General features: G+C 68.6%; 103 protein-coding genes and 4 tRNA genes (1 of these 107 running past the window's edge). 49 read left to right on the top strand and 58 right to left on the bottom strand.

Annotation, left to right across the window (positions count from 1 at the left end; all coding sequences use genetic code 11):
* Positions 1–9 precede the first annotated feature (9 nt).
* The 3 genes from ELQ90_RS08125 to ELQ90_RS08135 all read right to left on the bottom strand — a co-directional run bounded on the left by ELQ90_RS08125 (position 10) and on the right by ELQ90_RS08135 (position 4,085).
* Entirely contained in the window at positions 10–1,989 is a 1,980-nt protein-coding gene (locus ELQ90_RS08125; RefSeq protein ID WP_208020602.1) for a primary-amine oxidase, read from the bottom strand.
* A gap of 65 nt (positions 1,990–2,054) precedes the next feature.
* On the bottom strand, positions 2,055–2,588 hold the full coding sequence (locus tag ELQ90_RS08130) for a hypothetical protein (protein ID WP_128494798.1): 534 nt from the start codon (positions 2,586–2,588) through the stop codon (positions 2,055–2,057).
* A gap of 15 nt (positions 2,589–2,603) precedes the next feature.
* Positions 2,604–4,085 carry an APC family permease gene (locus tag ELQ90_RS08135; RefSeq protein WP_166408927.1) on the bottom strand — a complete coding sequence of 494 codons (1,482 nt, stop codon included), beginning with the start codon at positions 4,083–4,085 and terminating at the stop codon, positions 2,604–2,606.
* Positions 4,086–4,273: 188 nt separating this feature from the next.
* On the opposite strand from ELQ90_RS08135, the gene ELQ90_RS08140 reads away from it, so the two are divergent.
* Together ELQ90_RS08140 and ELQ90_RS08145 are read left to right on the top strand one after the other, a co-directional pair.
* Positions 4,274–5,800, top strand: coding sequence for an APC family permease (locus tag ELQ90_RS08140; protein WP_128494800.1), 1,527 nt, complete (start codon positions 4,274–4,276; stop codon positions 5,798–5,800).
* 28 nt (positions 5,801–5,828) lie between these two features.
* Entirely contained in the window at positions 5,829–6,509 is a 681-nt protein-coding gene (locus tag ELQ90_RS08145) for a helix-turn-helix domain-containing protein (protein ID WP_208020603.1), read from the top strand.
* A gap of 56 nt (positions 6,510–6,565) precedes the next feature.
* On the opposite strand, the gene ELQ90_RS08150 is transcribed toward ELQ90_RS08145, so the two are convergent.
* The 5 genes from ELQ90_RS08150 to ELQ90_RS08170 all read right to left on the bottom strand — a co-directional run bounded on the left by ELQ90_RS08150 (position 6,566) and on the right by ELQ90_RS08170 (position 10,142).
* Positions 6,566–7,351 (bottom strand): (S)-acetoin forming diacetyl reductase, encoded by a 786-nt coding sequence (locus tag ELQ90_RS08150; protein WP_128494802.1) that lies wholly within the window; start codon positions 7,349–7,351, stop codon positions 6,566–6,568.
* 18 nt (positions 7,352–7,369) lie between these two features.
* Complete coding sequence (locus tag ELQ90_RS08155; RefSeq protein WP_128494803.1) at positions 7,370–8,473, bottom strand: NAD(P)-dependent alcohol dehydrogenase; 1,104 nt, start codon at positions 8,471–8,473, stop codon at positions 7,370–7,372.
* Positions 8,474–8,659: 186 nt separating this feature from the next.
* On the bottom strand, positions 8,660–9,268 hold the full coding sequence (locus ELQ90_RS08160; protein WP_128494804.1) for a cysteine hydrolase family protein: 609 nt from the start codon (positions 9,266–9,268) through the stop codon (positions 8,660–8,662).
* Between the two features lie 69 nt (positions 9,269–9,337).
* Positions 9,338–9,622: a putative antibiotic biosynthesis monooxygenase gene (locus ELQ90_RS08165; RefSeq protein ID WP_128494805.1), complete on the bottom strand. Its 285-nt coding sequence runs from the start codon at positions 9,620–9,622 to the stop codon at positions 9,338–9,340.
* 70 nt (positions 9,623–9,692) lie between these two features.
* Positions 9,693–10,142 (bottom strand): MarR family winged helix-turn-helix transcriptional regulator, encoded by a 450-nt coding sequence (locus ELQ90_RS08170; RefSeq protein ID WP_208004358.1) that lies wholly within the window; start codon positions 10,140–10,142, stop codon positions 9,693–9,695.
* Between the two features lie 89 nt (positions 10,143–10,231).
* On the opposite strand from ELQ90_RS08170, the gene ELQ90_RS08175 reads away from it, so the two are divergent.
* The 7 genes from ELQ90_RS08175 (at position 10,232) to ELQ90_RS08205 (ending at position 16,011) form a co-directional block, all read left to right on the top strand.
* On the top strand, positions 10,232–10,678 hold the full coding sequence (locus ELQ90_RS08175) for a MarR family winged helix-turn-helix transcriptional regulator (RefSeq protein WP_128494806.1): 447 nt from the start codon (positions 10,232–10,234) through the stop codon (positions 10,676–10,678).
* The gene (locus tag ELQ90_RS08180; RefSeq protein WP_128494807.1) at positions 10,675–11,658 is read left to right on the top strand and encodes a zinc-binding dehydrogenase; all 984 of its coding nucleotides are present in this window, start codon (positions 10,675–10,677) and stop codon (positions 11,656–11,658) included. The genes ELQ90_RS08175 and ELQ90_RS08180 overlap by 4 nt, the downstream gene beginning before the upstream one ends.
* Entirely contained in the window at positions 11,655–12,467 is an 813-nt protein-coding gene (locus tag ELQ90_RS08185) for an ABC transporter ATP-binding protein (protein WP_128494808.1), read from the top strand. Before ELQ90_RS08180 ends, ELQ90_RS08185 begins: the two co-directional genes overlap by 4 nt.
* Positions 12,464–13,108, top strand: a complete 645-nt coding sequence (locus ELQ90_RS08190; protein ID WP_128494809.1) for an ABC transporter permease — start codon at positions 12,464–12,466, stop codon at positions 13,106–13,108. The genes ELQ90_RS08185 and ELQ90_RS08190 overlap by 4 nt, the downstream gene beginning before the upstream one ends.
* Complete coding sequence (locus ELQ90_RS08195; RefSeq protein WP_128494810.1) at positions 13,108–13,809, top strand: ABC transporter permease; 702 nt, start codon at positions 13,108–13,110, stop codon at positions 13,807–13,809. Before ELQ90_RS08190 ends, ELQ90_RS08195 begins: the two co-directional genes overlap by 1 nt.
* A complete protein-coding gene (locus ELQ90_RS08200) occupies positions 13,806–14,714 on the top strand; it encodes an ABC transporter substrate-binding protein (protein WP_128494811.1) in 909 nt (302 codons plus the stop codon). Before ELQ90_RS08195 ends, ELQ90_RS08200 begins: the two co-directional genes overlap by 4 nt.
* Before the next feature lie 136 nt (positions 14,715–14,850).
* The gene (locus ELQ90_RS08205) at positions 14,851–16,011 is read left to right on the top strand and encodes a serine hydrolase domain-containing protein (protein ID WP_128494812.1); all 1,161 of its coding nucleotides are present in this window, start codon (positions 14,851–14,853) and stop codon (positions 16,009–16,011) included.
* A 43-nt stretch (positions 16,012–16,054) separates the two neighbouring features.
* On the opposite strand, the gene ELQ90_RS08210 is transcribed toward ELQ90_RS08205, so the two are convergent.
* The 6 genes from ELQ90_RS08210 to ELQ90_RS08235 form a co-directional block, all read right to left on the bottom strand.
* Positions 16,055–16,807 carry an alpha/beta hydrolase gene (locus tag ELQ90_RS08210; protein WP_243696074.1) on the bottom strand — a complete coding sequence of 251 codons (753 nt, stop codon included), beginning with the start codon at positions 16,805–16,807 and terminating at the stop codon, positions 16,055–16,057.
* A gap of 182 nt (positions 16,808–16,989) precedes the next feature.
* Positions 16,990–19,434 carry a beta-glucosidase family protein gene (locus tag ELQ90_RS08215; RefSeq protein WP_128494813.1) on the bottom strand — a complete coding sequence of 815 codons (2,445 nt, stop codon included), beginning with the start codon at positions 19,432–19,434 and terminating at the stop codon, positions 16,990–16,992.
* Positions 19,431–20,294, bottom strand: coding sequence for an ATP-binding cassette domain-containing protein (locus ELQ90_RS08220; RefSeq protein WP_128494814.1), 864 nt, complete (start codon positions 20,292–20,294; stop codon positions 19,431–19,433). The genes ELQ90_RS08215 and ELQ90_RS08220 overlap by 4 nt, the downstream gene beginning before the upstream one ends.
* Complete coding sequence (locus ELQ90_RS08225; protein WP_128494815.1) at positions 20,291–22,093, bottom strand: dipeptide/oligopeptide/nickel ABC transporter permease/ATP-binding protein; 1,803 nt, start codon at positions 22,091–22,093, stop codon at positions 20,291–20,293. Before ELQ90_RS08225 ends, ELQ90_RS08220 begins: the two co-directional genes overlap by 4 nt.
* Complete coding sequence (locus tag ELQ90_RS08230) at positions 22,090–23,031, bottom strand: ABC transporter permease (protein ID WP_128494816.1); 942 nt, start codon at positions 23,029–23,031, stop codon at positions 22,090–22,092. Before ELQ90_RS08230 ends, ELQ90_RS08225 begins: the two co-directional genes overlap by 4 nt.
* Positions 23,032–23,106: 75 nt before the next feature.
* On the bottom strand, positions 23,107–24,627 hold the full coding sequence (locus tag ELQ90_RS08235; protein ID WP_243696075.1) for an ABC transporter substrate-binding protein: 1,521 nt from the start codon (positions 24,625–24,627) through the stop codon (positions 23,107–23,109).
* Positions 24,628–24,818: 191 nt separating this feature from the next.
* Here ELQ90_RS08235 and ELQ90_RS08240 point away from each other — a divergent pair, with 191 nt between their 5' ends.
* A complete protein-coding gene (locus ELQ90_RS08240; protein WP_243696076.1) occupies positions 24,819–25,457 on the top strand; it encodes a TetR/AcrR family transcriptional regulator in 639 nt (212 codons plus the stop codon).
* Between the two features lie 46 nt (positions 25,458–25,503).
* On the opposite strand, the gene ELQ90_RS08245 is transcribed toward ELQ90_RS08240, so the two are convergent.
* The 6 genes from ELQ90_RS08245 to ELQ90_RS08270 form a co-directional block, all read right to left on the bottom strand.
* Positions 25,504–26,610, bottom strand: coding sequence for an NAD(P)-dependent alcohol dehydrogenase (locus ELQ90_RS08245; RefSeq protein WP_128494817.1), 1,107 nt, complete (start codon positions 26,608–26,610; stop codon positions 25,504–25,506).
* A gap of 18 nt (positions 26,611–26,628) precedes the next feature.
* A complete protein-coding gene (locus ELQ90_RS08250) occupies positions 26,629–28,080 on the bottom strand; it encodes an aldehyde dehydrogenase (RefSeq protein ID WP_128494818.1) in 1,452 nt (483 codons plus the stop codon).
* A gap of 87 nt (positions 28,081–28,167) precedes the next feature.
* On the bottom strand, positions 28,168–29,010 hold the full coding sequence (locus ELQ90_RS08255) for a PaaX family transcriptional regulator (RefSeq protein WP_243696077.1): 843 nt from the start codon (positions 29,008–29,010) through the stop codon (positions 28,168–28,170).
* 60 nt (positions 29,011–29,070) lie between these two features.
* Positions 29,071–30,726 carry a (2,3-dihydroxybenzoyl)adenylate synthase gene (locus ELQ90_RS08260; RefSeq protein WP_128494819.1) on the bottom strand — a complete coding sequence of 552 codons (1,656 nt, stop codon included), beginning with the start codon at positions 30,724–30,726 and terminating at the stop codon, positions 29,071–29,073.
* Complete coding sequence (locus ELQ90_RS08265) at positions 30,723–32,777, bottom strand: acetate--CoA ligase family protein (RefSeq protein WP_128494820.1); 2,055 nt, start codon at positions 32,775–32,777, stop codon at positions 30,723–30,725. The genes ELQ90_RS08260 and ELQ90_RS08265 overlap by 4 nt, the downstream gene beginning before the upstream one ends.
* The gene (locus ELQ90_RS08270; RefSeq protein WP_128494821.1) at positions 32,764–34,311 is read right to left on the bottom strand and encodes an FAD-dependent monooxygenase; all 1,548 of its coding nucleotides are present in this window, start codon (positions 34,309–34,311) and stop codon (positions 32,764–32,766) included. The genes ELQ90_RS08265 and ELQ90_RS08270 overlap by 14 nt, the downstream gene beginning before the upstream one ends.
* A 113-nt stretch (positions 34,312–34,424) precedes the next feature.
* Between ELQ90_RS08270 and ELQ90_RS08275 the strand changes: the two genes are divergently transcribed.
* The 7 genes from ELQ90_RS08275 to ELQ90_RS08305 all read left to right on the top strand — a co-directional run bounded on the left by ELQ90_RS08275 (position 34,425) and on the right by ELQ90_RS08305 (position 42,511).
* Positions 34,425–35,501 (top strand): cupin domain-containing protein, encoded by a 1,077-nt coding sequence (locus ELQ90_RS08275; protein ID WP_128495184.1) that lies wholly within the window; start codon positions 34,425–34,427, stop codon positions 35,499–35,501.
* A 24-nt stretch (positions 35,502–35,525) separates the two neighbouring features.
* Entirely contained in the window at positions 35,526–36,362 is an 837-nt protein-coding gene (locus ELQ90_RS08280; RefSeq protein WP_128494822.1) for a fumarylacetoacetate hydrolase family protein, read from the top strand.
* 2 nt (positions 36,363–36,364) lie between these two features.
* Positions 36,365–37,102 (top strand): maleylpyruvate isomerase family mycothiol-dependent enzyme, encoded by a 738-nt coding sequence (locus ELQ90_RS08285; protein ID WP_128494823.1) that lies wholly within the window; start codon positions 36,365–36,367, stop codon positions 37,100–37,102.
* Between the two features lie 90 nt (positions 37,103–37,192).
* A complete protein-coding gene (locus ELQ90_RS08290; RefSeq protein ID WP_128494824.1) occupies positions 37,193–38,068 on the top strand; it encodes a PRD domain-containing protein in 876 nt (291 codons plus the stop codon).
* Between the two features lie 209 nt (positions 38,069–38,277).
* Positions 38,278–40,128 carry a beta-glucoside-specific PTS transporter subunit IIABC gene (locus ELQ90_RS08295; RefSeq protein WP_128494825.1) on the top strand — a complete coding sequence of 617 codons (1,851 nt, stop codon included), beginning with the start codon at positions 38,278–38,280 and terminating at the stop codon, positions 40,126–40,128.
* Between the two features lie 87 nt (positions 40,129–40,215).
* Positions 40,216–41,637 (top strand): glycoside hydrolase family 1 protein, encoded by a 1,422-nt coding sequence (locus ELQ90_RS08300; protein WP_128494826.1) that lies wholly within the window; start codon positions 40,216–40,218, stop codon positions 41,635–41,637.
* Between the two features lie 43 nt (positions 41,638–41,680).
* On the top strand, positions 41,681–42,511 hold the full coding sequence (locus ELQ90_RS08305) for a Cof-type HAD-IIB family hydrolase (protein WP_128494827.1): 831 nt from the start codon (positions 41,681–41,683) through the stop codon (positions 42,509–42,511).
* A 143-nt stretch (positions 42,512–42,654) separates the two neighbouring features.
* On the opposite strand, the gene ELQ90_RS08310 is transcribed toward ELQ90_RS08305, so the two are convergent.
* Positions 42,655–42,745: transfer RNA gene (locus ELQ90_RS08310), tRNA-Ser, on the bottom strand.
* A 133-nt stretch (positions 42,746–42,878) separates the two neighbouring features.
* On the opposite strand from ELQ90_RS08310, the gene radA reads away from it, so the two are divergent.
* Both radA and ELQ90_RS08320 read left to right on the top strand, forming a co-directional pair.
* Positions 42,879–44,225 carry a DNA repair protein RadA gene (gene radA / locus ELQ90_RS08315; protein WP_128494828.1) on the top strand — a complete coding sequence of 449 codons (1,347 nt, stop codon included), beginning with the start codon at positions 42,879–42,881 and terminating at the stop codon, positions 44,223–44,225.
* Positions 44,226–44,529: 304 nt separating this feature from the next.
* Positions 44,530–45,222: a GTP pyrophosphokinase gene (locus tag ELQ90_RS08320; RefSeq protein ID WP_128495185.1), complete on the top strand. Its 693-nt coding sequence runs from the start codon at positions 44,530–44,532 to the stop codon at positions 45,220–45,222.
* A gap of 30 nt (positions 45,223–45,252) precedes the next feature.
* On the opposite strand, the gene ELQ90_RS08325 is transcribed toward ELQ90_RS08320, so the two are convergent.
* The gene (locus ELQ90_RS08325) at positions 45,253–45,675 is read right to left on the bottom strand and encodes an SseB family protein (RefSeq protein ID WP_128494829.1); all 423 of its coding nucleotides are present in this window, start codon (positions 45,673–45,675) and stop codon (positions 45,253–45,255) included.
* 107 nt (positions 45,676–45,782) lie between these two features.
* On the opposite strand from ELQ90_RS08325, the gene ELQ90_RS08330 reads away from it, so the two are divergent.
* Both ELQ90_RS08330 and ELQ90_RS08335 read left to right on the top strand, forming a co-directional pair.
* Positions 45,783–46,118 (top strand): hypothetical protein, encoded by a 336-nt coding sequence (locus tag ELQ90_RS08330; protein WP_128494830.1) that lies wholly within the window; start codon positions 45,783–45,785, stop codon positions 46,116–46,118.
* Between the two features lie 83 nt (positions 46,119–46,201).
* The gene (locus tag ELQ90_RS08335; RefSeq protein ID WP_128494831.1) at positions 46,202–46,468 is read left to right on the top strand and encodes a hypothetical protein; all 267 of its coding nucleotides are present in this window, start codon (positions 46,202–46,204) and stop codon (positions 46,466–46,468) included.
* A gap of 46 nt (positions 46,469–46,514) precedes the next feature.
* Here ELQ90_RS08335 and ELQ90_RS08340 read toward each other — a convergent pair whose 3' ends face one another.
* On the bottom strand, positions 46,515–47,174 hold the full coding sequence (locus tag ELQ90_RS08340; protein WP_128494832.1) for a hypothetical protein: 660 nt from the start codon (positions 47,172–47,174) through the stop codon (positions 46,515–46,517).
* 196 nt (positions 47,175–47,370) lie between these two features.
* Here ELQ90_RS08340 and msrB point away from each other — a divergent pair, with 196 nt between their 5' ends.
* Positions 47,371–47,856 (top strand): peptide-methionine (R)-S-oxide reductase MsrB, encoded by a 486-nt coding sequence (gene msrB / locus ELQ90_RS08345; RefSeq protein WP_128494833.1) that lies wholly within the window; start codon positions 47,371–47,373, stop codon positions 47,854–47,856.
* A complete protein-coding gene (gene msrA, locus ELQ90_RS08350; protein ID WP_128494834.1) occupies positions 47,853–48,371 on the top strand; it encodes a peptide-methionine (S)-S-oxide reductase MsrA in 519 nt (172 codons plus the stop codon). Before msrB ends, msrA begins: the two co-directional genes overlap by 4 nt.
* A 95-nt stretch (positions 48,372–48,466) precedes the next feature.
* Here msrA and ELQ90_RS08355 read toward each other — a convergent pair whose 3' ends face one another.
* From ELQ90_RS08355 to ELQ90_RS08385, 7 genes are all read right to left on the bottom strand, one after another.
* On the bottom strand, positions 48,467–49,003 hold the full coding sequence (locus tag ELQ90_RS08355) for an amino-acid N-acetyltransferase (protein WP_128494835.1): 537 nt from the start codon (positions 49,001–49,003) through the stop codon (positions 48,467–48,469).
* A gap of 193 nt (positions 49,004–49,196) precedes the next feature.
* A complete protein-coding gene (locus tag ELQ90_RS08360) occupies positions 49,197–51,716 on the bottom strand; it encodes an ATP-dependent Clp protease ATP-binding subunit (protein WP_128494836.1) in 2,520 nt (839 codons plus the stop codon).
* Positions 51,717–51,905: 189 nt separating this feature from the next.
* Positions 51,906–52,286: a ZIP family metal transporter gene (locus ELQ90_RS08365; protein ID WP_128494837.1), complete on the bottom strand. Its 381-nt coding sequence runs from the start codon at positions 52,284–52,286 to the stop codon at positions 51,906–51,908.
* Positions 52,287–52,420: 134 nt separating this feature from the next.
* Positions 52,421–53,881 carry a cardiolipin synthase gene (gene cls, locus ELQ90_RS08370; RefSeq protein WP_128494838.1) on the bottom strand — a complete coding sequence of 487 codons (1,461 nt, stop codon included), beginning with the start codon at positions 53,879–53,881 and terminating at the stop codon, positions 52,421–52,423.
* A gap of 97 nt (positions 53,882–53,978) precedes the next feature.
* Positions 53,979–54,167, bottom strand: coding sequence for a hypothetical protein (locus ELQ90_RS08375; protein WP_128494839.1), 189 nt, complete (start codon positions 54,165–54,167; stop codon positions 53,979–53,981).
* A gap of 52 nt (positions 54,168–54,219) precedes the next feature.
* On the bottom strand, positions 54,220–55,752 hold the full coding sequence (gene lysS / locus ELQ90_RS08380) for a lysine--tRNA ligase (protein ID WP_128494840.1): 1,533 nt from the start codon (positions 55,750–55,752) through the stop codon (positions 54,220–54,222).
* A 56-nt stretch (positions 55,753–55,808) separates the two neighbouring features.
* On the bottom strand, positions 55,809–56,090 hold the full coding sequence (locus ELQ90_RS08385) for a hypothetical protein (protein ID WP_128494841.1): 282 nt from the start codon (positions 56,088–56,090) through the stop codon (positions 55,809–55,811).
* Positions 56,091–56,171: 81 nt separating this feature from the next.
* Between ELQ90_RS08385 and ELQ90_RS08390 the strand changes: the two genes are divergently transcribed.
* Positions 56,172–56,846 carry a 4'-phosphopantetheinyl transferase family protein gene (locus ELQ90_RS08390; RefSeq protein ID WP_128494842.1) on the top strand — a complete coding sequence of 225 codons (675 nt, stop codon included), beginning with the start codon at positions 56,172–56,174 and terminating at the stop codon, positions 56,844–56,846.
* Here ELQ90_RS08390 and ELQ90_RS08395 read toward each other — a convergent pair.
* The 16 genes from ELQ90_RS08395 to tilS form a co-directional block, all read right to left on the bottom strand.
* On the bottom strand, positions 56,843–58,180 hold the full coding sequence (locus tag ELQ90_RS08395; protein ID WP_128494843.1) for a M1 family metallopeptidase: 1,338 nt from the start codon (positions 58,178–58,180) through the stop codon (positions 56,843–56,845). The two genes, ELQ90_RS08390 and ELQ90_RS08395, sit on opposite strands and share 4 nt — an antisense overlap.
* Entirely contained in the window at positions 58,177–62,157 is a 3,981-nt protein-coding gene (locus ELQ90_RS08400) for a Pls/PosA family non-ribosomal peptide synthetase (RefSeq protein WP_243696123.1), read from the bottom strand. The genes ELQ90_RS08395 and ELQ90_RS08400 overlap by 4 nt, the downstream gene beginning before the upstream one ends.
* 37 nt (positions 62,158–62,194) lie before the next feature.
* Entirely contained in the window at positions 62,195–63,043 is an 849-nt protein-coding gene (locus tag ELQ90_RS16945) for a hypothetical protein (protein WP_128494844.1), read from the bottom strand.
* A gap of 102 nt (positions 63,044–63,145) precedes the next feature.
* Entirely contained in the window at positions 63,146–63,868 is a 723-nt protein-coding gene (locus ELQ90_RS08410; RefSeq protein WP_128494845.1) for a Rossmann-like and DUF2520 domain-containing protein, read from the bottom strand.
* Entirely contained in the window at positions 63,865–65,502 is a 1,638-nt protein-coding gene (locus ELQ90_RS08415) for a PH domain-containing protein (protein ID WP_128494846.1), read from the bottom strand. The genes ELQ90_RS08410 and ELQ90_RS08415 overlap by 4 nt, the downstream gene beginning before the upstream one ends.
* Complete coding sequence (locus tag ELQ90_RS16950; RefSeq protein ID WP_243696078.1) at positions 65,499–66,224, bottom strand: PH domain-containing protein; 726 nt, start codon at positions 66,222–66,224, stop codon at positions 65,499–65,501. The genes ELQ90_RS08415 and ELQ90_RS16950 overlap by 4 nt, the downstream gene beginning before the upstream one ends.
* Positions 66,190–66,663, bottom strand: a complete 474-nt coding sequence (locus tag ELQ90_RS08425; RefSeq protein WP_128494847.1) for a DUF3180 domain-containing protein — start codon at positions 66,661–66,663, stop codon at positions 66,190–66,192. Before ELQ90_RS08425 ends, ELQ90_RS16950 begins: the two co-directional genes overlap by 35 nt.
* A complete protein-coding gene (folK, locus tag ELQ90_RS08430; RefSeq protein ID WP_243696079.1) occupies positions 66,660–67,193 on the bottom strand; it encodes a 2-amino-4-hydroxy-6-hydroxymethyldihydropteridine diphosphokinase in 534 nt (177 codons plus the stop codon). The genes ELQ90_RS08425 and folK overlap by 4 nt, the downstream gene beginning before the upstream one ends.
* Entirely contained in the window at positions 67,190–67,570 is a 381-nt protein-coding gene (gene folB, locus ELQ90_RS08435) for a dihydroneopterin aldolase (protein WP_243696080.1), read from the bottom strand. Before folB ends, folK begins: the two co-directional genes overlap by 4 nt.
* A gap of 56 nt (positions 67,571–67,626) precedes the next feature.
* The gene (locus ELQ90_RS08440; RefSeq protein WP_128494848.1) at positions 67,627–68,250 is read right to left on the bottom strand and encodes a biotin transporter BioY; all 624 of its coding nucleotides are present in this window, start codon (positions 68,248–68,250) and stop codon (positions 67,627–67,629) included.
* Positions 68,251–68,360: 110 nt separating this feature from the next.
* Positions 68,361–69,179, bottom strand: a complete 819-nt coding sequence (gene folP / locus ELQ90_RS08445; protein ID WP_208020605.1) for a dihydropteroate synthase — start codon at positions 69,177–69,179, stop codon at positions 68,361–68,363.
* Positions 69,172–69,762 (bottom strand): GTP cyclohydrolase I FolE, encoded by a 591-nt coding sequence (gene folE / locus ELQ90_RS08450; protein WP_128494849.1) that lies wholly within the window; start codon positions 69,760–69,762, stop codon positions 69,172–69,174. Before folE ends, folP begins: the two co-directional genes overlap by 8 nt.
* Positions 69,763–69,766: 4 nt before the next feature.
* Complete coding sequence (ftsH, locus tag ELQ90_RS08455; RefSeq protein WP_128494850.1) at positions 69,767–71,773, bottom strand: ATP-dependent zinc metalloprotease FtsH; 2,007 nt, start codon at positions 71,771–71,773, stop codon at positions 69,767–69,769.
* Between the two features lie 145 nt (positions 71,774–71,918).
* Positions 71,919–72,470: a hypoxanthine phosphoribosyltransferase gene (gene hpt / locus ELQ90_RS08460; protein ID WP_128494851.1), complete on the bottom strand. Its 552-nt coding sequence runs from the start codon at positions 72,468–72,470 to the stop codon at positions 71,919–71,921.
* A 108-nt stretch (positions 72,471–72,578) separates the two neighbouring features.
* Positions 72,579–73,376, bottom strand: a complete 798-nt coding sequence (locus tag ELQ90_RS08465) for an isocitrate lyase/PEP mutase family protein (RefSeq protein WP_128494852.1) — start codon at positions 73,374–73,376, stop codon at positions 72,579–72,581.
* Between the two features lie 4 nt (positions 73,377–73,380).
* Positions 73,381–74,427, bottom strand: coding sequence for a tRNA lysidine(34) synthetase TilS (tilS, locus tag ELQ90_RS08470; protein WP_424980806.1), 1,047 nt, complete (start codon positions 74,425–74,427; stop codon positions 73,381–73,383).
* 163 nt (positions 74,428–74,590) lie between these two features.
* Here tilS and ppa point away from each other — a divergent pair, with 163 nt between their 5' ends.
* Complete coding sequence (gene ppa, locus ELQ90_RS08475) at positions 74,591–75,085, top strand: inorganic diphosphatase (RefSeq protein WP_128494854.1); 495 nt, start codon at positions 74,591–74,593, stop codon at positions 75,083–75,085.
* 140 nt (positions 75,086–75,225) lie between these two features.
* Here the strand turns inward: ppa and ELQ90_RS08480 are convergent, their stop codons facing one another.
* On the bottom strand, positions 75,226–76,590 hold the full coding sequence (locus ELQ90_RS08480) for a M23 family metallopeptidase (protein ID WP_128494855.1): 1,365 nt from the start codon (positions 76,588–76,590) through the stop codon (positions 75,226–75,228).
* Positions 76,591–76,858: 268 nt separating this feature from the next.
* Between ELQ90_RS08480 and ELQ90_RS08485 the strand changes: the two genes are divergently transcribed.
* The 3 genes from ELQ90_RS08485 (at position 76,859) to ELQ90_RS08495 (ending at position 77,224) form a co-directional block, all read left to right on the top strand.
* Positions 76,859–76,931: transfer RNA gene (locus ELQ90_RS08485), tRNA-Glu, on the top strand.
* A 66-nt stretch (positions 76,932–76,997) separates the two neighbouring features.
* Positions 76,998–77,074 (top strand) — tRNA-Asp (locus tag ELQ90_RS08490).
* A gap of 77 nt (positions 77,075–77,151) precedes the next feature.
* A tRNA-Phe gene (locus ELQ90_RS08495) sits at positions 77,152–77,224 on the top strand.
* Between the two features lie 375 nt (positions 77,225–77,599).
* On the opposite strand, the gene ELQ90_RS08500 is transcribed toward ELQ90_RS08495, so the two are convergent.
* Positions 77,600–77,914: a hypothetical protein gene (locus ELQ90_RS08500; protein WP_128494856.1), complete on the bottom strand. Its 315-nt coding sequence runs from the start codon at positions 77,912–77,914 to the stop codon at positions 77,600–77,602.
* Positions 77,915–78,186: 272 nt separating this feature from the next.
* Here ELQ90_RS08500 and ELQ90_RS08505 point away from each other — a divergent pair, with 272 nt between their 5' ends.
* Positions 78,187–78,381 (top strand): hypothetical protein, encoded by a 195-nt coding sequence (locus ELQ90_RS08505; protein ID WP_128494857.1) that lies wholly within the window; start codon positions 78,187–78,189, stop codon positions 78,379–78,381.
* A gap of 27 nt (positions 78,382–78,408) precedes the next feature.
* Entirely contained in the window at positions 78,409–78,984 is a 576-nt protein-coding gene (locus tag ELQ90_RS08510; protein ID WP_128494858.1) for an HhH-GPD-type base excision DNA repair protein, read from the top strand.
* Positions 78,985–79,064: 80 nt separating this feature from the next.
* On the opposite strand, the gene ELQ90_RS08515 is transcribed toward ELQ90_RS08510, so the two are convergent.
* Entirely contained in the window at positions 79,065–79,262 is a 198-nt protein-coding gene (locus ELQ90_RS08515; RefSeq protein WP_128494859.1) for a hypothetical protein, read from the bottom strand.
* Positions 79,263–79,431: 169 nt separating this feature from the next.
* Here ELQ90_RS08515 and ELQ90_RS16570 point away from each other — a divergent pair, with 169 nt between their 5' ends.
* The 6 genes from ELQ90_RS16570 (at position 79,432) to ELQ90_RS08540 (ending at position 86,613) form a co-directional block, all read left to right on the top strand.
* Complete coding sequence (locus tag ELQ90_RS16570) at positions 79,432–79,602, top strand: hypothetical protein (RefSeq protein WP_166408929.1); 171 nt, start codon at positions 79,432–79,434, stop codon at positions 79,600–79,602.
* A gap of 175 nt (positions 79,603–79,777) precedes the next feature.
* Positions 79,778–80,878, top strand: coding sequence for a fatty acid desaturase family protein (locus ELQ90_RS08520; protein WP_128494860.1), 1,101 nt, complete (start codon positions 79,778–79,780; stop codon positions 80,876–80,878).
* Between the two features lie 453 nt (positions 80,879–81,331).
* Positions 81,332–81,535: a cold-shock protein gene (locus ELQ90_RS08525; RefSeq protein WP_128494861.1), complete on the top strand. Its 204-nt coding sequence runs from the start codon at positions 81,332–81,334 to the stop codon at positions 81,533–81,535.
* Positions 81,536–81,699: 164 nt separating this feature from the next.
* The gene (locus ELQ90_RS08530; protein ID WP_128494862.1) at positions 81,700–82,302 is read left to right on the top strand and encodes a DUF4126 domain-containing protein; all 603 of its coding nucleotides are present in this window, start codon (positions 81,700–81,702) and stop codon (positions 82,300–82,302) included.
* 64 nt (positions 82,303–82,366) lie between these two features.
* Positions 82,367–83,518 carry an exonuclease SbcCD subunit D gene (locus ELQ90_RS08535; protein WP_128494863.1) on the top strand — a complete coding sequence of 384 codons (1,152 nt, stop codon included), beginning with the start codon at positions 82,367–82,369 and terminating at the stop codon, positions 83,516–83,518.
* A complete protein-coding gene (locus ELQ90_RS08540; protein ID WP_128494864.1) occupies positions 83,515–86,613 on the top strand; it encodes an AAA family ATPase in 3,099 nt (1,032 codons plus the stop codon). The genes ELQ90_RS08535 and ELQ90_RS08540 overlap by 4 nt, the downstream gene beginning before the upstream one ends.
* A gap of 241 nt (positions 86,614–86,854) precedes the next feature.
* On the opposite strand, the gene ELQ90_RS08545 is transcribed toward ELQ90_RS08540, so the two are convergent.
* Entirely contained in the window at positions 86,855–88,441 is a 1,587-nt protein-coding gene (locus ELQ90_RS08545; protein ID WP_128494865.1) for a solute symporter family protein, read from the bottom strand.
* Complete coding sequence (locus ELQ90_RS08550; RefSeq protein WP_208020606.1) at positions 88,438–88,797, bottom strand: DUF485 domain-containing protein; 360 nt, start codon at positions 88,795–88,797, stop codon at positions 88,438–88,440. The genes ELQ90_RS08545 and ELQ90_RS08550 overlap by 4 nt, the downstream gene beginning before the upstream one ends.
* A gap of 136 nt (positions 88,798–88,933) precedes the next feature.
* On the opposite strand from ELQ90_RS08550, the gene ELQ90_RS08555 reads away from it, so the two are divergent.
* The 3 genes from ELQ90_RS08555 to ELQ90_RS08565 all read left to right on the top strand — a co-directional run bounded on the left by ELQ90_RS08555 (position 88,934) and on the right by ELQ90_RS08565 (position 92,027).
* The gene (locus tag ELQ90_RS08555) at positions 88,934–89,791 is read left to right on the top strand and encodes a LuxR C-terminal-related transcriptional regulator (protein ID WP_243696081.1); all 858 of its coding nucleotides are present in this window, start codon (positions 88,934–88,936) and stop codon (positions 89,789–89,791) included.
* 146 nt (positions 89,792–89,937) lie between these two features.
* Positions 89,938–90,846: a methylisocitrate lyase gene (prpB, locus tag ELQ90_RS08560; protein WP_128494868.1), complete on the top strand. Its 909-nt coding sequence runs from the start codon at positions 89,938–89,940 to the stop codon at positions 90,844–90,846.
* Positions 90,847–90,890: 44 nt separating this feature from the next.
* A complete protein-coding gene (locus ELQ90_RS08565) occupies positions 90,891–92,027 on the top strand; it encodes a bifunctional 2-methylcitrate synthase/citrate synthase (protein ID WP_128494869.1) in 1,137 nt (378 codons plus the stop codon).
* A gap of 38 nt (positions 92,028–92,065) precedes the next feature.
* Here ELQ90_RS08565 and ELQ90_RS08570 read toward each other — a convergent pair whose 3' ends face one another.
* From ELQ90_RS08570 to ypfJ, 4 genes are all read right to left on the bottom strand, one after another.
* Complete coding sequence (locus tag ELQ90_RS08570; RefSeq protein ID WP_128494870.1) at positions 92,066–93,244, bottom strand: acyltransferase family protein; 1,179 nt, start codon at positions 93,242–93,244, stop codon at positions 92,066–92,068.
* 9 nt (positions 93,245–93,253) lie between these two features.
* The gene (locus tag ELQ90_RS08575) at positions 93,254–94,237 is read right to left on the bottom strand and encodes a permease prefix domain 1-containing protein (RefSeq protein WP_128494871.1); all 984 of its coding nucleotides are present in this window, start codon (positions 94,235–94,237) and stop codon (positions 93,254–93,256) included.
* A complete protein-coding gene (locus ELQ90_RS08580) occupies positions 94,234–94,569 on the bottom strand; it encodes a PadR family transcriptional regulator (RefSeq protein WP_128494872.1) in 336 nt (111 codons plus the stop codon). The genes ELQ90_RS08575 and ELQ90_RS08580 overlap by 4 nt, the downstream gene beginning before the upstream one ends.
* Positions 94,570–94,707: 138 nt before the next feature.
* Positions 94,708–95,583, bottom strand: coding sequence for a KPN_02809 family neutral zinc metallopeptidase (gene ypfJ / locus ELQ90_RS08585; protein ID WP_128494873.1), 876 nt, complete (start codon positions 95,581–95,583; stop codon positions 94,708–94,710).
* 344 nt (positions 95,584–95,927) lie between these two features.
* On the opposite strand from ypfJ, the gene ELQ90_RS08590 reads away from it, so the two are divergent.
* The 3 genes from ELQ90_RS08590 to ELQ90_RS08600 are packed head-to-tail and all read left to right on the top strand — an operon-like array spanning position 95,928 to position 99,897.
* Entirely contained in the window at positions 95,928–97,439 is a 1,512-nt protein-coding gene (locus ELQ90_RS08590) for a sugar transferase (RefSeq protein ID WP_128494874.1), read from the top strand.
* Positions 97,439–98,671 (top strand): DUF1972 domain-containing protein, encoded by a 1,233-nt coding sequence (locus ELQ90_RS08595; protein ID WP_128494875.1) that lies wholly within the window; start codon positions 97,439–97,441, stop codon positions 98,669–98,671. The genes ELQ90_RS08590 and ELQ90_RS08595 overlap by 1 nt, the downstream gene beginning before the upstream one ends.
* Positions 98,672–98,682: 11 nt before the next feature.
* Positions 98,683–99,897, top strand: a complete 1,215-nt coding sequence (locus ELQ90_RS08600) for a glycosyltransferase (protein WP_243696082.1) — start codon at positions 98,683–98,685, stop codon at positions 99,895–99,897.
* A gap of 48 nt (positions 99,898–99,945) precedes the next feature.
* Here the strand turns inward: ELQ90_RS08600 and ELQ90_RS08605 are convergent, their stop codons facing one another.
* Complete coding sequence (locus tag ELQ90_RS08605) at positions 99,946–100,710, bottom strand: arsenate reductase/protein-tyrosine-phosphatase family protein (RefSeq protein WP_341810300.1); 765 nt, start codon at positions 100,708–100,710, stop codon at positions 99,946–99,948.
* Between ELQ90_RS08605 and ELQ90_RS08610 the strand changes: the two genes are divergently transcribed.
* The 5 genes from ELQ90_RS08610 to ELQ90_RS08640 all read left to right on the top strand — a co-directional run bounded on the left by ELQ90_RS08610 (position 100,699) and on the right by ELQ90_RS08640 (position 108,634).
* Positions 100,699–102,108, top strand: a complete 1,410-nt coding sequence (locus tag ELQ90_RS08610; RefSeq protein ID WP_128494877.1) for a tyrosine-protein kinase domain-containing protein — start codon at positions 100,699–100,701, stop codon at positions 102,106–102,108. The two genes, ELQ90_RS08605 and ELQ90_RS08610, sit on opposite strands and share 12 nt — an antisense overlap.
* Before the next feature lie 272 nt (positions 102,109–102,380).
* On the top strand, positions 102,381–105,095 hold the full coding sequence (locus ELQ90_RS16575) for a right-handed parallel beta-helix repeat-containing protein (protein WP_166408933.1): 2,715 nt from the start codon (positions 102,381–102,383) through the stop codon (positions 105,093–105,095).
* Between the two features lie 89 nt (positions 105,096–105,184).
* A complete protein-coding gene (locus tag ELQ90_RS08630) occupies positions 105,185–106,504 on the top strand; it encodes a hypothetical protein (protein WP_128494880.1) in 1,320 nt (439 codons plus the stop codon).
* Positions 106,501–107,532 carry an acyltransferase family protein gene (locus ELQ90_RS08635; protein ID WP_128494881.1) on the top strand — a complete coding sequence of 344 codons (1,032 nt, stop codon included), beginning with the start codon at positions 106,501–106,503 and terminating at the stop codon, positions 107,530–107,532. Before ELQ90_RS08630 ends, ELQ90_RS08635 begins: the two co-directional genes overlap by 4 nt.
* Positions 107,533–107,590: 58 nt before the next feature.
* Positions 107,591–108,634, top strand: coding sequence for a glycosyltransferase family protein (locus ELQ90_RS08640; RefSeq protein WP_128494882.1), 1,044 nt, complete (start codon positions 107,591–107,593; stop codon positions 108,632–108,634).
* Here the strand turns inward: ELQ90_RS08640 and ELQ90_RS08645 are convergent.
* Positions 108,611–109,618: a glycosyltransferase family 2 protein gene (locus ELQ90_RS08645; RefSeq protein WP_128494883.1), complete on the bottom strand. Its 1,008-nt coding sequence runs from the start codon at positions 109,616–109,618 to the stop codon at positions 108,611–108,613. The genes ELQ90_RS08640 and ELQ90_RS08645 overlap by 24 nt on opposite strands.
* Positions 109,619–109,789: 171 nt before the next feature.
* On the opposite strand from ELQ90_RS08645, the gene ELQ90_RS08650 reads away from it, so the two are divergent.
* A complete protein-coding gene (locus tag ELQ90_RS08650) occupies positions 109,790–111,343 on the top strand; it encodes a lipopolysaccharide biosynthesis protein (RefSeq protein WP_128494884.1) in 1,554 nt (517 codons plus the stop codon).
* Complete coding sequence (locus ELQ90_RS08655; protein WP_128494885.1) at positions 111,340–112,308, top strand: glycosyltransferase family 2 protein; 969 nt, start codon at positions 111,340–111,342, stop codon at positions 112,306–112,308. The genes ELQ90_RS08650 and ELQ90_RS08655 overlap by 4 nt, the downstream gene beginning before the upstream one ends.
* Before the next feature lie 274 nt (positions 112,309–112,582).
* Here ELQ90_RS08655 and ELQ90_RS17090 read toward each other — a convergent pair whose 3' ends face one another.
* On the bottom strand, positions 112,583–115,343 hold the 3' portion of the coding sequence (locus ELQ90_RS17090) for a PKD domain-containing protein (protein WP_128494886.1). The gene runs 2,630 nt beyond the window's last position; only the last 2,761 of its 5,391 coding nucleotides appear in the window; the start codon falls outside the window, past its right edge; the stop codon is at positions 112,583–112,585.

Here is a 115,343-nt window from a genome sequence, read left to right on the forward strand (position 1 = left end):
CATCGGCGATCAGTGCCCGGCGTGCGTGTGCCCTCCATCTACTGCGTGGTCATGGTGTGCGCACGATGCTGCGACCGACTCCGGAAGGTCGAGGGCGGGATTGCCGTCGAAGAAGCCGCTCGGCTTCAACGAGAAGCCGGTCCGGTGCACGGGCATGACGGGCCAGTCCTCCGTGCGGGTGATGTGGTGCACGCCGAACGTGTACCAGACGACGACGTCCTCCTGCTCGAGGGGACGATCCTGCGCGACGTAGCTGGGGAGCCCCTCGCCGCCCGGGCTCTGATAGGGATAGTCGCCCGCGGCGAACCGCTCCTTCTCGTCGTACTGCGTCACCCACAACTGGTGCTTCAAGAAGCCCGCCCGGGAGAGGACCGGCGCGTCGGGATGGAGGAGGTGCTGGGCGTTCTCGCCGGGCATGACTTTGTAGGAAACGGCGTCTCCGGCGACATTGACTCGCTCGGGGTTCACGATCTTCCACGCACGAGCCGCGGCGAAATCGAGGTCCCGACCCGAATTCGCTTCGCTCACGAGCGGCGTGGACACCGTCTCCCACGCGTTCCCATAGGGGTTCTCTGGGCCCAGCGGAAGCGCCCGACTGTCCACCTCGACGACTGTGTTCCGGGGTCCGTCGACGGCCATATCGAGTCGTGCGTTGAAGAAGTGCTGATGATGCGGAGCATAGAGCCCGGGGGCGATACGGGCGCCGTGCCGCGGCGTTTCCCCCTCGACGAACGCACCCATGGACATGATCCCCGTCAGCTTCACCTCGCACTCGATCGTGCCGTCCTGGTAGAGGTACCAGTAGAAGCCGTAGTCGTAGTTGGCGAGCGTCATGAACTGGGAGATCACGAGCCGCCGGGAACGCCGGACGATGCTTCGTCCGGTGCGCAGGTCGGTGTGTTTCCACATGACCCCCGCGTCCTCCTCGTGGAGGCAGATCGCGTTGGTGACGACTTCGCCGGTGCCGGAGGAGTCCGCCAGAGCGACATCGAAGTAGCGGATCTCGCCCAGGCAATCGCATCCGAGTTCGAGACTGTTTGCATTCTTGCCGAGGCCGTCCTCGCCTCCGTCGAAGACGGCCTTACGGATCTGCGTCGGCGCTGTGTCGGCGTAGGGCACGACCATCTCGGAGATCGAGATGCGGTGGGCGATCGAACGGAGACGTCCCTGGTCCTCGTATGCGACTTGGTGCAGGACGAGACCCTCTCGGGGCGTGAAACCGACCCGGAAGCGCCACTTCTGCCAGGACACCTCGTGACCGTCGACCGAGAAGCTCGGGCCCTCGGGCTGGGTGATCTCGAGCGGCTTCACATCCGTGCGGGCTCCGGGGAACGTCGGGATGTTCTCGGGGTTCGCGATCTCCTCCGGCGTCCAGAACTCGGCGGGACGCTCGGGGATGGGGACGATTCCGTGATCGGTGACCTCCAGGACCTCCCTCGCGTCGAGATCGACGAGGACCGTGAGGTTGTCCACCGGGTGTGCGTACGCGTTCTCGTCCTCGGTATAGCGCACGTAGGTCAGTGGTCGGTTGAGGCGACGTCGGGGCGCGTCCTCTTCGCCGAGGTAGGCGCACGGCCACGGCTCGATCATCACGTGGTCGAAATCCGTGACTCCACGCTCGTGCATTGCCTTCTGCCACCGGGGGTCCGACCGGACGAGCTCCTCGACCGCGACGAAGTCCTCGAAGAGCAGACCGGGTTGAGCGTCGGGGATATGCTCGAGGGAGACCACCGAGGAGGAGGCCAAGGAGACGACCGCTTCGAGTGTTCGGGCGCCCTCGACGTCACGGATGACGAGGAATGCGCGCCTGTCGACGGGCCGCCCGTCCTCGAACGCGAGCAGTTCGGCCTTCGTCGGTTCCTTTCGTTCGACGCTCACGAAGCGGGCGGTCGACGGGAATCCCTCCGACCGTCGTACCACGGCGGACGCCGCCGTGATCTCGTCGGCTGTGAGTGGATCGAGCGGGTGCGACGCGGAGGGCGTGTTCATGGTCATTCCTGCTTTCGTGTTCTCGGTGGGGTCGGTGGTCGAAACGGGGACGAGGACAGGGGCACTCAATGGGGGGCCGCCAACATCGTCACGAGGGAGCACAGCATGCACACGCGCGCTGCGAGAGGGTGGCTCGAACGGTCGAGCGAGCGAGTGGACCGGAGGATTCGGAGCGCGAGAGCGACGACCACCGTGACGAGCGTCGCGGTGAGGAGTCCTCCGTCGGCGGAGGAACCGTGCGCGCCATGGGAGTCGGCGGGGACCCCGGGAGTCCCCGGCGAGATGAACGGGATGAACGCCATCACGATCAGTCCGAGCGGAACTTCGAGGGCGCCGTGCCCGGTCGCCGCGACCGCACCGGGGTTTCGCCGGAGGCGGCCGGCGAACGCGAGCCCGATCGCCATCGCGACGAGGACTACAGCCCAGACGACGGCCCGACGGGCGGTCCCGCCGAACAGCAGACCGTCGACCATCGCCGCCGACATGGCCAGAGTGGCGAGGATCGCGGCGCCGCGGCTGATCCGATCGCGCGGATCGGTGATGACCGTGATGAAGAGATCGGCGATGGCGAACGACAGGGCGAGGCCGTGCAGGATCATGCGTCGCGGGCCGTCTCACTCATGCAGGGTCGAGGCGAGAGCCGCATAGTCCTTCGGGTGGCGTGAGCGCAGGATCGACGCCCGGACGACTCCCGCGACGGCGACGACGACGATCAGACCGACGAGCACGATGCTGACCGGACCGTACGACGGATTGCCCGCCGCGTCGAATTCCCCGGTGAGGAGAGGGAAGTAGACGGCCACGATCACGATCGTCGCCACGAGCGCCGCGAGACTCAGGACCGGAGCGACGATGGTCTTCCACGCGCTCTCGGGCCCCGCATGACGGCGGAAGAAGACGATCACACTGATCGAGACGACAGCCATGAGGGCGAGGATCGACAGCGTCGCGACGCTTGGGAGCCACGCGAACATCTGGACGACGGGGTCGAGACCGAGAAGAGCGGACAGTGCGATGATGGCGATGCTCGCGGCGGTCTGCACAGCGGCGGCGCGACGGGGGGCTCCCGTTGACTCGTGCACATGGTCGAGGAATCGCGGGAGCACACGCGCCCCCGCCATCGAACGCTGGTATCGATTGAGCACGTTGTGGAAGGACAGGACCGCGGCGAAGAGACTCGTGACGAGGAGGACCTCGATGGCGATACGGCCGGCACCGCCGAGATAGCGATCCGCCGTCGCGAGGAGCATCGAGCCGGGATCGGCGGCGGCCACCTCGATGGCTTGGTCTGGTCCCCACGCCGTGACGAGCATCCACGCCGACACCACGTAGAACACCCCGACGACGAGGACAGCGAGATACGTCGCGCGGGGAATGGTCCGCGCGGGATTCCGCGCCTCCTGCCGATAGATGACCGTCGCCTCGAACCCGATGAAGGCGGACGCGGCGAAGACCAGCCCGATGGCGGGCGAACCCGAGAAGATGGCGGAAGGGGCGAACGGCTGCAGCGACGGCCCATCAGCACCCCCGGTCACGACGACCACGGTCGTGAGCACCAGCACGACGAGGAGTTCGGCGATCAACAGGATCGACAGCACCTTCGAACTGGTGTCGATGCGCTGCGAACCGAGGAGACCGGCCACGAGGAGAGCCGCGATCGAATAGACCCACCACGGAACGGCCAGACCGAGATTGCCCTCGAACGTCACGGCGAGGACGTAACCCAGGTAGGAGGCGATACCGATGGTGAGGGCCCAGTAAGCGAGGAGGGCCACGTACGAGGCAGCCACTCCGGCCGTGCGGCCGGCCCCCTGCGCGATGAGGACGAAGAATCCTCCGGAGCGCTCGACACGGGAAGCCATCGCCACGAGGCCCACGGCGAACAGGATGAACACCGCTCCGGCGGTCGCGAACATGACCGGCATTCCGATGCCATTGCCGAAGAGGAAGCCGAGAGGCACGACTCCCGCGAGGATCGACAACGGCGATGCGGCCGCCGCGACCATGAAGACGATGGTCGCCGTTCCGAGAGTGCCGGGGAGCGGCTCGGATGAGGCGCCCGCGGCCGTGCCGACATGCTGTGGTGATGGTGACATGACTCCGCCTGTTCGATCGGGTGAGGGTGGCGTCATCACTGTGGCGCGTCCCTGTTGCGGTCCCGTTTCCGCACCGAGTCGAGTCGGCCGCTCACAACAAGACGTCCACGTGAAGCGTCTCGAACGGCGATGTGCGGCGGAAACCCGTTCGACACGCCGTCGTAACGATGACGCTCTAGCGTCGCGACATGCGAGATCTCGAGACGTCGATCCGGGAATCCGTCGTCCTCGTCCGAGCGCCCGCCTCTCGTCCGCGCCTGCGGATCCTGCGCCGGTCGCCCCTCGCCGACCTCCGCCGCCGGTCAGTCGGGCCCCTCGACCTCTTCAGCCAGTCCATCTCGGCCGTCGCGCCATCGGCGGCGGGGGCGACGATCCCGGTCGCTCTCTTCGCTGTCGCCGGCGATGCGAGCACTCTTTCGCTCGCCCTGGGTTTCGTCCTCATCGCACTCGTGGTGGCGACGGTCACCCAGTACGCCCGACGAATGGTGACGAGCGGGTCGGTCTACAGCTATGCCGCGTGGGCCGGAGGAGTCCGGTCCGCGACCGCAGCCGGTGCCGCGCTCCTGGTCGGAACCCTGGGTATCACCGTCGGCGTGCTCGTCGGTGCTGCATCCGCCGCCGAAGTGCTCCTGAGGTACGCGCTTCCGTCGGTCGACACTGCAGCCTGGACGCCCGTCGTCCTCACGATCGTGGCGCTGCTCGGTATCGCGTCCTTCGCGCTCGGAGTCCGGTCCTCCACTCGAATCACCCTCGTGGTGGAACTCGTCGCCGTGCTCGTCGTCGTCGTGATCATGATCGGCCTCGTCGTGGTGAACTGGGGGGTACTGCCCCCGATCGTCCCGTCGGACACCGATCCGGCCGCCGTGGGTGCGGGAGCGGCCGTCGCTGTCGGGCTCTTCGTGGGCTATGAGACATCGGCGACCCTGGGTGCAGAATCCCGGCGACCGTTCCGGGACGTGCCGCGGTCCTTCGTGCTGTCCGTCGGGGTCGCAGCGGTCATCTTCGTCCTCAGCCTCCTCGGCCAGTACGCCGGCGCGGAGATCATCGGCGAATTCGACTCCCTCGGGGACGCGCACCCCGCCTCACCCGGCACCTCACCGGCGCTCGTGTTGGTGCTCAACGTCGGTTTCCTGCTGTCCTATCTGGCGGCGTTCATCGCGTCGCTCAACGGTGTCATCAGACTCGTCTTCACCCTCGGCCGAGACGGCCTCCTCCCCTCGCTATTCGGTCGCGTAGACAGGCGGAACAGGCTGCCGATGCTCGCAGCCGTCGCGGTCACGGCTCTCGTCTTCATCACAGCCCAGCTCTCGACCGCGATGAGCGGGGACGTCCGATCGGTCGCCAGCGCGGCCCTCTCGACGTCGGCCGTCGGCTGCGGAGTGGCGTATGCGATCGCGTGTCTCCTCCTTCCCCGCTTCCGGCGGCGGATCGGCGAACCCCTCTTCGCAGCGAGCGTCATGGCCTACGCCGTCGGTACGCTGCTCCTCACGGTGGTCGCCTGCTTCGTCGGGTGGAACATCCAGGTCGGCGACTGGTCGATCGCCATCCCCACGGCGGGTTTCGCTGCCGTCTGGCTGTTCTTCGTCATCCGTGCACGCAGCCGCGGGATCGTCGATGTCGGCGTCTACGACCAGACGTCGATTCCAGACCTCGTCCCCGCCGACGTCGAGGCCCGATTCGGGTCGACACCGCACGACAGCTCCGCTCGGCCCTGATATGCCTCGGGAGCGATCCGTCGCCGATGTGAACAACAATCAACCGCGCGCCATCGCCCACGCGCTCGCGGTGCTCGAGGAGATCGCCACGGCGGGCCCCGGTGTCACGGCACGTGACATCAGCGAGCGGCTGCAGCTCTCGCCGGCGACCACCTATCGGATCCTCAACCTGCTCGTGAGGGAGGAGTATGTCGTCCGGCTCGGCGATCTCAGCGGGTTCGCGTTGGGCGGCCGTGTCGGCGCGCTCGCCGAAGCCCATCCGGCGGTCGGAATCACTCGAGCGGTGTCGGCTGCCATGACAGAAATCCGTGGTCGCGTCGGCATCGCCGTACATCTGTTCAGCGTGTACGGGACGCGCTTGCGACTACTCGACGAGGACGCGCGCCACCCCCTGGTCGACCGCGCTCGCAGCATCACCGATCTGAACGCATCGGCGGCGGGCCGCCTCCTCCTCGCGGAGATGGATTCGGACCCCGACGGCGACGCTCAAGACCGCGCGAGCACCCATGAGCGGCCGACGACCGTCTCACTCGATGCGAGCTCACCACGCGGCACCTCGACGATCGCGGTGGGTGTTCGAGGCCCTGCCCTGCTTCTCGTCAACGTCATCATGGCGGCGGGGGGACGTGACTATGTCGCCGCTCGGCGCGAGGACATCACGAAGGAACTCCTCCGGGCGGCGGACCACCTGGCACCACTACTCAGTTGAGCGCGCCCCCGCCCGTCGTGAGACGGTCGAGGGCGCGCTCGGTCCTCAGGCAACGGTCAGTTGAAGACCATGCCTCCGTCGACGATGATCGACTGCCCGGTGATGTAGGACGAGTCCGGACCGGAGAGGAAGGCGACGACGCCTGCGACATCCGAGGGCTCGGAGAGCCGGTCGAGCGTGATCCCGTGCGTGAACTGCTGCCAGCCCCACTCCTCCGGCTGCCCGGCGGACTCGGCGGTCTTCTTCGCCAGATCCTCCATGAGCGGCGTGCGCACGATGCCGGGTGCATAGGTGTTCACCGTGATGCCGTACTGCGCGAGGTCGCGGGCGGCCGTCTGAGTGAACCCACGGACGGCGAACTTCGTCGCCGAGTAGAGCGCGATCCCGGGGTTGCCGACGTGCCCCGCCTGGGACGCGGCGCTGATGATGCGCCCGCCGTGCCCGAGTTCGCGGAATGCCTTGGTCGCCGCCTGGGTCCCCCACACCACACCGTTGAAGTTGATCGAGAAGATCTTCTCGATGCTCTGCGGCGTGATGTCCTCGATCGGCGATTGCGGCGCGATGCCGGCGTTGTTGACGATGACGTCGAAGCCGCCGAGAGCCGAAACGGTCTGGTCGACGGCCGCGAAGACGCTGTCGCGATCCGAGACGTTCACTTCGAGGGCGATCGCACCACCCTCCTTTCCGCCCAGCGCGTCGGCGACCGCCCCTGCGGTGGCCGTGTTGAGGTCGGCGATCGCGACCTTGAAGCCGTCCGCGTGGAGCCGCTCGGCGATCGCCTGGCCGATTCCCTGCCCGCCACCCGTGATGAGGGCGACCTTGCCGTTGTCTGTTCGCGTCATGTCCCCATTCTCCTTTTTCTACTTGAAGACGACGACGGGCTTGACGACGCTCCCGTTGCGGGAGTCCTCGAAGCCGTCGTTGATGTGCTCGAGGTCGTATTCGCCGACGAGCTTCTCGAAGGGGAACTTGCCCTCTCGCCACAGGTCGATGAGGTGCGGGATGAAGACCTGCGGCACCGAGCTGCCCTGGACGACCGTCTTGAACGTCCATCCCTTCACGAGCGAGCTGCCGATCTCGAGCGAGACCTCCGTTCCCGGCTTTGCGGCACCGACGAGAGCGAGCGTCCCGCGCACCCCGAGCGCCTCGGCGGCCGTTCGCAACTGTTCGGACCGCGCCGTCGTGTCGACGGCGAAGTCAACACCGCGCCCGTCGGTGATCGCCGTGATCTGTTCGGCGACGTCCTCGCTACGCGAGTTGATCGTGTGAGTTGCGCCGAGCTCCCGTGCCAGCTCCAAGCGGGAGTCGACGATGTCGACCGCGATGATCGTCGTGCACCCCGCGACACCAGCCGCCATGATCGCGGCAGAACCGACTGCGCCGGTTCCGAAGACGATGATCGAGCTGCCCGCGGGCGGACGCAGCTCGTTGAGCACGGTACCGGCTCCCGTGTTGAGCCCGCAGCCGAGGGGGCCAAGGTGCTCGAGGGGAACGTCGCGGTCGACCTTGATGACGCTCTCCTCGACGACGTTCGCGTAGGTGGCGAAGGCCGACTGGCCGAAGAAGTGCGAGGAGACGACCTCCCCGTCGCGACTGAGCGACGTGCTTCCGTCGCGGCGACGACCCCCGAAGTCCTCGGCGAAGAGGTTCTCGCAGTACGCCATCTCCCCTGAGCGGCACCGGCGGCAGTATCCGCAGTACGCGGCACCGAGGACGACATGGTCTCCGACCGCGACGCTCCGGACGGCACTGCCGACCTCCTCGACGACGCCAGCGCCTTCGTGACCGAGCACGGCGGGGAGCGGAGTCGGGTAGACACCGTCACGGACGATCGCGTCGGTATGACAGACGCCGACCGATACCATCCGGACGCGCACCTCATTCGCGCGGAGGTCGTCGAGCTCGAGCGTCTCGATGGAGAGAGGCTGGCCGTGCTCTCGAGCGACGGCTGCGGTGATCTGCATGGATTCTTTTTCCCTTCGCCTCCACGTCGGCGTCGGGCGTCGGCGTCATCCGCGGAGGAATCTTCCGAGGAAGTATCTTACACCTAAAATAGATGCGAGAGGGAACAGCGAGGCCCGGAGCGCGAAACGCTCCGGGCCTCGTCGTCATCACCGGAGCGGGCGGCTCGCGGCGAAGTTCAGAAATCGCTACTCAGCAGCTCCGAAGGAGGCGATGACGGTAGCCGTGTCGGCGATGGTGGCAACGTTGAGGAGACCGAATCCGAGTGCACCCTCCTGCCATTCCGCGCTGAGGCTCGAGGTGGCGTCGGACACGATGGTGACCTCGAACCCGTGGTCGGCCGCGTCACGCACGGTGTGCTCGACGGCCATGTTCGTCCACGCACCGACGACGACGACCTTCGTGACGCCGAGATTGCGGAGCATCGTGTCGATCGCGGTGCCGTTGAAGACGCTCATGCGGTTGCGATCCAGCACGATGTCCCCGTCCTGCGGCTCGAGTTCGTCGACGATCTGCGCACCCCAACTCCCGACGGCGAAAGACCCGCCGGCGAGCATCTGGAAGACGGGGGCATTCGCTCCACCGACGGCCCCGGGGTACACGACGATGCGGTTGTGGAAGATCTGACTTCCCGCGGAACGCGCGGCGTCTACGACAGCCTTCGCGTTCGCGATCACGTTCTGGGATTCGGCGTGCGCCGCGGCCCCACTGTCGGCAAAAGCGCCCTGGCGGTGGATCGTGTCGTTCTGCATATCGACGACGAGGATGGCCGTCGTGCGGCTCTCGGTGCTGCTCATGGTGGAGCTCCTGTTCTATACGGGTTGTGTCATCGGATCAATTAGATTCCATGGAATATTATTCCCAAGTCACAGCCGTGCGCCTCGCCGTGCGACGAAGCGCACGAGAAGGAGGAGTCGGGGGACGAGCACGTAGACCGACAGAGGCACGACGACGATGGTGAGCATGAGCGCCCGAACCGGAATCGACCACGATGGCACGAGGAGCGACTCCACCCACATGCCGAGCATGGCAAGAGGGAAGATCGACAGCCATGTGACGGCTGCGCGCACGTGGACGGAGATGAGCCCCGGCGCCGGCGGCTGGTGGTGATGGGTCTCGTCGGCCGCGAGGGCCTTGCCTTCGTGTTCCACGCACTCTCCTTCAGACGGTCACGTCCAGAGGAGTCTATTCCACGGAATGCATCTTCCTCGCGCAAGCCACTCAGTCCGCGCGGCCCCCGAAGGCCACTCGAAGCGCGTCGAGATTCTTCGTCGTCTCTGCGAGCTCATCAGGGCTGAGCGTGTCGGTTCGTCGACCCAACTCCGCGCGAGCGGCCCTCATCCCCGCCTTCAAGGCCGCGCGCCCTTCCGCGGTCATCTCCAGCAGCGAAGACCGCCGGTCCGTCGGGTGAGGAAGACGCCGCACGAAGCCGGCCCTTTCGAGCCGATCGACGATCTTGCTTGCAGCCCCCACGGTCATCCCCGAGCCATCGGCGACGTCCTGAACACGCGCCCGATCGTCGTGCACCGCGATCTGCCGGAGGGCGCTCAGAAGACCGAGATTGACCTGCGTGGCAGCCATGACCGCCGCGTCGACGGCCGTCCACAGCGCGATCTCCGTGGCAACGAGCACATCGAAGAACTGAAGTCGGTCATCCGCGCTCGTCGCCACGGCGTAATCATATCCGCGCAAGGCGGACCGACTCCCGAGATGCGGCTCGTTCATTGACATAGAAGTATCTTCCATGTAATCCTTTTGGCATGAAGACGATACTTCGCGATTACTTCTCGGCGCTCGTCACGCACGAGACGGTGCTCTGGAACACCATCGACAGGGAGATCATCGCTCGAAGCGGCCTCAGCCTCGGTCGCCTCGAGTTCCTTCGGGCACTCTCTCGGCGACGTGAGGCCCGCGTGCAGGATCTTGCGAGCGATCTCGGCATCACCGTCGGAGCGGCGAGCAAGCTCGTCGATCGGCTGGTCGCGGACGGCCTGGTTCTCCGCTCACCTCACCCGACCGACCGTCGCAGCTCGCTCATCCGCCTGACAGCAGACGGAGAGACCTCCGTGTCGGCGAGCGAAGCCGCCTTCGACGCCGCCATCGCGGAGATACTCCCGCCCGAGAGCCGAGCGGACATCGAGAACCTGACCGCCTCCCTCGACGCTCTGACACGTGCCGTGACCAGTCGAGAGGCGGTCGGGCGATGACCGCCATGATGCGAGCCGTGCAGCTCACGGAGTTCGGTGGCCCTGAGGTCCTGCGGATCACCGACCTCCCTCGCCCGTCGGCCCGTCCCGGCTGGGTGCTCCTCCGTGTCCACGCGTTCGGCCTCAATCGCTCGGAGCTCCACTTCCGACGCGGAATGGGCAGTTTCGGCTCCCTCCCCCGCATCCCGGGCATCGAGGCGACCGGAGAAGTCGTCGAGGCTCCCGGCGGCGAGTTCGCCGTCGGTACGAAGGCGGCCGCGGTGATGGGTGGAATGGGACGGAACTTCGACGGCGGTTACGCCGAGTTCGTCCTCGTGCCCGCGTCGACCGTCATTCCCTTCACGAGCGACCTCGATTGGGCGACGCTCGGCGCGATCCCCGAGATGCTCCAGACGGCCAACGGCTCCCTCACGGTCGTCGACCCCGCTCCGGGGTCGAGCCTGCTCATCCGCGGCGGAACGTCGTCGATCGGGCTGGCGCTCGCCGTCATCGCCAAGCGACGGGGGCTCACCGTGATCTCCACGACGAGGAACGCCGCGAAGAGCGACCTGCTGCGCGACACGGGCGCTGACCACGTCGTGATCGACACCGGATTGATCGCGGACACCGTCCGCGAGATCGTGCCGGAGGGAGTGGGCGGCGCGGTTGAGCTCGTCGGAGCGACGACCCTGCGCGACACGCTACGCGCCACGGCGAAGCTCGCCACGGTGAGCTTCACGGGGATGGTCGCGGACGACTGGACGGTCGAGAACTTCTACCCCATCGACTTCATCCCGAACGGCGTGCGACTGACCGCATACAGCGGCGAGGCGAGCGACCTGCCCGCGGACGTCCTCCAGGAGTTCGTCGACGCGGTGGCCGAGGGACACGACCGTGTTCCCATCGGCAGGGTCTACGGACTGACCGACATCGTTCAGGCTCACCGCGACATGGAGGACGGCACCGTGTCCGGCAAGCTCGTGGTCGTGACGGACCGGTGATCGAATTCGACAGGGTCACCAAGCGGTACGCGGACGGGTCGCCGGCCGTCGCCGACGTCTCCTTCACGGTGCCGAGTCACAAGACCGTCGTCCTCGTGGGGTCCTCCGGCTCGGGAAAGACGACTCTCCTGCGCATGGTGAATCGGATGGTCGACCCGACGTCGGGACGCGTCCTCATCGACGACGTCGACGTCACGACGATGGACCCGGTGCGGCTGCGACGATCCATCGGCTACGTCCTCCAGTCGGGGGGCCTCCTACCGCATCGCACGGTCGTCGAGAACATCGCGATCGTCCCGCGGCTCAACGGCGCAACCCGCCCGGATGCCCGTGAGCGGGCGCTCACGATGCTCGACACCGTCGGGCTCGACCGCGACCTCGCGTCACGGTTCCCCGCGCAGCTCTCCGGCGGTCAGCAACAGCGGGTCGGCGTCGCCAGAGCCCTCGCCTCCGACCCGAACATCCTCCTCATGGACGAACCGTTCGGCGCGGTCGACCCCATCGTCAGGCGCTCGTTGCAGCATGAGCTGCGGGAGTTGCAACGCACTCTCGGAAAGACGATCCTCTTCGTCACCCACGACATCGACGAGGCACTGGCCCTCGCCGACGAGATCATCATCGTCGCCGCGCACGGAGTGATCGCCCAACGCGGAACGCCGACCGAGATCCTCACGCGTCCGGCCAACGCGTTCGTCGCGGAGTTCGTCGGTGTCGACCGTCCGGAACGTCGGCTGCGGCTCGCCGACGCCGCAGGAGTCGAGGTCGTAACGGACGCCTCCGGTCGTCCCATCGGAACACTCGAACGATGAAGTGGCTCAACCAGAACGTCGGCTCCCTCCTCGAGCTGACGGTGGCACACCTCGCGCTCGCGGTCCCCGCCATCCTCCTGAGCCTCGTGATCGCCGTCCCGATCGGCTGGACTGCGCAACGCCTGAGATGGGCACGCGATCCGGCACTCGCGCTCGTTGGCGTGCTCTACGCGATCCCCTCCCTTCCCCTCTTCGTGCTGGTTCCGGTCGTCCTCGGCATCGGCATCCGCTCGAGCGCCAACGCGATCATCGTCCTCACCGTCTATGCCACGGCGATCATGGTGCGCTCCGCTGCGGACGCCTTTTCGTCCGTCCCTCTCGAGGCGCGCATGTCCGCGACGGCCATCGGCTACTCGACGTGGCACCGCTTCTGGTCGGTCGACCTCCCCCTCGCGATTCCCGTGATGCTCGCGGGGCTCCGGGTCGTGGTCGTGAGCACCGTGAGTCTCGTCACCGTGGGTTCCGTCATCGGCATCCCGAGTCTCGGCACGCTGTTCACCGACGGATTCCAGCGCGGGATCGTCGCAGAGGTGGCTGCCGGGTTGATCGTCACGGTCCTCATCGCCCTCGTCCTCGACGGAATGTGCATCCTCGCGGGGCGAGCGCTCACGCCCTGGGCACGAGCGGCGGAGGCTCGCTGATGGAACTCCTCCTCCAGGCCTTCTCCTGGCTGCTGACGCCCGAGTCGTGGACCCAGCAGGGCGGGGCGCTGCAGCGCCTATTCGAACATCTCGGCGTGACCATCGGGGTGGTCGCCCTGTCCGCCGGGATCGCGCTTCCTCTCGGCGTGATGATCGGGCACACCCGCCGCTGGACCACCGCCGTCGCCCTCCTCGCCGGAGCCGCCCGCGCGATCCCCACGCTCGGCCTCTTGACCCTCCTCGGTCTCGCCCTCGGGATCGGACTCGGAGCGCCGGTACTCGCGCTCCTCGTGCTCGCGGCACCACCGCTGCTCGCCGGCGCCTACGCCGGCGTCCAGGCCGTGGATCGCGCGGCCGTCGACGGCGCTCGCTCCGTCGGGATGTCCGAGGCGCAGATCATCCGCTCCGTCGAACTCCCCCTCGCTCTCCCGGTGATCGTCGGGGGGATCCGGTCGGCGACTCTCCAAGTCGTCGCCACGGCGACGCTGGCCGCCTACACCTCCGACACGGGTCTCGGCCGCTACATCTTCTCCGGCTTGAAGAGCCGGGACTATCCCGAGCTCATCGCCGGGTCGCTCCTCGTGATCGCACTCGCCCTTCTTCTCGACGGCTCGTTCGCGCTCCTGATGAAACGCCACGCCAGCGCTCCTCGGTCCGACCTCAAGACCACCACCACCTCCCCCGGAAGGAACCCATCATGACCCCTCGCACCCGAAGGATCAGCCTCCTGTCCCTCGCGGCCGTCGCCGGTGTGACCCTCAGCGCCTGCGCGAGCGCCGGCGATCTCGACGGCGGCGACTCCGGTGATGACGCGATCGTCGTCGGCTCCCAGGATTACTACTCGAATGAGATCATCGCCGAGATCTACGCGCAAGCGCTCGAGCAGGGCGGATACACGGTCGAGCGCGATCTCCGGATCGGCCAGCGCGAGGTCTACGTCGAGGAGATCGAGGACGGCTCGATCGATCTCTTCCCCGAGTACACCGGTCCGCTCCTGCAGTACTGGGTGCCGGACACGACGGCGCGTCTTGAGGACGACGTCTTCGCGGCCCTCACCGAAGCCGCCCCGGATGGGCTTCGCGTGCTGGAGCAGTCAGCCGCCACCGACCAGGACGCGTACGTCGTGACGCGCGAGTTCGCGGATCGGTACGGCCTCACCACGATCGACGACCTGGCGAAGGTCACCGAGCCGCTCACGCTCGGTGGCAACTCGGAGGGAGAGGACCGGCCCAACGGCCCGAAGGGACTCGCCGCCGCCTACGGCGTCGACGTGTCCTTCACCCCCATCGAGGACGGCGGAGGCCCGCTCACCGTGAAGGCGCTGCAGGATGGGGACATCCAGCTCGCGATCATCTACACGGCCGACCCGTCGATCGAGAAGAACGACCTCGTGGCTCTCGAGGATACGAAGGGGCTTTTCCTCGCCTCGCACGTGGTGCCGATCGCGAGCGACGCGATCGACGAAGGCGCCGAGGAGATCATCGACGCCGTGAGCGCGGCCCTGACTCCGGAAGGTCTCGTCGCCCTCAACACCGAGAGTGTCGACGACGAAGCCCCGGCCGCGTCGATTGCGGAGCGGTGGCTCGAGGACAACCCGCTGCCGTGAACTCGGACAGGGGCGGACCACGCGTCCGCCCCTGCCCGCTCTGGCGTGAAAACCGAGCGATGACTATGTTTTAACACGGACCGACGCTCGCGAGCGTGAGTGCTCCATCACCTGTTCAGCGACGAGGAGGAACACGATGAGCGACATGACGACAGCAACCGAGGCTCGGACGCGAGGGTACGTGGAACCCGGATTCGAGCGCGTCCGCGACGAGTTCGAGCGCATGCTCGGCGTCGATCCCGGGTACGGCGCTCAGGTGACGGCCATCTGGCGGGGTCGTACGGTCGTCGATCTCGTCGGCGGTCGGGGTACGGAGAGCGACTCCATCACGGGGGTCTTCTCGGTCACGAAGGGGATCGCGGCAACGGTGGTCGGTCTCCTCGTCACTCGTGAGCAGCTCCGACTCGACGCGGCCGTCGCCGAGTACTGGCCGGAATTCGGAGCGGCCGGGAAGGCCGCCATCACCGTGAGGGAGGCACTCTCGCACCGGGCTGGAATCGTGGGGGTCCCCGAGCGCTTCACCGTGGACGAACTCGTCGATTCGTCGCTCGCTGCTGCGAAGATCGCCGCTCACCCCCCGCTCTGGCAGCCCGGCTCGGCGCACGGGTACCATGCGATCACCATCGGTGTCCTGATGGAGGAACTCGTGCGTCGCGTTTCAGGACGGAGCCTGCAGAGAATTTACGAGTCGGAGATCCGCGCCCCCCGCGAGATCGACTTCCATCTCGGGCTCCCCTCGTCCGAAGAGTATCGGTACCACCCCGTGCTCCCGCCCGTCGTCCCGTCGGATTCGGTGCCGCCGCCGACCCCCTCGACTGACGGTCTTCAAGCGCTCGCCTTCAACGTCCTCCACTCGTCCCTCCCTCCGACAGCCGGCGACATGGGTCCCAACAATCCGGCCGTCCGCGCCGCCGGCACCGCGTCGGTCGGCGGCGTCGGGTCGGCGAGGGGGCTCGCCGCCGTCTATGCAGCGGTGCTGGGCGACGAGGCGACGGCTCCCCTGCTCTCGACCGAGACGATCGGCGAGATGAGCCGGCAGCACGCGTTCGGGCTCGACCGTGTGCTCGGCTTCACGACGTCCTTCGGAATCGGCTTCATGAAACCCCACCCGGCCATGGATTTCGGAAGCTACCGCGCCTTCGGGCACGACGGTGCTGGCGGTGCGCTCGCCTTCGCCGATCCGCTCCACGACCTCGCTTTCGGGTACATCCCGATCCCCATGCAGCTTCCCGGAGGCGCAGACCCGAAGGCGATCACCCTGTCGCAGGCCATCCGCTCCTGCATCCGGGAGGTTTGAGTGGCCGTCGCTCCTCGGTCGCGCGAGGAGCGACGGCCACCGATCACCTCGAGATGTGGGCCGCGATTCTGTCGATGCTCGCGACGGCCTCCGGAAGCCCGGGGTGATCGAGATACCCGTGCGCGGTCCCGGGCTCGAAGATCGACTCCGCCGAGACGCCGGCATCGGCGAGCAGAGAGCCGAATTCCTCACCGGATGGCCGGAGGTCGTCGGCCTCCGCGTTGACGATGAGCGTTGGGGGGAAGCCGTCGAGGCGCGCGTGTGCAGGGAATGCGACGGGGTCGGCGGTGCTGCCCGATGCCCCGACGTAGTTCTCGGTGACCGCTCGCATGAACTGCGGGCTGAATCTGAGCTCCGGGGGCACCGCGATGGCCGCCTCTCGCGCTGCGGGTCCGGGCGGGGGCACCGTGTCGTGGAGGACGGGGTAGAAGAGCAGGAGCGATGCGGGGAGAGTGCGACCGGCATCGCGCTCGCGTACGGTGACCCCGGTAGCGAGGTTCGCGCCTGCGCTCGCTCCCCCGAGATGGAGGTCGCCGGCGGCGACGCCGAGTAGATCTGCGTCCTCCACAGCCGCCCTCCACCCCGTGAGGACATCGTCGGACAGGGCCGGATGTGACACTCCGGCGAGCGCCTTGCGATAGTCGAGCGCGAGGACCGAGATCCCGCGGGACGCGAGCTCCATACCGACCCAGTGCGACTCGGGCATGTCGAGGCTGCCCGAGATGAAGGCCCCGCCGTGGACCCACACGAGCCCGCGTCCCGGCGTCGTCGGTCCCCGGTAGACGCGACCGCTCACGACTCCGTCAGTCCCGGCGAATTCAACGTCACGAACTCGCACACCGCTGAGGTGCGGAAAGCGACGGACGAGCGATGCGGTGTCGATGTCGCGTCTCGGGTCCTCGACGGGGAGCATCCTGAGAAGCATCTCGAACCGGTCCTTGCCGTCGTCGGCCGGAGTCGGAGGTTCTTCCCTCTCGCTCACGAAATGCTCACCCTCTCGAGCTTGACCGTGATCGGAAGATCGACGGAGCTCGACCCGATGCGCAGGGTCAGCGGCCCGGACCGCGCCACCCACGTCGACAGACCGGCGTCCCATCGGGACAGAGAGCGCGCGCGCACGGGAACACGGACCGGGCCGTAGAAGCCCGACGCCTCCCGAGCGATGGCGGATCCGACGAGCCACCGGACGGGTCCGTCGGGATCCTCTTCGGACCGCTCCGCGTACACCTGCACGACGAGCTTCCCGCTTCGTCTTCCGACGTTCTCGACGTCGACGACCACCGCGAGGTCGTCATCGGCGATCGAGCCCTCGAGTCGGCTCGACCTGAAGGACCACTCGGTGTAGCCGAGCCCCCACCCGAAGGGGAACGCCGGATGACGACCGGCGGCGAGCCAGGCTCGGTAACCGATATGGACCCCCTCGTCGTACGCGAGAGTCCCGTCGACCGGTACGACGTCGAGTACGGGGACGTCGACCTCGTTCGCGGGCCACGTCGTCGGCAGGCGACCCCCCGGTTCAGAGACCCCGAGGAGGATGTCGGCGATCGCGGCTCCCATCTCCTGGCCCCCGAAGTACCCGAGCAGGACCGCGGACACCTCGTCACGCCAGGGCATGAGCACGGGCGAGCCGGCGTTCACGACGACCACCGTGCGCGGGTTCGCGCGCGCCACGGCGTGAACGAGCGCGTCCTGGTGGCCCGGCAGCGACAGAGACGTCCGGTCGAAGCCCTCCGACTCCACCTTCTCGTTCGTGCCCACGACCACGAGAGCGACGTCGGCGGCACGGGCGTTCGCCACGGCCTCCGCGATCAACACGTCAGCGCTCTGAGGGAGCGGTGCCGATCCGAGGGTCACAGACGCCGCGCCGGGCAACGGGTCGTCCGGCAAGACGTCGAATTCTCCCCTGATCACTCGCTCGATGCCTCCCCGGTTCATGATGAGGGTCGTCGCCGACGGCGGAGAGAGGAGCCCGATCCCGACATCGTCGCCGTCCACCTCGACATGCGCCTCGAGTTCGAGTACGCCGTCGACGTAGATCCGCCCGGAACGGGAGGAGGCGAAACCGATCGCCGCCTGCCCATCGGCTTCCGGCATGAGGGTGGTCTCGACGACGATGGTCTTCGCTCGCCCGAGCGGCACATCTCCGTCGAACCAGACGAGGGAGGACGAGAACCGGTCCTCGGAGAAGATCTCCGCGCCCTCATCGTCCAAGAAAGTGACGCGGAGGCCGGCCTCCCCGGTGTAGGGATTCGACAGACGGTCGAGCGGGAACGCCTCGACCCCCTCCGAGACGACCGCGCCCTGCGAGTAGGACACGGCAGCGTGCGGGAGTCCCGCGCGGACGGATTCGAGCGGCGTGGTCGAGTAGGCCGGCACGACCGTCGCGCTCCCACCGCCCTGTGTTCGCGGAGACCGCGCGTGATGACCGATGACGGCGATCGTCGAGATCGCGGAACCGTCCCACGGAAGCTCGTCGTTGTTCGTGAGGAGGACGGCCCCCTCGACCGCCGCCTCGCGAGCGAATGCGCTCACGTCGATCTCGATGGGGAAGACGGGGTCGGAACCCGCGAGCGCACCCACCCGGTGGGCGAGGCGAAGCAGTCGATGCACCTTCCGATCGACGGCGTCGGACGACACGGTACCGTCGATGACGGCGCGCGTGAGTGACTCGCTCCATGCGGGTGACGGACCCGGCATCGCCAGATCCGTGTCGGCGCGCGCAGCCTCGAGGCTGCGCACCGCCGTCCAGTCGCTGACGACCACGCCGTCGAACCCCCATTCCGTCGACAGCGGATCCGAGAGAAGGGCGTTCTCCGTCATCGTGACGCCGCCGATCGAGTTGTAGGCCGCCATCAGGGCCCAGGGGCCCGCTTCGACGGCGAGCTCGAAGGGGAGGAGGTAGAGCTCCCGCAGAGCGCTCTCGCTCAGCCGCACATCCACCGTGAAGCGATCGGTTTCGGAGTCGTTGGCCACGTAGTGCTTCGGCGTGGCGGCGACGCCGTTGTCCTGAAGACCGCGGACGTACGAGGCGGCCAACACGCCCGAGAGCAACGGATCCTCGCTGAACGCCTCGAAGTGGCGACCGCCGAGTGGGGAGCGGTGCAGGTTGATGGTGGGCCCGAGGACGACGTCGACGTCCTTCCGGCGGGCCTCCCCCGCTGCGACGGCACCGTAGCGGTACGCGAGCGCCGGGTCCCATGATGCGGCCAGAGCGGAACCGGAAGGGAGACTGGCCGACGGACGTCGTTCGTCCCAGACGGGGCCCCGGACTCCGGACGGACCGTCCGACAGGATCATCGCGCGCAACCCGATCCGCTCGATGGGCGCCGTCGACCAGAAACTCGCTCCCGAGACGAGCACGACCTTCTCATCGAGCGTGAGCTCGGCGACCAGGGACCGGATCCGCTCCTCGATCGCGCTCACAGCGCGGCCGCCGAGGTCGTCTCCGACGGCGTGCGTTGCGCGTCGATCAGTCGACGCCGCTCGACGCGGCGCACCTCCTGGCGGCGCGGGTGCGGGACGGGCGCGGCCATGAAGAGCCGCTGCGTGTACGGGTGCACCGGTCGCGCCGTGACCTGATCGCCGTTCCCCACCTCGACGATCTCGCCGTGATACATGACGGCGACCCGGTGACTGACGTGGCGGACGACGGACAGGTCGTGGGAGATGAAGAGGTACGCGACGCCCGTCCGCTCCTGGATCTCGATGAAGAGATCCAGGACTCGGGCCTGCGTCGTGAGATCGAGGGCGGAGACGGGCTCATCGCAGACGACCAGTCGCGGCTCGAGGGCCAAGGCCCGTGCGATCGCTATCCGCTGGCGCTGACCGCCGCTGAAATCACGCGCTCGTCGTTGTGCCGCGTCGCTGGGGAGGCCGACGTCGTCGAGAAGCTCGGCGACACGGCCTCGAGCGTCCGACTCGGAGACGCCCCGGGCGCTCAGTGGCTCGCTGAGGATGCTGCCGATCGTCATCGACGGGTTCAGCGAGCTGTACGGATCCTGGAAGACCACTTGGATGTCACTGCTCAGCGCTCTCCGTTCGCGGCGGGAGAGACCGCTGATTTCGCGGCCGTCGAAGCGGATGGAGCCGGACTCGACCGGCGCGAGACCCAGCACGGCTCGTCCGAGTGTCGTCTTGCCGGACCCCGACTCACCCACGAGGCCCATCGTCTCCCCCGGTCGGATGTCGAGTGAGACGCCCTTGAGCGCCCGGAAGGGAGCAGCGCGGAAGCCCTTCTTCGGGTACGAGACGACGAGGTCCTCGATCGTGAGTAATGCGGTCATCGGGTGATCTCCTTGTGGGATTCGAGCGGCTTCCGGGCGTCGCCGTCCTCGAGGATGGCTCCGAGCAGAGAGCAGGTGTACTCGTGTTCGGGGTGGTCGAAGATGGCATCGACCGGTCCGCTCTCGACGATCCGGCCGCTCTGCATGACGGACACACGGTCGCACAGGTCGGCGACGACCCCGAAATTGTGCGTCACGATGAGGACGGCCATCCCCCTCTCCCGTTGCAGATCTCGGAGGAGGTCGAGGACCTCAGCCTGAACCGTGACGTCGAGCGCCGTCGTCGGTTCGTCGGCGATCACGAGTTCGGGGTCGCAGGAGACGGCGCCGGCGATGAGCACCCGCTGCGCCATGCCACCCGAGATCTCGTGAGGATAGGCGGCGAAGGCGTGAGCCGGATCGGGGATGCCGACGCGCTCGAGGAGTGCGAGGGCACGACTCCTCGCCTCCCCTCGCGAGAGACCGAGGACGACTCTCATCGGTTCGACGAGCTGACTGCCGATCGTGAACGACGGATCGAGGTTCGACATCGGCTCCTGCGGTACATAGGCGATCCGGCGGCCACGCACCCGTGCATACGAGCCCTCCCCTCCCTCGTCGAGGCGGTCTCCGGCGAACTCGATGGAGCCGGCTTCGATGTGACCTCCGGAGGAGAGCAGGCCGAGGATCGCGAAGGCCGTCTGCGTCTTGCCGGATCCGGACTCGCCGATGAGCCCGTGGACCTCTCCTCTGCGGACCTCGAGATCCACGCCCTTCACGACCTCGGTCGACCCCTCGCCCTCTCGGTCATACGCGACCACGAGATTTCGGACGCGGAGAAGGACGTCCGTATCGAGCGCCGACGTTCTCCTGTCGTCGGGGTGCAGGATCATGGCAGGGCGGTCGACTCGAGTGTCCGACCCAGCTGCCGGTGGTCGCCGAGCGCGAGCTCGTGGGGCGGATCGCTCGAGCTCGTCACGCGCGGCGTTCGCCACGAGGACGAGAGCCATGCTCGTGAGCCCGATGGCGAGGGACGGCCACAGCATCAGGACCGGGGCCCGATAGATCTGGGCGAAGCCGTCGTTCAGCATGCCTCCCCAGGTCGGGACCGCCTGGTCACCGAGCCCGAGGAATTCAAGGCCGGACTGGACCGCGATCGCGATTCCGAGCAGGACGGCCGACTGGATGATGATGGGCGCTCGGACGACCCCGAGGATGTGACGGCCGATGATGCGCGCATCACTCAACCCTGCCACGCGCGCGGCGTCCACGTAGAGTTCGTCGCGGACCGCCCGGACGGAGACGTGCACCAGGCGGAAGAACGCCGGCGACAGCAGGACGCCGAAGATCGCCATCGATACCCAGATCGACGGCCCGAGAGCCGCTCGCGCGGCGAGGAGGACGACGATCGCCGGCAGCGCCATCACGATCGCCGTGAGCCAGGACGACACGGTATCGAAGAGACCGCCGTAGTATCCGGCGATGAGTCCTCCGACGACGCCAACGAGGAGAGCGACGACGAGGGCGAGCAAAGCTCCCGCGATGCTGATCTGGGTCGCACTGAGAAGCCGCGAGAGTACGTCGCGCCCCGCCGAATCCCCTCCAAGGGGATGCGCGGCGCTCGGGTCGGCGACGACGAGCTGCAGCGAGGAGAGCGTCGGGTCCACCGGTGCGATCCACCTCCCGACGACGGCAACGACGGCGACGACCGCGAGGAAGGCTAGAGCGGCCACCGCGACCGGGTTGCGGAGGAGGCGTCGGAAGAGGGACTGGCGGGCGAGGGTCGGTGCGACGACGGGGGCCGCGGCGTATTCGGTCACGAGAGCCTGACTTTGGGGTTGAGCGCTGCTTGCGCGAGGTCGATCACGAGATTGACGAGGACGACGAGTACGGCCGTCGCCATGACGAGCCCCATGACCATGGGAATGTCGGCCTTCACCGTCGAGCTGACGGCGAGTTGTCCGAGTCCCGGGATCGCGAAGATCTGCTCGACGATGACGGCCCCGCCGAGGAGTCCGACGAACTGGACGGCGAGGACCGCGAGCGCGGGCCCGGCGGCGTTCCGGAGGACGTGTCGCGCGACGACGCGCCGTGAGCTCAGACCGCGACTCCGCAGGGTGCGGACGTAGTCGCGCTCCCGCGCGTCAGCGACGGAACCTCTCACCTGCTGTGCGACGACGACGATGGTGCCGAGCGCGAGGGCGACAACCGGGAGCGTCACCGACGAGAGCCACCCCGCGATGGACGACGTCGGCGGCACGTAGCCCGTGGCCTTGAAGAGCCCGAGCTGCAACGAGAACACGAGGACGAGGCCGAGAGCGACGAGGAAGCCGGGGATCGCGAACCCGAGGATCGAGACGAACTGCACGAGACGGTCCACCCATCCGCCTCGCGTCGCGGCGAGGACGCCGAGGACGACCCCCACGACGGCGGAGAGGATCGTCGCACCGATGACGATCGACAGAGTGACGGAGAGTCGGCTCGTGACGCCCGTCGCGACGAGCTCGCCCGTGAACCACGAGCGGCCGAACTGGCCCTGGACGGCATGCACGAACCAGTCTGAGTACTGCTGCCAGAGCGGGCGGTCCAGGCCGAGTTCAGCGGCCTTCCGCGCCACGAGCTCTGCCGTCGCGTTCTGACCGAGAATGCGGCGCGCGATGTTGTCGCTGTTCGCATACAGCAGCGTGTAGGCGAGCGCCGACACGGCGATCACGAGCACGAGGCCTACGAGCAGCCGACGGAGGATGAAGCGGATCATGACGTGTCCCTGTTGGGGTCGATGGAAGCGGAGGAGGAGGCCGGGGACGGATGCGAATCCGTCCCCGGCCGGCGATCAGCCTGCGGGCTTGATGTCGTAAATCGACGGCACCATGTTGGTCGGATTGAGCGTCACGTCGGTTTCCGCGTCGTGCGCGAAGCCGGCGCTCACCCGGTAGTACGGCGCGAACCAGCCCTGCTCGACGATGTAGCGGTTGAGCTCCTTCGCCTTCTCGACCTGCGTCGCCTCGTCCCCGGTCTGGATCTCGGAGATGAGGGCCGCCGTCGTCTCGTCCTCGTAGTGGAACGGGTTGAACGGAGCGCTCGGCGAGATCATGAACTGGATGAGCTGCCAGTCGGCGTTGGCCTCGAGCTGCATCGGTGCGGCGGGGTATTTCGCAGCGGACATGTCGGCGATGTAGTTCTCGACGGGGGTGTCGGTGAAGGTCACATCGATGCCGACGTCGGCGAGCTGCTGCTCGATGAGGGGGAACTGAGCCGCGCCGAGGACCACCGTGCTCGGCATGGAGAGCTCGAACCCGTCCGGGTATCCGGCCTCGGCGAGCAGGTCCTTCGCCTTCTCCGGGTCGTATTCGTAGTAGCTGTCGAGCTCGGGGTCATAGGCCTCGCTCGTCACTTTGAAGACCTGGGTGGTCACGGTGCCGTTCCCGAGCTGGAGTGCCTCCAGCAGTCCTTCTCGGTCGAGCGCGTAATTGATCGCCTGGCGGACGCGCACGTCGCCCATCGCCGGATTCAGCTCGCCCCCACGGTCGAAGAGGAGAAGACCCTGGAAGTTGAGCTCGCTGGCCTGGATCGTCCAGCCGGCCCCCTCGACCTGGTCGAGGTTGTTGTTGTCGGCCAGCACGAGCGTGTTGATCTCGCCCGCCTTGAGCGCGTTCACCGCTGCCGTCGGGTCGGAGAGGACGTTCATAGTGATGGTGTCGTAGTGCTGAACGTCTGGATTCCAGTAGTCCTCATTCTTCGTGAAGACGTAGGAGGTCCCCGTTACGGTCGCGCCGAGATCGAGTACGTAGGGGCCGGATCCGACAGGGTTCGTATCGGCGTCCTCGGCGTCGAAGGTCGACGGGGCCGCGATGAGCCCGGCCTCCCGGCTCAAGTAGCTCGTGAGGGCGGGGTCGGGCGCGCTCAGGGTGAGTACGACGGTCGAGTCGTCCGTGGCTTCGATCGACTCCACGTTCGCGAGGTCGCCGGCGTACGCGCCCCCGCCGTCCTTGAACCGCTGGAGGTTCTCCCTCACGATCTCCGCGGTGAGCGCCGTGCCGTCGGTGAAGGTCACATCATCGCGGATGGTGAGGGTGAGCTCGGTGTTGTCATCGTTGTAGACGAAGTCGGACGCGAGGTAGGGGCCGACGGAGCCGTCGGACTTCCCCTCGAGGAGAGTGTCGTAAACGGCCTGGTAATAGAGCGCGCGGTTGCCCCACTCGGCTTGCGTCACATCGAACGTGCCCTGGGCGAGGATCTGTCCGAAAACGGCGGACTGGGTTTCACCGCCCGGCTCTTCGGTCGTCGCGCACCCGGCGAGGGCGAGAACGGCGACCGCGGCGACGGCGGCTGTGGCCTTCCAACGGATCATCATCGGTCCTGTTCGTCATGGGCGATCGTCGGTGACCGCCTCTGTGCGAGGACGTTAGCACCAAAACCTAGCGACCACTAGGTATTAAGAAATCACGATTTGGACACGACGCTCCGGGCGTTCGCCGCCGCCGCGTCCGGCCTCTTCCACGCCAGCCGGTAGGGTGAACGGATGGTCCGGCAGGGAGAGATCGCGTGACCGATGACATCCGCTCGAGAAGCGCCGGCAGCGCGCAGAAGCGACGACCGCGCGGGAGTTACGCGAAGTCGGTCGACACACAGGAGGCCATCCTCGACGCGGCTCTCGGCGTCTTCGCGCAGAACGGCTTCCGCTCGGGCTCGCTGCGCGAGATCGCCCAGCGGGTAGGCATCAGCGAGGCTGGTCTACTGCACCATTTCGAGAGCAAGGCGCGACTGCTGGCTGCGGTGCTCGACCGGAGGGACGAGCTCGCGCGGGCCATCGTCCCGAGCACCTCCGAGGACGGTGTGAAGACGCTCAGAGGGCTCATCGCTCTCGCACGCTTCAACGCCTCAGAACCGGCGGTCGTCGAGTTGTTCTGCACGCTGTCCGCGGAGGCGACGTCCGCAACGCACCCCGCGCACGCCTACTTCATCCGGCGATACGAGACGGTGCGCGCGACGGTCTTCGCCGCATTCTCCGATCTCGAGGGTCGAGGCCTCCTCCGGAGCGGCGTGACTCCCGACGGGGCCTCTCGAGCGACGATCGCCATCATGGACGGCCTGCAGATCCAATGGCTCCTCGACCGCGGCCTCATGGATATGGCGGAGGATCTCCACACATTCCTCGGCACCCTGACGAGCGCCGATCTGTGATCGCGGTGGTCACGCCGAGCGCGACCACCGCGATCCGCTCTCGCTCCTAGAAGGCCACGACCGGCTTCACGACCTCTCCGGAGGCCGAGTCCGCGAAGCCCTGGTTGATGTCCTCGAGCGCATAGCTGCGCACGAGCTTGTCGATGGGGAAGCGCCCCTCCTTCCACAATTCGACGAGCTTCGGGATGAATACCTGCGGTACCGAGCTGCCCTGAACGATCGTGGTGAACGTCCACCCTTTCACGAGCGACAGTCCGATCTCGAAGGACACCTCGGTTCCCGGCTTCGCGGCCCCGACCAGGGCGAGCGTGCCCCGGAGGGCGAGGGCGTCGGCTGCCTGACGGAGCAACTCCGGGCGTGCGGTCGTGTCGAGCACGTAGTCGGCACCAACACCCCCCGTGAGACGCATGATCTCCTCGGTGAGGTCCGACTCGCGCGTATTGATCGTGTCGGTCGCACCGAGCTCGCGGGCGAGGTCCAGCCGAGAGGGATGGATGTCGACGGCGATGACGCGTGAGCAGCCGGCGACCCGGCCGGCCATGATGGCCCCGGAGCCGACGGCACCGGTTCCGATCACGACGAGCGAGCTGTTGAGGCCGGGCTTGAGCTGATTCAGGATCGACCCGGCACCGGTCTGGATTCCGCAGCCCAGGGGAGCCATGATCTCGAGCGGCACGTCGTCGTCGACCTTGATGACGCTCTCCTCGACGACGTTGGCGTGCGTCGAGAACGACGACTGTCCGAAGAAGTGCGAGGAAATGACCTCTCCGTCCTTCGACAGCGCCGTCGAACCATCAGGACGCCGTCCGCCGAAGTCGGCCGCGAAGAGGTTCTCGCAATAGGCCATCTGGCCGGCGCGGCAACGAGCGCAGTGCCCGCAATAGGCGGCCGCCAGCAGGACATGATCTCCCGGCTCGACCGTTCGGACGGAGTCGCCCACCGCTTCGACGATGCCCGCGCCTTCGTGACCGAGGACGGCCGGCAACGGGGTCGGATAGACCTGATCGCGGACGATCGCGTCCGTGTGACAGACACCCGAGGCGACCATCCGCACGCGGACCTCGTTGTGCCGGAGGTCGTCCAACTGGAGTTCCTCGATGACGAGGTCGGCGTGCGGCTCGCGAACCACCGCCGCTGTGACCGTGATACTCATCTCTGTCTTCCGTTCCGCTTAGAAGGGGTAGGCCTGGTCGGACTGCTCGACCGTGATCCATTTGAGTTCCGTGAACTCGTTGATCACCGCGCGACCGTCGAAGCGGCCGAACCCACTCGCCTTCATTCCGCCGTACGGCGCCTGTGCTTCGTTCTGGACGGTCGCACCGTTGACGTGCACATGCCCGGCGTCGATCCGCATGGCTACCTGCAGCGCGCGGTGACTGTCCTTCCCGAAGACCGCCGCCGCGAGCCCGTACTCGGTGTCGTTGGCCACCTGCACGGCCTCGTCGACGCCCGAGACGCGGACGACGGTAGTAATGGGTCCGAAGGTCTCCTGGTCGTAGATCGCCATGTCCGGACGTACGTTGTCGACGATCGTCGCAGCCATCGACGCTCCATCGGCATGTCCGCCGACGACGACCGTCGCACCCTTCTCGACTGCGTCGTCGATGAGGCCGTTGATGCGATCGCCCGACTCCGCGCGGACCATCGGACCGATGATGCACGAGGGATCGGTCATGGGGTCGCCCGAGACGAGCTGCCCGGCACGTTCGGCGAACTTCGCGACGAACTCGTCGGCGATCGACTCGTCGACGACGAACCGCTCCGTCGACATGCAGATCTGCCCCTGGTACATGAAGGACCCGAACACGGCGGCGTTGACCGCTCCGTCGATGTCGGCGTCGTCGAGCACCACGAGAGGCGCCTTCCCTCCGAGTTCGAGCAGGACGGGCTTGAGGTGACGGGCGGCCTTCTCGGCGATGATGCGGCCGACAGCGGTGGAACCCGTGAAGTTGACGCGGCGGACGGCGGGGTGAGCGATGATCGCCTCGACCACTCGGTCCGAGTCCTCGGCGCTGCTCGTGATGAAGTTGAGCACACCGGCCGGGAGACCCGCGTCGTGAAGCACTTCGGCGATGATGGCGTGGGTGCGCGGGCTCGTCTCCGACGCCCGGAACACGACGGAGTTGCCGCAGACGATGGGATAGGCGATGGCCCGCGCCGCGAGGACGCCGGGACCGTTCCACGGTGCCATGCTGAACACGACGCCGGCGGCCTGCCGAACCGTCATCGAGAGTGTTCCGGGCTTGTCCGTGGGGATCGTCTCGCCCTGGATCTGCGTCGCGAGTCCCGCTGCTTCACGGAACAACTGAGCGGTCAGGAAGACGTTGAAGCCGGCCCAGAGCTGAGCCGCGCCGACCTCGGACATCATCGTCTGAATGAAGTCGCCGGCGCGCTCCTCGATGAGGTCGGCCGCCTTGAGCATGACCGCCCGCCGCTGGGTCGGGCCGGTGGTCGACCACGAACGGAACGCCGTGGCCGCCGACTCGACGGCGTCGAGTGCGTCCTCGACGCTCGCCGCCGCGCCTTCGGTGACGACCTCGCCGGTCACGGGATTGCGTCGCTCGAACGTCTTGCCTTCGCGGGCGCTACGGCCCTCGTTGTCGATGATGAGCTTGGTTTGCATCGGATCTCCTCGGTCGCCGTTGACTCGTAACCCGTCACGCCTCGGGCGTGACGGTGTAACGGTAGCACGCCGATGCGCAGAATGGTGTTATACGTTTTCGGGGACGAGAGCACCGTTGCCAATCGGCGCTCCGATCACCGACTCCACGTACTCGGTCGCCGCGGGAGCGAGTGCGCCGTGGGTCGCCAGGAATAGTCCGTGTGCGTGTGCGCCTCGCCATCCGGCTGGCCGGAGGGCCAGCGGGAGCGATGGATCGCGGAACGGGAAGTGGCGATACGTCGAGACCAGCTCGGTGCGGGCGGCGAGCGCGGCCGCCCCGTCGAGCTCCGCGACCGAGTCCCCGAGGACGGCGTGTTCGACGATGAAGCGTTCGTAGTCCGCATTCAGCGCCACGAGATCCCAACACCGGTCGGCGAGGCTGCGGTCGCCGTCGACGCTGTCGCTCCGCGCCAGGAGAACATCGACCGTCGCCGAGGGGAATTCCCCACGCAGCCGGTGCGCGCGAACGCGCTGATCACCCGGGGTCAACCATGTAGACATCGTGAGCGAGCCGAATCCGAGCCACGAGAGCCTCTTCTTGAGCTGCTCCCGCACGGAGCGGTCGCTCTCGTCGAGCTGGAAGATCACCTGTGTCCAGGCGCCGTCCCACTCGTCGGCGTACGGTTCGAAGATGCGGGATCGACCCTCATCGAGAACGACCAACAACTCGTCGCTCAGCCGATAGATCGTCTCGCGGCCCACGCGTCGCGTCGTGAACCACCCCTCCTGCCGGAGCCGGGACAACGTCACACGGGTCGTCGCCGGCTCGACGCCGAGAGCAGCCAGAAGGGTGACGAGATCGCTCGCCCTGACCTCGCTGTCGACGTAGCGCAGGTAATCCCCGAACATGTCCAGGATGAGCGCTCGCGGCTTCATCGTCGTCGTTGCCATGATCGACCGGTCCTTCCTCGCGCGCGACACCCCGCTCAGTATGTTCTCATCTCCGCCGCCTCAGACTGCCGGGGCGAGCTTGCCGGCGACGTCCTCGCGGAGGAGCTTCTTGTCGATCTTCCCGACCTTCGTGAGCGGAAGGGCATCGAGCACCTCCAGGCGCTCCGGGAGCTTGAACGCCGCAACACCCTCCTCCGTCATGAACGCTCGAACCGTCTCCAGGTCGAGATCGGCGCCCGGGCGGAGCTCGACGTAGAGGCAGAGGCGTTCGCCGAGCACGGGATCCGGCATACCGACCGCCGCCGCGAGCTCGACGGACTCCAGCCGGTACACGATGTTCTCGACCTCCTCGGCGGAGATCTTCTCACCACCCCGGTTGACGAGGTCCTTCTCCCGCCCGTGCACGACGAGGTTGCCGTCCGAACGGCGCACGACGACGTCCCCGGAGCCGTACCACCCGTCGACGAACGCGCGCTCGTTGTGCTCCGGCGCGCGATAGTAGCCACGAGGCGTGTACGGACCGCGCGTGAGGATGAGGCCAGGGGTCCCGTCGGGAACGTCCTTTCCGTCGGCATCGACCACGCGGATCTCGTCCCCGTCAGAAACGGGGCGGCCCTGCGTCGACACGATCACGTCGTCGGGGTCGTCGAGGCGCGTCATGTTGATGAGCCCCTCGGCCATCCCGAACACCTGCTGCAGCGTCGCGCCGAGCTCGGGCCGCACGCGTGCCGCGAGTTCATCGGGCATCCGCGAGCCCCCGACCTGAAGGACCTGCAGAGACGCGAGCGACTCCGCGCCCACCTCACGCTGGTGGTCTATCCAGCGCTGAGCGACGGCCGGGACCGCCGATGCGATCGTCACCTTCTCCTTCGCGATGGTCGCAAAGCCGCGGACCGGTTCCGGACTCGGGAGCATGACCGCGGTTCCACCGACGAAGAGGGTGCCGAGCACTCCGGGGCATGCGAGCGGGAAGTTGTGGCTCGCGGGAAGCGTCCCGAGGTAGACGGTGTCCGATGTCAACCCGCTGACGACGGCGGTGGCGACGACGTTGTAGGCGTAGTCGTTGTGGGTGCGTGTGATGAGCTTGGGCAGCCCGGTCGTTCCTCCGGACAACAAGAAGCATGCCGGCGAGTCCGGGTGCGGTGCGAGATCATCCATCCGCACCCGCGCGCCGGGCTCGTCAGGAGCCGCGAGGAGGTCGTCGAGGGAGATCGCAGGTGCGCGCGTCTCGCCCGTCGTCAGTATCCAGCGCACGGTGGGGACCGCTGCCACCACCTTCTCAGCGAGCGCCTGATGGTCGAAGTCTTTGATGCGGTCGGGCACCGCGATCGCCACGACCTCCGCCAGTTCCGCCAGGTACGTCAGTTCATGGTGGCGATGTGCCGGAAGCGCCATCACCGGGATGACCCCTGATCGGAAGCACGCGAGTGTGAAGACGACGAACTGCCAGTCGTTCGGCAGCTGCACGAGGACGCGGTCGTCCGGCTCCAGTCCCAGAGCGAGGATCCGCTCGGCGGCGGCGTCGGCCCGCTCCACGAGTTCTCGGTAGGTCAGTCGCACGGGTTCGCTGACGAGCGCGATCTTGTCCGGGTCCCGATCAGCCGCTTCGAGCACGTACTCCCCGATCGAACGGTCCCGCCACCAGCCGCGATCCCGGTATCGGGCGGCGTCCTCGAGTGGCCAGGGAACGACACCGTTCCTCGTCGGTTCCGTCATGAGGTCCTCACTTCCTTGTGAGCGGGCAGCACGATGGCGTCGAGGGCGACGATACCGCTCGGAGTGCTGCGGAGGGGGTTGATCTCGATCTCGTCCACGACGCCGTCTGCAACGAGTGCGCCCAATCGCACGACGATGTCGGCCAGCACATCGAGATCCACCGCGGCTCCACCTCGGTGCCCGAGAAGGAGCTCGCGTGCGACGAGGTCCTCGGTCATGGCGACGGCGACGGTGTGAGCCAGTGGAGCCGTGCGGATGGCGACATCGCCGAGGACCTCCGTCGCGATTCCGCCGACACCGACGGCAACGATCGGGCCGAAGACGTCGTCGTTGCGGGCACCGACCACCAGGTCGACGCCCGGACCCGCCATCGACTCGACGAGGAACTCGGAGGCCCCTGCGGCCTCGAGGACGTCGAGCGCACGCTCGAGATCATCGGTGGTACGCACGCCGAGGACGACTCCCCCGACCTCGGTCTTGTGGAGCACGGAGGCGTCGAGGAGCTTGACGGCGAGCGGAGCATCGAGCTCTCTCCACGCCCGTCTCGCCTCGTCCCGGTCGGCGCAGCGATACCGCGGCGGTGTGGGGACCCCGAGTGCGTCGAGGAGGTCCTTGCCTCGCGCTTCGTCCCAGCCCTCGTCGGCGACCGAAGCGACCCAGGGAGGGACGACGGGCGACGAGATGGCGGCCTCGGGGCGAACGGCCCTGGCTCTCGCGTCGTCGGTGAGAGCGGCCAGCCCGTGCGCGAGCTGGTTGGGTCCGGACAGAACGGGCACTCCCGACTCCCGGCCCGATCGACGGATGTCCGACACCTCGGAAGCAGGACCGTCGACGCCGATCACCACGGGGATTCCGTCGGAGATGTCGGCGGCCAGGACGTCGGTCACGATGTCGACCACCGGCTCGGTGATCGCGTACACCCCGAGGACGTCGGTCACCGGATCGGCGGCGACGGTCCGGACCACCGCGGGAAACGTCTCACTGGGCCGTCCCGTATCGACCGGGTTGGCCTGGAAGGTGAGAGGCGGCAGGAGGTCGGCGAGCGCCCCCTGCGTGTCGCGACCGAGCGCCGGAAGATGGTTCGCGTCGCCCAGGGCGTCGGCGATGAGCAGACCGGGGCCGGCCTGGGCCGTGATGAGAGCCACCCCCGGTCGAGCCGACGCCCGTGCCCGACGCGCGGAGAGGGCCGTCGCCGCGGCGACCGCCTGCGCCTCGTCGCCGACCAGCACGGCTCCCGCTTGTCGGAGGGCGGCACGGGTCGTCCGCCACGACGTGGCGAGCGCGCCGGTGTGCGATCGCGCGAACTCCGAGACGTCGTTGCGCCCGACGACGAGAGCCACGACGGGCTTCACCACGGCGAGTTCGGCGACGGCGGTCATCAGCGCGCGGCCATCCGGAACCGTCTCGACGTGCAGGATCACCGCACGTGTCGGTTCGTGATCGATCAGGTACTGGAGGACATCAGGAGCGGAGACGTCCTGGCCGGCGCCGATGCCCACACCGAGGCTGACGCCGGCTCCGTCGCTCTCGAGGCGGAACGAGAGCACGTGATTGATTCCCCCGCTGGCCGCCACGACGGCCACCGATCCGGCCCCCAGACGACGGACCCCCGGGACGAAGCTCGCGAAGAGCGCTGCGTCCGGGACGAAGAATCCGGACGTGTTGGGTCCGAGCAGACGAATACCCGTCTCAGCGACCACCGTGTCGAGATCCCGCGCGTAGTCGACGCCGACGCCGCCCGCCTCGGCGAATCCCCCCGCACAGACGAGGGCGGCACCGATGCCCGCCTCGGCACTCTCTCTCACCGCCGAGGCGGTGTGCGTCGCCGGAACGCACATGATGGCGAGGTCGGGGACCCCTCCCGCCGCGGCGGCTTCAGCAATCGATGAGTGCATGCCCGCGGTCGGTCGGCTGTTGACCAGACGCACGTCCCCCGGGAAGGTCTTGAGCGACGACGCCATGGCGTAGCCGAGCTTCTCCGGATTTCCGGACGCACCGACGACGACCACGCCCCTCGGCGCGAGGAGCGGCACGAGATCACGCGGTGGCATGAGAACGCTCCCGCTTCGCGACGGCGTCCGCTCGTCCGGACAGGATTAGCGTCGCCGCCGCCGCATCGTCGAGGTCGTCGTCGAGGATGACCACGACGCGGCCCGCTTCTAGCCGCGCCCGCTCGGCGACGAGAGTCCTCGTCGTCGCCGTTCCCCCGTGCACGAGCACGACCGGGGCCGCGGTCGACGGCGAGACCTCGGCAGCCGCGCGCTCATCCACAGGGGCTTCTAGCGCCTCGAGCTGCACGCCCTCCTCCAGGGTCGTGTCCGCGGCGTCGCTCAACCGGGCGGGAGCGTCGTCGACGAGACGGAGTCGTCGATCCGTCACTCGCACCGCGCCGAGGTCGAGGGGGCTCTCGAGCGGTGGGGCTCCGTGCTCCCTGCGCCACGCGTCGTCGACGGCTTCGGCCAGATGCGGGTCTCGGCGGCGGACTCGTTCGATGTCGATGCTGCGGGAGAAGAAGTGGAAGGCGAACTCGAGGGGGTCGAGCGCGTCGTAGTATCGCCCGAAGTTCTCCCACCAGCTCAGGCTCGGTCCGGCTGCGTTCTGGATGCGTTCGACCTCGGGACGGCGCTCCTCCTCGAAGCGCTCGAACGCTGCGCGGACGTCGACCTCGGGCGCGGCGAGTTCCCTCGCGAGCACGATGGCGTCCTCCATCGCCATCTTGGTTCCCGACCCCACGGAGAAGTGAGCGGTGTGCACCGCGTCGCCCAGCAGGACGACGTTCCCGGAGTGCCACTTCTCGGTGCGACGTGTGCGGAAGTTGCCCCAGCGCGAGTTGTTCCCGACGAGTTCCGCTCCGTGGATGTCGTCGGCGAAGAGCCGCTCGAGGTACCGACGGGTGACGTCGTCCGATGCTCCGGGCGGTGTGCTCATGTCGAATGCGTCGAGGCCGGCGGCCCGCCACGTCCTCTCGTCCGTCTCGACGATGAAGGTGCTCAGCTCGTCGCTGATGGGGTACGCGTGGGCGGCGAAGTTGCCGTGCTCGTTCTTCCGGTGCAGGAAGGTGAGTCCGTCGAAGAGGTGCGTCGTCCCGAACCAGATGAACTTGGCGACCGCCGTCTCGACGGTCGACCCGAGCTCGGGTTCGAACATGTCGCGGATACGGGAGTTCGCCCCGTCGGCCCCGACGACGACGTCGAAGTCGGACAGCTCGTCGAGGGACCTCACCTCCGTGCCGAATCTGAGATCAACCCCCGCATCGGCGGCAGAGCCCTGCAGCTCGCGGAGCAGCACCCTTCGATGCACCGCTGCCATTCCGTTTCCCGCGAACGTGTGAGTCTCCCCCTTGAGCGCGACGGCGATGGCGTCCCAGTGGACGCCGTAGCGCGCGAGGGCATCATGGAGAACGGGATCCGCATCGTCGATGCGCTGAAGGGTCCGGTCCGAGAACACCACCCCGAAGCCGAAAGCATCGGTCGGTCGGTTCCGTTCGATGAGCACGACCTCGATGTCGGGTCGAGCTCGTTTCAAGAGGGTGCTGAAGAAGAGGCCCCCGGGGCCCCCGCCGACACAAGCAACACGAATCGCCATTGATTTTCCGTTCCGTCGTTGCTCGTCATTATGCAACACTTAGACGCAGGCGACCAAAAAAATGTCACACAAGGATCGACCTGCTTCTTTTCAACGACGAGAGGACCATGATCATGCAGCAGATGGACGGCACTGCCGACACGCCGGAGCTGGAGCAGCTCTATCGTGATTTCGCGGCAAACGACATGGCCCCGTTGTGGACGCAGCGGGACGATCTCATGCCGATGACACCATCCCCGCAAGCGATCCCCCATGTCTGGCGGTGGAAGACCCTTTATGACATCGCTCAGCGCTCGGGCGATCTGGTGCCGGTGGGACGTGGTGGCGAGCGCCGTGCCGTCGGTCTCACGAACCCGGGCCTCCCGGGCACCGGGTACGCGACTCCCACTCTCTGGTGCGCCATCCAGTACCTCGGCGGCCACGAGACCGCCCCGGAACACCGTCACTCGCAGAACGCTTTCCGATTCGTCGTCGAGGGTGAGGGCGTCTGGACCGTCGTCAACGGTGATCCTGTCGCCATGCGTCGGGGTGATCTCCTCCTCACGCCCGGCTGGAACTTCCACGGCCACCACAACGACACCGCGAACCCGATGGCCTGGATCGACGGCCTCGACATCCCGTTCTCGAGCCAGATGGACGTCGGATTCTTCGAGTTCGGCTCGGAACGGGTGACCGACGAGGCCTCCCCTGCCGTCTCCCGAGCGGAACGACTCTGGGCACACCCCGGACTCCGTCCCCTGTCAGGTCTCGAGGACAAGGTCTCGTCACCTCTCAGCGCCTATCGGTGGGAATACACCGACGCAGCGCTGCGTGAGCAGTTGGCGCTCGAGGACGAGGGTTTCCCCGCCACCGTCGAGCAGGGGCACGCTGCGATCCGCTACTCGAACCCCACGACGGGCGGCGACGTCATGTCCACGATCCGGTGCGAGTTCCACCGACTCCGGGCCGGCGTCTCGACACCAGCACGCCACGAGGTCGGCTCGTCCGTCTGGCAGGTCTTCGAGGGCGAGGGCACGGTCGTCCTCGGCGACGTCGAGACGCGACTCGAGACGGGCGACCTCTTCGTCGTCCCCAGTTGGGTGCCGTGGTCGCTCCATTCCGACACGCAGTTCGACCTCTTCCGATTCTCGGACGCACCGATCATGGAGCGCCTCAACTTCGCCCGTACCTTCGTCCCCTCGGCGAACTGACCGCACCTCGACACGGAAGCCATCATGAGACTCGCAACACTCCGCACCCCCGCCACCACCGTCGCAGTGCGCGTCGACGAGACCGTCGCCGTCGAGATCGACGGCTTCGCCGACGTCGGTGCGCTTCTTGCCGATCCCGGCTGGGAGTCGCTGGCACGTTCCGCCGAAGGCGCCTCCCACAACCTCGACGAGATCGAGGATTCCGATTGGGAGGCGGTCGTGCCGTCCCCGTCGAAGATCGTCTGCGTCGGGCTCAACTACCGCAACCACATCCTCGAGATGGGTCGGGAACTGCCCCAGTACCCGACCCTCTTCGCGAAGTATCCCGAAGCGCTCATCGGTCCGTATGATCCGATCGTCCTACCGGAGTACGCCGCGCACGCCGTGGACTGGGAGGCCGAGCTCGCGATCGTCATCGGTTCGCGTGCGCGCCGTCTGAACGAAGCCGATGCGACGAGAGCGATCGCCGGATATTCGGTCATCAACGACGTCACCATGCGCGATTTCCAATACCGCACACCCGAGTGGTTCCAGGGCAAGACGTTCGAGGGCTCAACACCCTTCGGACCAGTCCTCGTGACCGCTGACGAATACACGCTCGGTTCGGAGCTGTCGACGACGGTCGACGGGGAGAAGGTGCAGTCGGCGACCACCGACGACCTGGTCTTCGGACCCGCGGCCCTCGTCTCCTACATCTCCCACATCGTCACGCTCAACCCGGGCGACGTGATCGCGTCCGGAACCCCGGGGGGCGTCGGCCACGCTCGCGAACCGAAGCGGTACCTCGGCGACGGCGCGGTCCTCACAACCGCGATCGAGGGCATCGGATCCATCACGAGCATCGTGACCGTCGAGGACTGATCGTGGCCGGCCGAACCGACAACGTCACCGATCCCGCCCTCGCCGCGGGCCTCCTCGTCGCGCGTCGCGGGCAGGCCTTCTACTCCCGGAAGCTCAATGAACTCACCGACGACGACCTCGACGCCCCGTCGCTGCTTCCGCAGTGGAGTCGCCGCCAGGTCGTCGCGCACGTCGGCCTCAACGCGCGCGCGTTGACCCGCCTCACGGAGTGGGCCGCGACAGGCATCGAGACCCCCATGTACGATTCGCCGGAACAACGTACGGAGGAGATCGACTTCGCTGCGACCCTCCCGGCGCAGGCGCTGCGGAATCTCTCGGATCACGCCGCCATCCACCTCAACGTCGAATGGCGGGATCTGCCGGAGACGGCGTGGGCGAACGAGGTGAGAACGGCGCACGGGCGGGTCGTCCCGGTGTCGGAGACGGTGTGGATGCGGACCCGCGAAGTGTGGATCCACGCGGTCGACCTCGGCAACGGCGCGTCCTTCCGGGACATCCCGGCGGAGGTGATCGATCGCCTCCTCGACGATGTTCAGTCGGCGTGGGCGACCCGTGCAGGATCCGACGGACGGCCGCCCATGCTCGAGGCGACGGATCGCCCTCGTGTCTCGTCGACGGCTGCGGCCGCGGTCCAGGGGCCCGCGTGGCGGCTCGCCGCATGGGCGACGGGCCGCGGAAGCGCTGATGGCCTGTCGACGAGCGACGGCGCCCCCCTGCCGTCGGCGCCGAGATGGCTCTGACGGCGACCGTCGGCTAACGCGGCGCGGCGCTACAATACTCGCGGCCGGTGATGGACGGGTCACCGACGCGAACAGGATCCGGAGCGAGGGATGATCGAGCGGAAGTCGGTCGGTCCCGAAGCCGGGGCCGTCCACAAGGTACTCAACAACAACGTCCTGATCACGATGGATCCGCTCGGCCGCGAGCAGGTGCTGATGGGACGTGGTCTCGCTTTCCAGGCGAGGCCCGGTGATCCCGTCGATCTCACGAAGGTCGAGAAGTCGTACACCCTCGACGTCGACGTCAACCGCACGCACATCCACGAGGTTCTCGCGGCTGCACCCTACGAAGTGATCGCCGCGGTGAACGGCGCCGTCGACCACGCGGAGAGGTCTCTCGGTCGCGATCTCGGTCGGCACCTTCCCATCGCGATCATCGACCACGTCCAGTTCCTCCTGGAACGTCTGCGCACCGGCGTCGACCTGCCTTCCGCGAGCATGCCCGAGGTGCGTGTGCTCTACCCGGACGAATTCCGCGCGGCGACGGAGATGTCAGAGCACCTCGCTGACGCCCTCGCCCTCGAACTCCCGACGGACGAGTCGGTGTTCCTCACGATGCACGTCCTCAACGCGACGCGGGACGAACCCAACGGGACCGCCGCGCTACTGTTCCGCCGGGTGCAGCACGTCGTCAAGACCGTCGAGCGATCCACAGGGGTGTCACTCGACGTCGAGAGTCTCGACTACGCGCGCTTCATCCTCCATGTCAAGTTCCTGCTCCAGCGCCTCGTGTCCGAGTCGATGCTCCGCAGCGCTGACACGTCGTTCTACGATTTCGCACGGGTGAAGTACCCGCGCGCTGCGGCGTGCGCCGACGAGGTCAAGGCCTACGTGCTCGCGGCGACCGGCTCCGTTCTGACGGACGAGGAGTTGCTCTACCTCATCGTCCACGTCGAGCGCCTCATCCAGCGCGTCAGTCCGGACTGACCCGTCCCCGGCGCGACCGGCATGTGTTACCGTTTCCACTGCGAGACGATGACCGTCACGCAGAAGCCAGGATTGTTACTGCACGGCAGGCAAAACCTGAGTTCACCTTCGGACGCGATCCGACGGGCGGACTCAGGTTTTTTTTATGCCCGCGAGCGGTCCGCTTCTCCTCACAGTGCCGCGAGGACGCGGCGAAGGGTGGAACGACGATGGATTACGGGAAGACCGCTGCGGGTGTCCTGGCGGGGGTCGGTGGAGGAGACAACGTCGCCTCCGTCGTCCACTGCGCTACACGGCTGCGATTCGAACTCAAGGACACGGCGAAGGCCGATCCCGACGCGATCCGCTCGATCCCCGGAGTGATCACGACGGCGGAAGCCGGAGGCCAGTTCCAGGTGGTCATCGGCAACGAGGTCCCGGAGGTCTACGCAGAGATCGCGAAGACGACCGGCGGTGCGCCGGGCGAGCGACGGTCGAAGGAGCGCGACGACGCGGCGAAGCCGAACGTTTTCAACAGGTTCATCGCCATGATCTCCGCACTGTTCTCGCCGCTGCTCTGGGTTCTCGCCGCTGCGGGCCTCCTCAAGGCGCTGCTGTCGGCGTCCGTCGCGTTCGGCTGGATCGACTCGACCACGACGACGTACGCGATGCTCAATGCCATCTCCGACGGCTTCTTCTACTTCCTCCCCGTGATCCTCGCGGTCACCGCGGCCAAGTACTTCGAGGCCAACCAGATGACGTCGATGGCGATGGCCGCCGCGCTCGTCTACCCGGCGATCGTCGCGCTCGACGGGCAGCCTGACGTCTCGTTCTTCGGTATCCCCGTCGTGATGGTGAGTTACGTCTCGAGCGTCATCCCGGTGATCATCATGGTCTGGCTGCAGTCACACGTCGAGCGGTTCCTCTACGCGAAGCTGCACTCGTCGATCAGACGGCTCTTCACGCCCATGATCGTGCTGCTCATCCTGGTCTCGCTGACATTCCTCGTCATCGGACCCCTCGCCAACGCCGTCTCGTCGGGCCTCGCCGCAGGGATCGGCTGGCTCTTCGACTACGTTCCGGCCCTCGGCGGCGCGATCACCGGTGGGCTCTGGCAGGTGTTCGTCATCTTCGGCGTCCACTGGGGGATCATCCCGCTCATGATCGTCGAGTTCCAGGAGAACGGGAACGTCGCACTGCTCGCACCGATCTTCGCCGCAGTGCTCGCCCAGGCTGGAGCCGTCCTCGGCGTCCTCATACGGACTCGGAGCAAGCAGCTGCGCGCCCTCTCCGCTCCCGCGGCGATCTCCGCCTTCCTCGCGGGCGTCACCGAACCCGCCATCTACGGCATCAACCTCCCCCTCAAGCGGCCCTTCGCGTTCGGAATCGTCGGCGGGGCCGTCGGCGGCGCGATCATCGCCGCCGGAGGCATCACGGCGAACGCCTTCGTACTCGCATCGGGGCTCTCCCTGCCCGTCCTCTTCGGATCGGGTTCGGTGTGGGTCCTCCTCATCGCGCTCGCGGTGTCCATCGTGGTGCCGTTCGTGCTCGTCCTCGTCTTCGGCTTCACCGATCGCGTCGACGACGCCCCCGTGACGGCGTCCCCCGATCTGCAGGTCGTCAGTCCGCTCGACGGAACGGCCGTCCCCCTCTCGCAGGTGCCCGACGCAGCTTTCGCCGACGGTTCGCTCGGGCAGGGCATCGCGATCGTCCCGACCGGCGGAACGCTCTTCGCTCCCGTGGCGGGCGAGGTCGTGGCCGTGTTCCCGACCGGGCACGCGATCGGCATCCGCTCCGAGGACGGCGTCGAGATCCTCATCCACATCGGCATCAACACTGTCGAGCTCGGTGGCGAGCACTTCTCGGTCACGACCGAGAAGGGAGCAACCGTCGCGGCGGGCGACGTGCTCGTCGAGTTCGACACCGCGGCCATCGCCGCAGCCGGATACGACCTCACCACACCGATCATCGTCACCAACGACGATGCGTTCCCGACCATCGGCAGCCCGGCGAGCGGTGCGATCCGCCACGGCGACCCGCTCTACCTCGCCATCGCGTCCGAGGCGGCGGCGGCACGGTGACAGACTCGGGGCGGGGCCGACGGTGATCGGTCCCGCCCCGACGCAGTTCGACGGGATCACGGATCCCGGCAGGAAGAGGAGAGACGTATGACGACGCGCGCACCGGGCTTCCCCGATGGTTTCCTCTGGGGAGGAGCGACGGCAGCGAACCAGGTCGAGGGCGGCTTCGACGAGGGCGGGAAGGGACCGTCCATCCAGGACGTCATGGCTCGCGGGTTGTCAGGTCCGCCGACGATCGCACCGACCCCCGACAACCTGAAGCACGTGGCATCGGACTTCTACCACCGCTACGTGGAGGACATAGCCCTGTTCGCCGAGATGGGATTCACCGTCTACCGCTTCTCCATCGCCTGGAGCCGGATCTTCCCTCGCGGCGACGAGGAGCAGCCGAACGAGGAGGGCCTGGCGTTCTACGACCGGGTGCTCGACGAGCTCGAGAAACACGGCATCGAGCCGCTCGTGACGATCTCCCACTACGAGACGCCACTGCACCTCGCGCAGACCTACGACGGCTGGATCAGTCGCGAACTGATCGGGTTCTACGAGCGATACGCGCGGGTCCTCTTCGAGCGGTACGGCAACCGAGTGAGGTATTGGCTCACCTTCAACGAGATCAATTCCCTCCTCCACGCCCCCCTCATGAGCGGCGGCATCCTGACCCCGCGGGAACGCCTTACCGATCAGGACCTCTATCAGGCGATGCACCATGAACTCGTGGCGAGCGCGGCGGCGACCCGGATCGCCCGCGAGATGACGCCGCAGGCGGAAATCGGATGCATGATCCTCGCGATGCCGACGTACCCCCTCAGTCCGTCCCCGGACGACGCGCTGGCCGTGATGACGGCCGACCACACGAATCTCGTCTTCGGCGACGTGCACACGCGTGGCCGCTACCCGGGCTACTTCCTCCGGACCCTGAGGGAGAGGGGGATCGAGCTCGACATCACCGACGAGGACAGGGACATCCTGACCAACACGGTCGACTTCGTCTCCTTCAGCTACTACATGAGCGTGTGCGAGACCGCGGACGCGGATAAGCGCGTCGTGGGCGCCGGCAACATCATGGGCGGCGTCCACAACCCGACGCTCGAGGCAAGCGAATGGGGTTGGCAGATCGACCCCGTGGGTCTCCGCATCGCGCTCAACCAGTTCTGGGACCGGTGGCAGAAGCCCCTCTTCGTCGTCGAGAACGGCATCGGGGCGCGCGACGAGCTCGTCGAGACGAACGGGGTTCTCACCGTGGAGGACGACTACCGGATCTCCTACCTCAACGATCATCTCGTCCAGGTGGGCGAAGCGGTCGCCGACGGCGTCGAGGTCATGGGGTACACCGCGTGGGGGTGCATCGACATCGTGAGCGCGAGCACCGCCCAGATGAGCAAGCGCTACGGACTCATCTACGTCGACCGCAACGACGATGGGACCGGCACGCTCGACCGGTACCGCAAGAAGTCGTTCGGATGGTACGCGGACGTGATCCGGACCAATGGCGCGTCCCTGACCTCGTGATGTGCCGCACCATCCTGCAGCCCGTGACAGCGGGGGTCTCGCGATGACTGCGCGGACGATCTTCCTCGACGTGGACGGGACCCTCATCGGTCACGACCAGCATCTGGCCCCGTCGGCGATCGCGGCGGTCGGCGATGCTCGTCGCCGAGGGCACCTCGTCTTCCTGAGCACGGGCCGTTCGCGGAGCGAGATCCCGGACGAAGTCCTGGCCATCGGCTTCGACGGCGTCATCTCCGCCGGCGGAGGCTTCACCGAACGACACGGCGTTCTGGTCGACAGTCGCCTCCTCACCGCGCGTGACGTCGAGGAGATCCAATCGTTCCTCTCCTCACGAGGGATCGAGTACATCATGCAGGGCTACGACGCCATCCATCCCAGTCGAGGAGCGGCGGAGCGCCTCTCCAGCGCCCTTGCCTCCGGGCGGGTCGGAAGCGAGCGGGATGGGGCGGACGATGACGAACTCCTCGCGCGGCTCTCCTATCGGGGCGCGGCTCCGACCGAGGGAATCGCCAAGGTGACCTTCCTCGGTGATCACCCGCGAACGTTCGCGACCGTCCGTGACGGGCTCGGCGACGGCTTCCACGTGATCACGGGGACGATCCCGTACCTCGGCGAGGCGGGGGGCGAGGTGAGCAGGCGCGGCGTCGACAAAGGCGCGGCGATCGAACGCCTCCTCGCCGCGGAGGGCCTCTCGCTCGACGACGCCGTCGCGATCGGCGACAGCGCCAACGATCTCGAGATGCTCGAGATCGTCGGCCTCGGGATCGCGATGGGGAACGCCGACGCGGCGGTGAAAGCCGTCGCCGACGAGATCACGCGCCCGGTATCACAGGACGGCGTCTGGCACGCCCTGCGGTCCCACGGACTGATCTGATCCGGTGCCCGCGGGAGAGTCGGGCCCGACTCCCGCGGGGACATCCCGGCGGCGGCTCCCACGTCCGTCGCGCTGTCGATCGCGCTCCATGACGAAAGTCCCCGGTCGCGCCTGAAGAATCAGGACTACCGGGGACTTCGTGGTGGCGGTGACGGTGGGATTTGAACCCACGGTAGGGGGTTACCCTACACAACTTTTCGAGAGTTGCACCTTCGGCCGCTCGGACACGTCACCGCCGTCGAGTGTAGCCGAGCGAGCGGGTCGGCGCGAATCGGGACCGCAGTCGAGTGCTGCTCGACCGCGGCGGTTTCTCCCCACGCCCTCAGTCCGGCGCTCCACTGTCGGGGGTCGCCACTAGCCTCGACCCATGCCCAAGAACACCGCAGCCTTCCAGTGCAACGAGTGCGGGTGGCAGGCAGCCAAGTGGGCCGGCCGCTGCCCGGAGTGCCAGCAGTGGGGCACCGTCGTCGAGGCCGGAACGGCCACGGGCATCGTCACGCGCATCAAGCCGTCCGTCGTCGCCGACGACCGCGTCGCGCGCCGCATCACCGAGATCGACGACGTCGAGGTCAGCCACTGGTCGAGCGGCATCGACGAGTTCGACCGCGTCCTCGGAGGCGGATTCGTTCGCGGCGCCGCCGTGCTTCTCTCGGGCGAGCCTGGGGTCGGCAAGTCGACCCTCCTTCTCGAGGTCGCCGCTCGCGCCGCCCGACGCGGCATGCGTGTGCTCTACGTGAGCGCCGAGGAATCGGTCGCGCAGGTTCGCATGCGTGCCCAGCGCACCGACGCCCTGTCGGACAACCTCTACCTCGCCTCCGAGACCGATCTGGCGACCGTGCTCGGCCAGGTCGACGCCGTCGTCCCGCAGCTCCTCATCGTCGACTCGGTGCAGACGGTCGCGAGCGCGAACGTCGACGGACTCGCGGGGCAGCCGAGTCAGGTGCGCGAGGTCGCATCCGCCCTCATCCGCATCGCGAAGGACCGGGCACTCCCCCTCGTCCTCGTCGGCCACGTCACGAAAGACGGCACCATCGCCGGCCCGCGTGTCCTCGAACACCTCGTCGACGTCGTGTGCCACTTCGAGGGCGACCGCCACACCGCGCTCCGTTTCATCCGAGCGCTCAAGAACCGCTTCGGTCCCACCGACGAGGTCGGCTGCTTCGAGATGACAGGCGACGGCATCGCGCAGGTCGCCGACCCGAGCGAACTCTTCCTCAGCCGCCAGAAGTCGGTGCCGGGAACATGCGTGACGATCTCCATGGAGGGCAAGCGCGCCATCCCCGTCGAGGTCCAGGCCCTCGTCACGAGCACGCAGTCGCCCAATCCGCGTCGCGTCACGAACGGTGTCGACCCGTCGCGCGTCGCGATGCTCATCGCCGTGCTCGAACGCCGTGGCGGCATCAAGCTCGGCGAGTTCGACGTCTACGTCTCCACGGTGGGCGGGGTTCGCCTCACCGAGCCGGCGGCCGACCTCGCGATCGCGATCGCGCTCGCCTCCACGGTCAAGGACTGGCCCATCCCGGAGACCCTCGCCGCCTACGGCGAGATCTCCCTCGCCGGGGAGGTGCGCCCGGTCGGTTCCGCGACGCATCGCGCGTCGGAGGCCCGGCGTCTCGGCTACCGCAGCATCGTCGACTCCTCCACGGGCACGCTTCGAGCGGCACTCGGCATGGCGAGAGCGACAGCCGAGCCCGTCGTCGTGCCCGACTTCTGATCGACGACGTCTGCGTCACACCGAATCACCCATGCCCAACCCCGTCACGCGGGCTCTCGCTCTCGCACCCCTCATGTCCCGATTCATCGAACCGACAGAAAGCCCCCCTAGGGTCGGAAGCGTGACCGAATCGTCCTCACAGAACCCGCCAGCAGACGACACGCACACCTCCACCCGTTCACGGGGGCCCGGCACGAGGGAGGCAGGCCGGGTCGGCGACACCCTCGCAGCCCTCGATCCCACGGCGCTCGACCCGGCCGCCGTCGCCGAGGCCCGGCGACTGCGCACCGAGTTCACGCGCTTCATGATGCAGTACCAGTTCGCGATCGACGAGGTGCTCACGAAAATCTCGATCCTCCAGGACGAGTTCACCCACCTGCACTCGTACAACCCGATCGAGCACGTCAACTCGCGCGTGAAGAGCCCCGAGAGCATCATCGAGAAGGTCGCGCGGAAGAACTGCGACCCGTCCTTCGAGGCCATCCGCGCCACGATCACCGACATCGCCGGTGTCCGCATCACGTGCAGCTTCATCGCCGACACCTACCGGGTGCTCGAGATGCTCACGGCGCAGAGCGACATCACCGTGCGCGGGATCAAGGACTACATCAAGGAGCCGAAGGCCAACGGCTACAAGAGCCTCCACGCGATCATCGAGATCCCCGTGTTCATGTCGAACGGCGTCGTCCCGGTCCTCGTCGAACTGCAGATCCGCACCATCGCGATGGACTTCTGGGCGAGCCTCGAGCACAAGATCTACTACAAGTACAGCGGCGAGGTCCCCGGGCACCTCGTCTCGACCCTCACGGAGACAGCCCAGATCGCTTCCGAGCTCGACCGCCGCATGGAGCACCTCCACGCCGAGGTGCGCGCGCTCGACTCCGAGACCGACGCGTGGGGCGACGACTCCACGACCGTGCCGGAACCCGCTATGCCCGAGCAGATCGTCACGCAACTCCAGGAGCTGCGGCGGCGGGGCGGCACCCAGCAGGTCTGAGCGCCACCAGCGCTCAGTCCCCCGCAGCGGTCAGGCGTCCGTCGCGGGGGGCTCCTCATCGGCGGCAAGACCGAGGACCCGCTGCACCTCCGCGGGCGTCGCCTGCATCGCGTGCGGACCGGCGATGTCGAAGAACACCGTCTCGATGTCGTCGCCGTACGTGCGGAGGAAGGCGGAGAGCCACTCTCCGTCATAGAGGCCGACGAACGGCGGCAGTGCCTCGGGCTTGTTCTTCGCATCCGAGAACAGCAGGAGCGCGAGACGGGCCGTCTCCGGCTGGCGGTACATCCACACGTCGGGTGTCGCCGTCGGCTTGTCGCGGTCGATCGCCGTGGCGAGCGGCACGACGACGGGGTGATTTCGGAGCGCGAACGCGACGGCCGCCATGTCCTGCTTCTCGAGAGCGTCCGCGAGGACCGGGGATGAGAAGTCGGGCTTCTGCTTCTTCGCCATGCCCCCAGTCTGCCAAACCTCCGCGACGTGTCTGCTCTCCGGCTTGCGCATCCACGGAGACGAGTCAAGTACGCGATGTGGTGCCCGCACTGTGAGGGAATGGAACCATGAAGCATGTCACGTACGCACAGAAGTCCCTCCTCATGGGTGATGACGTTGCGGACGCGTTGCTCGCCTATGCTGCGCTGCTCGCCGATGCCGGGTCCGCGGACAACGTCGAGGTCAGCGGCGTGGGCGTCGACGGCGAGGAGGTCGTCGCGACGTTGGTCCTCGGGAACGGTATCGACCTGATGGCCGAGACCACCCGGTCCGGCCTACCGGAGCCGGACAACTTGTCAACTCTCGCGTACATCCGCGACCGCTCACAAGCGATCACCAACGTCAAGACCCACGTGCCGGTGGCGACCACACCGTCGGACTTCGGCAACCTGGACGAATCGTGATGCACGCCTCGCGGCGAATGAATGCCGACGTCTGGACCGAGCGGCTCGGAGTGTCTAGCGTGGACGCGGGAGAAAGGACACCCGTGATCCGTCACACGTGCACCATCGGCTCGACCTCGTACGTCCTCGCCCAGGGACTGGGCATCGACCACCTCAAGACACAGATGGTCGAGGCGATCCGCTCAGGCGGCGGCTTCGTCGACTTCGTGGTCTTCGGCAACCGCGGCATCTCCGTCCTCGTCTCCCCCGGAACGTCCATCGTCTTCGAGACGGCCGAGGTGGACCTCGACGACCGCGACACGGGTGACGTCGCGCGTCCGTTCACGACGATCGACGAGTGGGCGCTCTGACACCCCACCACGGGAGCACCGGCGTTGCAGCCCACGCCCTCGCTCCTCAGTAGAGCAGGAACTGCGCCGACTCCGCGGAGGCGATCCCCGCGACCGAGGTGGAGAGGTGGTACGAGGCGCCGCCCGCCGGCACGCCGGGGCGCTCGTCATCGCACGTGTCGGCGGTCGAGCGCGTGCGGTCCCACGAGATGGCCGGATTCGACGTGATCGTCTTCCGGGGCTCGAGGAGCATGATCGCGTTCGTCGGCTCCACCTGGCAGTCGGTCGACGTCCAGTACGTGTCCTGGCCGCTCGTCACAGTGAAGACCTGCTGGCTCGTGCCGACGTCGATCGTGCAGGCGACGTCGCCCGTGTTCGTGAGCGACAGGGACAGTTGCGGCAACTCCCCCACCTGGTAGGTCGACTTGTCCGTGTGCGCCTCGACCGCGACGGTCTCGGCGGTGCACTGCGGGTCGCCCTCCTGCGCCGATGCCGACGGCGACGGCGACACCCCCGGGGGAGCTTCCGTCGGTGACGCTGGCGTGCTGGCGCTCGCGCTCGGCGTTCCCGACGCTCCGGGTTCCTCCTCCTGGCCGGACGAGGAACCGGGGCGGAAGACGACGAGGGCAATGACGGCCACGATCGCGAGGAACCCGAGCAAGACCACGATCCGTCGTCGCCGGTAGACGGCCTTCGACGGACGCCGGGATCTCTCACGCGTCGACATACCCCCAGAATACGTCGACGTCTGGGCGATTCCGCGGCGGCGCGCTGCGGTCCGTGTGGGCGGCCACGCTCCCGTTCACGGCGCGCTCCCAGCTTCGAAGGAACAGCATGCGCCCACCATCCGTTGCACCGGATGACGCCGAACGCTCGGTGTCGGAATGGGTGCCGCAGCCAGCGGTATCCGGAAGGAGGACCAGGTGGCACAGGAGTACCGCAAGACCCCGGAGGCGCTCGCTCGCCTCACCCCCACCCAGTACCGGGTCACGCAGGAGGAGGGCACCGAGCCCGCCTTCCGCAACCAGTACTGGGACAACCACGAGGACGGCCTGTACGTCGACGTCGTATCGGGTCAGCCGCTCTTCAGCTCGCGCGACAAGTACGACAGCCGGTCGGGCTGGCCGAGCTTCACCCGGCCCATCGCTGCGGACGTCGTCACCGAGAAGGTCGACCGCTCGCTCTTCATGAAGCGCGTCGAGGTCCGCTCCTCGGCAGCGGACAGCCACCTCGGGCACGTCTTCGACGACGGCCCGCGCGAGGCCGGTGGTCTGAGATACTGCATGAACTCGGCCGCCATGCGCTTCGTGCCGGTCGCCGAGCTCGAGGAGCAGGGATACGGCGAGTACCGCTCGCTGTTCGAGACGAACGGGACGCCCGCCGCGTCCCAGAAGGAGGACGCATCATGACCACCGAGACCGCCATCCTCGCGGGAGGATGTTTCTGGGGCATGCAGGAGCTCATTCGCTCCCGCCCGGGCGTCGTGTCGACGCGTGTCGGCTACGCCGGCGACGACAACACGCCCAACGCGACGTACCGCGCTCACGGCGACCACGCCGAGGCGATCGAAATCGTCTTCGATCCCGAGCAGACGTCGTTCCGCGAGCAGCTCGAGTTCTTCTTCCAGGTCCACGACCCCACGACGAAGGACCGTCAGGGCAACGACCGCGGTCGCAGCTACCGGTCCGCGATCTTCCCCCAGAGCGACGAGCAGGAGCGGATCGCGCGCGACACGATCGCGGACGTGAACGCGTCGGGCATCTGGCCGGGACCCGTCGTCACCGAGATCGCCCGTGTGCGTGATTTCTGGGAGGCGGAGCCGGAGCACCAGGACTACCTCCAGGTCTACCCCAACGGCTACACATGCCACTTCGTTCGCCCGGGCTGGAAGCTCCCGAAGCGTGAGTCCCAGCCCGTGAGCTGACCTCTGCTACCGCACCTCCGGCAGCATGAGACCGCCGGAGCACTCGATCGTTCGAGTGCTCCGGCGGTCTTTTTCGTTTGTCGACGAGGTCGGCGTCAGGACGACAGCTCGACGGCCGGCGGGGTGTCGAGCAGCTTGAGCATGCGCGTATTGCCGAGGGTGTTCGGCTTGACCCGCGCGAGCTCGAGGAACTCCGCGACGCCTTCGTCGCTCGAACGCACGAGCTCCGCGTAGACCTCCGGCGAGACGACCGTCTCGCCGATGGGGTGGAAGCCGTGCCCGGCGAAGAAGTCGACCTCGAACGTCAGGCAGAAGAGCCGCTTGAGCCCGAGGTCGACGGCGTCGCGCTGCAACTGCTCGAGGATCGCGTGCCCCACGCCGTGGTGCAGCCAGCTCTCCGACACCGCGAGGGTGCGGACCTCGCCGAGGTCCTCCCACAGCGTGTGCAGGGCTCCGCAACCCACGAGCTCCCCGCCGGGCGCCTCGGCGACCTCGAACTCCTGGATGGACTCGTAGTACGCCACGCGTTCCTTGCCGATGAGTATCCGTCGTCGGACGTACGGCGCGACGAGGGACTCGATCGCGGGGACGTCGGAGGCACGGGCACGGCGGACGGTGAAAGGCGAGGCCATCCCCCCACCCTAGATCGCCCTCCCCCCTCCCCCTCCCGACACCCCACCACACCACCTAAAAATCCCCTCCGTGCATGAAGCGCGCGCACAGAGGGGATTTTTAGGGGGGAAAGCGAGGGGCGGAAACGAGGAACGCCCCCCGGCCGGTGGCCGAGGGGCGTTCTCGTGGTGCTGCTGTCGCGTCGAGCCGGGGCTAGATCGCGAGGTCCGGCGTGGCCGGCCCCGTGCCGAGCGAGCGGCCGGAGTTGATTCCGGCACCGACGGCCTCCGCACGCGTCGAGGTCGTGATGAGGAACTCACCACCGATGAAGTCGACGTGCACGTGGTCACCGGGGTTGAGCTCGCCGTGCAGGATCTTCTCGGAGAGACGGTCCTCGACCTCGTTCTGCATCGCACGACGCAGCGGACGGGCGCCGAGCGTCGGGTCGAAGCCGACCTCGATGAGTCGCTCCTTGGCGGAGAGCGTGAGCTCGACGGTCATGTCGCGGTCGAGGAGACGGTCCGCGAGACGCTTCACGAAGAGGTCCACGATCTGGAGCAGCTCGGGCTTGCTGAGCTGCGGGAACACGATCGTGTCGTCGACGCGGTTGAGGAACTCGGGCTTGAAGTGCTTCTTGAGCTCCTCGTTGACCTTGCCCTTCATGATCTCGTACGTGATCGACGAGTCACCTTCGACCTGGAACCCGACGGGCCCGCCGGAGATGCCCTTCGAACCGAGGTTCGTGGTCATGATGATGACGGTGTTCTTGAAGTCGATGACGCGGCCCTGGCCGTCGGTGAGACGACCCTCCTCGAGCACCTGCAACAGCGAGTTGAAGATGTCGGGGTGCGCCTTCTCGATCTCGTCGAAGAGCACGACGCTGAACGGCTTGCGGCGGACCTTCTCCGTGAGCTGGCCGCCCTCTTCGAATCCGACGAATCCGGGAGGGGCACCGAAGAGGCGTGAGACGGTGTGCTTCTCGCCGTACTCGGACATGTCGAGCGAGATCATCGCGTCCTCGTCGTCGAAGAGGAACTCCGCGAGCGCCTTGGCGAGCTCGGTCTTTCCGACACCCGTGGGGCCGGCGAAGATGAACGAGCCCGAGGGACGCTTCGGGTCCTTGAGTCCGGCGCGCGTGCGGCGGATGGTGCGGGAGAGGGCCGCGATGGCCTCCTCCTGACCGATGACGCGCTCGTGCAGGGCCTTCTCCATGAAGACGAGCCGCGAGGACTCCTCCTCCGTGAGCTTGAACACGGGGATGCCGGTGGCCTGCGCCAGCACCTCGGCGATGAGACCCTCGTCGACCGTCGCGGTCGTCTTGACCTCTCCGCTCCTCCACTGCTTCTCGAGGCGGAGTCGCTCCCCGAGGAGGTTCTTCTCCTCGTCGCGCAGGCTCGCGGCCTTCTCGAAGTCCTGGTCCTCGATCGCGGTCTCCTTCGCGGCGCGCACGACGGAGATCTTCTCGTCGAACTCGCGCAGCTCGGGCGGGCTCGAGAGGATCGAGAGACGCAGGCGGGCGCCGGCCTCGTCGATCAGGTCGATCGCCTTGTCCGGGAGGAAGCGGTCGGCGACGTAGCGGTCGGCGAGGTTCGCCGCCGCGACGATCGCGCCGTCCGTGATCGACACCTTGTGGAACGCCTCGTACTTGTCGCGGAGTCCCTTGAGGATGTTGATCGCGTGCGGCAGGCTCGGCTCCGCGACCTGGATGGGCTGGAAGCGGCGCTCGAGGGCCGCGTCCTTCTCGAAGTGCTTGCGGTATTCGTCGAGCGTGGTCGCACCGACGGTCTGCAACTCACCGCGGGCGAGGAGCGGCTTGAGGATCGACGCGGCGTCGATCGCGCCCTCTGCGGCACCCGCACCCACGAGGGTGTGGATCTCGTCGATGAAGACGATGATGTCGCCGCGCGTGCGGATCTCCTTCGTGACCTTCTTGAGGCGCTCCTCGAAGTCACCGCGGTAGCGGCTTCCGGCGATGAGCGACCCGAGGTCGAGGGAGTAGAGCTGCTTGTCCTTGAGCGTCTCGGGCACTTCGCCCTTGACGATCGCCTGAGCGAGCCCCTCGACGACGGCGGTCTTGCCGACGCCGGGCTCACCGATGAGGACGGGGTTGTTCTTCGAGCGGCGCGACAGGATCTGCATCACGCGCTCGATCTCCTTCTCGCGCCCGATGACGGGGTCGAGCTTGTTGTCGCGGGCTGCCTGCGTGAGGTTGCGGCCGAACTGGTCGAGGATCTGCGATCCCCCCTGGGCCTGCTGCTCGCTCTGGTTGCCGCCGACGGCTGCGGCCTCCTTGCCCTGGTAACCCGAGAGCAATTGGATGACCTGCTGACGCACCTTGTTCAGGTCCGCGCCGAGCTTGACGAGCACCTGAGCCGCGACCCCTTCGCCCTCACGGATGAGGCCGAGGAGGATGTGCTCGGTGCCGATGTAGTTGTGGCCGAGCTGGAGAGCCTCACGGAGGCTCAGCTCGAGAACCTTCTTCGCGCGGGGCGTGAAGGGAATGTGACCGGTGGGCTGCTGCTGGCCGGTACCGATGATGTCGGTGACCTGCTCGCGCACGGAGTCGAGGGAGATGCCCATCGACTCGAGCGCCTTGGCGGCAACACCCTCACCCTCGTGGATCAGACCCAGCAGGATGTGCTCGGTGCCGATGTAGTTGTGGTTGAGCATCTTGGCCTCTTCTTGGGCCAACACGACGACACGACGAGCTCGGTCGGTAAATCTCTCAAACATCAGGGCTCCTTCCGGCGCGTGGGCAAGGTTCGCGCCGATATAGAGAGAGTAACCGCGCAGCGGCGCGGATAATCCGTTGTTCGCCGTGGGCGCACCGTCTGCGGATACGACACGGGACGCGGCCATTTCCGTCGATGATCAACACATCGGAGCGCGGCTACCGATGGCAGCTGGATCGCCGCGGAGACGTCAGGCGAGGGCGTGGACCGCGAAGCTCGTGAAGAAACCGAGCACCGCGAGCAGACCCGTGAACGCCTTCGTGTCGCGGAACGCCTCGGGGATCATCGTGTCGCACAGCATCGCGAGGATCGCCCCCGCCGCTATGGCGGTCACGTAGACGACGGCTCCCGCGAGGAATCCGGCCATCGTGGGAAGGAAACCGCCGAGATCCTCGGCCTCCTCGTTCAGATCGAAGGCGAGGGCGGAGATGAGCACGCCGCAACCGAACGCCATGACGGCGGTGACGACGGGCGTCGGCACCCGGACGAACCACGCGATGACGGCACCGACCACGAGAGCGCCGCCCGCAAGGAGGCCTGCCCCTGCGGCGCCCCAGATCTGAGAGCCCATGCGACCATCCTGGCCCTCGACAGGCCCTCCCTCACCCGCTTGCGCCCGCCGTCTCCTCTCACCCCCTGAACACTTGTCTTGCGCACGAAAGCGCGTGCACAAGAGAAGTGTTCAAGCACTCGAACGGGGCGGGGTCACTGGAGGGCGGAGGTGAGACGCGCGAGGTTGTCGAGGACGGTCGAGCGCAACGGCTGCTCGAGCCACTCGTCGAGCGTGAGTTCCTTGCTCACGGCCCGGTACTCGTCCTCGACGTCGCGCATGTCGTCGACGAACGAGGCGCCGCGGACGAGCATCGACACCTCGAGGTTGAGACCGAACGAGCGCTGGTCCATGTTGCTCGAGCCGATCACGGCGACGTCGTCGTCGATCGTGAAGAACTTCGCGTGCAGGATGTACGGCGCCGGGTAGAGATAGATGCGGACCCCCGCCCGCAAGAGCTGCTCGTAGTAGCTCCGCTGTGCGTGGTAGACGAGGGCTTGATCCCCGATCTCCGACACGAACAGGTCCACGGGGACGCCGCGCATGACCGCGGTCGTGACCGCGTACATGAGCGACTCGTCCGGCACGAAGTACGGGCTCGTGATGACGATGCGCTTCTGCGCCCCGTAGAGCAGGCCGAGGAAGAGACGCAGGTTGTTCTCACCCTCGAATCCCGGCCCGCTCGGGACGATCTGGCAGTCGAGGTCGCCGCGATCGGGGGTGGGGTCGGTCACGTCGATGTCGCGGAGCAGGTTCTCACCCGTCTCGCTGTACCAGTCGGTGAGGAAGATCGCCTCCATCTCTCCGACGACGGGGCCTTCGACGCGCGCGACGAGCTCCTTCCACTTGAGCCCGCGACGCTCGTTGGCGCGCGTGTTGTAGCTGCGGTCGATGATGTTCTGCGAACCGAGGAAGCCGATGAGGCCGTCGACGATGAGGAGCTTGCGGTGGTTTCGCAGGTCGGGGCGCTGGAACTTCCCCTTGAGCGGCTGCAGGGGCAGCATGAGCTCCCATCGCACCCCGATCGCGTCGAGCTTCGCGATGGTCCTCTTGTAGCCGGTCCGGCGGAGGCTCGCCCAGTGATCGAGCAGCACGTGGACGACGAGGCCGCGATCGACGGCCCGTTCGAGCGCGTCGAAGATCGGCGCCGTCGCGTGGTCGTAGGACAGGATGTACGACTCGACGTACACGTACTCCGTGGCCGCGTCGATCTCGTCGGCCATCGCGATGAGCGTGTCGTTGTAGTCGCTCATGAGGCGCGCCTCGTTGCCTCCGAGGATCGGCATCGCGCCGAGGCCCTCGTTGAGCTGCACGAGCGAGCGGAACCACGTCGGTCCCTCGAACTCGAGGTCCTGCTTCGGCAGGTTCTGGACCGCCCGCTCGATGGCCGTGTTGACGCCGTCCTGGATCTTACGGCGCTTGCGCGGCAGCTTCGGGTTGCCGATGAGCAGGAAGAGCAGGATGCCGCCATACGGGATGAAGAAGACGGCGAGCAGCCACGCGGTCCCGGCCGAGGGTTTGCGGTTCCGCGGGATGACGATGACGGCGACGACGCGGACGACGAGGTCGACGGCGATGCCGAACCAGACCAGCCAGAGCGTCAGGGTCTCATTCATGCATTCCCCCGGCTCGGCGCGGCTCTCGTCACGTTCGCTCTCACCCTATCGAGAGCGACATGCCTCCGACGTCACGCGCGAGGCCCGGAAGCAGGGGTCACGCAGAGGGCGTCGGCTTCGGCGGGAGTCCCCGCTTGGCACGCTCCTCCGCCTCGAGCTCCGAATACGCGCGGCGCTCGTTGCGGTCGACGCGGATGACGGAACGCATCACGATGTAGAAGATGACGCCGAGAACGATGGTCGGGAACAGCGACCAGATGGCGTTCAACCAGAAGTTCTCGATCATGATGACGCCAGTCTACGCGAGCGCGGCCGAGTGCTCGCCGGAACGAGCGCGCTCATTTGACGAGCGGGAAGAGGATCGTCTCGCGGATGCCGAGACCCGTGAGGGCCATGAGCAGCCGGTCGATACCCATCCCCATGCCGCCCGTCGGCGGCATGCCGAACTCGAGAGCGCGGAGGAACTCCTCATCGAGCCGCATGGCCTCGACATCGCCCCGTGCGGCGAGCTTCGCCTGCTCGACGAAGCGCTCGCGCTGGATGACGGGGTCGACGAGCTCCGAGTATCCGGTGGCGAGCTCGAAGCCGCGGATGTAGAGGTCCCACTTCTCGACGACGCCGGCGATCGACCGGTGCTCGCGCACGAGGGGGCTCGTGTCGACGGGGAAGTCCATGACGAAGGTCGGCCGTTCGAGACCGCCCTTCACGAAGTGCTCCCACAGCTCCTCGACGTACTTCCCGTGGATCGGGTGCGGCACCTCGACGCCCTCGCGCTCGGCGAGAGCCGCGAGCTCCTCGATGGGGGTCTGCGGCGTGATCTCGACGCCTGCTGCCTGCGACAGGCTCTCGAACATCGAGATCCGGTCCCACTCGCCCCCGAGGTCGTACTCGGTGCCGTCGGCCCACGTCACGACGTGGCTTCCCGAGACGGCCTTCGCCGCCTCCTGGATGAGGGTCTGAGTGAGGTCGGCGATCGAGGAGTAGTCGCCGTACGACTCGTACGCCTCGAGCATCGCGAACTCGGGGCTGTGCGTCGAGTCTGCACCCTCGTTGCGGAAATTGCGGTTGATCTCGAAGACGCGGTCGATGCCACCGACGACGGCGCGCTTGAGGTAGAGCTCGGGGGCGATCCGCAAGTAGAGGTCGGTGTCGAAGGCGTTCGAGTGGGTCACGAACGGACGGGCGGACGCACCGCCGTGCATCACCTGCAGCATGGGCGTCTCGACCTCGAGGAAGCCGCGCTCGGCGAACGTGGCACGAAGGCTCGCGACCGCCGTCGACCGCGTGACGACGTTGCGGCGCGCCTGCTCGCGCGCGATGAGGTCGAGGTAACGCGAGCGGACGCGCGTCTCCTCGCTCAACTCGTTGTGCAGGTTCGGGAGCGGCTGGATCGCCTTGGAGGCGATGCGCCACTCCGCCACCATGATCGAGAGCTCGCCGCGACGGCTCGCGGCCACCTCGCCGGACACGAAGAGGTGATCGCCGAGGTCGACGAGGTCCTTCCACGCGGCGAGGTCCTCCTCACCCACGGCGGCGAGGCTCACCATGGCCTGGATCCGGGTGCCGTCACCCGACTGGAGGCTCGCGAAGCACAGCTTGCCCGTGTTGCGGAGGTGGACGACGCGACCCGCGACGCCGACCGTGACGCCGGCCGACTCGTCGGGGGCGAGGTGGCCGTAGGCCTCCCGCACCTGGCGGATGGTGTGTGTGACGGGGACCGAGACGGGGTAGGCGCCACCGGCAGCGTCCGTGGCCTCGTCGAGCAGCCGCTGCCTCTTCGCGAGACGGACGGCCTTCTGCTCCGTGATCTCCTGCTCGGTGGGGTCCGCCGAGGCGGTCGGTGTGGCGGGGGACGACGTGGTGTCGGACATGTGCGGGAGACTCCTCGAGGACGGCTCCCTCAAGCTTAGGCGGTGGGAGTCGGCGCTCAGGCGACGTAGAACGTGCGCGACGCGGAGCCCTCGACGCCGTCGACTGTCGCAGCGATCGTGACGCGGACCGAGCCGCTGTGCCCGCTGTCGAGCGGACCACCGGTGTCACCGTCGACCGTGGTCAGTCGCACGAGCTCGACGTGGGGCTCCCCCACCACCGCGGCCTGCCCGGCCGCGACGACGGCGTCGAGTCCGCCGTCGGCGGCCGATGCCGCGGAGTCGAGGGCGTGCGCGAGCACGGCGTCGTGACGGTCGGATGGGCGTTCGGTGGGGCTCACCCCCTGATGGTAGCCGCCGGGCGGTCCCGTCGAATGCCGAGAAGTCCACCGAGCGGCCCGACGTCCGTGGAGCGTGGCACGATGTCTCCCGTGGACGAGGCGCGCGAACCCGAGGCCGCGGGGGTCACCGTCTCCGACGTGTCGCACCTCCTGCCGGCCCTCGCCGGTCTCGTCGTTCTCCTCGGTGAAGCGCCCGTCGACGGCGATGCCGTGGAGCGGCGGCGCCGTGGCCGGCTCCTCCTGCAGGAGGCGGCCGTCAGGCTCTGGGGCGATGGAACCCGTGCCCTCGTGACGGCGCGATGCCCGCGGTGCGGTGGCGATCACGGCAGACCGGTCGTCACCGATGTCCCGTCGGGGCGGCGCCTGCGGGGAAGCGTCACGCACGCCGGGGCGATCACGCTCGTGGCTGTCGGGCCGGTCGCCGTCGGCATCGACGCGGAGCGCGTCGGCGGCGATCCAGCGCGCTTCGAAGCGATCCGTGCGGTCACGGGTGGCACGCCGCTCGACGGCCGCGATGCCCTGCGGCTGTGGACGACTGTCGAGGCCGTGCTCAAGGCGGACGGACGGGGCCTCGAGGTCGACCCGACGCGTGTGGGGATCGAGGGTCCGCCCGGTGTCGCCGGTGCGACCGCTCGCGTCGACGGCGGTCCCCCGTTCGAGGTGGCCGGCTTCGACCTGCCCCACGTGGATTCGTCCGCACCACACGGCGACGGCCTCGTGATCACCGTCGCCTGGAGCGCATCCGGCGGACGCTAGCCGGGAAAGGCGGGCAGCGCCTCGGCGTCGAGCCACGCGGCGAACACGGTGTCGACGACGGAGCGCTCGATGCCGGCCGAGGCCCCCTCGCTCGCGACGAGGTCGCGGAGATCGTCCGTCGTGACGACACCGTGGCGGTGCTCCGAGGTCCAGCGCTTGAGGACGGCGAAGAAGACGTCGTCGCCGACGGCTCGCCGCACGGCGTGCAGCGCGAGGGCCCCGCGCTTGTACACACGGTCGTCGAACATGCGTGCTGCGCCGGGGTCGCCGACGACGACGTCCTGCGCCGAGCGCGCGAGCACGACGTGGTGGTAGCGCGCGAGATCCTCCGCCGTCCGACCGCCCGACGCCTCCGACCACAACCACTCCGCGTAGCACGCGAAACCCTCGTTGAGCCAGATGTAGCGCCACGCGGCGACCCCGACGGAGTTGCCGAACCACTGGTGCGCGAGCTCGTGGGCCACGAGTCGCTCCCACTCGCCCCGACCTCCCATGTGGTTCGATCCGAAGATCGCGAGCGATTGCGCTTCGAGGGGGATCTCGAGGACGTCGGCTGTCACGATGACCGAATAGACCGGGAATGGGTACGGACCGAAGAGGCGCTGGAATGTCGCCATCATGGCGGGGACTGCACGGAGGTCGGCGTCGACACGAGCGCGCAGGGCCGGCGGGAAGACGAATCGCCCCGCGACACCGTCGAGGTCCACCTCGCGCGTCGTATAGCGCCCGACCTGCACGGTCGCGAGGTAGGTCGCCGTCGGCTCCTCCTGCTCGAACGACCACGTCGTGCGCCCCGACCTCACCGTGCGGTCGACGAGCCGTCCGTTGCACACGACCGTGTACGGTGCCTCGGTCGTGAAGCGGATCGAGAACGCCGCCTTGTCGGCCGGGACGTCGTTGCAGGGGAACCACGTCGAAGCGCCGCTCGGTTGTGACGCGACGATGACGCCGTCCGCGAGTTCCTCCCAGCCCACGGTTCCCCACGAACTCGATCGCGGCCGCGGCGCTCCCGCGTAGTCGATCGCGACCGAGAACCGCGTGCCCGCCTCGATGGGGCGATCCGGGGTGATCGTGAGCTTGTGCGCCGACTGCCGGTGACCCACGCGAGCACCGTCGAGCCGCACCGACCCGACCTGCAGCCGGGAGAGGTCGAGCGTGAAACGCGGGAGGTCGGTCGTCGCGAGGACGTCGAGCCGCGCGGTGCCGCTCAGTCGATTGGTCGCGGTGCGGTAGTCGAGGTCGAGCTCGTAGCGCTCGACGTCGACGCCGGCGTTGCCGTTCTTCGGGACGTACGGGTCTGTCGCCGCTCGAGCGGCGGCTGTGCCGCGGATCATCGGGCGGACGCGGCGACGCGGTAGTCGGCCACGACGACGTCGCGCCACGGTCCGATGGGGTTTCCGCTCCAGCGGCCACCCTCCGGCACGGTCTCGCCGCGCATGACGAGCGAAGCCGGACCGATCGTCGAGTGGTCCCCGATGACGGCGGCGGGCAGCGCCACGCTGTGGGGGCCGAGCGTCGCACCGGCGCCGAGGGTCACTTCGTCCATGCTCATGATTCGATCATGGAACAGGTGGGTCTGCACGACACACCCCCTGTTGACCGTCGAGCCGTCGCCGAGGGACACGAGGTCGGCCTCGGGGAGCCAATAGCTCTCGCACCACACGCCGCGACCGATGCGCGCGCCGAGGGACCGCAACCAGACGACGAGGGCGGGCGTCCCGGCCGCGCCGTTCGCGAACCACGGCGCCGCGACCATCTCCGTGAACGTGTCGGCGAGTTCGCTCCGCCAGATGAAGGACGACCAGAGCGGGTGCTCCCCCGCTCGGATGCGCCCGATGAGCGCCCACTTCGCGGCCGTCGTGAGCGCGGCGGCGAGCGCTCCGGCCGCGACGAGGACGGCTCCCCCGACGACGAGGGTCGGTACGAGACCGACGAGCTCGAGCAGGAGCGCGAGCGTCGACAGCACGAGCAGCCCGATGCCGACAGTGACGACCACGGGCACGAAACGCGCGAGTTCCCACGCTGCGCGCGCGACGCGCAGCCGCGTCGGCGGCGAGAACGTGAGCGCATCGTCCACCTCGGCCGGCGTCCGACGCAACCGGACCGTGGGCGAGCCGAGCCACGACGAGCCCGCCTTGGACTTCCGTGGCGCGACCGAGAGCACGGCGATGAGGCTGTCGCGCGGAATCCGGCGGCCCGCCGTCGCCATCCCCGAGTTGCCGAGGAAGGACCGACGCCCCACCTCGACGGGGGCGACGTGCACGTACCCGCCGCCGAGCTCGTACGACGCCACGAGCGTGTCGTCGGCGAGGAATGCGCCGTCGCGGATCGTCGTCATCGACGGCACGAGCAGTACGGTCGAGGCCTCGACGTTCCGACCGACCCGCGCGCCGAGGAGCCGGAGCCACACGGGGGTGAAGAGGCTCGAGTACAGCGGGAAGAGGATCGTGCGCGACAGGTCGAGCAGCCGCTCGGTCGCCCACACCTGCCAGCCCTGACGGCTCCGGACGGGATGCACGCCTTCCGTCAAACCGATCCCGAGAGCACGCGTCACGATCACCACGAGGAGCGCGAGCACGACCCCGGCAGCGGCCGTCGCGGGGACGACGAGGAGCGCGGCCCGACCGGCGAGGTCTGCGAGCGACGACGCATCGCGGATCGCCGGGACGAGGACGGCTGCTCCCGCTGCGAGCGCGATGACCGGGATGAGCGCGAAGACGATGCTCGACGCGCCGTACGCGAACCACCAGCGCCTCCCGCGCGCCGGCGGCGCGTCCGGCCACCACTGCCGCACCCGCCCGACGCGCACGGCCGGGGAACCCGCCCAGCGCTGGCCCGAGCGCACGCGCCCGAACACCGCGGAGGCCGGCTCGATCTGCGCGTTCCGTGCGATTCGCGTGCCGGGCAGCAGAACGCTCCGCGCCCCGACGACACTTCCCGCGCCGATCCGCACGGCGCCGACGCGGAGGATGTCCCCGTCGACCCACCAGCCGGAGAGATCGACCTCGGGTTCGACCGACGCGCCCTCCCCGATCGTGAGCATGCCTGTGAGCGGCGGGAGCGAGTGGAGCGTGACGTCGCGCGCGATCGTCGCCCCGAGGAGCCGACCGTACGCGGCCACGAAGGGCGCGCCAGAGAGGCCGACGCCGCCGAGCGCGTGCGTGATGGCCTCCGTCACCCAGATGCGGCGGTGCACCGAACCCCCGCGCGGGTAGTCGCCCGGCTCGAGGCCGGTGAGCAGCGTCCGGGCGGCCGCGACCGAGAGCAGCATCCTGCCGAGCGGAGTGACGAAGACGAGCACGAGGAGCACGACCGCGACCGTGTCGGGCACGGGCAACGGACCGGCGAGCCCCGCGAGGTCGAGCACCCAGGCCGCGGCGGAGAGGATGGCGAGCCAGCGCGCCGCCGCGAGAGCCGAGATCGGCAGGCTCACGAGCGTCTGGAAGACGCCCATGGCCCGCGGCGTCGGCGTCACGCGGTGGAAGTCCGTCGGACGATCACGACCACGGTCCTCGCCGTCGCGTTCGTCGAGGGCCTCCGCCATCGCCACGAGCCGCGGCAGCGCGTACACGTCGGCGACGGTGAACTCGGGATCCCGCGACCGGACACGCGTGACGAGCTGTGCGGCGGCGAGCGAACCACCGCCGAGGTCGAAGAAGTTCGCCTCGATCGACGGTACGGGTACGCCGAGCACCGCCGTCCAGTCAGCGGCCAAGGCGCGGACGCGCTCGGGAAGGGCTGCCGCCGGGGTGTCGTCGACGGGGAGGGGCCATGGCAGCGCGGCCTTGTCGACCTTGCCCGAGGTGCGCGTCGGCAACTCGTCGAGCACCGCGAGCACGGGGACGAGAGCGGCCGGCAGAGCCGCGCGCAACGCGGCGAGCGCGGCAGCCCGGTCGAAGGCGTCCTTCCCGGGCACCGCGAGGTAGCCGACGAGCACGGGAGAGCCGGAGGACGACGTCCGCACGGCGGCGGCCGCTCCCGCGACACCCGGAAGCGCCTGCAGCGAGGCCTCGATCTCCCCGAGCTCGATGCGCCGACCGCCGACCTTCACCTGGTCGTCGACACGCCCCTGGAAGACGAGTCCCGCCGCCTCGAAGCGGACGAGGTCGCCGCTGCGGTACGCCCGCTCCCACCCGAGGGTCGGTGCGGGCGCATACTTCTCGGCGTCCTTCGCCGGGTCGAGGTATCGGCCGAGGCCGACACCGCCGATGACGAGCTCGCCCACTTCCCCGTCGCCGACGCGCGTGCCGTCGGTGCCGACGACAGCGAGGTCCCAGCCGTCGAGCGGCAGCCCGATCCGCACGGGCGTCGAGCCGTCGAGCGGAGCAGCGCACGCCACGACGGTCGCCTCCGTCGGTCCGTAGGTGTTCCAGACCTCACGACCGTCGACGGCGAGGCGCTCCGCGAGTTCTGGCGGGCAGGCCTCGCCCCCGAAGATGAGCAGTCGCACGTTCTCGAGCGACTCGGCCGGCCACAACGCCGCGAGGGTCGGAACCGTGGACACGATCGTGACGCCGCGGGCGACGAGCCACGGACCGAGGTCGACGCCGCTCCGCACGAGGGATCGAGGTGCGGGCACGAGGCACGCACCATGGGCCCACGCGAGCCACATCTCCTCGCACGAGGCGTCGAACGCCACCGAGAGCCCGGCGAGGACGCGATCGTCCGGTCCGATCGGCTCCGCCTGGAGGAACAGTCGCGCCTCGGCGTCGACGAAGGCCGCGGCGGAGCGGTGGCTCACGGCCACGCCCTTGGGGACGCCCGTCGATCCCGAGGTGAAGATGATCCAGGCGTCGTCCTCCGGCGTCGGCGGCGTCACGACGGCGAGCGCCGCGGTGTCCGTCACCGGCCTGCCGGGGGTGACCACCGAGGCCTGGCCGTGAGCGTCCGTCGATCCGTCGTCGGTCGGTCGGTCCTCGCTCAATGGAGAGACGCCGGTACGCGGAACGAAGACGCCGTCGCCCTCGAGCACACCGACGACTCCCGCCTCCCCGAAGACGAGGGCGGCGCGCTCCTCGGGATCGTCCGCGTCGACGGGAACGTACGCGGCGCCCGCGACGAGCACGCCGAGGATCGCGATGTAGAGCTGGCGCTTCCCGGAGGGCATGCGCACACCGACACGGTCGCCCCGTCGTACGCCCGCATCATGCAGAGCGGCGGCGACTCGGATCGCCTGCGCGAGCAATTCTCGGTAGCTGAGCGACACGGAGCCGTCATCGAGGGCGGACGCGTCGGGGAATCGTGCGGCCGACTCCCTCAGGACGTCGACGAGCGTGCGCACGTGCGGTGCACGGTCCGACCGGGTGAGCACCGCCGTTTGAGCAGACCGCGCGTCGGCGGCGTCGACCTCAGGACTCACGTGCCGGCTGGACGAGGAGATCGAGGAGCTGCTGCTTCCGCAGCCGAGACAGCGACGTGTACCCGTGAGCGCGAGCGAACGATCGCAGTCGCGGCACGCTCCACGTCGCGTTCGGTACGGGGGTCGTCGACGCGGACGGCTGCGGCAGGGCGGCGATCGCGGCTTCGGCCTCGGCGCTGCGGCGGGCCCGCTCCGCAGCGGCCGCGGCAATGGCCCGCGCCTCGTCTCGAGCACGCTTCTCCGCCTCTCGCGCCGCGGACTTCTCGCGCGCCTTCCGCTCGGCCTTCTCGGCCTTCGCGCGCGCTTTGGCTTTCTTCTCGGCCTTCTCCGCCTTCGCGCGTTCCTTCGCCTTGCGCTCGGCCTTCTCCGCCTTCGCCTGCTCCTTCGCCTTGCGCTCGGCCTTCTCCGCCTTCGCCTGCTCCTTCGCCTTACGCTCGGCCTTCTCCGCCTTCGCCTGCTCCTTCGCCTTACGCTCGGCCTTCTCCGCCTTCGCCTTACGCTCGGCCTTCTCCGCCTTCGCCTGATCCTTCGCCTTACGCTCGGCCTTCTCCGCCTTCGCGCGTTCCTTCGCCTTCTTCTCGGAGATCGCTCGCTTCTCGGGCTTCGCCTTCTTGTCCGACTTCGTCGTCGACGCGGGCGACCCGGTGTCGTCGGCATTCCGAGCCGAAGCCTTCGCGGCCTTCTTCTTCGCCTTCACGAGCCGCGCGGCCTCCTCGAGCCGCTCCTCCTCGCGTGCGGCGCGGGCAGCGTCCGCCTCGACGGCGCGCTTGATGGCTTTGCGTTCGGCCTTGTCGACCGCTCGCTTCTCCTCCGCGGACGGAGTGCCGTTCTTCGCCATGTGCGTCCTTCTCGATTCGGGACCGGAACGACGCTCTCGCGTGCGTTCCGTCGGGCCGGGTGCGCCGACACCGTATCGGGCGAAGGTGAACAGTCGGTTCCGTCAGTCGAGCCGGAGTCCGTCGTCCGGGTCTATCGCTGCGGAGGCCGGCGAGGCGAGCGCGTTGTCGACCGCGCTGCGGACGAGCGACGACAGATAGGCTCCGGGGTTCTCGACGCCGATCCGCGAGAGGATCTCGCTCGATTGCGCGACGATCGAGCGGGAGAACGCCGTGGCCGTCGCGATCGCCTCGGCATAGGCGGGACGGTCCTCCTCGGCGACGACGACGGGCTCACCCCCCATCTCGACGACGAGCGCTTGCGCGATCGGCAGGACGGGGGCCGGAGCGGTCACGGCGAAGTAGGCCTCGCGGAGCCGGGCGAGATCGAGGGAGGTCCCCGTGAACGCGATGGCGGGGTGGATCGCGAGTGGGATCGCGCCGGCGACTTGCGCCGGCCGCAGGATTCCGGTGCCGAAGCGGGCCGACGTGTGCGCGACGAGTTGGCCCGGCTGCCACACGCCGGCGGCCGCGAGCCCGGTCACGAGGGGCTCGATCTCCTCATCCGGGATCGCGATGATGACGAGTTCGGAGCGCTCGACGAGGTCGGGGATCGACAGGATCGGCGCTCCGGGCAGGATCACCTCGGCGCGCTCCCTGCTCTCGACCGAGACGGCGGAGATGCCCACGACCGCGTGACCCGCCCCGGCGAGCGCCGCTCCGAGGACCGGACCGACGCGACCGGCTCCGAGGATGCCGACGCCGAGCCGACCCGCCCGCGCGCTCATCGCACCTCCAGTGCCCAGCGGTGACTGTGGTCGGAGGCTGCGGCCCGGACAGCCGCGGCCGACGCGCGTTCGAAGAGCACGGCGGCCTCGTCCTTCGCGATCGTCGGCAGGGTCGGGGTGACGGGGCCGAGCACGGTGTGCACGCGGGCCGACGCGAGCCGGAGCACGCGCTCGAGCGGTCCCTGCGAGATCTGGATGCTCTGGATGCGGGCGAGCGGCAGGATCGTGAGCTTGCGCCACAGCACGCCGGTGCGGAAGACGAGGAGACTCGCGCGCAACGCGTAGCCCGTGCGGCGCCAGGCGATCGGGTCGATCCAGCGAGCGCGTCGAGGGGCGAGCACGAATCCCGATTGCGCCGGGCGCATGATCGCGGACTCGACCTGCTCGAACGTCGAATCGACGTCGGCGCCCTCGAGCATGAGCTGCACCACGGCCGTCGCATCCCTCAGGGTGCCGACGGGGAGGACTGTCGTGTTGCCCTTGCCACCCATCGCCGCCTCGGCGGACAAGCCCGCCTTGTTGATCTTGACCTGCCACCACCCGAACGGACGCCACAGGAGCGGTTGCGACAGCTGGACGGCGTGGACGCGCCCCGGCGGCAGGGTGTCGTTGCTCGTCGAGAGAAGACCGAAGCCGATGCGCACGCCGCTCGGCGTGCCGGCGATCGAGTACCGCAACGACTTCGTGATCGTCGTCCAGTAGTAGCTGCCGATACCGAGCACTGCGGGGATGAGCGTGAAGATGACCCACGGCGACCCGTTCACGAGCATGACGACGCCGACGACCACGATCGCGAGCACGACGAGTGTGCCCTCGTTGACGACCGTCGAGGCGATGAGCCGACCGACAGGGATGCGCACGATCGATTCGGGCGGGGCCTGATCGGCGGGGAGCTCGGGCGAGAGGAAGTCGTTCGCCCGTTCGACGACGTGCCGCGTGATGACCCCGTCGCTGTCCGTGACGACGCCCGCAGCACTCGTCCCGGGCAACGGCGCCTCCCCTTCGGCGAGGCGGGCGCCGGAGGCCAGGGTGAGCACGTCGCGGCGGAGCTTCTCCGCCGGCTTCGTCGAGAGGTACTCGAGCTTGACGTCCGCCGATTGCCCCGCGACGTTGACGTCGAGTCGCGCCGCTCCGAACAAGCGGGGCAGGAACGGCTTCGAGAGCCCCACGCCCTGCACCCGGTCGAGCTTCGCCTTGCGGTGCGTACGGAAGAGGACGCCGCTGCGCACCTCGACGGCCTCGTCGGTGACACGGAAGCTGTGCATGCGCCACGACAGGAAGAACAGGCCGATGATCACGACGAGACCGACGGCGAGAGCGAGCAGGATCCACCCGACGTAGCCGTGCGTGACCGAGTAGGTGAGCGGGTCGTAGTCCTCGCCGTCGTATCGGAAGTCGCCGGCGAACTGCGGCAGGAACATCTCGACGAGTCTCTCGCGCAGGTTCGCGATGACGATGCCGAGGATCGCCAGGAACGCGATCCCTCCCCGCAGCAACGGAGTGGCCGGGTGGAGACGATGCCACTCGCCGTCGGCGAGCGTGTCCCCCGCCCTGACCTGCTCCCGTGCCGCCCGTCCAGCGTCGGGGAGAGGACCGTCGGGCGGCGCGGCTGCCGCCGGTCCGGTCTCGCTCACAGTCCTGTCCGCCGGCTCTCGGCGACGGACACGAGGTGGTCACGCAGGCCCTCGGCCTCCTCGAGCGGGAGCCCCGGGATCGTCACGCCGGTCGCGGGCGACGCGGTCACGAACTTCAACTCCGCGAGCCCGAACGCGCGCGCGAGCGGCCCCCTGTTGATGTCCACGAGCTGCATGCGGCCGTAGGGTACCGCGACGAAACGCTGCCACATGATGCCGCGTCGGAACAGCAGGTCGTCGTCGCGGAGGAGGTATCCGATCGAGCGGATCCGTCGCGGTACGAAGGCGAGCGTGACGAGCGTCACGAGCACGATCGCGCCGCCCACGAACCACGGCCACGGGTGATCGACGAGGAAGCCGACGAGTGCGCCCACGGCGACGACGACGACGATCATGAGCGCGTTCGTCAGGAACTCGATCGTGACGGCCTTGGGAGAGACGCGGCGCCACTCGCCCGTGATGTCGAGTCTGCCGGGTGTCTCCGGCGCCGCCTCAGGCTCCTCGGCGGGCGCCGCGAGGACCTCGCCGAGGGTCGGGACGGCGGGTGCGGAATCGCTCACGGGCGCGGAGGCGCCGACGGGCACCGCGGGATCGATGGGCGCGGCTTCGGCACGCGGCGCTGCGCCCGACGGCCTCGCGGCGGCGTGACGAGGCGCTGTCCCCTCGGAGCCGGGTGCGCTCGCGTCGTCAGCTCGCGGCTGCTCCGGCAGGTGGTTCGTCATCGTCATCCTTCGGCAGCGTGCACAGTCTCTCGGCGACGAGCCCCGCGATCGTGAGGACGACGGCCCCCAGAGCGGCCGCGGCGGCCAGCCACAACGATGCTATCCCGGGCAGCATCGAGCGGGAGAGCAGGAAGACGAGGATGCCGAGCCCGAAACCGGCGAGGAGCGAACCCGCGAGACTCGAGGCCTTCGCGAGGGAAACCACGCGCGTGGCCTGGAACGGGTCGATCATGCGATCCGACCTGCCGGACACGCGGCGGCGGATGGGGATCGCGAACCCCACCACGATCGCCCCGACGGCGACGAGAGTCAGGGAGAACGTGAGCGGCGGCACGATCGTCATCGCCCCCCGTGACGCCGTCCAGACCTCGACGAGGAATCCGACGACGAAGCCGAGCACGGCGAGGAGGAGCAACGAGCGGGGCGATGTGCGCGTCATGCCGGGGACCCGCTTTCGAGCCCGGCGAGCAGGTCGGCGACGCGCCCGTGCCCCGTGAGGGTCGCGTCGGGCTCGACGGCGAGCCAGGGCGCCAGGACGAAGTCCCGCTCCGCGGCCCGCGGGTGAGGGAGGATGAGCCGCTCGTCCGAGACGCGACGCCGGCCGACCTCGATGATGTCGATGTCGATCGTGCGGTCGCCCCAGCGTTCGGTGCGCACACGGCCGAGCTCGTCCTCGATCGCAGCCGTCGCGTCGAGCAGCCGGTGCGGCTCGAGATACGTGTGCCCCACGAGCACCCCGTTGAGGTAGGCGGGCGCGTCGGTGTCGGGCCCCGTCGTGCGCACGGCCACGGTCTCGACGAACGGCGAGACGGCCCGTACGAAGACTCCCGGGATCGCCCGGATCCGATCGACGGCTTCCGTGAGCGAGGCGTGCCGCTCGCCGAGATTGCTGCCGAGGGCGAGGACGAGGCGCTCGGGCCCGCCGCGGCGGATGGGGTCGTGCACGAGAGGGCCGGCGATCGGAGTCACGCTGCGGCCTCCCTGCTCCTGCTGATCCGCACGACGACATCGTCGAAGACCGCGTCGATCGGGGCGTCCGGCTTGTGAACGGCCACGTCCACCCGCAGGACGGCCTGCCAGGTGAGCGCGACACCCGCCACGCGTTCGGCCACCGTCTCGATGAGGTCGACGGGGTCGTTCTCCACGGCGGCGACCACGCGTTCCGCGAGCTCCCCGTAGTGGACGGTGCTCGCGAGATCGTCGGCGTCCGCCGCCGGGCGCGCGTCGAGGTGGACGACGACGTCGATCACGAAGGTCTGACCGTTCTCGCGCTCGAAGTCGAAGACGCCGTGATGGGCATGGACGCGCAGTCCCATGAGACTGATCGTGTCGAGGGGCGTGTCCACGTCACCACTCTGCCACGACCGGGCGGACGGATGCCGGGACCGGAGGGGTGCTTGCGTCAGGAGCGACGGTCGACGCGGCGGACGACGGCCCACAGCGTCGGCATCACCGAGGCGGCGACGAGCCACTTCACGATGCCGCCGACGATGAACGGGAAGAACCCGAAGGCGAGCAGCGAGCCGAGGTCGTTGGGGACGCCCATGGCCCCGAGCACGAAGCCCATGTACGGGATGCCGAAGAGGAAGGGCACGAGGCTCGCGAGGCCGAAGGCCGCGAGCGACAAGCCCGGTCGGCGGTCCCACGATCGCTCGGCGAGCCATCCGACGAGGGCTGCGGCGAAGACGAAACCGATGACGAAGCCGAACGACGGCTTCGTGAGAGCGATGAGTCCACCGGTCGCGCCGGCGAAGACGGGCAGACCGAGCAGGCCGACGCCCATGTACGACAGGAGGCTGACGGCTCCGCGCCACGCGCCGAGGCTCGCGCCCACGAGCATGACGCCGAGGGTCTGGCCCGTGATCGGAACCGGCCACATCGGGATCTCGACCTGTGCGAGCAGGGAGACGACGGCGACTCCGGCCGCGATGAGGGCGATGTTCGCGGCGGCCGTGCGGGGCACGACGCGGTCGGCGAGGGTGGGACGGCCGGCGACGGCGGTCGACGTGACGGGTGCGGTGCTCATGCGATCTCCACGGTTACGAGGTCCGATAGCGACGAAGTGTCGTGGATCACCCTACCGAGCGCACGTGATTCTCGTGGAATGCGACGGCACGAGACGACGTACGCGGCGGATCAGTCGCGGGCCGAACGCACCGCTGCGAGCACGTCGAGCGCGACCCGCGACGCCGCGACGTCGTGCACCCGGACGGCCCACACGTCGTCAGCGAGGAGCGCACTCAGCACGGCCGTCGGGAGGTCGCGGCCCTCGACGCCCCGGTCGTCCTCGACGAGTTCTCCGAGGAAGCGCTTGCGCGACACCCCCACCATGACGGGGAAGCCGAGAGACGCGAGCGTGTCGAGATGGGCCAGCAGCGCCCAGTTGTGGGGCCCTCGCTTCGCGAAGCCGAGACCCGGGTCGACGATGATTCGTGCGGGCTCGACTCCCGCCGCGATCGCGGCGGACGTCTGGGCGCGCAGCTCCCGGACGACGTCCTCGACGACGTCCGCGTACTCTGCGCGGTCCTCCATGACGGTGCTGTGACCGCGCCAGTGGCTGATGACGAAAGTGGCATCGAGCGCGGCGACGACCGCCGCCATACCCTCGTCGGCGAGCCCGCCGGACACGTCGTTGACGATCGACGCTCCCGCCTCGACGGCGGCGCGCGCGGTCGAGGCGTTCATCGTGTCGACGGACACGGTGGTCCCGTCGCCCGCGAGCGCCTCGACGACGGGCAGGATCCGCCGCAGCTCCTCGTCGAGCGCGACGCGCGAGGCTCCCGGGCGCGTGGACTCGCCCCCGACGTCGATGATGTCGGCGCCCTCGGCCACGAGCTCGCGGCCGTGAGCGATCGCGTCGGCCGTCGTGAAGTAGCGCCCGCCGTCGCTGAACGAGTCGGGCGTCACGTTGAGGACGCCCATGATGCGCGTGGCGCGCCCGCCACCGTCAGTCATCGTCTCGGGACCGACCCGCGCCGATGAGGGCGAGCACGTCCGACCGGAGCGGACCGCTCGACAGAGCTCCCCTGCTCGCGATCGTGACGGTCGTCGACCCCGTCTGGCGCGGCCCTCTCGTCGTCATGCACTGGTGACTCGCATCGAGCACGACGAGGACGCCGAGCGGTGCGAGCCCCTCGTCGATCGCGTCGGCGATCTGCTCCGTGAGCCGCTCCTGCACTTGCGGGCGCGATGCGAGAGTGTCGACGACCCGCGCGAATCGCCCGAGCCCGACGACCGCTGCGTCCGGCAGGTACGCGACGTGGGCGACGCCCGTGAACGGCAGGAGGTGGTGCTCGCACACGGAACGGAAGGAGATATCGCGGACGATGACCGCCTCCCCCGCGGTGTCGAGCTCCGTCGGCACGGTCTCCCGCAAGTGGTCGACCGGATCGTGCCCGAGTCCGCCGAAGAATTCGGCGTAGGCGTCGGCGACGCGCTCCGGGGTCGAGAGCAGCCCCTCGCGATCGGGACGTTCCCCGATCGCGAGGAGCAGTTCGGTCACCGCCGCCTCGATCCGTCGGCGGTCCACTCCCGCCATGGTGCTACGCCGTCGCCGGACGCGGCGTGATCTGCGGACCGCGAGCGGGCGCGGGCTCGGGGTCGGAGCTCACTCCGCCGTCCGTCGCATCCGGCGCGATCGGCGCCTTCTGCCGCGGGATGGCGATCGGGGGCCGGTCGCTCACGGGACGGTCGGTGCTCGAGAGCCACTGCGGGCGCTCGGGGAGCTTGCGGACGTCCTTGAAGATCTCGGCGAGCTGGTTGTGGTCGAGAGTCTCGTGCTCGAGCAGCTCTCCCGCGAGGCGGTCGAGGATGTCGCGGTTGTCGCTGATGACCTGGAACGCCTCGTTGTGCGCCTGCTCGAGGAGCGCGCGCACCTGGCCGTCGACCCGCTGCGCGATCTCCTCGGAGTAGTCGCGCTGGTGACCCATGTCGCGGCCGAGGAAGACCTCCCCGGAGGACTGACCGAGCTTCACGGGACCGACGTCCGTCGTCATGCCGTACTCGGTCACCATCTTGCGCGCGATGCCCGTGGCCTTCTCGATGTCGTTCGAGGCGCCCGTCGTCGGGTCGTGGAAGACGAGCTCCTCCGCGACACGGCCGCCCATGGCGTACGTGAGCTGATCGAGCAGCTCGTTGCGGGTCACGGAGTACCGGTCCTCGATGGGGATGACCATCGTGTACCCGAGCGCACGACCACGCGGCAGGATCGTGACCTTCGTGACGGGGTCGGTGTTGCGCATCGCGGCGGCGGCGAGGGCGTGGCCGCCCTCGTGGTACGCCGTGATGAGCTTCTCCTGGTCGCGCATGATGCGCGTGCGACGCTGCGGACCCGCGATGACACGATCGATGGCTTCGTCGAGGGCACGGTTGTCGATGAGCTGCGCGTTCGAGCGGGCCGTGAGCAGAGCGGCCTCGTTGAGGACGTTCGCGAGATCGGCTCCCGTGAAGCCCGGCGTCTTGCGGGCGACGACGTCGAGGTCGACGCTCGGGGCGAGGGGCTTGCCCTTGCCGTGGACCTCGAGGACCTTCTTCCGGCCGAGGAGGTCGGGGGCGTCGACACCGATCTGGCGGTCGAAACGACCAGGGCGCAGGAGCGCGGGATCGAGGATGTCCGGACGGTTGGTCGCGGCGATCAGGATGACGTTCGTCTTCGGGTCGAAGCCGTCCATCTCGACGAGCAGCTGGTTGAGCGTCTGCTCGCGCTCGTCGTGCCCGCCGCCCATCCCCGCGCCGCGGTGACGGCCGACGGCGTCGATCTCGTCGACGAAGATGATCGCCGGCGAGTTCTCCTTAGCCTGCTGGAAGAGGTCGCGGACGCGGCTCGCACCGACACCCACGAACATCTCGACGAAGTCGGAGCCGGAGATGGAGTAGAACGGGACACCGGCCTCGCCCGCGACGGCGCGGGCGAGCAGGGTCTTTCCAGTTCCGGGAGGGCCGTAGAGCAGGACACCCTTGGGGATGCGGGCACCCACGGCCTGGAACTTCGCGGGCTCCTTGAGGAAGTCCTTGATCTCCTCGAGCTCCTCGATGGCCTCGTCGCTGCCGGCGACGTCGTCGAAGGTCACCTTCGGCGACTCCTTCGAGACGAGCTTCGCCTTCGACTTCCCGAACTGCATGACCTTTCCGCCGCCCCCCTGCATGCCGGAGAGCATGATCCAGAAGAAGACGCCGATCAGGAGGAGCGGGAGCAGGATCGTGAGGAGCGATCCCCAGAAGCTCGGCTGAGGCACCTTGTCGCTGAAGCCGTCGGACGGATTCGCGGCGTCCACCGCCGCGACGACGTCCTCGGCGCGCGCGTCGAGGAAGTAGAACTGCACCATCGTGCCGTTCTCGCCGTCGGCCTTGTCGAGGACGAGGTCGACACGATTGTCGCCCTGCGTGAGGGTCGCCTCCGCCACCGTCTCGCCCTCGAGGAGCTCGAGACCGTGCTGCGTCGAGATCTCCTTGAAGCCGCCGATGTTGAGCAGGCTCGAACCCACCCAGAACACGAGCACCGCGAGGAGGATGTAGGGAAGCGGGCCCTTGAAGATGCGCTTGAAGTCCATAGTGTTTACGGGCGGCTGAGCCCGACACCTTTCTGACAGCTGGTGTTACGGGCGCCCTGGCGCCCACAGGCCTCAAGATTAGCGGCACGCCGCTGGGCGACGCCTCCATGTTCCCCGTGGGCGTACAGGACGCCGGCCGAACGCGTCAGGAGTACACGTGAGGCGCGAGGACGGCGACGTCGCGCAGGTTGCGATAGCGCTCGGCGAAGTCGAGGCCGTAGCCGACGACGAAGGCGTTCGGGATGTCGAAGCCGACGTACTTGCAGTCGATCTCGACCTTCGCGGCCTCCGGCTTCCGGAGGAGAGCGCAGACCTCGATGGACGCGGCGCCGCGCGAGGCGAAGTTCTCGAGCAGCCACGACAGGGTCAGCCCGGAATCGATGATGTCCTCGACGATGAGCACGTGTCGGCCCGTCAGGTCGGAGTCGAGGTCCTTCCGGATCTGCACGACGCCGCTCGACTTCGTTCCCGCGCCGTAGGAACTCACAGCCATCCAGTCCATCTCGACGTGACCGTGCAACGACCGCGCGAGGTCGGCCATGACCATGACGGCTCCCTTGAGGACACCGACGAGGAGGACATCCTTACCCGCGTAGTCCGCGTCGATCCGCGCGGCCAGCTCGCGCAGCTTCTCCTGGATCTCCTGTTCGGTGACGAGGATCTCGGTCAATTCGTCGCGGATGTCGCTCGTTTCCATGGTCCGATTCTAGGGCTCGGGTACGGCCGGAAACGACGACGAGGTGACGCCGCCTCACCCCGTCCCGACCGGGACGGAATGAGGCGACGACACCTCGCGGCGACGTGGTCAGAGCGAGAACTGGAACCCGAGGTCGTCGGGGTAGTCACCTCCCGCGGTGACGGTCTCGGCGGTGCGCCGCAGGTTGGCGAGGGCCGAGCCGAGGGCGAACGGACCGAAGCTGACACGGCTGACGCCGAGGTCGGCGAGCCGCGCGAGGGGGACGGCGCCCGGGTGGCCGATGACGGAGATCTTGCCGTCGATCTCGGCGATCGCGCGGGCGACCAGTTCCTCCGTCGAGAGCCCCAGGACGAAGATGACGTCGGCCCCGGCTTCGAGGTAGGCGTTCGCCCGGGCGACCGCGTCGCTCCACTCGCCGCCGCCGGCGAGGGTGTCGACGCGCGCGTTGATGACGAGAGGCACGCCGGTGTCCGAAGCGGCGGCTCGGGCGGCGGCGACGCGGGCGGCCGCGACCTCGATCGGGAAGGTCGGCGCCTTGTCGGCCCCGACGCTGTCCTCGATGTTGATGCCGACCGCACCCGTCTCCGTGATGAGGCGAGCGACGTTCGCTCGAACGCCATCGGTGTCCTCGGCGTATCCCTTCTCGAAATCGGCGGTGACGGGCAGGTCGACGGCCGCGACGATCCGGCGCACGGAGTCGAGCGCCTCGTCGAGGGGGATGCCTTCGCCGTCCTCATAGCCACGCGCGTTCGAGACGGAGTGGCTCGCGCTCGCGAGTGCCCGGACTCCCGGAGTACGGGCGACCGTCGTCGCGCTGATCGCGTCCCACACGTTCGTGAGGATGAGGGGATCGCCGGGTACATGCAATGAGCGGAGGAGGTCCGCCTTCTCGATCTGAGTTGTCATGCCGTCAGTGTGACAGCGACCCGGTCGCCGTGAACACGAGACGCCCGCCGTTGCGCGATACCCGGATCCCGGGTATGTCGATCGGGCCCTGGCCCTTCCACTCCGTCACGAGCGCGGCGATCGCGAGGGTGTGCGCGCGCGAGAGGGAAGTGCCGAACTCGCCGCGCGCGACGAGCCGGATGATGCGGTTCCGGATCGCCGCGGGGTTCGCCGCAAGAGCGCCGATATCGACGGACAATCCCGCCTCGGCCGGTTCGCAGATCTCCTCGATGAACTCCTCGATCATCTCGTCGAAGGCATCCGAATCCTCTCGCGCCTGCTCGGCCGTCCGCGCGAGAGCCTCGGCGATACCCGGACCGAGTTCATCCTCGAGGACGGGGAGGACGCGGTGGCGCACGCGAGCGCGTGTGAACGACGCGTCGACGTTGTGCGGGTCGTCCCAGGCATCGAGTCCGAGTTCCGCGACGGCCGCGTGCGTGTCGTCGCGGCGGACGGACAAGAACGGGCGCACGAGCCGGCCGGTCACCTCGGCCATCCCCTTGAGGCTGCCCGCGCCCGAGCCGCGCGCGAGCCCGAGGAGCACCGTCTCGGCCTGGTCGTCGAGAGTGTGCCCGAGGAGCACTGCCGAGGCCCCCGTACGCCGGAGCGCTGCGTCGAGAGCCGCGTAGCGGGCGGCACGCGCCGCGCCCTCCGGGCCGCCGTCATCCCCCACCGCAACGGTCTCGACGGTCGCCTGGAGACCGAACCGGCGCACCGTCTCCGCAGCCCGTTCGGCGACGGCCGCGGATCCGGACTGCAGGCCGTGGTCGACGATCACGGCGGCGAAGCGCACGCCGAGGACGGGCGCGGCGTGCGCCGCGGCGGCCGCGAGGGCGAGCGAGTCTGGACCTCCGCTCACGGCGACGAGCACGAGCGGCACCTCGTCGCCGACGCGTTCGAGGACGACGTCGCGATTCGAGAGGGCCCGGATGATCTCGCGGGACAACCGGTGAACCGTGCGGGGGGCGTTCCGCTGGACGCCGGAATCGGAGGCGGGGAAGGTGTCGGCCACGGTCCCCCACGCTACTCGACGCCCCCATCCTTTTCTACAAGACGTAGAAACAGGTGGGCGGTCCCGGCTTCCACTCCGGGGAGCGACGGGGAGCATCCGTTAGTGTGGGTGCCGCCGGTGTCCGACCGGAACGACCCCATCGAATCAACAAGGAGAGCGCCTCATGGCCGCATACGACGTCGTCGTGGAGATCCCCAAGGGCAGCCGCAACAAGTACGAAGTGGACCACGAGACGGGCCGCGTGTATCTCGACCGCGTTCTGTTCACCGCGTTCGTCTACCCCGTCGACTACGGCTACTTCGAGAACACGCTCGGGCTCGACGGCGACCCCGTCGACGCTCTCGTCCTCCTCGAGTATCCCGTCTTCCCCGGCGTCGGCGTCAAGGTCCGTCCCGTCGGCGTCCTCAACATGAGCGACGAGGCCGGCTCGGATGCCAAGGTCGTGTGCGTCCCCCACATGGACCCGCGCTGGAGCCACATTCAGGACCTCTCGGACGTGCCGGAGCAGACGCGCAACGAGATCGAGCACTTCTTCACGCGCTACAAGGACCTCGAGCCCAACAAGTGGGTCAAGATCGAGGGCTGGGGCGACGCCGCCGAAGCCGAGGAGATCGTCCAGGCCGGCTTCGCGAAGCTCGAGGCCGAGGGATCCCACTAGGTCACTTCGCCGGCCTCGGGCCGGTGCACGACGGGGGCGCCGCACTCACCGAGTGCGGCGCCCCCGTCGTCGTGATCCCCCGATCGACCGTCATGATCTCCGATGAACCTCCTGACGCCCGATCCGATCGGGCGTCAGGATCAGAGCGAGACGCCGCGGTTCCGCATGAAGGGCACGGGGTTCTGGGCTGCGCCGTTGACACGCGTCTCGAAGTGGACGTGCGGGCCCGTCGAGTTGCCCGTGCTGCCCATCGCCGCGATGTATTGGCCGGCGCTCACTCTCTGGCCGCTGCGCACGGCGATGCCGCCGGAGCGGATGTGACCGTACGCCGTCGTGACACCGCCACCGTGGGAGATGCGGATGAAGTAGCCGTAACCACCGTTCCAGCCGGCGTACGTCACCGTTCCCGAGGAGGCCGCGTAGAGCGGGGTTCCGGAGCCGTTCGCGATGTCGACACCGGGGTGGTTCTTACTGCCGATGCCGCCGGGGCTGTTACGGACTCCGAACCCGGAACTGATCCAACCCGACGCCGGTCGGGCCCAACCCGATCCGCCGCCACCGCCGCTGCTGCTTCCGCCACCGCCACCGCCGCCACCGCCGCCGCTGTTGTTGTTGTTGTTCTTCTTCGCGGCCTCGGCGGCTTCTCGAGCAGCCTTCTCCGCCGCGGCCTTCTCGGCTTCGCGGCGCTTGCGCTCCTCCTCGACACCCTTCTTGTACCCGTCGACCGTCTTGGCCGTCGTGTCCTCGAGGGCGGCGAGCTGGGCCTCCAGCTCCGCCTTCTTGTTCTGCGACTCCTCGAGCGCCGCGACGGCCGCATCGGCGGCCGCTTGCGCGGCGATCATGGCCTCTTCCGCGAGGGTGCGGAGGCGCTCGCGCTCCTCGCGTGCAGCTGACGCCTGGTCGCTCAGCGACTGCGCCGTGTTCCGGGCATTGACGGCCTGGTCGTACACGGACTTGTTGTGCTCGAGCAGCTTGCTCATGGTGCCGAGGGCACCGAGGAGGGCGTCGGGACTCGCGGACGAGTCGAAGAAGAGGCTGAGCGAGACGTCGCTCCCGCCGCTGCGGTAGAGCTGCGCGGCGACCTGGCCGGCCTTCGCGATCGACTCGTCGGCTTCGACCTTCTTGTCGTCAGCCTGACTCTGCAGCGAGTCGGCGCGCACGACGGCGTCGTCGAAGGCCTGCTGGGCCTCGAAGTACTCCTGGCCCTTGAGCTCGGCCTCGGCTTGCGTCGACGCGACCTCGGCCTCGAGTCCCGCGATGAGGTTTTTGATGTTCGTGACCTGGGCGGCCGCGTCCGCCTGGTTCTTCTTGGCCTTCTGGACGTCGTCCCACGAAGGGTATTTGGCGGCCCACGCCGGCGTCACTCCGGCGACGACTCCCGCGGCGGTGAACACCCCGACGGCTCCGAGGGCGAGGACCTGGCGGCGGCTCGTGTCACCGCTGCGAGCGCGACGCGAACGCCAGTGGAACACGCTGCCGCGCTTCGGCTTCTTCGGTTCGGACATCACAGACTCCGGCCACTTTCACATCAGTCACAGGGACAACATCTTCAACAGTACCGAGCGAGGCGGCGAAAGCCATCCCCCGATCACGTGGGCGGTGCCGCATCGTGCTCGAATCTAAACCGCGTCCGACGGCCCCGGCGGGACATCCGCTGGCACGTCGGAAGACCGCCAGGACCGCCGAATCCTGCGGGCCGGGCAGCGGTTTTGGCATTTCCCGCCTTCACCCGTATGCTTGTACGCCGGTAGCCCTTGAGCTTTCGAGCTCGTCGGCCCCATCGTTTAGTGGCCTAGGACACCGCCCTTTCACGGCGGCAGCACGGGTTCGAATCCCGTTGGGGTCACGTGTTCAAACACGGTGACAGCTACCGATACAATTGAAGAGCAGCGCGAGAGCACTGCAAACGTATGGCCCTGTAGCGCAGTTGGTTAGCGTGCCGCCCTGTCACGGCGGAGGTCGCGGGTTCAAGTCCCGTCAGGGTCGCCATGGTGAGGGACCCTTCCGAATACGGGAGGGTTTCTTACCAGTGGGACCGATTCATATTGAACGAGCAGCGTCCCTTCGGCTCTGTAGCTCAGTTGGTAGAGCGCACGACTGAAAATCGTGAGGTCACGGGATCGACGCCCGTCGGAGCCACTCGGCCCCTTTTCCAGGCTTCTACTGGGATCGGGGCCGTTTTTCTTTTCCCGACCGGTCCGGCGAACGGAAGTCGACATCGCCGCGTGGACCGACACGTGGTCGTGATGCGTCTCGTCGAAGCGGCCAGCGGACGTCCCACCTCCGCTTGTCCCCCTTAATGCCGACACAGCAATGCTTGCGAGAGAATTGCTAGCTCAGCTAACTTTCACATCAGATGGTTTTCCCCGTCGCCGGCGTACGAGTTCATCGATGTCGTGAGCGCATGGCCGCCATCATTTCGGGAGACAGAGGGTCGGTGTTCGGGTCACCGACCCTCTGTCACTTAACGTCTGTCCCGCTCGCGTCGAGTCGGCCGGAAGCGCCTGATCGGACCTACGTGTCGAAGCCGATGTCGAAATACGTGCTCGAGTCGTCGTAGACGAGGGCCGGGTCGATCGAGCGGACGCGCGCCATCGTCGAGACGCGGCGTCGTGCGGGTTCGAGGTCGGGAGCATCGACCGCGAGCACGGCCGTGTTCGGGCCGATGAGCATCGACGCCTGCCGCGTCGAGCCGTCCGGCTGGATGACGGGGATCTGCACGACCTCCGGGTCTCGCGAAGCCGCGATGTCCCGTGCATGCTTCATGAGATCCTCCCCCGCGCGATCATCCACGACGAACGTCTCCGTTCCGTAGGTGATGCGTTTCATGTCCTACATCCCTCGCTCTCGACCTGTCTCGATGTTCTTCCGCACCCTCGTCGCGCGAACGGCCGCGGCCCACGTGTTCGGCCGTCCCCGTCCAGCATCCGCGTTCTCGAAGTCCTGAGGGTCACCTTACGCCGGGAGCAACCGCTGCTCCCGGGGGTTGCACTCGCGAATGCTGTGGTCCGATCGGGCGGGCGAGCCTCTGCCGCCACCCCCGTGCTCCACCGGTCCACCACCCCGTTCCACCGCCGCAGCAGGGCTGTTACCGTCTGGTCATGACCGAATCGCACGAACCCACGCACGACGAGAAACGACACGAGCAGCTCACGCGCGCCGAGCACTCGACCGAGGCCGACGCCGCCCCGCGGGTCGAGGTCAGCCACCCGGAGGAGGGCGTCACACGAATCGACGTCTCCGACGACGCAGCCGTTCGACCCGGGGAGCGCGACTCCGAAACCGATGGGTCGTAGCGACTCACTCGAGAGATCGGACGGATCATGACGAGCCTCCGTATCACCGACGACGTCGACGCCGATCGGCTTCTCTCGGAGGATCCGCTCGCGCTCCTCATCGGCATGCTGCTCGACCAGCAGATCGCGATGGAGACGGCGTTCGCAGGCCCGGCGAAGATCCGGGACCGCTTCGGAACGCTCGATCCCCGAGCGATCGCCGAGGCCGACGCGGACGCCTTCGTCGAGATCTTCCGACAGACCCCGGCCGTCCACCGATTCCCGGGCTCGATGGCCGGGCGCGTCCAGGCGCTCTGCCGTTCCGTCGTCGACGAGTGGGGCGGCGACACGTCCGCGATCTGGACGACAGGCGACCCCGACGGTCGCGAGGTCCTCCGCCGCCTCACGGCACTCCCCGGCTTCGGCGACCAGAAGGCACGCATCTTCCTCGCGCTCCTCGGCAAGCAATGCGGGCTCGAGGCGGCCGGCTGGCGCGAGGCCGCCGGAGCATACGGCGAGGCGGGGTCGTACCGCTCCGTCGCCGACATCGTCGATCCCGATTCGCTCACTCGCGTGCGCGAGACCAAGCGGGACATGAAGGCGGCGGCACGCTCGACGGCCTGACGGGACCGAGACCCCCTGAGACGCCGCCGAACGGGGCGGATGCGTCGGCACCCGCCCCGTTCGTGCGTCCGGAGAACGGATCAGGCTCCGCCCTCACGAGCGCGGCTCGCGGGTGAGGACGAGACGTCCTCGCCGTACTCCTGCAGGACCTCCGTCGTGTCGTCGACCGTCGACTCCTGCACCGGCTCCTCGTTCTCGCGCAGGTACTCGGCCTCCTCGGCCGCTGTGCCCTCCGACTCAGCCGGCGTGTCGTTCGTCGTTCCGAATGTGTCGCTCATCGCGCACGTCCTTCCTGTAGCGGTCCCCCGACGATAGGACGGTCGGTGGATCGTGACCCCGGCCTTGACGCCCCCGGCTCACGCCGGTAATCACCGGTCGCCGATCCTCGTCGTCGCGGCGGTTGTCAACGGGATGTCATCCCCCGGAGGGCGGCGGTAGCCTCGCCCCATGAGCGATTACAGCAGCCCGTCCCCTGAGGACGAGACCACGGATTCCACCGTCAACGGCAACGCCGCCGACGGATCGACCGACGAGAACATCAGCACGGACCCGACGACCGAGGAGGACACCGACTCCGGCGGAGCCCCCGAAGAACCGGACGTCACGAACCCCGCCTGACAGGGCCGGCATGCCCCTCGTCACGGGTTCGAGAGATGGGACGATCGCCGACGCGGTCGTCCCATCTCGATATATGCCGCAAACGTTCAGCCACTCCCCCTAACGTGGGGAACATCCGGAGCGACAGGGCTCACTCCTCGGCTGGGAAGTCGACTGACCACAGGAGAACCTCCCCATGGACTCTACGAGCAACCCGCCCGGCGCCATCCGCCGGACCAAGCCGCGCACAAGCGCTCCCGGCGATACGACGAAGAGTTTCGCGGCGGTTTCGCGCGTCGTGAAGGAGACCCATCTCCTCGACCGCACCCGCGTCTTCTACATTCTGCTCTTCTCGGGCCTCATGCTCGCCCTCGGCGGCGCCGTCACCGGCTTCATTCTCCTCGGCGACTCCTGGTTCCAGCTCCTCATCGCCGGAGCGCTCGGCATCATCTTCACCCAGTTCGCGTTCCTCGCCCACGAGGCGTCGCACCGCCAGGTGTTCACGTCGGGTCCGGCCAACGACCGGGCCGGCCGCTTCATCGCGACCGCGATCGTCGGCATCAGCTACGCATGGTGGATGAACAAGCATTCCCGGCACCACGCCAACCCGAACAAGGTCGGCAAGGATCCCGACATCGATCTCGACACCATCTCCTTCCAGGAGAAGGACGCCGAGTCCGCTCGGGGGCTGCGGGCCCTCATCACGAGGAAGCAGGGGTATCTGTTCTTCCCGCTCCTCACACTCGAGGGCATCAACCTCCACATCCTGGGCCTTCGCGCTCTCCTCGTCCGCGAGCCCGTCAAGGGCCGCTGGATCGAGCTCTCCGCGATCGCCGTCCGCTTCGCCGTCTACTTCGGCGCGATCTTCTGGTTCCTCCCCCTCGGGATGGCCTTCGCCTTCATCGGCGTGCAGCTCGCCGTGTTCGGCGTCTACATGGGCGCGTCCTTCGCGCCGAACCACAAGGGCATGCCCCTCGTCGGCCCCGAGGAGAAGCTCGACTTCTTCGCCAAGCAGGTCCGCACGTCGCGCAACATCAGCGGCGGCGTGTGGGCGAGCGCCTTCATGGGCGGGCTCAACTACCAGATCGAGCACCACCTGTTTCCGAACATGCCTCGACCGCACCTCGCGAAGGCCCGTGAGATCGTGCGCGAGCACTGCGCGACGATCGGTGTGCCCTACACCGAGACGACGATCCTCCAGTCGTACGGCATCGTCATCGCGTACTTGAACCGTGTCGGCCTCTCGGCCCGCGACCCCTTCGACTGCCCGATGGTGAACCAGTTCCGTCGCGTCTGATCATCGGGAGATGCACGATCGGGAGGTCCGTTCTCGGGCCTCCCGATCGTCGTTCCCGCCCTTCTGAAATCCGCGCTCCCACTCGAGCGCCGGGTGCGGTAGGCTGAACACGTTATCGTTTGCCTCGTGGGTCCGTGTTTTCGTGCATCATTCCGGATCAAGCCCACTAGCAGGCCCGTTTGTCAGGGACCCTCGTCTGCACAAGAGGACTCCCAGGAGAGTTCGCGACACATCATCGTCATTGCGCCCGTCTCCGCATCACCCCTGTCCCCGCTTCTCCTCGCTGAAGCGGCGTATCCGGCCGCGACCATCCCCGGTTCGCGCGGGCGCCGCACAGGAGCAGCACTCTCATCTCTCCACGGAGCCGATCTCCGTCGGAGCGGGCTTGGTGAAACCGCCTCGCCCTTTCGTCCCGCAAGCCGGGTCGGCAACACCACAAAGTAAGGAATGATCATGGCTACTGGAACTGTTAAGTGGTTCAACGCGGAAAAGGGCTTCGGCTTCATCTCCCCCGACGACGGCTCTGCTGACGTCTTCGCTCACTTCTCCGCCATCGAGTCGACGGGTTACCGGTCGCTCGAGGAGAACCAGCGCGTCGAGTTCGAGACCGCCCGTGGACCCAAGGGCCTCCAGGCCGAGAAGATCCGCGCGATCTGAGTCGACCTCCCCGGAACGCCGGGTCGTCGGTACCGCGAAAGCGGTCCCGCCGGCCCGGCGTTCTTCGTGTCCAGCCGTCCCCTCATGAACCCGTCACCGCCCGGTAGAATCGATGCATCGGATCGCCGCCTCCACGGCGCGACCGCCCACCGGAGGGAGCGGAGATGCTCGAAGCGCTCACCGGCCTGGGTCTCGCCTCGGCCGCGGGCCTCAACGCGTACATCCCGATGCTCGCCATGGGGCTCTTGTCGCGCTTCACCGACCTTCTCTCGGTTCCGCCCGGGTGGGCCTGGCTCGAGAACGAGTGGGTCATGGTCGTGCTTGGCGTCCTCCTCGTCATCGACATGATCGCCGACAAGATCCCCGCGGTCGACAGCGTCAACGACATCATCCAGACGGTCGTGCGCCCGGCATCGGGAGGCATCGTCTTCGGCTCCGGATCCGCGTCGGAGACCGTCGCCGTCACCGATCCGGAACAGTTCGTCTCGAGCGGCGAATGGGTGCCCATCGTGACGGGAATCGGCATCGCCTTGCTCGTCCATCTCGCGAAGGCGGCCATCCGCCCGGTCGCCAACGCGGCCACCTTCGGTCTCGCGGCACCCGTTCTGAGCGCCGTCGAGGACGTCGCGAGCGTCGGGCTCGTGATCCTCGCCGTCCTCGTCCCGATCCTCGTCGTCGTCGCCATCGCGGGTCTCATCTGGGGAGCCGTGGTGTTCGTGCGGCGGCGGAGACGTGCTCGCGCGGCGAACGCCGCAGCGCCCGCGTGAGGCCGTCGCCTCGGCCGCGCCGCAGCGGTCCGGGACTGTCGGTGGCCGTGGTTATCGTGGTCGCATGAGGATCCTCCACACGTCCGACTGGCACGTCGGTCGCACCTTCCACGGTCACAGCACCACGGAAGCCCTCGGGACGGTCCTCGACGCCCTCGTCGCCGTCGTCCGGGAGCGCTCCGTCGACGTCGTGCTCGTCGCGGGCGACGTGTTCGACGGCGCCACCCCGGCAGCCGAGCACTACGGCGTCCTCGAACGCGCGCTCTCCGGCCTGCACGAGGCCGGAGCAGTCGTCGTCGTCACGAGCGGCAACCACGACTCGGCAGCGCGGCTGGGCTTCCAGGCAGAGTTCGCCCGCCTGGCCGACGTCCACGTGATCACCCGGCCGGAACAGCACGACGTGCCCGTCACTCTGCACGACGAACACGGCCCCGTCCACGTCTACGGCATCCCCTACCTCGAGCCGTCGCTCGTCCGACACCGCTACCCAGAGGCCGCGCTCAAGCGCCACGCCGACGTGCTCGGCTTCGTCATGGATCGTGTCCGCGTCGACGCCGGCCAGCGGGGCGGCCGCTCCATCGTCGTTTCGCACTGCTTCGCCACCGGTGCAGCGGGAAGCGATGTCGAGCGTGACATCACGGCCGGCGGACTCGATTTCGTCCCGCTCACCACGTTCGACGGTCCCGACTACGTCGCGCTCGGGCACATCCACGGCCGAGCGACGCTCTCCGACCGCGTACGGTACTCGGGCGCCCCACTGCACTACTCTTTCAGCGAGGCCGACAAGCCGCGCGGAGCCTGGCTCGTCGATCTCGACGCCGCAGGGCTCGGTGCCGTCGAGTGGGTTGACCTTCCCGTCCCCCGGCGGCTCGTTCGCCTCACGGGCACGCTCGACGAGCTGCTGCTCTCGCCCGACTACGCCGAATTCGAGGACAACTGGGTCGCGGCCGTCCTCACGGACGACGTGCGGCCGCTCGACGCGATGCCGCGCCTCCAGCGACGCTTCCGATGGTGCGCACTGCTCGAACACCGTCCGGCGACCACGCACGACGACGGCAGGGAGACGTACGGTGCGCGGATCGATCAGAAGAGCGACGTCGAGATCGTCGCGGGCTTCCTCGAGCACGTGCGCAACGGTCGAGGGCCGAGCGCCGCGGAGGCCGAGCTCGTGGACGACGCCTTCGCCGCGGTCGCCGCACGCGAGGTGAGCCGATGAGGATCACGCGACTCTCCTTCGCCGGTTTCGGTCCCTACCGTGATGAGCAGAACATCGACTTCCGGGCGTTCGAGGACGACGGCATCTATCTCATCGCCGGTCGCACCGGCGCGGGCAAGTCGACGATCCTCGACGCGGTGTGCTTCGCGCTCTACGCGTCGGTGCCGCGCTTCGAGAAGGGCGAGGCGCGATTGCGCAGCGACCACTGCGCGCCCGAGGACCCCACGTGGGTCGCCCTCGAATTCTCCGCCGGCGGACACGACTACCGGGTGACCCGCTCCCCCGCATACGAGCGTCCCAAGTCGCGCGGCGAGGGCACGACGGTATCGCCGCCGTCCGCCGAGCTCGCGATGCTCGTCGACGGCGACTGGCACGGGGTCGCGGCGCGGCCCAAGGACGTCGGCATCCGGCTCGCCGACATCGTCCAGTTGACGCGCGACCAGTTCCTCCAGGTCATCCTCCTCGCGCAGAACCGGTTCCAGCGCTTCCTCGCCGCCGGTCACGACGAGCGCCAAGACGTGTTGCGGTCGCTCTTCGCCACCGAACGATTCTCGTCGTTCGAGGACTACCTCGTCGAGCGACGGAAGGCCGTCGAGAACGAACTCGGCGCCGAACTCGCGACCGTCGAGCGCCTCGCCGAACGCGCAACCGACCTCGTGGCGACGATCCCTCGGCTCGACAGCTCTCGGGAGACCTCCGTCGCAGACGATCGTGCGCAGCCGACCGGAGCCGACCCGGCACGAGGGGAGGAGCCCCCGCCGGTCGCCGTCCGGCGGGATTCGCCGGACGAGACCTGGTTCGCCGAACGGGTCGCCTCCCTCCTGCCGTTGCTGACAGCCGCCGAGCGGCGCGTCGCGGCAGCCGACGCCGCAGCCGACGCCGCAGAGGAGGAGGACCGACGTGTCGAGGAACTCGCACGACGGATCCGCCGTCGCGACGCGGCGCGACTGATCCGGCAGGAACTCGACGCGCGGGCCGCCGCTGATGCCGCGGATAGTGCGGAGCTGGAGCGCGCGCGGGCCGCCGCTCCGCTGTGGCCTCTCGTCGTCGCCATCGACACCGGTCAGGATCGCGCGTCGGCCGCAGCAGAAGAACTCGACAGGGCTCGACGTGCGTTCGAGGAATCCCTCGCCGGAACGGACGTCTCCGACGTCGATGCATCGACGCCGGCGCCGATCGCCGTCGATGTCTTCACGCGCGAGCTCGGCAGCCTCACGGAGGCCGCCGCCGAGGAGCGCACCCTGCCGGGTCTCGACGACGACGTGCAACGCGCGGAAGACCGGGTCTCGGCAACACGTCGCGCCGTCGACGAGGCCTCCGTCCGCCGAGACGAGATCCCCTCCGAGTTGGAGGCCGCGAGAGCCGCCGTGACCGCGGCGCGCGCCGCGGCGGCCGAGCTCGACGCCGCGACGTCGGTCGTCGAGAGGCTCAAGCGACAGTCCGCCGCTGCCCACGACGTCCGGTCTCGAGCTGAGGAGCTGCGCCGGGCTGACGCCGCCGAGATCGCCGCACGGCAAGCGGCGCGCGACGCGAGCGCACACCTCGAGCACCTCCTTACGGTCCGGCTCGGCGCTTACGCCGGCGAACTCGCCGAGCGGTTGCTCGACGGGGAGCCGTGCGCCGTGTGCGGGTCCACGGTCCACCCTGCGCCGGCCGCTCCCCCGGCCGACGATGATCGTGTCGGTGACGACGACATCGAGGCTGCGCGCGCCGCGGATGCGGAGAGATCGATCCTTGTCGAGCGGGCGAGCCGTGCCGCTCGAGAGGCCGACACCGCTCACAAGCAAGCGATCGTCGCTTCCGGAGGCGCAACGGTAGACGAACTCGAGGCGCAGCTGGCCGACGCGGAGTCCCACCGCGATGCCTGCGCGTCAGCGAGGGCGCGGCTGCCGCGACTCGAGGCCGTCGTCGACGAGCTGGGCGCGGAGGCGGAGCGAGCCGACGCGGTACTCGACGACCTCGTCCGGCAGCGCGACGCGGCGACGGAGGCTCTCGTCGCCGCCACGACGCGACGCGACGCCGCACGTTCTCGCGTCACCGCTGCCCGAGGCGAGAGCGCGTCCGTCGCGGATCGCGTCGCGCGCACGACCGGCCGTCGCGACGCCGCCGCCGCACTCGCCGCGGCATCGAGCGCGGCCGAGGAACGCATGCGCGAGCTCTCGGACGCTCGTTCAGCCCTCGACACCGCCATCACGAACACGACGGGACGCGGGCAGGATTTCGCCGACGCCGAGGCCGTACGTGCCGCCCATCGCGACGGCGCCCACATCCGCACCCTGGAGAAGCGCGTCGCGGCCGCGGCAGACGCGCGGGTGGTGAACACGGCGACGCTCTCCGACCCCGATCTCGCCGATCTGCCGAGCGACGCCCCGGACACGGCGGCGAGCGCGGCGGCCGTCGTCGAAGCGCGAACCTCCCGCGATCGCGTCCTCGCCGACCTCCACACGCTGCAGTCGCGCGAACGCGAGCTCGCCACCGTCCGCCGGGAGGCGCTCTCCGCACTCTCGGCCGTACGCGCGCGGCGCGACGAGGCCGACGCCATCCGGGGGCTCGCTGACGCGGTCGAGGGGAAGTCGCCCAACACCCGGAGGATGGACCTCGAGACGTTCGTGCTCGCGGCCCAGCTCGAGCAGATCATCGCGGCGGCCAACCGCCGATTCCACGTCATGACGAGCGGACGATTCACGCTCGAGCACGACGACTCCGTCGCCTACCGCAACGCCGCGTCGGGACTCGGGCTCGCGATCCGCGACGAGTACACCGGCCGTGCCCGACCGACCGCTTCCCTCTCGGGTGGTGAGACCTTCCTCGCCGCCCTCGCCCTCGCGCTCGGGCTCGCCGAGGTGGTCACCGAGCGGGCCGGCGGGATCACCCTCGACACCCTCTTCATCGACGAGGGCTTCGGATCACTCGATGGCGAGACTCTCGAGATCGCGATGTCGACCCTGGACGAGCTACGGGCAGGCGGCCGCACCGTCGGGCTCATCAGCCACGTCGATGCCATGAAGGAGCGCATCTCCGCCCGCCTCACCGTCGAGGTCGACGAATCCGGTGCGAGCAGGGTGCGCCAGCACCACGCGACCGTCCCGGTCTGACTCGTCGGGCTCTGACTCGTCGCGGTGCGGGTGCCCCCGGTCACGAGTCCTCGGGGTCCGGGTGCCCGCGGTCCGAGTCCCCACTACCTGAGTTCCCCCGGCTCGAGCCGTCGGTGTCCGCGGCCACCGCGTCGCGGACGGAACGTGCGAGCGTATCCGTTCACGCCGGGTGGACGAGCGAACGAGCCTGCAAGAGCCCCGACACCGAACCGGTGCCGGGGCTCTCGTCATCGAGCCGGGTCTAGTGGGACGAGGCCTTCTCCGCGCCGTGTCCCGTGAGCGACCGCACATCCATCTCGGCGGCGAGAGCCGGGTCCTCGGCCGTCTTCTGCGGGATGAGCGAGCCGATGAAACCGAGCAGGAACCCGAGCGGGATCGACACGATTCCGGGGTTGTCGAGCGGGAACCACGAGAAGTCGACGCCCTTGAACACCGACGTCTCGGCGCCCGAGAACACCGGCGAGAACACGATGAGCAGAAGCGCGCTCCCGAGTCCGCCGTACATGCTGAAGACGGCGCCCCGCGTCGTGAACCGCCGCCAGAACAGCGAGTACACGATCGTCGGCAGGTTCGCGCTCGCCGCGATCGCGAAGGCCAACGCCACGAGGAACGCGACGTTCTGCCCCTGCACGGCGATCCCACCGAGGATCGCGACCGCCCCGATCACCACGACCGTGCGACGACCGACCTTGACCTCCATCTGCGGGTCCGCGTCCCCTCGCTTCACGACGTTCGCGTAGATGTCGTGGGCGAACGACGCGGCCGCCGTGATCGTGAGCCCCGCGACGACCGCGAGGATCGTCGCGAACGCGACCGCCGAGATGATCCCGAGCAGGATCGGACCGCCGAGCTGCAGCGCGAGCAGGGGCGCAGCCGAGTTCACGCCTCCGGCCGACCCGAGGATGGTCTCGCTGCCCACGAGGGCGACCGCTCCGTAGCCGAGCACGAGCGTGAACAGGTAGAAGACCCCGATGAGCCAGATCGCCCACACGACGGACCGCCGCGCCTCCTTCGCCGTCGGCACCGTGTAGAACCTCATGAGCACGTGCGGAAGCCCCGCGGTACCGAGGATGAGGGCGAGGCCGAGCGAGACGAAGTTGAGCGGGTTCGCTCCGTACTGCTTCCCCGGGGCGAGGATCTCCTCCGTGCCCGCCGACTGCACGGCCTTGTCGAGCAGCGCCGAGAGGTCGAAGCCGTGCAGCGCGAGCACCCACACCGTCATGACGGCGGCACCGGCGATGAGCAGGACGGCCTTGATGATCTGCACCCAGGTCGTGCCCTTCATTCCACCGATGAGGACGTACACGATCATGAGCGCGCCGACCACGGTCACGACGACTCCGGTACCGATCCGGTCGTTGATACCGAGCAGGAGGGCGACGAGGCCGCCGGCTCCCGCCATCTGCGCGAGCAGGTAGAAGAACGTGACCGCGAGCGTCGTGATGGCCGCCGCGAGACGGACGGGACGCTGGCGCAAGCGGAACGAGAGCACGTCGGCCATCGTGAACTTGCCCGTGTTCCGCATGAGCTCGGCGACGAGGAGCAGGGCGATGATCCATGCGACGAGGAACCCGATCGAATAGAGAAAGCCGTCGTAGCCGTTGACCGCGATCGCCCCGACGATGCCGAGGAACGACGCCGCCGAGAGGTAGTCGCCCGCGATCGCCGCGCCGTTCTGCGGCCCCGTGAACGAACGCCCCGCGGCGTAGTAGTCGGAGGCGGTCTTGTTGTTGCGGCTCGCGCGGATCACGACGAAGAGCGTGACCCCCACGAAGAGGACGAAGATCGAGATGTTGAGGAGGGGGTTGTTGAGCTCCTGGACGTTCATCGGGCCACCTCCTCGGCGGCGAGGTCGTCGCGCAGCTTCTCCGCGAGCGGATCGAGCTGCCGGTTGGCGTAGGACACGTAGATCATGGTGATCGCGAACGTCGTCACGAACTGCGCCAGGCCGAGGAGCAGACCGATGTTGATGCGCCCCCACACCGGCGTCGCCATGACGTCGGAGGCATAGGTCGCGAGCAGGACGTAGGCGAGGAACCAGACGACGGCGAGCGCCGCGACCGGCAGGACGAAGCGCCGGTGTCGCGCCTTCAGCTCCCGGAAGTCGGGGGAATCCTCGACGGACCGGTAGTCGATGCGCCGGACGCCGCCTCCGGCGGATGGTGGGCTGTTCGGTGTCATCATCTCTCCTTTGAAACGATTTCCCGTGCCGCCCGCGGGTGGCGGGCCGGTGGTAGGGTTCACGCTACGAACGTGTCGGGATCAAGGACTACCCCCGAAAGTTGGTATCGCGCAGATGACTCACACGGCAACGGAGCCGATGGAAACGTCCCTGATCGACTCGGCGCTCACCAAGCTCGCCTCGGTGAGCGGCATCCCCGTCGCGTTCGGCGGCGCGACGGTCGACGGCGTCGTGGCCGTGACGACGATCGCGGGGGCGCGCACGACCGCGCTCAACGGATTGTCGGTCTCGCCGCGCCGAGGTCTCGGGGGGCAGGCCCTCATCGACGCTCGGCCCCACGCGACGAGCGATTACGGGGCGTCGCGCCGTATCACCCACGACTACGACCGTCACATCCTCGGCGAGGGGATCGCCGCCCTGCTCGCGGTGCCCATTGTGGTGGCCGGTCGGACGCGCGGCATGATCTACGGCGGCTCGCGGGCACCCGGAACCGTCGGTGACCGCTTCGCGGCCTCGGCCGTCGCGGTCGCTGCTCGACTCGCCCACCAATTCGCGGAACGGGATGCGCGCGAGCGCTCGAGCGCCGGCCCGCTCGGCGGACCGACGGCTGCGACGGTGCCCGCTTCCTCCCTCGAGGACGTCCGGCTCGCCTACGCCGAGCTCCGCAGCATCTCCGGAACGATCGACGACCCCGCCTTGCGCGCCCGACTCTCGAGCGTCGAGCGGCGACTCGCGGCCCTCGGCGGTATGGCCGGTGACGTCTCGGACGATCGGCTCCCGATACGGCACGCCGACTCCGCCGTGTCGTTGTCCCGGCGCGAGCACGACGTGCTGGGGCTCGCCGCCGTGGGACTCACGAACGCCGACATCGCCGTCCGACTCGGACTCCGGGAGTCCACGGTGAAGAGCTACCTCGCGTCGGCGATGACGAAGCTCGACGCGTCGACACGGCTGCAAGCGGTGTCGGCGGCACGACCTCGGGGCCTCATCCCCTGACGCGAACGAGGAGCACGAGGTGAACGCAGCGGGACGATCGCGCGACGATCGCTGCTCTCACTCTCCGCTCCGACCCCATCGGACGACGGAGTCCGTAGGCTGGTGGAGAACCACTCGGTTCGCGCACGCGAGTACGGAAGGCACCGATGCTGTACGCCACCACGACCCCGGCAGACAAGCGCAGAGCGTTCCGCGAGCGCCTCGCGAGCGGAGAGCTCCTGCAGCTCCCCGGCGCGTTCACTCCCCTCTCGGCGAAGCTCATCGAGCAGAAGGGCTTCGACGGCGTCTACGTGTCGGGGGCCGTGCTGTCCGCCGAGCTGGGCCTGCCCGACATCGGTCTCACGACGCTCTCGGAGGTCGCCGGCCGTGCCGGCCAGATCGCCCGGATGACGGAGCTTCCCGTCCTCGTCGACGCGGACACGGGCTTCGGCGAACCGCTCAACGTCGCCCGTACGGTGCAGACCCTCGAGGACGCCGGCGTCGCGGGTCTCCACATCGAGGACCAGGTGAACCCCAAGCGCTGCGGCCACCTCGACGGCAAGGCCGTCGTCGACAGGGCCAGCGCGACGAAGCGTATCCGGGCGGCCGCCGACGCCCGCCGCGACGAGAACCTGCTCATCATGGCGCGCACGGACGTCCGTGCCGTCGAGGGGCTCGACGCGGCCGTCGACCGCGCGAAGGAATTCGTCGACGCGGGTGCGGATGCGATCTTCCCCGAGGCGATGCGCGACCTCTCCGAGTTCGCGGCGATCAGGGCGGCCGTCGACGTCCCCGTGCTCGCGAACATGACGGAGTTCGGGAAGAGCGAACTCTTCACGACTGCGCAATTGCGCGACGTCGGCGTCAATCTCGTCATCTACCCCGTGTCGTTGCTGCGCCTCGCGATGGGCGCCGCGATGCGCGCCCTCGACACCCTCAAGGCCGACGGGTCGCTCGCCGCCGAGGTGCCGAACATGCAGACGCGCGCGGAGCTCTACGAGCTGCTCGACTACGAGTCGTACTCGAGCTTCGACTCGGGCGTCTTCGACTTCACGCTCGACGACAACCTGTCGTGACGCGTACCGGCCAGACCGACCCCTCATCGATTCGAAGGAGCACGATGTCAGAGTCCGATCAGGAGATCCGCAAGGGTCTCGCCGGGGTCGTCGTCGACACCACGGCCGTCTCGAAGGTGAACCCCGAGACGAACTCCCTGCTCTACCGGGGGTACCCCGTGCAGGAGCTCGCCGCGACCCAGTCGTTCGAGGCCGTCGCCTGGCTCCTGTGGCACGGCGAACTGCCCACCCCGGAGGAGCTCGCGGTGTTCGAACGCGCCGAGCGCTCCCAGCGCGCGCTGGCCCCCGAGGTGCGCGCGGCGATCGAGCTCGCACCGAAGACGGCCCACCCGATGGACGTCGTCCGAACCGCCGTGAGCGTCCTCGGCGCCACCGACCCGAGCGCCGACGACCGCTCGCCCGAGGCGACGCTCGAGAAGTCCGTGCGCCTGTTCGCGGCGATCCCCGCGATCGTCGCCTTCGACGAGCGACGTCGGAAGGGCCACGAACTCATCGAGCCGCGCGAGGACCTCGACTACGCCCGCAACTTCCTCTGGATGACCTTCGGCGAGGTGCCGGACGACATCGTCGTCGATGCCTTCCGGGTGTCACTCGTGCTCTACGCGGAGCATTCCTTCAACGCCTCCACCTTCGCGGCCCGCGTCATCACATCGACGCTCGCCGACGTCTATTCGGCCGTGACGGGCGCGGTCGGCGCCCTCAAGGGCCAACTCCACGGCGGCGCCAACGAAGCGGTGCTCCACACGTTCGTCGAGATCGGGCTCGACGAGGCCCCCGACGGACGCGCGGCCGAGTGGCTCGATCGCGCTCTCGCGGAGAAGCGCAAGATCATGGGCTTCGGCCACCGCGTGTACAAGAACGGCGACTCGCGCGTTCCGACCATGCGCGCGGCGCTCGAGCGGCTCGTCGAGTTCTACGACCGCCCCGAGGTGCTCGCGCTGTACGAGGAACTCGAGCAGGCCATGGGCGACCGCAAGAACATCAAGCCCAACCTGGACTACCCCTCGGGTCCCGCATACCACCTCATGGGGTTCTCGACGGAAGCGTTCACGCCGCTCTTCGTGGCGGCGCGCGTCGTCGGCTGGACGGCTCACATCCGGGAGCAGCTCGGCTCGAACGCCCTCATCCGCCCGTTGTCGCAGTACGTCGGCCCCGACGAGAGGCACGTTCCCGGAGCCTGATCGGCGGTGGAGGCACGGCGTCTCGTCGGGCTCCGAGGTCAGCGGCGTGAGGTCCGGCTCTCCATGGCAGCGTCGACGCGGCCGCCGACGAAGCGCGCCAGATGGTGGAAGCGCATCTCCACCTGATGAGCGAACACGTGCGCGAGCGCCAGGGACACGGGGATCGAGATCGCGATCCCGAGCCACGGCGACGCGTCGACGAGGAGGGTGCGGACCGTCATGATGATGGGCTCGTGGATGAGGTAGAGGCTGAACGAGACGGTGCCGAGCCACTGGACGACGCGTGCCTCGAGGAGACGGCGGAAGCCGCCCCAGAACGCCGCCGAGAGGACGATGAGGCTGACACCGAGAACGCTCACGACCGACGTCCTCCACGCGGGGAACGCGGGGACGCCGACAGCGCCGAGCTCCCACCGGACGGCCGCGAGGATCACTCCGACCGCGAACACCAGGGGCCAGAACCACGTCCGCCCCGCCGCCCACGCGGCCAGATCCGCGAATCGCCCCCAGCCGATCACGATGAGAGCACCGATCGCGAACACGGGGAGGAAGCGCAGCTCGTCGCTACTGATGATCGAGGCGAGGGCGATGAGGCCGAAGACGCCGGCGAACTTGAGCCAGACCGAGCCGGGCGCCCGCGCCGCGAACCACACGTAGAGAGGGAGCAGCAGGGAGAACACGATCTCCCACCGGAGCGACCACAGCGGGCTGATCCGTCCCGAGATACCGAAGACGAGGGTCGTGTCCTTGAAGAGTCCGCGCAGCGAGTAGGCGTTGGGCAGCGACTCCATCCAGGGGCCGAAGGCCGGGACGTCGTACCGCGGGACCAGCAGGATGGTGGCGATGCCGAACAGGACGGCGATCCACACCGGGCCGTACAGGCGGATCAGGCGACGCGGGTAGTACGCGGCCCACGAGTGCCGTCGCGATCGCAGCACCGGGAGCACGAGGACGATGCCACTCAGGATGAAGAAGAGGTCCACGGCCTCCGACCCCATCCACAGCACGTGGAGCGGCGTATAGGTGAGGAACCACTCCCACGATCCCGGGGACGCCTTCTCCGCACCCGGGAAGTACGCGGCGGCGAGCGTGGGCACCGTCAAGAGCGAGTGGTGGAAGAGCACCACGAGCGCAGCGACGCCGCGGAGTCCGTCGAGGGAGTGCAACCGTTTCGGGACGCGACTGTCGACCGGATGCGAGAGCGCGGATGTGGTCACGCACTCACATTATCTGGCGAGTGGTCGGCGTCGAGCACTGCGGGGAGCCCGGGCAGCGCGGACGACGCCGTCGATCGCGTCCCATGAGGCCACGCCGAGTGCGACCGCGGCCGTCCCCACGGCGAGGACTCGACCGACGCCGTCGGCCTGCATCCAGTCGAACGCTGCGAGGAATGCCGGGTTGTAGAGCGCTCCCGCGAGCGCGAGAACCGCGACCGGAACGGCGGCCGCGAACGCGATCACGACGTTGACGACCGCGAGCGGCCACGTCGACCCTCCCGCACGGTGCTTCACGAGCGTGAACACCATCTCGGCGATCACCGTCGCGATGAGGTAAGGCAGCCAGAAGCTCCACAGTGCCGGATCGAGGACGGGTTCACGAACCGGTCCGTCGAGGTTCCACGCGATGGGGAAGAACTGCTGGAACGCGAGGAAGACGAGGACGAGGGTCAGGAGGACGAGGGACGCGATCGTGTCGCCGCGGTGCGCACGCCGCTCGGGAGCCTCGGGGAGCATGTCGAGGCTCCAGCGCACGAGCGGTCCGCTCTTCGAGGCGCCCGTCCAGTCGAGGACGGCGAAGACGAGGGTCACCCAGAAGCCGATGTGCATCGCGGCGGACAGCGCCGTGACGACGGCTGAGGCGATCACGGCGCCGACGGCCTCACCCATGAACGCCTGGACGAGGGCAGAACCCACGGCGGAGATCGGGACGATGATGGCGAGCAGCGCGATCAACGAACGGCGGTAGAAGAGGAAGTTCGTCGGACCGATGAGATAGAGCGGTCGCTCGGAGTACCGGGCGGCGAGACCCGCGGGATCACCGAGCTCGGTGAGAACGTCGCGCTCCGCCGTCTCGGCAGTCATTCCCGCCTCGCGACGGGCATCGACGTGGTCTTCGATCGACCCACGGAGTTCGCGTTCGACGTCGGCTCGTTGCGTCTCGGGGAGGCTCCGAACGGTGGCGGCGACGTAGCGGTCGGTGAGCGAGGTCATGACGACTCTCCTTCGATCAGGTCGGTGATGGCGGTGTGCAACGCGTCCCAGTCGCGACGCAGGAGGGCGGCGAGCTCGCGGCCGGTTGGGCTCGTCCGGTAGAACTTCCGGGGTCGCGCGTCGTCCGTGTTCCATTCGCTCTCGAGAAGCCCCTGCCGTTCGAGCCGACGGAGCAAGGGATAGAGCGTGTTGGCGTCGACGGCGAAGCCGGCGTCGGCGAGGGACTCGAGAAGGGCGTAGCCGTAGCCGGGTCGCTCGAGGGTGACGAGACACGCGAGGACGACCGTCCCCCGGCGGAGTTCTTGGAGATGCTGAGCCGTCGTTTCGTCCACGCCCGACACGATACTGTGCGACGCACACTATGGTCAACCACACAGTGTTCGTCCTGGGTCGACCGCCCTCGGGAGGAGGAAAGCACGAGCGCCGGTCGGACCAACGGTCCGACCGGCGCCCGACGAGGCGGCTTCAGTTCACAGGTGACGCGCCGAGAAGGTGTCGCACGCCGCCGTTCCGTTCTCGAGCCCGGTCGTGAACCACGCCTGGCGCTGTTCGCTCGCACCGTGAGTCCAGGTCTCGGGGTTCACGCCTCCACCCGCTGAGGCCTGGATGCGGTCGTCGCCGACAGCCTCGGCAGCACTCAGGGCGTCGGCGATCTGCTCCGTCGAGACGGGCTCGAGGAACACGTCGCCGTCGGCATCCGTCGTCTCCTGGGCCGCCCGGACCCACGCCCCGGCGTAGCAGTCGGCCTGGAGCTCGAGTCGGACTCCGTTCGACTCCGGCCCGGTCTGCGACATGTCGAGCCCGTCCATCCGCCCGGTGATGTTCTGGATGTGGTGCCCCCACTCGTGCGCGACGACGTAGAGCTGGGCGAGGGACCCTCCCGAGGACCCGAAGCGCGTGCGCAGTTCGTCGAAGAAGGTCGTATCGATGTAGACCATCTGGTCCGGCGGGCAGTAGAAGGGCCCGACGGCGCTCGTCGCCTGACCGCACCCGGTGTCGACGGCCTGCTCGAAGAGGATGAGCTCCGGCTGCTGATAGCCCTCGACCTCCTGCGACCAGAACACATCCAGGGAGGTCGCGGCCGCTTGCATGCGACAGTCGAGCTCCGTGTTGGCATCCTCTCCCGTGACGCACTCCGCGAGCGGGGAATCGGTCGCCGCGACACCCCCTCCCGCCCCGCCGCCCCCGAGAAGCGCCGACGGGTCGATGTTGATCCCGAACAGGGGGCCGAGCAGCACGACAGCGAGGACGAGGATGCCTCCACCGCCGGCGGCGACCCCCGCCGTGCGCCCCCGCCGCCGTGACACCTTGCCTCCGCGGATGTCCGCGCCTTCGTTGAACGTCATGCGCACACGGTAGCGAAACGGGCGACGACGAAGGCATCCCTTGCGGCGTCCGACCGCCGAACGGTAGCCCGGAAATGAACGTGAGTACCCCTCACCCCCCGCAATGGGGGTGGAGAGACTCCTGTGCCCGATTCGGTATCTGAGCTACTCTCAGATTACGGAGTTGAGGGCACCTCACATTCCGAACCCGGACGCCTCCCGCCCACTCCCGACCCGAACCGGAGTGGTCGGGAGGCCATCCGATTCCGTCGTGACAGAGGGGGGTCAACGGCCATGCATTCGCTCGTAAACAGACATCGGGAGCTCGCCTTCCGCGATCTCGCCGGGAAGGACCAGGATTCGGCATGACGGAGCTCAAGCACCTTCTGCCCGCCGACGACCTCGGCCGATTCCTCCCCACGTCCTGGGTGACGCGGCGGGGGGCGCACACGACGTCGGAGCGCCAGTGGGCCCAGTCGCACCGCGCCAGGCTGCTCGCGAACGACGTCACCGTCATCGCCGCCTCGCTCGGCCTCGCCTACCTCGTCCGTTCGCTCTTCGAGCCGGTCGCCCCTGACTCCACCTGGGTGCTCACGTACGCCGTGGCGTCCACCATCATCCTCACGGTGTGGATCGCGACCCTTGGAGCGCACCGCACTCGCGACATCCGCGTCATCGGCATCGGAGCGAGCGAGTACAAGCGCGTCACGAACGCGAGCGTCATCGCGTTCGCCGTGCTCGGCATCCTCCTCTTCGCCGTTCAGGCCGAGGTCTCCAGAGTCTTCTTCTTCACGGCGCTCGGCGTCGGGACGCTCGGTCTCGTCTCCACCCGATGGGCCTGGAGACACTGGCTGCTTCGGCAGCCGGCGCGTGACCGCTTCCTGTCGCGAGCGATCGTCGTGGGCGGCGTCGACGAGGCGGAGTACGTCGTCCGTCAGATCAACGACAAGTCGCGAGCGAGCTACAACGTCGTCGCGGCGACCGTCTCCGACAGCACCGAGTCCCACATCTCGGTCGGCGACCGCCGGGTCCCGATCGTCGGCGAACCCGCCGGGGTCGCGACCCTCGCCCGCAACCTCCAGGCCGATGCCGTGATCGTCGCCGGAGCGGCGAGCCGCAACCCGTCGTACATCCGCAGCCTCAGCTGGGACCTCGAGGGCACGGGCACCGAACTCGTGCTCGCCGCCCAGCTCACCGACGTCGCCGGGCCGCGCATCCACTTCCGCCCGGTCGACGGCCTCCCACTCATGCACGTCGAGATCCCGCAGTTCGACGGCCTCAAGCACGTCGTGAAGCGCTCGTTCGACATCGTCGCGTCCGGGATCGGCCTGCTCCTGCTCGCACCGCTCTTCGGCATCATCGCTCTGGCGGTGAACGCGGACAGCCCGGGTGGCGTCCTCTTCCGCCAGGAGCGCGTCGGCAAGGGCGAGCGCAGCTTCACCATGCTCAAATTCCGCACCATGGTGCCGACCGCCGAGCAGGACCTCGCGGCCCTGCTCGCGGCGAACGAGGGCAGCGGTCTGCTGTTCAAGATGAAGAACGATCCGCGGGTGACACGCATCGGCCGGGTCCTCCGGAAGTACTCCCTCGACGAGCTCCCCCAGCTGTGGAACGTCTTCGTCGGCGACATGAGCCTCGTCGGCCCCCGTCCGCCGCTCCCTCGCGAGGTGAGTGACTACGAGAGCCACGTCCGTCGCCGGCTCTACATCAAGCCCGGCCTCACCGGCATGTGGCAGGTCGGAGGACGCAGTGACCTCAGCTGGGAGGAGAGCGTCCGCTTGGACCTCTACTACGTCGAGAACTGGTCGCTCGTCGGCGACCTCATGATCCTGTGGCGCACCGTCAAGGTCGTCACGCAGCCCTCTGGAGCCTACTGATGAGCGACGCGACCACGATGCCGACGGCTGAGCGCACGGCGCGTCCGCTGCATATCGCGATGATCGGCACGCGCGGCGTGCCCGCGGCCTACGGCGGCTTCGAGACGGCGATCGAGGAGATCGGTCGTCGTCTCGTCGAGCGCGGCCACTCCGTGACCGTCTATTGCCGGTCGAAGGACGGCGAGAAGCCCGCAGAGCACCTGGGCATGGCCCTCGTCCACCTCCCTGCGCTCCACGTCAAGGTCGCCGAGACCCTCAGCCACACCGGACTCTCCGCCATCCACGCCGTGACGCACGCCGCGCCGGACGCAGCCTTCGTCTTCAACGCCGCGAACGCTCCTTTCGTGCCCGTGCTCCGCGCTCGCGGAATCCCGACCGCCGTGCACGTCGACGGCCTCGAATGGAAGCGCGACAAGTGGGGCGGTGCCGGCAAGCGGTACTACCGAGCCGCCGAATCCGCAGCCGTCCGTTGGTCTGACGCCCTCATCGCCGATGCCCAGGGCATCGCCGACTACTACGACGACGAGTTCGGCGTGCCGACCGAGCTCATCAGCTACGGCGCCACGATCATCGACGAACCGACGTCGACGCGGATCGGTGAGCTCGGCCTCACGCCGAACGCCTTCCACCTCGTGGTCGCGCGGTTCGAGCCGGAGAACCACGTCCGTGAGATCGTCGAGGGCTACTCGGCGAGCGACGCGCGCTTGCCTCTCGTCGTCGTGGGCTCCGCCCCGTACTCGGCCGAATACACCGCGGCGATCGAGCGGATCGCCGCGAGCGACGACCGCATCCGCATGCTCGGAGGCGTGTGGGACCAGGACCTCCTCGACGAGTTGTACGCCAACGCGCTCACGTACGTCCACGGCCACTCCGTCGGCGGCACGAACCCGTCGCTGCTGCGTGCCATCGGCGCCGGCACGGCCGTCCTCGCGTGGGACGTCGACTTCAACCGCGAGGTGACCCTCGAGGACGGGCGGTACTTCGGGAGCGCGTCAGCGCTCGCACCCCTGCTCGAGTCCTCGGAGTCCGACCTCGCGGCGACACTCTCGAGGGGTGACCGCCTGCGCGTCCGCGCTGCGACGACCTACGACTGGGACCTCGTGACCACCGGCTACGAGCACCTCGCCGCCCGGCTGGCCGCCGGGTACTCCATCCGTCCGATCGCGAGATCGGCCCGTCGCTCGGCGAGCTCGTCGCGATCCGGCGCTTCCGTCGCCTCCCCCGTCTCGTGAGGGGCGCCACCGTGGAGCGCCTCACGAAGACCGACGAGCGGGCATCGGCCACCGGAGCGGCGGCGACGTCGTACCTCGTCGCGCACCCGAGCGCCGACATGTACGGATCGGACCGAGTCCTGCTCGAATCCGTCGAGGGTTTCGTGGACGCGGGCATCCGTGTCACGGTCACCCTCCCCGACGACGGCCCCCTCGTCCGACTCCTCGAGGAGCGCGGCGCTCGCGTCGTCTTCACGCCGACCCTTGTCCTCCGCAAGAGCCTCCTCACCCCGCGGGGGCTGTTCGCCCTCGTCTCGCAGACGATCACCGGGTTGCGGGCCGGACGGCGCCTTGTTCGCGAGGTCCGTCCGAGTGTCGTGTGGACGAACACCATCACGATCCCCCTCTGGACCGTGCTCGCCCGGTTCTTCCGGATCCCATCCGTCGTGCACGTGCACGAGGCCGAGGGCTCGGCATCGAAGGTCATGATGCGAGCGCTCGCTCTTCCGCTCCTCCTCGCCGACCAACTCGTGGCGAATAGCAACTACAGCGCCGGTGTCCTCCGGGACTCCTTCGCATCGCTCGGTGAGCGCTGCACCGTCGTCTACAACGGCGTCATCGGCCCCGAGGCCGTCACCGCGCCCCGGGAGACCCTCGACGACGAACTACGCGTGCTCTACGTCGGAAGGCTCTCACCCCGGAAGGGACCCGACCTCATCATCGAGGCGACCGCCGCCCTGCGCGAGCGCGGCATCCCGGCGCGCCTCGACCTCGTGGGCGCCGTCTTCCCGGGGTACGAGTGGTTCGAGCAGCAGTTGCGCGACAGCATCGCGACTCTCGGTCTGCGCGACAGCGTGCAGTTGCGCGGCTTCCAGGACAGCCCCTGGCCGTTCCTCGCCGCGAGTGACGTGCTCGTCGTCCCCTCGCGCCTCGACGAGCCGTTCGGCAACACCGCCGTGGAGAGCGTGCTCGCCGCTCGGCCCGTGGTCGTGAGCGACACGTCGGGACTGCGCGAAGCGGCGTGGGGCTACCGCTCCGCTCAGCAGGTGGAACCGGGAGACGCCCACGACATCGCCGACGCGCTCGAGCGGGTGTGGGGCGACTGGCAGCGGTTCCGATCCGACGCGATCTCGGACGAAGCGGTCGCCCGCGAGCGCCACTCCGTCGCGACGTATCAGCGTCGGATCGCCGACGCCGCCGCGGCGGTCGCCGTCGGGCGCCGGTCGCGCGTCAGAGCCCATGCGTAACGGTCACTCGACCGGCTTCCCCGAAGCCGCGGCCCGCGCCGTGGTCGATCAGGAACCGAAGCGGGCGAGCACGGTCAGAAGGCGATCCACCGTCTCCGTGACCTCGTCGAGCGCGACGTCGTGCTGTCTGTCGCCGAGCACGTGCCCGTCGACGACGTCGAGCGGGTCGCCCCCGGCCGCACCGCGGAACCATCGCGCGAAGCTCGACCGCGCGGCTCGCGCTGCCGGAGGAGTGAGGCCGCGGCGACCGTTGAGCGTCGCGGCGAACCGCTCGAAGGCGGGAGCGGACTCGTCGATGTCCGACACCGCGACGTCGGTCTCCGCGAGGGCCACGGCCTCACGCAGGGTGAAGGTGCGCGCTCTCGCCGAGGAGTCGACCCGTGCGACAGCCGCGCGTTCCGCCTTCGACGCCGTGAGGATGAGGGCGGCTCCGCTCACGCGATCCGCGTCGAGCTGCCTCGCCGCATGGGCCTTCGTGAAGTCGGCGCCGTCCGGTGCGGTCGCCCAGATGCGAGCGTCGACGCGGGGGCAGATCGCCGCTCCGACGAGGGCACCCGCCCCGGCACTCGAAGCTGAGTGTCCCTCGAATTCGGGTATCGACCGGAGGCCGCGCATCAAGAGATACTCGGCAAGAGGCGAGCGGCAGACGTTCGCAGCACACACCACCAACAGGTTCCGGCCACGATTTTCGTCCAGGACCACCCTCCCTTCGATACCGGGCAATCCTAACCGGCCGAGCGGAGACACGATGCACGGGGCGACCGGCCCCCGAACCGGTCGAACCACCAGAGGGGGACTCGTATGACCATCCACGACTACATCGCGGCGATCAGGAAGCAGTGGATCGTCATCGCCCTGCTCACGGTGCTCGGCGCGGGCGCCGGCTTCGCCTACGCGCAGACGATGCCCGACATGTACCGGTCGACGGCGAGCGCCTACGCGTCGACCGTCAGCGGGGAGACCACGAACGAACTCGTCCAGGGCTCGACCTTCGTCCAGGGCATCGTCCAGTCGTACGCCACGGTCGCGAAGTCGCCGTACGTCCTGGAGCCCGTGATCGAGGACCTCGGCCTCGACATGAGCGTCAAGGATCTTGCGAAGGCGATCACGGCCGACACCCCGCTCAACACCGTCATCGTCGAGATCTCGGCGACGAGCGGCGACCCCGAGCAGGCCCGTCGGCTCGCTCAGGCCGTCGTCCGCTCCCTCGCCGACGCCGTCGCGGACACCGGGATCTCGCCGCGCGGGTCCGACGGCAAGCCGATGGTCCAGCTCACGGTCATCTCGCCTGCCGCCACTCCGGTCGCGCCGTTCTCGCCGGACACGAAGATGATCGCGGCGCTCGCCGGAGGCATCGGGCTCCTGCTCGGCCTCGCGTGGGCCGTCGTGCGGGAACTGGTCGACACACGCATCCGCTCGCAGAAGGACATCGAGCTCGTGACCGACTCCCCCGTCCTCGCCGAGATCGGTCGCGGCCCGCGTGATCGCAGCATCGCCCAGGTCATCCGCACGAATCCCAACGGCGCCACGGCGGAGGCGTTCCGCGGACTCACGATGAGCCTCGCCTTCGCCGACGTCGACAAGCCCGTCTCAGCCGTCGTGGTCACCTCGGCGATGCCGGCTGAGGGCAAGAGCTCCGTCTCGGTCGGGCTCGCCCTCACCCTGGCTGAGAGCATGGGACGTGTCCTCCTGATCGACGCCGATCTCCGGAAGCCGTCCGTGGCCGACTACACGGGCCTCGACGGCAGTGTCGGACTCACCAACGTCTTGCTGGGCAGCTCGACGATCGCCGATGCCGTTCAGCCCTGGGGCGCTCCGGGGCTCGACGTCCTCACGGCCGGCACCATTCCCCCGAACCCGAACCAGCTGCTCGCGTCCGACACGATGCGCGCGACCCTCGCCGAGCTCAAGAAGCAGTACGACTTCGTGGTCATCGACACGTCGCCGCTCATCCCCGTCACCGACCCGCTGTGGCTCGTGCACGAGACGGACGGTGCCATCGTCGTCGCCCGCAACAAGAAGACGAAGCGTCCTCAGCTCTCCAAGGCCATGGCGACACTCGGCTCGGTCGGCGCCCGCACGCTGGGCGTCGTCGCCAACGACGTCAAGGGTCACGAGCGACTCACCTACTACACGGAGTCGGAGAAGTCCCCGTCACGACCGTCACGGGACGCGATCGTGAGCGCCGCGACCGGCCAGGACGACGCCTGACACGCGAGGGAGCCTCGATTCCGCGAAAGGCCCTGCCGTCCCACGAACTGTGGGATGACGGGGCTTTTCGTCTTCCCGTGCACGGATCACCCTGAGCCATCCTCGATTTTCCGGTGGACCACACCCGGAGGACTTGCTAGCCTTTCGGCAATCGTGTGCCGCGTTCGGGGGACAAATCCACCGGATCCGCTCACGCTCGCCATCGCCCGAACACGTTGACGACGGTCCACCCGACCCCCCACCGGGCCGTCAGCACACCGCAGAGGACAGCAGTGACCCATCGTCGAACCACGTTCATCGCGCCGGAGACGGCCGCGCCCCCTCTTCATCCGACACGTCGAACCGAACGTCGCGCTCGTCGCTCGTCGGCGCGCGCCTACCGCGGCGCCCTCGCCCTGACGGCGGTCGCCGCGGTCGGAGCCCTCACGATCGGCAACATCGTGCAGACGACCGGCCGGGCAACAGCCGCCGGCTACGTCGAAGGCGACGTCATCGCCAGCGACAGCTTCTCCCGCACGGAGCCGACCGGCTTCGGCGCGGCGGACAGCGGCGGTAAATACGCCTCGGGTTCCACGAAGGGGCTGTCCGTCGAGGACGGAGTCGGCACCGTCGATTTCGGCAGTGGCGGCACCTCTCGGAACGCCGTGCTCACGTCGAGCTCTGCCGGTGACTCCCAGGCATCGGTGACCGTCGCGGTGCCGGAGCTTCCCGCGAGCGGCGGCGGGGTGTACTTCACGCTTCAGGCGCGCTCCGACGGGTCCTCGTTCTACGGGGCGACCCTCCGCATCACGCCGGACGGCGACGCCCTCCTGCGCATCGTCCGCGTCAACGGATCCCTCTCGGAGAAGTCGGTCCTGGCAGGGTCGAGGCACGTCGCGTCGGGCGTCACCGCCGGTAGCGCTCTGCGCGTAGACCTGCAGGTCACCGGTTCGGCGAAGGTCGCGACGCAGGCCCGTGCGTACCCCGCTGGAACGAGCGCGCCCGAGTGGCAGCGCAGCGCGACCGACTCGAGCGACTCCCGCATCGCCTCCGGCGGCGTCGGCGTGTGGACGTACCTGTCCTCAGGCTCCGAACCCGTCGCGATCTCGCTCGACGACCTGACTGCCGTCGAGCTGGTGACGGACACGAACCCGACGCCGACACCGACGCCGCCCACGCCCACGCCCACGCCCACGGCACCGACGCCGACGCCGACGGATGCGCCGAGCACGCCTGCTCCGACGCCCACGCCGACCACCCCGGCACCGACACCCACCACGCCGGCACCCACGCCAACCCCGACGCCGGAGCAGCCCGCTCCCGAGGAGCCCTCGAACTCGTCGAGCCGCGGGTCGGCGCCGGTCGGAAGCACGACGTACGCCGTGCCGACCGGTGCGGTCTTCGTCTCGGCCTCGGCGGCGACCGAGGGGAACGGATCGAAGTCGTCACCGTTCAAGACGGTGGCGAGGGCCATCGAGGAGGCTGAGAGCGGAGACACTCTCGTCCTGCGCGGCGGAACGTACCACGAGCACGTGGAAGTCCGCGGCGGCAAGCGCCTCACGATCCAGTCCTACCCGGGTGAAGCCGTCTGGTTCGACGGCGCCGAGAAGATCGACTCCTGGAAGGCGGCCGGCGGTGACTGGGTCGTCGGCGGCTGGGACTACGACTTCGATACGAGCCCGACCTTCATCAAGGGCGCTCCGGACAACGACGACGAGTCGACGAAATTCCTCGATCCCGCTTTCCCGCTCGCCGCACACCCCGACCAGGTGTGGGTCGACGGCCAGCCTCTCACCGAGGTCGGATCGCGTGGAGCGGTCAAGGAGGGCACCTTCTACGTCGATCGGGGATCGGACCAGTTGTTCCTCGGAACCGACCCGTCCGGCCGTGACGTCCGGGCGAGCACGCTGCAGCTCGGCATCGACATCATGACCGAGGGGTCGGTCGTGCGGGGCATCGGAGTCCAGCGCTACGCGACGTCGGTCTGGCAGAAGGCTCCTCTCCTCGCCCAGGCGTCGAACGTGACCTTCGAGAACGTCGTCACCCGGGACAACGCCGCCTCCGGCGTCGCCGCCGCTCGCGGTTCGGGGATCACGTTCCGCAACATGACGATCTCGAGCAACGGCCGCTCCGGCGGCGGTGCCACCTACACGGACCGTTTCACGCTCGAGGACTCGCTCGTCGAGGACAACAACGTGCAGCGGTTCAAGGGCAGCCCGTCCTCCGGCGGCTTCAAGATCGGCCGGAGCCGTGACGTCACTTTCGCCGATAACGACTTCCTCGCAAACCGGACCACGGGCCTCTGGTTCGACGAGTCCGTCTACGACGGGACCGTGACCGGTAACCGCATCTCCGAGAACGGCACGGGACTCACACTCGAGCTCTCGCAGAAGGTCGTCGTGGCCGACAACATCCTCGACAACAACGTGACCTACGGTCTGCACATCCAGAACACCGGCGACGTGCAGGTCTGGAACAACACGATCGTCGACAACGAGCGCGGACCGATCAACATCGTCCAGGACGAGCGCCGCCAGTCGAACCTGAAGTACGCGGGTCACGACCCTCGCCAGTCGCTTCCCGATATGACGGTGCCGTGGCTCACGAAGAACATCACCATCGCCAACAACGTCCTGGGCAGCGCCACGACGAGCGGCATGCTGCACGTCCTCGATCAGGAGAAGAAGCTCGCGGCGGAGGACATGCGCGTCACGACGAACGGCAACCTCTACCAGAACCCCACTCGGGGCGGTTACACCGTCGTGCGGTGGGCCGACGGCGGAGCGGGCCCGTCGTACTACCGGAGCCTCGACGCCTTCTCGGCGGCGACGGGCCAGGAGAAGCGCTCCGAGATGCTCACGTCCTCCACGGCCGTGAACGGCGACTTCACCCTCACACGTGAGGCGTCCGATCTCGCCCGGAGCATCAGCCTGCCGCTCCCCTCGTCCCTGACCGGCCTGCTCGCCGGTCTCGGCCTGCCCGCGCTGGGAGCATCACCCACCCCGTGAACGGGGGAATGTGAGCATTCGTCACCTCGACTAGTCTGAGTGTCGGTGGCCGCCCGTCGGCCACCGTCACCGGACGAAGGGAGGACGACGTGCAGACGCTCACACGCCAATCGCCGCCTCGTCCGATCCTCGATCGGGCGGGCGGCGATTCGCGTTTCCCGGTCTCCTCGCCACTCGAGCACGGCCTCGCAGCACTCGTTCCCGTTTCTCTCGCGGTCGGATACACCGTGTCGAACGGCGTGCAGGTCGGTCATCTCGTCGCCCTCCTTCTGCTCCCGGTCTGGCTCTCGTCGGTCGCGCGATTCCGCGGTGCGACGATCCTCCTCGTCCTGTGCGTCGTCGCACCCGTGTCGGGCGCCGTCCTGACACTCCTCGCGCGCAGCGACCACACGGTCAACAACGCGGCTCTCGTGACCAACAGCGTCGAGATAATCGGCCTCGGCATGGGAATCGGTGCTCTGCTCTGGTCGCGCCGGGTCCTCGGCGGGCCGTGGGTCGCCGTGCTCTTCGGTGTCGGCATGACCACGGGCATCCCCCTCGGCAGCGGACTCGGCTCGGAGAATCCCTGGCGATTCGCCTTCTCACTCCCGCTCACGGTCCTCCTCCTCGCGATCGCCTGGCTCCTCCGGAGTAGAGCGGTCGCCGTGATCGCGGCGCTCGGCCTATGCCTCGTGTCGGCGCTCAACGACAGTCGGGCCGGAAGCGCGATGCTCGCTATGACGGCCATGCTGATCCTCTGGCAGATGCGGCCGACCGCGGCAGGAGCACGTGCGTCGACCATCCGGACGCTGCTGAGCATCGGCGTGCTCGGATCGATCGTGTACACGGTCACTCAAGCCGTCATCCTCGGGGGGCTGCTCGGCGAGCGCACCCAGGAGCGCACGCAGGCCCAGATCGAAACCTCCGGAAACCTGCTTCTCGGCGGGCGGCCGGAAGCCGGTGCCACCTTCGGGCTCCTGACCGACCGACCGTGGGGCTACGGCTCGGGGATCACGCCGAACCTCGATGACATCCTCGTCGCCAAGACCGGCATGGACGCCATCGGTTACGCCCCGAACAACGGGTACGTCGAGGGCTACATGTTCGGGTCCAGCTACGAGGTGCACTCCATCGTCGGAGACCTGTGGATCCTCTTCGGGCTCGCGGGAGCCGTACTCGCGATCATCCTGCTCGTGGTCACCTTCCAGTCGCTCAGCCACCACCTCGCCCGGCGCACGGCGAGCGCCCTGCTCATCTGGCTCGCGGTCCGGATGCTCTGGAACCTGCTCTTCAGTCCCGTGCACTCGTCGATCCCTCTTCTCATGCTGTTCCTCGCGATCGGGCTCGTCGTCCGTCGGACCGACGAGACGGCCGTTCCGACGGGTAAGCACATCGGGACGATCACCCTCCCCGCTCGGACGTCACGGTGAGCGCCGTGAACCGACCCGGCCGCCACGCCTGGGTCGACGCCGGTCGCGGACTCGCCATCTGCCTCGTCGCCCTCGTCCACGCCACTCGCTGGCTCGGCGGGACCGTCGACACCGAAGCCTGGGACGCGATCAGCTCGGTGCTCTCGACGCTGCGTATGCCGCTCTTCTTCGTCCTCGCCGGGTTGTTCGCCGGGAAGTGGCTCACCGCGGCGTGGTCGTCCCTCTGGTCGAGCAAGCTCTCGCTGTTCGCGTGGGTGTTCCTCGTCTGGGGTGCCATCGGATCGGTCATCTCGGTCATCGGTCAGACGATGCAGGGCGTCTCGCTCGGCGACATCAGCGTGCCGCGGCTCGTGCTCGCGTGGCTCCGCTCCCCGTTCGAGCCGCGCTTCGAGCTGTGGTTCATCTGGGCGCTCGCGCTCTTCTTCATCGCCGCCAAACTCCTGCGACGGATCGACCCGCGCGTGCAGCTCGCCGTCGCCGCCCTCGTGTCCGCGGCAGCCTTGAGCGGATGGGAGACACCCGAGGTCATCGGGTACAGCGGCGTCTTCAAGTACTTCGCGTTCTTCCTGGCCGGCCTCTACCTCAAGGAGCACGTGCTCGCCCTGGGCTCGCGCCGTCCCGGCCCGCTCCTCGTGGCCGCCGTGCTCGCGTGGGCGTCGCTGTCCCTAGCGATCCCGGCGCTCGGCCTCCGGACGGTCCCGGGACTGTACTTCGTCAATTGCGTCCTCGGAGTGGTGGCGGGCGTCACCATCTCCCGGGCACTCGTGCGCATCCCGCGACTCGCGGCGATCGGCGCGAACACCCTCCCGGTGTACCTGAGCCACACGCCTCTCATCGTGCTCATCACCGTCGTCCTCACCGCGCTCGACGGTCTCGTTTCGCTCGACCCGATCGGCGCGATCCTCCCGCCGGCCGTCGCTTTCCTCGCGATCGTGCTGTCGCTCGTCCTCAGTGCGCTCGCCTCCCGTGGCCCGCTGGCCGTCCTCTACCGGGCTCCGCGCCGTTTCAGCGTGCCCACGCTCCGATGACGATGGTCGGGCTCCAGACCCCACGACGCACACCGACGCCTCCCCGGAAGGTCCCACGATGACCCGCACCCCCCTCAGGGTCCAGCAGTCGTTCCCCGATCCCCGTCCGACCACGAACCCGTACATCGTGATGCTGCGCGACGAACTCGCGGCGACCGACGGGGTCGATGTGCGCACCTTCTCCTGGGCGAGTGCCCTGTTCGGCCGCTACGACGTCTTCCACGCGCACTGGCCCGAGATCCTCGTCTCCGGCCATTCGCCGCTCAAGACGGCCGCTCGACAGGTGCTCACGGCGCTCCTCGTGGCGCGCTGGCGGCTCACGGCCACGGCCGTCGTCCGAACCGTGCACAATCTCCACCGCCCCGAGGGACTCAGCCGCTCACAAGGCGCACTCCTCGGCGCGATCGAACGGGCGACGGTCCACGCGATCGTCCTCAACGAGTCGACGGTCCTCGACGACTCGACGGTCCTTCCATCCGGCACCCCGACGACGCTCGTGCTGCACGGTCACTACCGTGACTGGTTCTCCCGCTTCCCGCAGCGCGAGGCCCAGCGCGGTCGGTTCAGCTACTTCGGGCTCATCCGTCGATACAAGGGAGTGGACGCACTCCTGCGTGCATTCCGAGGGTTGCCGGGCGACTACAGCCTCCGCGTCGCGGGTAAGGCACGCGCCGATGCGCTCGCCGACGAGCTGGTCGAGCTCGCAGCATCCGACGACCGGGTCGACCTGACGCTCGAGTTCCTCTCCGAGGCCGAGCTCGTGGACGTCGCCCGTCAGGGCGAGATCGTCGTGCTCCCGTACCGCGAGATGCACAATTCCGGAGGGGCACTCGCCGCCCTCTCCGTGGACAGGCCCGTGCTCGTTCCCGCGAACGAGGTCAACAGCCGCCTCGCGGACGAGGTCGGTCCCGGCTGGGTTTTGCAGTACGACGGAGAGATCGACGCCGACATCCTCGAGCGGGCGATCACGACCGTCCGTGCCGAGGGCCGGTCGCCGAGGCCCGACCTGTCGGCGCGGGATTGGGATCGCGCGGGCCGCGGGCACCTCGAGGCCTACGAGGCGGCCGTGGCCTCCCGATCAGGTCGTCGACGTGGGCGCTGAGGCTGTGCCGGGGCGTCGGTACTCCTTGTACGAGTACCCCATGAGCCCGGAGACCATCCCCGCGCCACGCGCCATCGTCCTGACCCCCTTGGCCCGATGCCGGAGTGAACGCGTGACCACCCCGAGCGCCGCGCGAAAGGCCCCGCCGGCGAGTCGTACGAGTCCCTTCACGAGACACGACGCTCGGACGCGCCAGCGCGCGGAGGCGCCCTGCGCGAGGGCGACCGAGGTGAGCGACCAGCTGTTGCCGCTCCGGAAGGCGCGGCGGACGACCCAGTCACGCGTCACCCTCGATGCGGGGACCACGTCCCAGACGATCGCCTCGTCGCACCACACGAGCGTGCCGGACCGTGCGAGGGTGCGCGAGAACATGGTGTCGCCGCCGCCTGTGATTCCGAACGCCGGATCGAACGCGAGTCCGATGCGCCGCACGACACGCAGGTCGAGGAGCAGGTTGTTGGTCGCCGCGACGTCGACGGTCGAACCGGTCGGGAGCCTCCGGCGGGAGAAGAACTCGCCGGCCGTCACCCACGAGTCGGGCTCGACGTCGAACCGCGAGATGACGGGTCCGACGACGGCGACGGCGTCGTTCGCCTCGAACGTATCGAGGAGCAGCTCGAGCCACCGTTCGGTGGGTCGCTCGTCGTCGTCGATGAAGACGAGGATGTCGTCACCGGCGGCCTCGGCTTCGGCGAGCGCCCGGTTCCGACCGGCCGTGATACCCGAGACGGGTTCGGCGTGGTACCGCACGACGACCGATGGGCGGCTCGTCGCAAACGCCTCGACGGCGCTCCTGGCGCTCTCGTCCGGATCGTTGTCGATGACGAGGACGGAGGCCGAGCCGACGCGGTCGCGGACGGACTCCGCCTGGTCGGCCAGCAGCGGAAGCGTCTCGGCGATGTCCTCGGGACGACGGAAGGTGAGGACGGCGATGGTCACTCGAGCGTCACTGAGGGCGCGCTGTGCGGGCGTGTCGGGGCTCATCGGGAATCCTTCGTGTGGCGTGTCGGCGGCGACCGGGGACCTACGGCATGTCGTCCACAACCCTACGGGCTCCGCACCCTCCGGTGTTTCCCTCCTCCACCCGGCACGACCGCCCGCCACCGGCTTCCACCAACCGCGCCCGCACCACGACCACACGAAGGACTACACCGGATGACCGCGAGAACAGCGCCGGCCCCCGCCGCTGGCGAGTTCGGTCGCCGCGCGGCGCGCGGCGCCGCCGTGACGTTCATCGGGCAACTCGTCCGCATCCTCGTCCAGGTGGGCGGCCTCGCCGTCCTGGCCCGCATCCTCGGCCCGCAGGACTACGGCGTCTTCGCGATGGTGATGGTCATCGTCGGGATCTCCGAGGTGTTCCGCGACTTCGGGCTCTCGAACGCGGCCGTGCAGGCCCCGACGCTCAGCTCCCGTCAGCGCGACGTGCTCTTCTGGGTCAACTCCGGGATCGGCCTCGCCCTCGGCATCGTGATCTTCGGCGCCGCGTACGGCGTCGCGGCCCTCTACGGCCGTCCGGAGCTCGTCGCCCTCACCCAGTTCATGGGCATCACCTTCATCTTCAACGGGCTCGCGACCCAGCACCGCGCATCGCTCAACCGCGAACTGCGGTTCTGGTCGCTCACGGTCATCGACACGACGGCCGCGGTGCTCGCCCTCGTCGTCGCGATCCTCCTGTCCCTCGCGGGCCTCGGCTACTGGGCCCTCGCCTGGCAGATGGTGTCGCTCGCGATCGTGACCCTGATCCTCAGCATCGGCGCCGCCCGCTGGCTCCCGGGCCTCCCGAGGCGGGGAACCGACATGACGGGCTTCTACCGCTTCGGTTGGAACACCGTGGCGACGCAGCTCGTCCACTACACCGCCAACAACATGGACTCGTTCGTCATCGGACTCCGGCTCGGAGCCCGCGAGCTCGGAATCTACAACCGCGGCTTCCAACTCCTCATGAACCCCCTCAATCAGTTGCGGGCTCCCGCCACCCGTGTCGCGATCCCGCTGCTGTCCCGTCTCCAGGATCAGCACGACCGGTTCGACGCGTACATCCTGCGCGGTCAGATCGCCCTCGGATACACCCTCGTCGCCGGGCTCGGGCTCGTCGCCGGCGCTGCCGAGCCCGTCGTCTCGATCTTCCTCGGCGAGCGTTGGGCCGAGGTGACGCCCGTGCTGCGCTTCCTCATCGTCGCGGGCGCATTCCAGACGCTCGCCTACGTCGGCTACTGGGTCTTCGTCTCGCGAGCTCTCACGGGTGCCCTCTTCCGATTCACCCTCATCACCGCATCGATGAAGATCGTCTTCGTCCTCATCGGCTCCCAGTGGGGCGTTGTCGGCGTCGCCGCCGGGTACGCCCTCGAGCCGGTGCTCTCCTGGCCTCTCACACTGTGGTGGCTCACTCGGTACACGCGCATCCCCGTGCGGCCGCTCGTCGCGGGAGTCATCCGCATCGCGTCCATCGCCATCATCGGCGGAACGGCCGCATTCGGCGCCGTGACGCTCACCACCGGAGCAGGTCCCGTCGTGCAGATCGTCGCAGCGGCGGTCGCCGACCTCGCCGTCTACGCGATCGCGGCCCTCGTCGTCCCGCCCGTGCGTCGCGACGTCCTCGAACTCGTCGGTATCGCGCGAGCCGCTCGACGACGTCACCCCCGCCCGACCCATCCGTCGGCGCCCGCCGACGGAAGCGGGTCCACCGCCACCGAGGAGAACCCCCTGTGAGCCGCCACGCAGCCCCCGAATCCGAGGGGACCCCGCGCAGTCGCTTCGCCGGAGCCGCGGTCGTCGTCGTCAACTACGGGTCGGCAGACCTGCTCGCCCGGAATCTGACCGTGCTCACGCGAGCCGCGGAGGGCCTGACGACCGTGGTCGTCGACAACTTCACGAGCGCCCTCGAACGCGAGAATCTCCGTCATCTCGCGGCCGACGAAGGGTGGCGGCTCGTCGAGCCGCCGATCAACCTCGGGTTCGGAGTCGGCATGAACCGTGGCGTCGACGCCGCGCGCGAATCGGGGTGCGATCGTTTCCTCCTCCTGAACCCCGACGCGGTCATCGAGGCGGAAGCGGCGGGAACGCTCCTCGAGCGGGTGGTGGCCGAGCCCTCGGCTCTCGTGGCCCCGCGCATCCTCCGCCCGGACGGATCGACCTGGTTCGCGGGCTCCGACCTCTATCTCGACGACGGTCGCATCCGGTCCAGGAGGCGACGGCTCGACTCCGTCGCGGAGGACCGCATCGAACCCTGGCTGACGGGAGCGTGTCTCGCCGTGTCCGCAGAGTTGTGGGCGACGACGGGCGGCTTCTCCGACGACTACTTCCTCTACTGGGAGGATGTCGATCTCTCGCACCGTGTCGTCGCGTCGGGAGGCGCCCTCGTCCTCCTCGACGACGTCACGGCAGAGCACGCGCAGGGCGGGACGCAAGCCGCGGGCCACTCGAGCGCTGGTCAACCCAAGTCGGCGACCTACTACTACTACAACATCCGCAACCGGATGCTCTACGCGGCACTGCACCTCGACGACGACGACTACCGGGCGTGGGCCAAGCAGTCACGCGCCGTCGCGTGGGAGATCCTCCTCCAGGGCGGCCGCCGTCAATTGGTCGAGTCGCCCGCGCCTCTCCGTGCCGCCTACCGCGGCCTCCGCGACGGCGCGCGGCTCGCTCGACGCGTCCGCCGCGCCACTCGCTGATCCCTGGACCGTCTGCGCGTCCTTCGCGACGGCCCGACGTCCCGGAATCGCCGGCGCCCGGCGCTCCCGCTCCCCGTCGATCCGCCGGTCCTCGCCGTGCGCTCGCTGGGTGCGTCCGCCGCTCGAAGCCTCGTCGCCGATCAGCCGAGATACTCAGAGAAGCGCTGAGACGGTGGTGCCGGGCCGAGGCGCGACACCACCGTCTCAGGAGGGAGGACCGGGTGCGTGTCCGTGAGGGGGGCGGACACACACCCGGTGGTCTCGATGAGGCGGACTAGATCCGCTTCACGGTGTATTCGGCGAACCGGATGGTGGCCGGTGCCGTGCTCGAACCGGACACGTAGAACACGAGTCCCGTCGTGCCGGCCGTCTGCATCGCGGCCGTCGCGTCCGTACGGGACACCTGCCACGCGGCGGGCTCGGTCTGCGCGTCGGTCCACGCCTTCGCGCGGATCGTGGTCGGCGCCGTCCCCGTCACCTGCAGCCGCACCGTGACGGTGGTGCCGGCCGCGTACGTCGTGCCCGGGAGGGTGAGCGTCTGGAGCTTGGTACTCCCGCGCGCCACCTGGAGCTGCAGAGACCCGTTCGGGTTGAGCAGCACGAGGGCCGAGTACTTGTCCGAGCCGACCTGGCGCCCGACGACGGTGACGTACTGGCCGCCGCCCGTCGCGAGGGCGGGGACGACGAACGACACGGTCGAGTCGGTCGACGTCTCCGACACGGTGTTGAGACTCGCCGACCGGGTGGATCCGGCGCCGTTGGTGATCACTCCGGCTCCCCCGCTGACGGAGAACCCGGTCGCCCCGCCGCCGACCGTCCACGGCGCACCGGATGACGTCGCGCCCCATCCGTTCGCGACCGTGCGCTGCTCGAACGTGTCCGCTGCCACCGTGAGGGCGTCGGGCGGCGTCGTCACGGTGACCGACCGTGTGGTCGTGGCCGTCGCGCCGTCGTCGTCCGTGACCGTCAGCGTGACCGTGTAGGTTCCGGCGGCGGCGTACGGGTGGGACGTGGTAGCGCCCGTGCCCGTCGTCCCGTCGCCGAAGTTCCAGGCATAGGACGCGATCGATCCGTCCGAGTCGGCCGAGGCCGACGCGTCGACGGCGACCGAGAGGTCTGACGGAGTGGCGGTGAACGAGGCCGCCGGGGCCTGGTTCGCGGGCGGCGTCACCACTCCACCACCCGGGACGACGGCCGTGAGGTCGTCGAAGCGGACGGCGATCGGTCCCGTCGTGGTGCTGCCGGAGACGTAGCCGGTCGCACCGATCTGTCCGGCGGACTGGAGGCCGGCCGTCGAGTCGGTCGTGCTCAGCTGCCAGGAGGCCGGTTCCGTCTGCCCCGCGACCCAGACCTTCGTCTTGATCGTGGTGGGCGACGTTCCCGTCGTCTCCACCTTGAGGCGGAGGGTCGTGCTCGGCGTCACGGTCAGTCCCGAGACGTTCGTCTGCGAGATCGCCGTGCCGTTGCGCATGATCTGGAGGACCACCGCACCGTTCTGGATGCGCACGCGGGCCGAGTAGTACGACGTGTCGACCTGGCGGGCGACGAGAGAGACGTATGCTCCTCCACCGTCGGCCAGGACCGGCGTCGCGATGTCGGCTTGGAGGCTGACGTCGGTGACGGACACCTGACCGAGCCGCGCGTTCCGGGTGTGACCGGCCGGCAGGGTCATGACGCCATCGCCGCCGTTGACGGAGAAGGCGGCAGCGCCTCCCGTCACCGTCCAGGGTCCGCCGGTATTGGCGATTCCCCACGCGCTCGTCGCGGTCCGCTCGAAGGCGTCGGCGGCGATCGTGGACGAGACGGGCGGGGCCGTGACGGTGACCGACCGGGTGGTCGACGCCGTCGCGCCCTTGTCATCGGTCACCGTCAGGGTGACGGTGTACTCGCCGGCCGCGGCGTAGGTGTGGTTCGCCGTCGCTCCCGTCGCCGTACCCTCGTCACCGAAGTCCCAGGCGTAGGACGCGATCGTCCCGTCCGGGTCGGTCGACGCCGAGCCGTTGACGCTCACCGCGAGTCCGGAGCCGCTCGCCGTGAAACTCGCAGTCGGGTTCTGATTCGCCGGCGCGGTCGCCGAGACCACGCGGGTCGTCGTCGCCGTGCCGCCGCGGTTGTCCGTGACGGTGAGCGTGACGAGGAAGTCGCCGGCGGAACCGTAGGTGTGGTTCGTCGTCGCTCCCGTCCCGTTCTGACCGTCACCGAAGTTCCAGGCGTACGACGCGATCGTCCCGTCCGGGTCGGTCGACGCCGACGCGTCGAAGGTCGCGGAGAGGTTGGTCGCCTCGGCGGTGAAGGAGGCGGTCGGTGCGACGTTCGGAGCCGTGACGGTGACCTCGCGGGTCGTCGTCGCGGTGCCGCCGCGGTTGTCCGTCACGAGGAGCGTGACCGTGTAGGTGCCGCCCTCGGCGTACGGGTGGGAGATCGTCGTCCCGGTGCCCGTCGTGCCGTCTCCGAAGTCCCACATCGAGGACACGATCGTTCCGTCCGGATCCGCCGACGCCGAGGCGTCGAGCGAGACGGAGAGATCCGTCGTGGCGGCCGTGAAGGACGCCGTCGGGGGCTGGTTCGGGGCGATGCCCAGACCGAGGTCGTTGTGCTGCTTCACCTGGTCGGCCGTGAGGGGAGCCGAGTACACGGCGACCTCGTCGATCGTTCCGGTGAAGTAGGGGGCCGTGCCTCCCCACGTGGTGTCGCCACCGATCCGCCAGTAGCCCGTGTAATCCTGCGCACTGGTCTGCGGGTTGGTGCCGACGGACACGCCGTCGATGAACATGTTCATGCCCGCGCTCGACTGCTGCGCAACCACGTGGTGCCACTTCCCGTCGTTGAGGGCGGTGTTCGTCGTGATCGTGTTGGTCTGGCCTGTCCACGTACCGAACGTCAGTCGCCCGTCGTTCTCCATGTACACGTGGCGGTCGTAGCCGCCCGAGCCGCCCGTCGGGCTGGCGCCGAAGCCGATGATCTTGCCGCCGCGCGTCGTCGTCGTCTTGAACCAGGCCTCGACCGCGTAGGTGGTCGGGTTGCTGAACGCCACG

Source organism: Labedella phragmitis (assembly GCF_004078635.1).
Classification (GTDB): domain Bacteria; phylum Actinomycetota; class Actinomycetes; order Actinomycetales; family Microbacteriaceae; genus Labedella; species Labedella phragmitis.

Coding starts and splice junctions, on each gene's coding strand:
- ELQ90_RS08125 (WP_208020602.1), bottom strand. CDS start 1,989: ATGAACACGCCCTCCGCGTCGCACCCGCTCGATCCACTCACAGCCGAC.
- ELQ90_RS08130 (WP_128494798.1), bottom strand. CDS start 2,588: ATGATCCTGCACGGCCTCGCCCTGTCGTTCGCCATCGCCGATCTCTTC.
- ELQ90_RS08135 (WP_166408927.1), bottom strand. CDS start 4,085: ATGTCACCATCACCACAGCATGTCGGCACGGCCGCGGGCGCCTCATCC.
- ELQ90_RS08140 (WP_128494800.1), top strand. CDS start 4,274: ATGCGAGATCTCGAGACGTCGATCCGGGAATCCGTCGTCCTCGTCCGA.
- ELQ90_RS08150 (WP_128494802.1), bottom strand. CDS start 7,351: ATGACGCGAACAGACAACGGCAAGGTCGCCCTCATCACGGGTGGCGGG.
- ELQ90_RS08155 (WP_128494803.1), bottom strand. CDS start 8,473: ATGCAGATCACCGCAGCCGTCGCTCGAGAGCACGGCCAGCCTCTCTCC.
- ELQ90_RS08160 (WP_128494804.1), bottom strand. CDS start 9,268: ATGAGCAGCACCGAGAGCCGCACGACGGCCATCCTCGTCGTCGATATG.
- ELQ90_RS08175 (WP_128494806.1), top strand. CDS start 10,232: ATGAAGACGATACTTCGCGATTACTTCTCGGCGCTCGTCACGCACGAG.
- ELQ90_RS08180 (WP_128494807.1), top strand. CDS start 10,675: ATGACCGCCATGATGCGAGCCGTGCAGCTCACGGAGTTCGGTGGCCCT.
- ELQ90_RS08190 (WP_128494809.1), top strand. CDS start 12,464: ATGAAGTGGCTCAACCAGAACGTCGGCTCCCTCCTCGAGCTGACGGTG.
- ELQ90_RS08195 (WP_128494810.1), top strand. CDS start 13,108: ATGGAACTCCTCCTCCAGGCCTTCTCCTGGCTGCTGACGCCCGAGTCG.
- ELQ90_RS08200 (WP_128494811.1), top strand. CDS start 13,806: ATGACCCCTCGCACCCGAAGGATCAGCCTCCTGTCCCTCGCGGCCGTC.
- ELQ90_RS08205 (WP_128494812.1), top strand. CDS start 14,851: ATGAGCGACATGACGACAGCAACCGAGGCTCGGACGCGAGGGTACGTG.
- ELQ90_RS08220 (WP_128494814.1), bottom strand. CDS start 20,294: ATGACCGCATTACTCACGATCGAGGACCTCGTCGTCTCGTACCCGAAG.
- ELQ90_RS08230 (WP_128494816.1), bottom strand. CDS start 23,031: ATGATCCGCTTCATCCTCCGTCGGCTGCTCGTAGGCCTCGTGCTCGTG.
- ELQ90_RS08235 (WP_243696075.1), bottom strand. CDS start 24,627: ATGATGATCCGTTGGAAGGCCACAGCCGCCGTCGCCGCGGTCGCCGTT.
- ELQ90_RS08245 (WP_128494817.1), bottom strand. CDS start 26,610: ATGAGTATCACGGTCACAGCGGCGGTGGTTCGCGAGCCGCACGCCGAC.
- ELQ90_RS08250 (WP_128494818.1), bottom strand. CDS start 28,080: ATGCAAACCAAGCTCATCATCGACAACGAGGGCCGTAGCGCCCGCGAA.
- ELQ90_RS08255 (WP_243696077.1), bottom strand. CDS start 29,010: ATGGCAACGACGACGATGAAGCCGCGAGCGCTCATCCTGGACATGTTC.
- ELQ90_RS08260 (WP_128494819.1), bottom strand. CDS start 30,726: ATGACGGAACCGACGAGGAACGGTGTCGTTCCCTGGCCACTCGAGGAC.
- ELQ90_RS08265 (WP_128494820.1), bottom strand. CDS start 32,777: ATGCCACCGCGTGATCTCGTGCCGCTCCTCGCGCCGAGGGGCGTGGTC.
- ELQ90_RS08270 (WP_128494821.1), bottom strand. CDS start 34,311: ATGGCGATTCGTGTTGCTTGTGTCGGCGGGGGCCCCGGGGGCCTCTTC.
- ELQ90_RS08275 (WP_128495184.1), top strand. CDS start 34,425: ATGCAGCAGATGGACGGCACTGCCGACACGCCGGAGCTGGAGCAGCTC.
- ELQ90_RS08280 (WP_128494822.1), top strand. CDS start 35,526: ATGAGACTCGCAACACTCCGCACCCCCGCCACCACCGTCGCAGTGCGC.
- ELQ90_RS08290 (WP_128494824.1), top strand. CDS start 37,193: ATGATCGAGCGGAAGTCGGTCGGTCCCGAAGCCGGGGCCGTCCACAAG.
- ELQ90_RS08295 (WP_128494825.1), top strand. CDS start 38,278: ATGGATTACGGGAAGACCGCTGCGGGTGTCCTGGCGGGGGTCGGTGGA.
- ELQ90_RS08300 (WP_128494826.1), top strand. CDS start 40,216: ATGACGACGCGCGCACCGGGCTTCCCCGATGGTTTCCTCTGGGGAGGA.
- ELQ90_RS08305 (WP_128494827.1), top strand. CDS start 41,681: ATGACTGCGCGGACGATCTTCCTCGACGTGGACGGGACCCTCATCGGT.
- radA (WP_128494828.1), top strand. CDS start 42,879: ATGCCCAAGAACACCGCAGCCTTCCAGTGCAACGAGTGCGGGTGGCAG.
- ELQ90_RS08320 (WP_128495185.1), top strand. CDS start 44,530: ATGATGCAGTACCAGTTCGCGATCGACGAGGTGCTCACGAAAATCTCG.
- ELQ90_RS08325 (WP_128494829.1), bottom strand. CDS start 45,675: ATGGCGAAGAAGCAGAAGCCCGACTTCTCATCCCCGGTCCTCGCGGAC.
- ELQ90_RS08330 (WP_128494830.1), top strand. CDS start 45,783: ATGAAGCATGTCACGTACGCACAGAAGTCCCTCCTCATGGGTGATGAC.
- ELQ90_RS08340 (WP_128494832.1), bottom strand. CDS start 47,174: ATGTCGACGCGTGAGAGATCCCGGCGTCCGTCGAAGGCCGTCTACCGG.
- msrA (WP_128494834.1), top strand. CDS start 47,853: ATGACCACCGAGACCGCCATCCTCGCGGGAGGATGTTTCTGGGGCATG.
- ELQ90_RS08355 (WP_128494835.1), bottom strand. CDS start 49,003: ATGGCCTCGCCTTTCACCGTCCGCCGTGCCCGTGCCTCCGACGTCCCC.
- ELQ90_RS08360 (WP_128494836.1), bottom strand. CDS start 51,716: ATGTTTGAGAGATTTACCGACCGAGCTCGTCGTGTCGTCGTGTTGGCC.
- ELQ90_RS08365 (WP_128494837.1), bottom strand. CDS start 52,286: ATGGGCTCTCAGATCTGGGGCGCCGCAGGGGCAGGCCTCCTTGCGGGC.
- cls (WP_128494838.1), bottom strand. CDS start 53,881: ATGAATGAGACCCTGACGCTCTGGCTGGTCTGGTTCGGCATCGCCGTC.
- ELQ90_RS08375 (WP_128494839.1), bottom strand. CDS start 54,167: ATGATCGAGAACTTCTGGTTGAACGCCATCTGGTCGCTGTTCCCGACC.
- lysS (WP_128494840.1), bottom strand. CDS start 55,752: ATGTCCGACACCACGTCGTCCCCCGCCACACCGACCGCCTCGGCGGAC.
- ELQ90_RS08390 (WP_128494842.1), top strand. CDS start 56,172: ATGTCTCCCGTGGACGAGGCGCGCGAACCCGAGGCCGCGGGGGTCACC.
- ELQ90_RS08395 (WP_128494843.1), bottom strand. CDS start 58,180: ATGATCCGCGGCACAGCCGCCGCTCGAGCGGCGACAGACCCGTACGTC.
- ELQ90_RS16945 (WP_128494844.1), bottom strand. CDS start 63,043: ATGGCGAAGAACGGCACTCCGTCCGCGGAGGAGAAGCGAGCGGTCGAC.
- ELQ90_RS08410 (WP_128494845.1), bottom strand. CDS start 63,868: ATGAGCGCGCGGGCGGGTCGGCTCGGCGTCGGCATCCTCGGAGCCGGT.
- ELQ90_RS16950 (WP_243696078.1), bottom strand. CDS start 66,224: ATGACGAACCACCTGCCGGAGCAGCCGCGAGCTGACGACGCGAGCGCA.
- ELQ90_RS08425 (WP_128494847.1), bottom strand. CDS start 66,663: ATGACGCGCACATCGCCCCGCTCGTTGCTCCTCCTCGCCGTGCTCGGC.
- ELQ90_RS08440 (WP_128494848.1), bottom strand. CDS start 68,250: ATGAGCACCGCACCCGTCACGTCGACCGCCGTCGCCGGCCGTCCCACC.
- folP (WP_208020605.1), bottom strand. CDS start 69,179: ATGACTGACGGTGGCGGGCGCGCCACGCGCATCATGGGCGTCCTCAAC.
- folE (WP_128494849.1), bottom strand. CDS start 69,762: ATGGCGGGAGTGGACCGCCGACGGATCGAGGCGGCGGTGACCGAACTG.
- ftsH (WP_128494850.1), bottom strand. CDS start 71,773: ATGGACTTCAAGCGCATCTTCAAGGGCCCGCTTCCCTACATCCTCCTC.
- hpt (WP_128494851.1), bottom strand. CDS start 72,470: ATGGAAACGAGCGACATCCGCGACGAATTGACCGAGATCCTCGTCACC.
- ELQ90_RS08465 (WP_128494852.1), bottom strand. CDS start 73,376: ATGACAACTCAGATCGAGAAGGCGGACCTCCTCCGCTCATTGCATGTA.
- ppa (WP_128494854.1), top strand. CDS start 74,591: ATGGCCGCATACGACGTCGTCGTGGAGATCCCCAAGGGCAGCCGCAAC.
- ELQ90_RS08480 (WP_128494855.1), bottom strand. CDS start 76,590: ATGTCCGAACCGAAGAAGCCGAAGCGCGGCAGCGTGTTCCACTGGCGT.
- ELQ90_RS08500 (WP_128494856.1), bottom strand. CDS start 77,914: ATGAAACGCATCACCTACGGAACGGAGACGTTCGTCGTGGATGATCGC.
- ELQ90_RS08505 (WP_128494857.1), top strand. CDS start 78,187: ATGACCGAATCGCACGAACCCACGCACGACGAGAAACGACACGAGCAG.
- ELQ90_RS08510 (WP_128494858.1), top strand. CDS start 78,409: ATGACGAGCCTCCGTATCACCGACGACGTCGACGCCGATCGGCTTCTC.
- ELQ90_RS08515 (WP_128494859.1), bottom strand. CDS start 79,262: ATGAGCGACACATTCGGAACGACGAACGACACGCCGGCTGAGTCGGAG.
- ELQ90_RS16570 (WP_166408929.1), top strand. CDS start 79,432: ATGAGCGATTACAGCAGCCCGTCCCCTGAGGACGAGACCACGGATTCC.
- ELQ90_RS08520 (WP_128494860.1), top strand. CDS start 79,778: ATGGACTCTACGAGCAACCCGCCCGGCGCCATCCGCCGGACCAAGCCG.
- ELQ90_RS08525 (WP_128494861.1), top strand. CDS start 81,332: ATGGCTACTGGAACTGTTAAGTGGTTCAACGCGGAAAAGGGCTTCGGC.
- ELQ90_RS08530 (WP_128494862.1), top strand. CDS start 81,700: ATGCTCGAAGCGCTCACCGGCCTGGGTCTCGCCTCGGCCGCGGGCCTC.
- ELQ90_RS08535 (WP_128494863.1), top strand. CDS start 82,367: ATGAGGATCCTCCACACGTCCGACTGGCACGTCGGTCGCACCTTCCAC.
- ELQ90_RS08540 (WP_128494864.1), top strand. CDS start 83,515: ATGAGGATCACGCGACTCTCCTTCGCCGGTTTCGGTCCCTACCGTGAT.
- ELQ90_RS08545 (WP_128494865.1), bottom strand. CDS start 88,441: ATGAACGTCCAGGAGCTCAACAACCCCCTCCTCAACATCTCGATCTTC.
- ELQ90_RS08550 (WP_208020606.1), bottom strand. CDS start 88,797: ATGATGACACCGAACAGCCCACCATCCGCCGGAGGCGGCGTCCGGCGC.
- ELQ90_RS08555 (WP_243696081.1), top strand. CDS start 88,934: ATGGAAACGTCCCTGATCGACTCGGCGCTCACCAAGCTCGCCTCGGTG.
- prpB (WP_128494868.1), top strand. CDS start 89,938: ATGCTGTACGCCACCACGACCCCGGCAGACAAGCGCAGAGCGTTCCGC.
- ELQ90_RS08565 (WP_128494869.1), top strand. CDS start 90,891: ATGTCAGAGTCCGATCAGGAGATCCGCAAGGGTCTCGCCGGGGTCGTC.
- ELQ90_RS08575 (WP_128494871.1), bottom strand. CDS start 94,237: ATGACCTCGCTCACCGACCGCTACGTCGCCGCCACCGTTCGGAGCCTC.
- ypfJ (WP_128494873.1), bottom strand. CDS start 95,583: ATGACGTTCAACGAAGGCGCGGACATCCGCGGAGGCAAGGTGTCACGG.
- ELQ90_RS08590 (WP_128494874.1), top strand. CDS start 95,928: ATGACGGAGCTCAAGCACCTTCTGCCCGCCGACGACCTCGGCCGATTC.
- ELQ90_RS08595 (WP_128494875.1), top strand. CDS start 97,439: ATGAGCGACGCGACCACGATGCCGACGGCTGAGCGCACGGCGCGTCCG.
- ELQ90_RS08610 (WP_128494877.1), top strand. CDS start 100,699: ATGACCATCCACGACTACATCGCGGCGATCAGGAAGCAGTGGATCGTC.
- ELQ90_RS08640 (WP_128494882.1), top strand. CDS start 107,591: ATGACCCGCACCCCCCTCAGGGTCCAGCAGTCGTTCCCCGATCCCCGT.
- ELQ90_RS08645 (WP_128494883.1), bottom strand. CDS start 109,618: ATGAGCCCCGACACGCCCGCACAGCGCGCCCTCAGTGACGCTCGAGTG.
- ELQ90_RS08650 (WP_128494884.1), top strand. CDS start 109,790: ATGACCGCGAGAACAGCGCCGGCCCCCGCCGCTGGCGAGTTCGGTCGC.